This is a genomic window from Rhizobium leguminosarum, assembly GCF_004123835.1.
Taxonomy (GTDB): Bacteria; Pseudomonadota; Alphaproteobacteria; order Rhizobiales; family Rhizobiaceae; genus Rhizobium; species Rhizobium leguminosarum_M.
The window spans coordinates 562619-677961 of sequence record NZ_MZMU01000003.1 but is presented as its reverse complement, the minus strand read 5'-3'; the positions used below and the strand labels follow the sequence as shown (position 1 = coordinate 677961).

General features: G+C 59.4%; 89 protein-coding genes, 2 tRNA genes and 6 pseudogenes (2 of these 97 running past the window's edge). 34 read left to right on the top strand and 63 right to left on the bottom strand.

The annotated features are described in order from the left end of the window. Both B5P46_RS06990 and B5P46_RS06985 read right to left on the bottom strand, forming a co-directional pair. Positions 1 to 400, bottom strand: the beginning of a protein-coding gene (locus B5P46_RS06990; protein ID WP_129418049.1) for an FAD-binding protein. Its footprint begins 803 nt before the window's first position; 400 of the gene's 1203 nt are visible here — the first part of the coding sequence; the start codon lies at positions 398 to 400; its stop codon lies beyond the left edge, outside the window. Continuing rightward, the gene (locus tag B5P46_RS06985; protein WP_129418048.1) at positions 397 to 1836 is read right to left on the bottom strand and encodes an FAD-linked oxidase C-terminal domain-containing protein; all 1440 of its coding nucleotides are present in this window, start codon (positions 1834 to 1836) and stop codon (positions 397 to 399) included. The genes B5P46_RS06990 and B5P46_RS06985 overlap by 4 nt, the downstream gene beginning before the upstream one ends. Positions 1837 to 1996: 160 nt before the next feature. Here B5P46_RS06985 and B5P46_RS06980 point away from each other — a divergent pair, with 160 nt between their 5' ends. After that, positions 1997 to 2893, top strand: a complete 897-nt coding sequence (locus tag B5P46_RS06980) for a LysR family transcriptional regulator (RefSeq protein ID WP_129418047.1) — start codon at positions 1997 to 1999, stop codon at positions 2891 to 2893. 7 nt (positions 2894 to 2900) lie between these two features. Here B5P46_RS06980 and B5P46_RS06975 read toward each other — a convergent pair whose 3' ends face one another. Both B5P46_RS06975 and B5P46_RS06970 read right to left on the bottom strand, forming a co-directional pair. Then, a complete protein-coding gene (locus B5P46_RS06975; protein ID WP_129418847.1) occupies positions 2901 to 4058 on the bottom strand; it encodes an adenosylhomocysteinase in 1158 nt (385 codons plus the stop codon). A 398-nt stretch (positions 4059 to 4456) separates the two neighbouring features. After that, positions 4457 to 5365 (bottom strand): LysR substrate-binding domain-containing protein, encoded by a 909-nt coding sequence (locus B5P46_RS06970; RefSeq protein WP_129418046.1) that lies wholly within the window; start codon positions 5363 to 5365, stop codon positions 4457 to 4459. A gap of 232 nt (positions 5366 to 5597) precedes the next feature. Here B5P46_RS06970 and B5P46_RS06965 point away from each other — a divergent pair, with 232 nt between their 5' ends. The 4 genes from B5P46_RS06965 (at position 5598) to B5P46_RS06950 (ending at position 9963) form a co-directional block, all read left to right on the top strand. Then, positions 5598 to 6128 (top strand): NUDIX hydrolase, encoded by a 531-nt coding sequence (locus B5P46_RS06965; protein ID WP_129418045.1) that lies wholly within the window; start codon positions 5598 to 5600, stop codon positions 6126 to 6128. A gap of 62 nt (positions 6129 to 6190) precedes the next feature. Next, complete coding sequence (locus tag B5P46_RS06960; protein ID WP_129418044.1) at positions 6191 to 7687, top strand: inorganic phosphate transporter; 1497 nt, start codon at positions 6191 to 6193, stop codon at positions 7685 to 7687. A gap of 17 nt (positions 7688 to 7704) precedes the next feature. Beyond that, entirely contained in the window at positions 7705 to 8442 is a 738-nt protein-coding gene (locus B5P46_RS06955) for a 16S rRNA (uracil(1498)-N(3))-methyltransferase (RefSeq protein WP_129418043.1), read from the top strand. Between the two features lie 147 nt (positions 8443 to 8589). Beyond that, positions 8590 to 9963 carry a glutamate--cysteine ligase gene (locus B5P46_RS06950; RefSeq protein WP_020048606.1) on the top strand — a complete coding sequence of 458 codons (1374 nt, stop codon included), beginning with the start codon at positions 8590 to 8592 and terminating at the stop codon, positions 9961 to 9963. A 3-nt stretch (positions 9964 to 9966) separates the two neighbouring features. On the opposite strand, the gene B5P46_RS06945 is transcribed toward B5P46_RS06950, so the two are convergent. From B5P46_RS06945 to B5P46_RS06930, 4 genes are all read right to left on the bottom strand, one after another. After that, complete coding sequence (locus tag B5P46_RS06945; RefSeq protein WP_129418042.1) at positions 9967 to 10842, bottom strand: arginase family protein; 876 nt, start codon at positions 10840 to 10842, stop codon at positions 9967 to 9969. Positions 10843 to 10939: 97 nt separating this feature from the next. Next, positions 10940 to 11824, bottom strand: coding sequence for a hypothetical protein (locus B5P46_RS06940; protein WP_129418041.1), 885 nt, complete (start codon positions 11822 to 11824; stop codon positions 10940 to 10942). A 67-nt stretch (positions 11825 to 11891) separates the two neighbouring features. Further along, the gene (iolE, locus tag B5P46_RS06935; protein WP_129418040.1) at positions 11892 to 12803 is read right to left on the bottom strand and encodes a myo-inosose-2 dehydratase; all 912 of its coding nucleotides are present in this window, start codon (positions 12801 to 12803) and stop codon (positions 11892 to 11894) included. 75 nt (positions 12804 to 12878) lie between these two features. Continuing rightward, a complete protein-coding gene (locus tag B5P46_RS06930) occupies positions 12879 to 13874 on the bottom strand; it encodes a LacI family DNA-binding transcriptional regulator (RefSeq protein ID WP_129418039.1) in 996 nt (331 codons plus the stop codon). Positions 13875 to 14056: 182 nt separating this feature from the next. On the opposite strand from B5P46_RS06930, the gene B5P46_RS06925 reads away from it, so the two are divergent. The 7 genes from B5P46_RS06925 to B5P46_RS06895 all read left to right on the top strand — a co-directional run bounded on the left by B5P46_RS06925 (position 14057) and on the right by B5P46_RS06895 (position 20382). After that, positions 14057 to 15007, top strand: a complete 951-nt coding sequence (locus B5P46_RS06925) for a sugar ABC transporter substrate-binding protein (protein ID WP_129418038.1) — start codon at positions 14057 to 14059, stop codon at positions 15005 to 15007. A gap of 105 nt (positions 15008 to 15112) precedes the next feature. Next, positions 15113 to 16234, top strand: a complete 1122-nt coding sequence (locus B5P46_RS06920; protein WP_129418037.1) for an ABC transporter permease — start codon at positions 15113 to 15115, stop codon at positions 16232 to 16234. Continuing rightward, the gene (locus tag B5P46_RS06915; RefSeq protein ID WP_129418036.1) at positions 16234 to 17022 is read left to right on the top strand and encodes an ATP-binding cassette domain-containing protein; all 789 of its coding nucleotides are present in this window, start codon (positions 16234 to 16236) and stop codon (positions 17020 to 17022) included. The genes B5P46_RS06920 and B5P46_RS06915 overlap by 1 nt, the downstream gene beginning before the upstream one ends. Before the next feature lie 77 nt (positions 17023 to 17099). Next, positions 17100 to 17894: a TIM barrel protein gene (locus B5P46_RS06910; protein ID WP_129418035.1), complete on the top strand. Its 795-nt coding sequence runs from the start codon at positions 17100 to 17102 to the stop codon at positions 17892 to 17894. Positions 17895 to 17923: 29 nt separating this feature from the next. Beyond that, positions 17924 to 18943, top strand: a complete 1020-nt coding sequence (locus B5P46_RS06905; RefSeq protein WP_129418034.1) for a Gfo/Idh/MocA family oxidoreductase — start codon at positions 17924 to 17926, stop codon at positions 18941 to 18943. Positions 18944 to 18999: 56 nt separating this feature from the next. Continuing rightward, positions 19000 to 19329: a MurR/RpiR family transcriptional regulator gene (locus B5P46_RS06900; RefSeq protein ID WP_129418033.1), complete on the top strand. Its 330-nt coding sequence runs from the start codon at positions 19000 to 19002 to the stop codon at positions 19327 to 19329. Between the two features lie 174 nt (positions 19330 to 19503). Then, positions 19504 to 20382 carry a DUF937 domain-containing protein gene (locus tag B5P46_RS06895; RefSeq protein WP_129418032.1) on the top strand — a complete coding sequence of 293 codons (879 nt, stop codon included), beginning with the start codon at positions 19504 to 19506 and terminating at the stop codon, positions 20380 to 20382. A 168-nt stretch (positions 20383 to 20550) separates the two neighbouring features. Here the strand turns inward: B5P46_RS06895 and B5P46_RS06890 are convergent, their stop codons facing one another. Next, positions 20551 to 20850, bottom strand: coding sequence for a DUF1127 domain-containing protein (locus B5P46_RS06890; RefSeq protein WP_129418031.1), 300 nt, complete (start codon positions 20848 to 20850; stop codon positions 20551 to 20553). 215 nt (positions 20851 to 21065) lie between these two features. On the opposite strand from B5P46_RS06890, the gene B5P46_RS06885 reads away from it, so the two are divergent. Beyond that, entirely contained in the window at positions 21066 to 22022 is a 957-nt protein-coding gene (locus B5P46_RS06885; protein WP_129418030.1) for a LysR substrate-binding domain-containing protein, read from the top strand. A gap of 1 nt (position 22023) precedes the next feature. On the opposite strand, the gene B5P46_RS06880 is transcribed toward B5P46_RS06885, so the two are convergent. From B5P46_RS06880 to B5P46_RS06855, 6 genes are all read right to left on the bottom strand, one after another. Further along, positions 22024 to 22665, bottom strand: coding sequence for a TetR family transcriptional regulator (locus tag B5P46_RS06880; RefSeq protein WP_129418029.1), 642 nt, complete (start codon positions 22663 to 22665; stop codon positions 22024 to 22026). A gap of 214 nt (positions 22666 to 22879) precedes the next feature. Beyond that, positions 22880 to 25939, bottom strand: coding sequence for an autotransporter outer membrane beta-barrel domain-containing protein (locus tag B5P46_RS06875; RefSeq protein ID WP_245456112.1), 3060 nt, complete (start codon positions 25937 to 25939; stop codon positions 22880 to 22882). Positions 25940 to 26327: 388 nt separating this feature from the next. Continuing rightward, a complete protein-coding gene (locus B5P46_RS06870; RefSeq protein ID WP_129418027.1) occupies positions 26328 to 26744 on the bottom strand; it encodes an MAPEG family protein in 417 nt (138 codons plus the stop codon). Between the two features lie 89 nt (positions 26745 to 26833). Next, positions 26834 to 27388 carry a hypothetical protein gene (locus B5P46_RS06865; protein WP_129418026.1) on the bottom strand — a complete coding sequence of 185 codons (555 nt, stop codon included), beginning with the start codon at positions 27386 to 27388 and terminating at the stop codon, positions 26834 to 26836. Between the two features lie 2 nt (positions 27389 to 27390). Next, complete coding sequence (gene guaB / locus B5P46_RS06860; RefSeq protein WP_113547246.1) at positions 27391 to 28875, bottom strand: IMP dehydrogenase; 1485 nt, start codon at positions 28873 to 28875, stop codon at positions 27391 to 27393. Positions 28876 to 29154: 279 nt separating this feature from the next. Then, positions 29155 to 30147 carry an MBL fold metallo-hydrolase gene (locus B5P46_RS06855; RefSeq protein ID WP_129418025.1) on the bottom strand — a complete coding sequence of 331 codons (993 nt, stop codon included), beginning with the start codon at positions 30145 to 30147 and terminating at the stop codon, positions 29155 to 29157. Between the two features lie 250 nt (positions 30148 to 30397). On the opposite strand from B5P46_RS06855, the gene B5P46_RS06850 reads away from it, so the two are divergent. Then, positions 30398 to 31822: a DHA2 family efflux MFS transporter permease subunit gene (locus B5P46_RS06850; protein WP_129418024.1), complete on the top strand. Its 1425-nt coding sequence runs from the start codon at positions 30398 to 30400 to the stop codon at positions 31820 to 31822. Between the two features lie 111 nt (positions 31823 to 31933). Here B5P46_RS06850 and B5P46_RS06845 read toward each other — a convergent pair whose 3' ends face one another. The 3 genes from B5P46_RS06845 to B5P46_RS06835 form a co-directional block, all read right to left on the bottom strand. Beyond that, positions 31934 to 32317 carry a VOC family protein gene (locus B5P46_RS06845; RefSeq protein WP_129418023.1) on the bottom strand — a complete coding sequence of 128 codons (384 nt, stop codon included), beginning with the start codon at positions 32315 to 32317 and terminating at the stop codon, positions 31934 to 31936. A gap of 149 nt (positions 32318 to 32466) precedes the next feature. Beyond that, complete coding sequence (locus B5P46_RS06840) at positions 32467 to 33186, bottom strand: RlmE family RNA methyltransferase (protein WP_017959110.1); 720 nt, start codon at positions 33184 to 33186, stop codon at positions 32467 to 32469. Positions 33187 to 33200: 14 nt separating this feature from the next. Continuing rightward, positions 33201 to 34769, bottom strand: coding sequence for a Ppx/GppA phosphatase family protein (locus B5P46_RS06835; RefSeq protein WP_129418022.1), 1569 nt, complete (start codon positions 34767 to 34769; stop codon positions 33201 to 33203). 242 nt (positions 34770 to 35011) lie between these two features. Here B5P46_RS06835 and B5P46_RS06830 point away from each other — a divergent pair. Further along, positions 35012 to 35085, top strand: a tRNA-Gln gene (locus B5P46_RS06830). 1528 nt (positions 35086 to 36613) lie between these two features. Then, positions 36614 to 37528: a nucleotidyltransferase and HEPN domain-containing protein gene (locus B5P46_RS06820; RefSeq protein WP_129418021.1), complete on the top strand. Its 915-nt coding sequence runs from the start codon at positions 36614 to 36616 to the stop codon at positions 37526 to 37528. Positions 37529 to 37580: 52 nt separating this feature from the next. Here the strand turns inward: B5P46_RS06820 and B5P46_RS35495 are convergent, their stop codons facing one another. Next, positions 37581 to 38495 carry a BID domain-containing protein gene (locus B5P46_RS35495; RefSeq protein WP_432431472.1) on the bottom strand — a complete coding sequence of 305 codons (915 nt, stop codon included), beginning with the start codon at positions 38493 to 38495 and terminating at the stop codon, positions 37581 to 37583. Positions 38496 to 38513: 18 nt separating this feature from the next. Beyond that, positions 38514 to 39902 (bottom strand): annotated as a pseudogene (locus B5P46_RS35490) (MobA/MobL family protein); the annotation flags it as partial. Between the two features lie 775 nt (positions 39903 to 40677). Between B5P46_RS35490 and B5P46_RS06810 the strand changes: the two are divergent. After that, positions 40678 to 41351 (top strand): annotated as a pseudogene (locus tag B5P46_RS06810) (IS66 family transposase); the annotation flags it as partial. A gap of 35 nt (positions 41352 to 41386) precedes the next feature. Here the strand turns inward: B5P46_RS06810 and B5P46_RS06805 are convergent. From B5P46_RS06805 to B5P46_RS06790, 4 genes are all read right to left on the bottom strand, one after another. Then, positions 41387 to 42862, bottom strand: a complete 1476-nt coding sequence (locus tag B5P46_RS06805) for an HlyD family type I secretion periplasmic adaptor subunit (protein WP_129418019.1) — start codon at positions 42860 to 42862, stop codon at positions 41387 to 41389. Then, the gene (locus B5P46_RS06800) at positions 42859 to 45066 is read right to left on the bottom strand and encodes a type I secretion system permease/ATPase (RefSeq protein ID WP_129418018.1); all 2208 of its coding nucleotides are present in this window, start codon (positions 45064 to 45066) and stop codon (positions 42859 to 42861) included. Before B5P46_RS06800 ends, B5P46_RS06805 begins: the two co-directional genes overlap by 4 nt. A gap of 67 nt (positions 45067 to 45133) precedes the next feature. Continuing rightward, positions 45134 to 52189, bottom strand: coding sequence for a hypothetical protein (locus B5P46_RS06795; RefSeq protein ID WP_245456111.1), 7056 nt, complete (start codon positions 52187 to 52189; stop codon positions 45134 to 45136). A 24-nt stretch (positions 52190 to 52213) separates the two neighbouring features. Then, the gene (locus B5P46_RS06790; RefSeq protein ID WP_129418017.1) at positions 52214 to 52804 is read right to left on the bottom strand and encodes a hypothetical protein; all 591 of its coding nucleotides are present in this window, start codon (positions 52802 to 52804) and stop codon (positions 52214 to 52216) included. A gap of 1559 nt (positions 52805 to 54363) precedes the next feature. Here B5P46_RS06790 and B5P46_RS06775 point away from each other — a divergent pair. The 3 genes from B5P46_RS06775 to B5P46_RS06765 all read left to right on the top strand — a co-directional run bounded on the left by B5P46_RS06775 (position 54364) and on the right by B5P46_RS06765 (position 58271). Beyond that, the gene (locus tag B5P46_RS06775; RefSeq protein ID WP_129418015.1) at positions 54364 to 55731 is read left to right on the top strand and encodes an SAM-dependent methyltransferase; all 1368 of its coding nucleotides are present in this window, start codon (positions 54364 to 54366) and stop codon (positions 55729 to 55731) included. Then, entirely contained in the window at positions 55728 to 57761 is a 2034-nt protein-coding gene (locus B5P46_RS06770; RefSeq protein ID WP_129418014.1) for a sulfatase-like hydrolase/transferase, read from the top strand. Before B5P46_RS06775 ends, B5P46_RS06770 begins: the two co-directional genes overlap by 4 nt. 135 nt (positions 57762 to 57896) lie before the next feature. Continuing rightward, positions 57897 to 58271, top strand: a complete 375-nt coding sequence (locus B5P46_RS06765; protein ID WP_129418013.1) for a thermonuclease family protein — start codon at positions 57897 to 57899, stop codon at positions 58269 to 58271. A 35-nt stretch (positions 58272 to 58306) separates the two neighbouring features. Here B5P46_RS06765 and B5P46_RS06760 read toward each other — a convergent pair whose 3' ends face one another. The 22 genes and pseudogenes from B5P46_RS06760 to B5P46_RS06650 all read right to left on the bottom strand — a co-directional run bounded on the left by B5P46_RS06760 (position 58307) and on the right by B5P46_RS06650 (position 84471). Then, on the bottom strand, positions 58307 to 60889 hold the full coding sequence (locus B5P46_RS06760; RefSeq protein ID WP_245456110.1) for an autotransporter outer membrane beta-barrel domain-containing protein: 2583 nt from the start codon (positions 60887 to 60889) through the stop codon (positions 58307 to 58309). Between the two features lie 804 nt (positions 60890 to 61693). Then, positions 61694 to 62634 (bottom strand): annotated as a pseudogene (locus B5P46_RS06750) (IS630 family transposase); the annotation flags it as partial. 218 nt (positions 62635 to 62852) lie between these two features. Continuing rightward, positions 62853 to 62990, bottom strand: a pseudogene (locus B5P46_RS06745) (bifunctional riboflavin kinase/FAD synthetase); the annotation flags it as partial. A 31-nt stretch (positions 62991 to 63021) separates the two neighbouring features. Then, positions 63022 to 63870 (bottom strand): TIGR01459 family HAD-type hydrolase, encoded by an 849-nt coding sequence (locus tag B5P46_RS06740; RefSeq protein WP_129418011.1) that lies wholly within the window; start codon positions 63868 to 63870, stop codon positions 63022 to 63024. A gap of 140 nt (positions 63871 to 64010) precedes the next feature. Continuing rightward, positions 64011 to 64754 (bottom strand): glycosyltransferase family 2 protein, encoded by a 744-nt coding sequence (locus B5P46_RS06735; protein WP_129418010.1) that lies wholly within the window; start codon positions 64752 to 64754, stop codon positions 64011 to 64013. Next, a complete protein-coding gene (locus B5P46_RS06730; protein WP_129418009.1) occupies positions 64751 to 65851 on the bottom strand; it encodes a glycosyltransferase family 4 protein in 1101 nt (366 codons plus the stop codon). Before B5P46_RS06730 ends, B5P46_RS06735 begins: the two co-directional genes overlap by 4 nt. Further along, positions 65848 to 67620, bottom strand: coding sequence for a capsular biosynthesis protein (locus tag B5P46_RS06725; RefSeq protein WP_129418008.1), 1773 nt, complete (start codon positions 67618 to 67620; stop codon positions 65848 to 65850). Before B5P46_RS06725 ends, B5P46_RS06730 begins: the two co-directional genes overlap by 4 nt. 357 nt (positions 67621 to 67977) lie before the next feature. Further along, a complete protein-coding gene (locus tag B5P46_RS06720) occupies positions 67978 to 68877 on the bottom strand; it encodes a glycosyltransferase family 2 protein (RefSeq protein ID WP_129418007.1) in 900 nt (299 codons plus the stop codon). Positions 68878 to 68956: 79 nt separating this feature from the next. Beyond that, the gene (locus B5P46_RS06715) at positions 68957 to 69727 is read right to left on the bottom strand and encodes an FkbM family methyltransferase (protein WP_129418006.1); all 771 of its coding nucleotides are present in this window, start codon (positions 69725 to 69727) and stop codon (positions 68957 to 68959) included. Then, positions 69724 to 70764 (bottom strand): class I SAM-dependent methyltransferase, encoded by a 1041-nt coding sequence (locus tag B5P46_RS06710; RefSeq protein WP_129418005.1) that lies wholly within the window; start codon positions 70762 to 70764, stop codon positions 69724 to 69726. The genes B5P46_RS06715 and B5P46_RS06710 overlap by 4 nt, the downstream gene beginning before the upstream one ends. Before the next feature lie 15 nt (positions 70765 to 70779). Beyond that, positions 70780 to 72048: an ABC transporter ATP-binding protein gene (locus B5P46_RS06705; protein WP_012756148.1), complete on the bottom strand. Its 1269-nt coding sequence runs from the start codon at positions 72046 to 72048 to the stop codon at positions 70780 to 70782. A 4-nt stretch (positions 72049 to 72052) separates the two neighbouring features. Then, complete coding sequence (locus tag B5P46_RS06700; RefSeq protein WP_012756147.1) at positions 72053 to 72883, bottom strand: ABC transporter permease; 831 nt, start codon at positions 72881 to 72883, stop codon at positions 72053 to 72055. 37 nt (positions 72884 to 72920) lie between these two features. Beyond that, positions 72921 to 74105, bottom strand: a complete 1185-nt coding sequence (locus B5P46_RS06695; protein WP_129418004.1) for a glycosyltransferase — start codon at positions 74103 to 74105, stop codon at positions 72921 to 72923. After that, the gene (locus B5P46_RS06690; protein WP_129418003.1) at positions 74102 to 75025 is read right to left on the bottom strand and encodes an NAD-dependent epimerase/dehydratase family protein; all 924 of its coding nucleotides are present in this window, start codon (positions 75023 to 75025) and stop codon (positions 74102 to 74104) included. The genes B5P46_RS06695 and B5P46_RS06690 overlap by 4 nt, the downstream gene beginning before the upstream one ends. Beyond that, the gene (locus B5P46_RS06685) at positions 75019 to 75813 is read right to left on the bottom strand and encodes a class I SAM-dependent methyltransferase (RefSeq protein WP_129418002.1); all 795 of its coding nucleotides are present in this window, start codon (positions 75811 to 75813) and stop codon (positions 75019 to 75021) included. The genes B5P46_RS06690 and B5P46_RS06685 overlap by 7 nt, the downstream gene beginning before the upstream one ends. 14 nt (positions 75814 to 75827) lie before the next feature. Further along, on the bottom strand, positions 75828 to 76493 hold the full coding sequence (locus B5P46_RS06680) for an acyltransferase (RefSeq protein ID WP_129418001.1): 666 nt from the start codon (positions 76491 to 76493) through the stop codon (positions 75828 to 75830). Continuing rightward, positions 76490 to 78211, bottom strand: a complete 1722-nt coding sequence (locus B5P46_RS06675) for a capsule biosynthesis protein (RefSeq protein WP_129418000.1) — start codon at positions 78209 to 78211, stop codon at positions 76490 to 76492. Before B5P46_RS06675 ends, B5P46_RS06680 begins: the two co-directional genes overlap by 4 nt. 121 nt (positions 78212 to 78332) lie before the next feature. Then, positions 78333 to 80243 carry a transketolase C-terminal domain-containing protein gene (locus tag B5P46_RS06670; RefSeq protein ID WP_164986458.1) on the bottom strand — a complete coding sequence of 637 codons (1911 nt, stop codon included), beginning with the start codon at positions 80241 to 80243 and terminating at the stop codon, positions 78333 to 78335. Positions 80244 to 80246: 3 nt separating this feature from the next. Beyond that, entirely contained in the window at positions 80247 to 81017 is a 771-nt protein-coding gene (locus B5P46_RS06665; RefSeq protein ID WP_129417999.1) for an acylneuraminate cytidylyltransferase family protein, read from the bottom strand. A gap of 2 nt (positions 81018 to 81019) precedes the next feature. Further along, positions 81020 to 82480 (bottom strand): aldehyde dehydrogenase family protein, encoded by a 1461-nt coding sequence (locus tag B5P46_RS06660; RefSeq protein WP_129417998.1) that lies wholly within the window; start codon positions 82478 to 82480, stop codon positions 81020 to 81022. 2 nt (positions 82481 to 82482) lie between these two features. Next, complete coding sequence (locus B5P46_RS06655; protein ID WP_129417997.1) at positions 82483 to 83295, bottom strand: SDR family oxidoreductase; 813 nt, start codon at positions 83293 to 83295, stop codon at positions 82483 to 82485. Between the two features lie 147 nt (positions 83296 to 83442). Then, positions 83443 to 84471, bottom strand: coding sequence for an N-acetylneuraminate synthase family protein (locus B5P46_RS06650; protein WP_129417996.1), 1029 nt, complete (start codon positions 84469 to 84471; stop codon positions 83443 to 83445). Positions 84472 to 84907: 436 nt separating this feature from the next. Here B5P46_RS06650 and gmd point away from each other — a divergent pair, with 436 nt between their 5' ends. The 7 genes and pseudogenes from gmd (at position 84908) to B5P46_RS34815 (ending at position 90367) form a co-directional block, all read left to right on the top strand. Further along, positions 84908 to 85990, top strand: coding sequence for a GDP-mannose 4,6-dehydratase (gene gmd / locus B5P46_RS06645; RefSeq protein ID WP_129417995.1), 1083 nt, complete (start codon positions 84908 to 84910; stop codon positions 85988 to 85990). Positions 85991 to 85994: 4 nt separating this feature from the next. Beyond that, positions 85995 to 86915 carry a GDP-L-fucose synthase gene (gene fcl / locus B5P46_RS06640; RefSeq protein WP_129417994.1) on the top strand — a complete coding sequence of 307 codons (921 nt, stop codon included), beginning with the start codon at positions 85995 to 85997 and terminating at the stop codon, positions 86913 to 86915. Between the two features lie 267 nt (positions 86916 to 87182). Continuing rightward, on the top strand, positions 87183 to 87749 hold the full coding sequence (gene rfbC, locus B5P46_RS06635) for a dTDP-4-dehydrorhamnose 3,5-epimerase (RefSeq protein ID WP_129417993.1): 567 nt from the start codon (positions 87183 to 87185) through the stop codon (positions 87747 to 87749). A gap of 13 nt (positions 87750 to 87762) precedes the next feature. Next, positions 87763 to 88818: a dTDP-glucose 4,6-dehydratase gene (rfbB, locus tag B5P46_RS06630; protein ID WP_129418844.1), complete on the top strand. Its 1056-nt coding sequence runs from the start codon at positions 87763 to 87765 to the stop codon at positions 88816 to 88818. A 1-nt stretch (position 88819) separates the two neighbouring features. Beyond that, positions 88820 to 89499, top strand: a pseudogene (locus tag B5P46_RS06625) (SDR family oxidoreductase). 52 nt (positions 89500 to 89551) lie between these two features. Continuing rightward, positions 89552 to 90171, top strand: a pseudogene (locus tag B5P46_RS35485) (sugar nucleotidyltransferase). After that, entirely contained in the window at positions 90158 to 90367 is a 210-nt protein-coding gene (locus B5P46_RS34815; protein ID WP_245456108.1) for a hypothetical protein, read from the top strand. The pseudogene B5P46_RS35485 and the gene B5P46_RS34815 overlap by 14 nt, the downstream one beginning before the upstream one ends. Positions 90368 to 90395: 28 nt before the next feature. Here the strand turns inward: B5P46_RS34815 and B5P46_RS06615 are convergent, their stop codons facing one another. From B5P46_RS06615 to B5P46_RS06605, 3 genes are read right to left on the bottom strand one after another with little or no spacing between them, the layout of a single operon-like run. After that, on the bottom strand, positions 90396 to 91196 hold the full coding sequence (locus B5P46_RS06615; RefSeq protein ID WP_129417992.1) for an anti-sigma factor family protein: 801 nt from the start codon (positions 91194 to 91196) through the stop codon (positions 90396 to 90398). After that, positions 91193 to 91798, bottom strand: coding sequence for an RNA polymerase sigma factor (locus B5P46_RS06610; RefSeq protein WP_129417991.1), 606 nt, complete (start codon positions 91796 to 91798; stop codon positions 91193 to 91195). The genes B5P46_RS06615 and B5P46_RS06610 overlap by 4 nt, the downstream gene beginning before the upstream one ends. Positions 91799 to 91847: 49 nt before the next feature. Next, entirely contained in the window at positions 91848 to 92384 is a 537-nt protein-coding gene (locus tag B5P46_RS06605; protein ID WP_129417990.1) for a tetratricopeptide repeat protein, read from the bottom strand. Between the two features lie 168 nt (positions 92385 to 92552). On the opposite strand from B5P46_RS06605, the gene B5P46_RS06600 reads away from it, so the two are divergent. From B5P46_RS06600 to B5P46_RS06590, 3 genes are all read left to right on the top strand, one after another. Beyond that, on the top strand, positions 92553 to 93605 hold the full coding sequence (locus tag B5P46_RS06600; RefSeq protein WP_129417989.1) for a type III polyketide synthase: 1053 nt from the start codon (positions 92553 to 92555) through the stop codon (positions 93603 to 93605). Beyond that, positions 93602 to 94105, top strand: coding sequence for an isoprenylcysteine carboxyl methyltransferase family protein (locus B5P46_RS06595; RefSeq protein ID WP_129417988.1), 504 nt, complete (start codon positions 93602 to 93604; stop codon positions 94103 to 94105). Before B5P46_RS06600 ends, B5P46_RS06595 begins: the two co-directional genes overlap by 4 nt. A gap of 76 nt (positions 94106 to 94181) precedes the next feature. Continuing rightward, entirely contained in the window at positions 94182 to 95429 is a 1248-nt protein-coding gene (locus B5P46_RS06590; protein WP_129417987.1) for an NAD(P)/FAD-dependent oxidoreductase, read from the top strand. On the opposite strand, the gene B5P46_RS06585 is transcribed toward B5P46_RS06590, so the two are convergent. From B5P46_RS06585 to B5P46_RS06545, 8 genes are all read right to left on the bottom strand, one after another. Next, on the bottom strand, positions 95419 to 95955 hold the full coding sequence (locus tag B5P46_RS06585; RefSeq protein WP_432431465.1) for a gluconokinase: 537 nt from the start codon (positions 95953 to 95955) through the stop codon (positions 95419 to 95421). The genes B5P46_RS06590 and B5P46_RS06585 overlap by 11 nt on opposite strands. Before the next feature lie 27 nt (positions 95956 to 95982). Beyond that, positions 95983 to 96936 carry a peptide ABC transporter ATP-binding protein gene (locus B5P46_RS06580; RefSeq protein ID WP_129417985.1) on the bottom strand — a complete coding sequence of 318 codons (954 nt, stop codon included), beginning with the start codon at positions 96934 to 96936 and terminating at the stop codon, positions 95983 to 95985. Then, complete coding sequence (locus tag B5P46_RS06575; RefSeq protein WP_025393213.1) at positions 96933 to 97949, bottom strand: ABC transporter ATP-binding protein; 1017 nt, start codon at positions 97947 to 97949, stop codon at positions 96933 to 96935. Before B5P46_RS06575 ends, B5P46_RS06580 begins: the two co-directional genes overlap by 4 nt. Beyond that, positions 97949 to 98839 carry an ABC transporter permease subunit gene (locus B5P46_RS06570; RefSeq protein WP_129417984.1) on the bottom strand — a complete coding sequence of 297 codons (891 nt, stop codon included), beginning with the start codon at positions 98837 to 98839 and terminating at the stop codon, positions 97949 to 97951. The genes B5P46_RS06575 and B5P46_RS06570 overlap by 1 nt, the downstream gene beginning before the upstream one ends. 9 nt (positions 98840 to 98848) lie before the next feature. Then, positions 98849 to 99853 carry an ABC transporter permease subunit gene (locus B5P46_RS06565; RefSeq protein ID WP_003545649.1) on the bottom strand — a complete coding sequence of 335 codons (1005 nt, stop codon included), beginning with the start codon at positions 99851 to 99853 and terminating at the stop codon, positions 98849 to 98851. A gap of 87 nt (positions 99854 to 99940) precedes the next feature. Beyond that, positions 99941 to 101536: an ABC transporter substrate-binding protein gene (locus tag B5P46_RS06560; RefSeq protein ID WP_129417983.1), complete on the bottom strand. Its 1596-nt coding sequence runs from the start codon at positions 101534 to 101536 to the stop codon at positions 99941 to 99943. A 338-nt stretch (positions 101537 to 101874) separates the two neighbouring features. Next, the gene (gene rirA / locus B5P46_RS06555) at positions 101875 to 102357 is read right to left on the bottom strand and encodes an iron-responsive transcriptional regulator RirA (protein WP_018244873.1); all 483 of its coding nucleotides are present in this window, start codon (positions 102355 to 102357) and stop codon (positions 101875 to 101877) included. 344 nt (positions 102358 to 102701) lie between these two features. After that, on the bottom strand, positions 102702 to 104198 hold the full coding sequence (locus B5P46_RS06545) for a CoA-acylating methylmalonate-semialdehyde dehydrogenase (protein ID WP_129417982.1): 1497 nt from the start codon (positions 104196 to 104198) through the stop codon (positions 102702 to 102704). Positions 104199 to 104390: 192 nt separating this feature from the next. On the opposite strand from B5P46_RS06545, the gene B5P46_RS06540 reads away from it, so the two are divergent. Both B5P46_RS06540 and B5P46_RS06535 read left to right on the top strand, forming a co-directional pair. Continuing rightward, on the top strand, positions 104391 to 104705 hold the full coding sequence (locus tag B5P46_RS06540) for a putative quinol monooxygenase (RefSeq protein ID WP_129417981.1): 315 nt from the start codon (positions 104391 to 104393) through the stop codon (positions 104703 to 104705). Further along, complete coding sequence (locus B5P46_RS06535; protein WP_129417980.1) at positions 104702 to 105583, top strand: LysR family transcriptional regulator; 882 nt, start codon at positions 104702 to 104704, stop codon at positions 105581 to 105583. The genes B5P46_RS06540 and B5P46_RS06535 overlap by 4 nt, the downstream gene beginning before the upstream one ends. 7 nt (positions 105584 to 105590) lie before the next feature. On the opposite strand, the gene B5P46_RS34300 is transcribed toward B5P46_RS06535, so the two are convergent. The 4 genes from B5P46_RS34300 to B5P46_RS06520 form a co-directional block, all read right to left on the bottom strand. Further along, positions 105591 to 105758 carry a hypothetical protein gene (locus tag B5P46_RS34300; RefSeq protein ID WP_164986457.1) on the bottom strand — a complete coding sequence of 56 codons (168 nt, stop codon included), beginning with the start codon at positions 105756 to 105758 and terminating at the stop codon, positions 105591 to 105593. Between the two features lie 43 nt (positions 105759 to 105801). After that, positions 105802 to 106239 carry a DUF4174 domain-containing protein gene (locus B5P46_RS06530; RefSeq protein ID WP_129417979.1) on the bottom strand — a complete coding sequence of 146 codons (438 nt, stop codon included), beginning with the start codon at positions 106237 to 106239 and terminating at the stop codon, positions 105802 to 105804. Positions 106240 to 106332: 93 nt separating this feature from the next. Beyond that, positions 106333 to 106409, bottom strand: a tRNA-His gene (locus tag B5P46_RS06525). 130 nt (positions 106410 to 106539) lie between these two features. Next, entirely contained in the window at positions 106540 to 106989 is a 450-nt protein-coding gene (locus B5P46_RS06520; RefSeq protein WP_003545621.1) for a phasin, read from the bottom strand. A 213-nt stretch (positions 106990 to 107202) separates the two neighbouring features. On the opposite strand from B5P46_RS06520, the gene B5P46_RS06515 reads away from it, so the two are divergent. Beyond that, positions 107203 to 111060, top strand: a complete 3858-nt coding sequence (locus B5P46_RS06515; RefSeq protein ID WP_129417978.1) for an ATP-binding protein — start codon at positions 107203 to 107205, stop codon at positions 111058 to 111060. Between the two features lie 211 nt (positions 111061 to 111271). Here the strand turns inward: B5P46_RS06515 and B5P46_RS06510 are convergent, their stop codons facing one another. Further along, positions 111272 to 113224: an acetoacetate--CoA ligase gene (locus tag B5P46_RS06510; RefSeq protein ID WP_129417977.1), complete on the bottom strand. Its 1953-nt coding sequence runs from the start codon at positions 113222 to 113224 to the stop codon at positions 111272 to 111274. Between the two features lie 206 nt (positions 113225 to 113430). Between B5P46_RS06510 and B5P46_RS06505 the strand changes: the two genes are divergently transcribed. Beyond that, positions 113431 to 115323: an AsmA family protein gene (locus B5P46_RS06505; RefSeq protein WP_129417976.1), complete on the top strand. Its 1893-nt coding sequence runs from the start codon at positions 113431 to 113433 to the stop codon at positions 115321 to 115323. 16 nt (positions 115324 to 115339) lie between these two features. Here B5P46_RS06505 and B5P46_RS06500 read toward each other — a convergent pair whose 3' ends face one another. Further along, a protein-coding gene (locus B5P46_RS06500; protein WP_129417975.1) for an ABC transporter permease crosses the window boundary here: on the bottom strand, positions 115340 to 115343 show its end. The gene runs 815 nt beyond the window's last position; the window shows 4 of its 819 coding nt (coding positions 816–819); the start codon falls outside the window, past its right edge; the stop codon is at positions 115340 to 115342.

Here is a 115343-nt window from a genome sequence, read left to right as displayed (position 1 = left end):
AGCGCACACCGAGCAGGCTGTCGCGGGCGGCACCCGCGATCAGCCGACGCGGGCCGGAAACATTGGCGGCGAAGACGCCGCCGATGGTCGGCTCGCCCGATGTGTCCATCACAGGGCGATGATCCATCGGCTCGAAGGCGAGCATCTGGCCGCTCTCCGAAAGAGCCGCCTCGACCTCGGCAAGTGGCGTGCCGGATCGGACGGTCATGACCATTTCGCCGGGATTATAGGCGACGATGCCGGAGATTTCGGTCGAGCGCAGCCGGCCCTCGGCGGCAACCGCATTGCCGAAGCCCGAGCGGCTATTGCCGCCGCAGATCGCCAGCGGCCAGCCGCTCTCCACATGGGCGCGGACGATCACTGCTGCCTCTTCCTCGGTCTTCGGCATCAGATCGATCATGCGGCGGGGCGCCCTTCGAGCGGGAAGACCTTCGACGGGTTGAGGAGCCAGCCGGGATCGAAGGCAGCACGCGCCGCCATCTGCTGGGCGAGGTCCGCCTCGGAATATTGGTGGCGCATCAGGTCGCGCTTCTCGATGCCGACGCCATGTTCGCCGGTCAGGCAGCCGCCGGCATCGACGCAGAGCCTCAGGATATCGTTGCCGGCCGCCTCGGCGCGGGCGGCATCCTCGGGATCGTTAGCGTTGAAGAGGATCAACGGGTGCATATTGCCGTCACCGGCATGGAAGACGTTGGCGACGCGCAGGCCGTACTGATCGACGATCTCTGCGGTTCTTTTCAACACGTAGGAGAGCTGGCTGAGCGGCACGGTGCCGTCCATGCAGATATAGTCGGCGATGCGGCCGGTGGCGCCGAAGGCGGATTTGCGGCCCTTCCAGATCAATGCCGCCTCGGTGGCGGATTGGCACTCGCGCACGGTCTTCACCGTGTGTCGGCGGGCGATCTCGACGATGTCCTTCAGCGCGGCGTCCATCTCCGCTTCCGATCCCTCGACCTCGACGATCAACAGCGCACGGACATCGAGAGGGTATCCGGCATGGGCGAAGGCCTCGCAGATCTCGATTGCCGGCTTGTCCATGAATTCGATCGCAACCGGGATAATGCCGGCGGCAATGATATCGGCAACGCAGGCGCCGGCCTCTTCCGAGCTTTCGAAGCCGAAGAGCACGGGGCGCGCACCTTCCGGCTTGGCGATCAAGCGCACCGTCGCCTCGGTAACGATGCCGAGCTGGCCCTCGTGGCCGCAGACGAGGCCGAGCAGATCGTAACCGGCCGCATCCAGCGCCTTGCCGCCGAGCTCGATCACCGTGCCATCGACCAGCACCATCCTGACGCCGAGCAGATTGTTGGTGGTGACGCCGTATTTCAGACAGTGGGCGCCGCCGGAATTCATGCCGATATTGCCGCCGATCGTGCAGGCAAGCTGCGAGCTCGGGTCAGGCGCATAGAAAAAGCCGTCCGCGGAGACGGATTCGGAAATATTGAGATTGGTGACGCCCGCCTGAACCACGGCGACGCGGTTCGGCAAATCGATTTCGAGGATGCTGTTCATCTTCGACAGGCCGAGCACGACTGCATCTTCCTGCGGAATGGCGCCGCCGGAGAGCGAAGTGCCGGCGCCGCGCGGCACGACGGGAATGCCGTAGCGATTGCAATAGCGCATGACGGCGGAAACCTCGGCCGTGGTGCGCGGCAGGGCGACGGCGAGCGGCAGCCGGCGGTAGGATACGAAGGCGTCGGTTTCGAACGGCACCAGCTCGCGCGCCTCATGCACCAGGCATTCCGGCGGCAGAAGGTCGGTCAGATCGGCGACGATCTGGGCGCGGCGCGCCAGCACGTCGGCGCGCGGCTCGAGAAACGAAATGGCGTCAGACATGGCGTTCTCCCTGGCCCTGACGACGGGGAATGACAGCGGGAAGATGACAACGGAAACCGGCCGCGACCTCCCTGCCGCCGATAAACCGGCTTAGCACTTTCCCGAAAGTGGCGCAAATGCTAAGCACTTATGCCAAAAGGGGAAAAAGTCGCAAAACCTTATGACCAATCTGGGTGATCTCGAAATCTTTGCCAAGGTCGTTTCAACGGGAAGCATGTCGCTCGCCGGGCGGGCGCTCGGCTTTTCGCCGGCCGTCGTCTCCAAACGGATCAAGCGGCTGGAGGACCGGCTCGGCACCCGGCTTCTGCAGCGCACGACGCGGCAGATCTCGCTGACGGAGGCCGGACAGGGTTTCTACGACCGCGTTCTCGGCATTCTCGCCGGGCTCGAAGAGGCGGAGTTCTATATTTCCGGCCGCTCGGCGCAGATGCACGGCACGCTGAAGATCTCGGCCCCGACCTCCTTCGGGCGCATGCATATTGCGCCGCATCTGAAGGATTTCATGGAGGCGCATCCGGAGCTTGCGATCAACCTGGTGCTGACCGACGAATTCAGCGATATCGTCGGCGGCGGCTTCGATCTGGCGATCCGCATCGCCGAACTCACCGATTCGAGCCTCGTTGCCCGAAGGCTGGCGCCGGTGCGCCGGCTGCTCTGCGCTTCGCCGGATTACCTTGCGGCGCATGGCGAACCGAAGCACATCGACGAGCTGAAACACCATCGCTGCCTGCCGGCCCATAATAACGACACCTGGCGGCTGAAGGGGCCGGACGGGGCGCTGAGTCTCAGGCCGGAAGGCTTGCTCATCACCAATTCCAGCGAGGTGATCCGCGAGGCTGTCATCACCGGTCTCGGGATCGCGCTGCGCTCCACCTGGGATATCGGCGAAGAGCTCAAGAGTGGCCGCCTGGTGCAGGTGCTGCCGGCCTATGAAGGCTCGCACAATGTCGCGCTGTCGGCCGTCTATCCCAGCCGGCAATTCCTGCCGGCCAAGGTGCGGCTGTTCATCGACTATCTGGCGGAACTTTATGGGCCTGTCCCCTACTGGGAGCGTTGACGCCGATTCAGCGCGCCAGATCGAGATAGGCGCTCGCCACCATCGCATCGATATCGGCGGGCACAGGCACGATGCAGGATTGGGGACCGGCCTCGCCTCTGGCGATGCGTTCCAGGCAGCGGGCCTGAAGGGTGAAGCCGAGATCCATCGATTCGACGGTATTGCCGAGCGGCCGCGGGCCGGCGAGATTGGTCATGTGGCCGCCGCCAAGCACATGGAAGGAGCGGCCGTCACTCAATCGGAAGGTCTCGATATGATCGGCCTCGTAGCGGTCGATGCCGGTGACATCGGGATGGCGGCGGAAGGCTTCGACATCGATCTCATGCGGGAAATGACCGCCATTCATCAGGATCGCGCCGTCCTTTACCAGCGGCAGGTCGGCCGCCGTCACGATAGCGGCAAAACCCGTGACGGTGACGATTATATCGGCCGAACGGATCGCAGCGTCGCGCAGCGGCGTGACGAAGCCGTCGAGATGGGCTTCGAGCGTCGTCACCGGATCGATATCGACGACGCTGACGGTGGAAAAGGCATTGCGGAAACAAGCAGCCGTGCCCTTGCCGCAGGCGCCGTAGCCGAAGACCGTCACGCGTTTGCCGTTGGTTGAGCGGTTGGTGAAGCGCAGGTAGCTTTCGAACAAGCTCTGGCCGACGGCATGCCTGTTTTCGGCGAACTGCTTGATCGGGCTGTCGTTGATGACGAGGATCGGCATGTTCAGCCGCTCGCGCAGCGGCAGCAGCCGGGTGCGGCCAGAGGTGGTTTCCTCGGTGCCGCCGCGGAGATTGGCGTAAGGTTTTTCCGCCGCGATGGCGAAAAGGTCGCCGCCATTGTCGAGCAGCAGATCCGGCTTTTCGGCGATCACTGCTTCGAGGCTCTGATGATGAGCGGCGGGATCGGTCGTCTGCGTGGCAAAAACCATGATGCCTTGGGAACGCAGGAACTCGACCGTCGAAGGCTGGGTGCTGTTGAGATTGCCGGTGCAGACGAGACGTGCGCCGCCGGCGCGAAGCGTCATCAGCAGCGCCACCGTCTTCGGCTCCAGATGAATGCCGGTGCCGATCGACAGGCCCTCGAAAGGACGCGTCCGCTCGAATTCGGCGGCCGTCGCCTTGAGCAGCCGGCAGCTGTTGCCGATCCAGTCGATGCGGGTCGCGGTCTTTTCCATCATCTCTTTCCTATTTGCGTGTTGGTGCTGTTTTTAGCGGAGCAACAGGGCTGCGAATATGGAAGTAATTCTGGCGAAGGGGCAGAAAATCTGCCCTTTCAGGCCGGTGTCCGGTGCCACATCCGCCTGCCGGCACCGACCGGGGTCGAGCCACGGGTCTCGACCCGTCCATCGGACCCCAGCTTGCGGGGCGAAGGGACATGCCGCGCCCTCTCCGTTCCCCGTCCACCTTTGCGAAAGTCCCCTCCCCAACCCCTCCCCACAAGGGGGAGGGACTAACCCGGAGCGCCCGCCTCTTTCCACTCGAAACGTCGCAGATGTAGAAAACGGGTGCGGCAGGTTAAGCCCCTCCCCCTTGTGGGGAGGGGTCTTGATTGGGTCCGAACAGCCACGCCCCTTCAAGCCGACGTCCCGCAGCGAAGCAGCCAGGCGGATAAACTTGCAAAGGCCGGCCGTTTCGCATCCGGCGTGCGGCAGCAGAGGCTATAGCCCGATGGTCGGGAGATGAAGCCATAGGGCGCGACCAGATGCCCGCGCTGAAGATCGTCCTCGATCGAAGCGCGTGGCGCAAGCGCGACGCCAATTCCAGAGCGGGCAGCAGCCAGCGCCAGGAGCAGATCCTCGAATTCCTGGGCGCGGGAAAAGACGATCGGCGGCGTGCCGCTTTCGGCAAACCATTCGTCCCAGAGCTTCGGAACGCTGCGGCTGACAAGCATTGTCAGCGCGCCCATCGCCGCCGGGTCGCTCGATAGTGTCGCGGCAAGCGAAGGCGTCGCGACCGGGCCGAATTCGTCCTCCATGAACCGCAGGGCGGTGATGCCCGCGGCCGGCCGGTATTCGCCGCCCATGATCACAGCGTCCAATTCGGGGTGCATCTGCAGCGGTTCGACCACGGTCATCGGCACGATGTCGACGGTATGGCCGAGGCTCGCCTGCATGTCTGCTGCGCGCGGCATCAGCCACCAGACCGCAAAGGCGGAGGGGACGCCGAGCCGGATACGGCCCGGCACAGCGCCTTCGAGTTCCGAAGCGGCACGCTGCAGAATGTCGAAAGCCGCACTCGCGGCGGTCGCAAAAGCGCTGGCCTGCAGGGTCGGGACCAGCCTGCGACCGTCACGCGTAAAGAGCTTGCGACCGAAGTGATTCTCCAGCGTGTCGATCTGCTGGCGCACGGCGCCGCGCACCACATTCAGCTCTTCGGCAGCCTTCAGAATGCTGCCGTGACGGCAGACGGCCTCGAAAGCGCGGATGGCATTGAGCGGTGGAAGACGCATGAGGACGACATTCACAAAATCATAGTGGATCACTAGATCTCGCCATTGAACGAAAGGCAAGATCACGCCATATTGTACAGCTGTGCAATGTGTCGCATTCGAGACAGGAGGTGGCGGATTTTCCGAACCTGTCCCACCTCGATTTCCCTATGAACGGCGATCAAATCGCGTTTCGAAACGTCACGCCTATTTTGGATTGAGTAAGCTTTCCGTGATATACGTATATGAGTGATTCCTAACGACGACTGCGAAGGTGACCCGACAATTGACTCTTCTCGCCCGACTGGCTTTCGATGTGCAACTGATGTTCCGGCGTCCGCCGCGACAGCAATATGGTGCGCTCTGCTATCGGGTAAAAAAGAAGAGCGGCGAGGTCGAGGTACTGTTGATGACCAGCCGCGATACCGGCCGCTGGGTCATCCCCAAGGGCTGGCCGATGACGCGCAAATGCGCCCATGAGGTCGCGATGCAGGAAGCCTTCGAGGAAGCCGGCGTCCGCGGCGTCGTCGAAACGGAAACGCTCGGTGCCTACACCTACTCGAAGGTGCTGCGCGACGGGGTGCAGGTGATCTGCAAGGTGCAGGTCTATGCGCTCGAAGTCACCGACATGGCGAAAAACTTCAAGGAAAAGGGCGAGCGCCGCATCGAATGGGTCTCGTTCGACGAGGCGGCCGGGCGCGTGCGCGAACCGGAGCTCCGCCACCTTTTCCTCGCCTTCAAACAAAGGATGGCCGACAGGCTTTCGGCCAAGGCGGCAAAACAAATTCCGGCAGTGAAACAAATTCCAGCAGAATGAATCCTGCCATCTTGCGCTGCTAGGAAAGCAGCGTAGAAGCAGGTTCATCCTCAGGAAAAAGAATGCCGCCACGTCCCGCAGTCCTCACGAAACGAACGCTCGACAAAGACCTCGACAAGATCACCCATGCCGAGGACGCGGCGAAGCATGTTTTGCGACGGCTGGTGCCGCCTGGTCTCGGGCTGATCTTCGTCGGTCTGGCCATGCTCTTTGCCGGTGTCTACGTATTCGACCGGCCGGGAGCGATGCTCGTCATCGCGGCGGCAGCCCTTGCCGGCTATATGGCGATGAACATCGGCGCCAATGACGTGACCAACAATGTCGGTGCCGCCGTCGGCGCGCGCGCGATGACGATGGGCCAGGCACTGGTCATCGCCGCGATTTTCGAAGTTCTTGGCGCCACGATCGCCGGCGGCGAGGTCGTCAAGACGATTTCCACAAACATTGTCGACGCCGTCCAGGTACCGCCGGCGCTGCTCGGCTGGATCATGATGGCAGCGCTGATGGCCGCAGCCCTCTGGATCAACCTTGCTACCTGGATGAACGCGCCGGTGTCCACCACTCATGCGATCGTCGGGGCAGTGATCGGCGCCGGCATCTCAGCCGTCGGGCCGGAGCCGGTGAATTGGCAGGTGATGCTGGAGATCACCTCGAGCTGGATCACCTCGCCGCTGATCGGCGGGCTGATCGCCGCCGGGCTGCTTTATCTCGTCAAGACCCTGATCATCTATCGCGACGACAAGATCGCGGCCGCACAGCGCTGGGTGCCGGTGCTGGTGGCGGTGATGGCCGGCGGTTTCATGGCCTATATGGTGCTGCAGCTGTCGCCCACGGGCAAATTTCAGTCTTTCACCATCATCCTTATCGCGATCGGCATCGGGCTGGTGAGCTGGCTTGCCGCCCGGCCGCTCGTTCTCGCCCAAGCGCGGGATCTCGAAAACCGCAACAGCTCGCTGCGGGTGCTGTTTAAGCTGCCACTGATCGGCTCCGCAGCACTGCTGTCCTTCGCGCATGGCGCCAACGATGTTTCGAACGCGGTCGGGCCGCTTTCGGCGATCGTCCATTCGGTCGGCATCGGCGGCGACGCCATCGGGCACCCGCCGCTCTGGGTGATGCTGATCGGCGCCTTCGGTATCTCCGTCGGCCTGCTGCTCTTCGGGCCGCGCCTCATCCGGCTCGTCGGCGAGGAGATCACCAAGCTCAATCCGATGCGGGCCTATTGCGTCGCGCTGTCAACAGCCTTTACCGTCATCGTCGCCTCCTGGCTCGGCCTGCCGGTCAGCACCACGCATATCGCCGTCGGCGCCGTCTTCGGTGTCGGATTCTTCCGCGAATGGTACACGCGCCATTCGAAGGCCCGCATCGCCTATATCCGACGCAAGGCCGAGAGCTGGGACATCGACGAGCCGGAAGAGCCGAATATCCACGAGACACGGCGGCGCTATCTCGTGCGCCGTTCGCATTTCATGACGATCATTGCCGCCTGGATCGTCACCGTGCCGGTTTCGGCAGCGCTTGCGGCAATGATTTATTGGGTTATGTTCGCGCTCTTCGTCTGAGATCCCGAGTTTTTTAAATGCGCGCCAATTTCCGTATGCAACGGCTTTTCGTCGACGCGCCGCTTTCCAGCGGCGCCGTCGTCGAGGCGAATGCCGATCAGTTCAACTATCTCGGCAATGTGCTGAGGATGGAGGAAGGTGCGGAGATTTTGCTCTTCAACGGCCGCGACGGCGAGTGGAAGGCGACCCTTACCTTCCCCACGCGCAAACGCATCCTTTTGACGGCAACCGAAGAGACTCGGCCACAGCCGCTGCCGTGCGACCTGCACTATCTCTTTGCGCCGCTCAAGGTCGGCCGGATGGACTATCTCGTGCAGAAGGCGGTCGAAATGGGAGCCGGCCTGCTGCAGCCGGTCATGACCCAGCACGTCCAGGGCAAGATCACCAATTTCGACAAGCTGCGCGCCAACGTCGTCGAGGCGGCGGAGCAATGCGGCATCCTCGGCATTCCCAATGTGGCCGAGCCGGTGAGGCTTCTCGACCTGCTCGACCGCTGGCCGAGCGAGCGCCGCATCATCTATTGCGACGAGGGCGATGCCGGGCAGAACCCGCTGCCGGTGCTGTCGGCGATCAGGGAAAGACATCTCGCCCTACTCGTCGGGCCGGAAGGCGGCTTTTCGGAAGAGGAACGCGCGCGGCTTCGAAGCCTTGATTTCGTCACCGCCATTCCGCTCGGACCGCGCATCCTGAGGGCCGATACGGCAGCTGTCGCGGCCCTGGCGGTGGTGCAGGCGGCGATCGGCGACTGGAACTGACCACAGAAACGGGTTGACATGGAAATCGGTGCTATTTTTTTGATGCGTCGTTGAAAGAATTTCACTTGCAACATAGGTGGCTTGGGTCCAAATCACCCTTCCAATTGCCCGGCCCCCTGGGCGCCTTTTCGAATACAGGTATCCCGCATGGCCCGCGACACTACCGACCAGACACCGCTCTCTTCGGTCCAGGATCTGACCGATTATATCGCCGCGGGCAACAAGCCGCAGGAGCGCTTCCGGATCGGCACCGAACACGAGAAATTCGCCTTCTTTCGCGCCGACAACAGCCCGGTTCCCTATTTCGGCGATGCCAGTATTTCGGCCCTCTTGACCGGCCTGCAGAAAAAAAGCGGCTGGGAGCCGATCACCGACGGCGGCAACATCATCGGGCTCGCCGAGCAGAACGGCATGGGCGCGATCTCGATCGAGCCCGGCGGCCAGTTCGAACTCTCCGGCGCACCGCTGGAGACGATCCACGAGACCTGTCGGGAATCGAACCAGCATCTGGCGACGCTGCGCGAAATTGCCGAACCGATGGGCATCCGCTTCCTCGGCATCGGTGGCAGTCCGAAATGGACCTATGCGGAAACCCCGCAAATGCCGAAATCACGCTACGAGATCATGACCCGCTATATGCCGAAGGTCGGCACCCAGGGTCTCGACATGATGTACCGCACCTGCACGATCCAGGTGAATCTTGATTTCTCCTCGGAAGCCGACATGCGCAAGAAGATGCGCGTGTCGATGAAGCTGCAATCGCTGGCGACCGCGCTTTTCGCATCCTCGCCCTTCACCGAGGGCAAGCCGAACGGGCTGCTCTCCTGGCGCGGCGATATCTGGCGCGATGTCGACAATCGGCGCGCCGGCCTGCTCGATTTCACCTTCCGCGACGATTTCGGCTTCCGCGACTATGCCGAATGGGCGCTCGACGCGCCGATGTATTTCATCGTGCGCGACGGCCGCTATCACGACTGTACCCATGTCACCTTCCGCCAGTTCATGAACGGCGCATTGAAGGGCGAGGTCGCTGATCCGGCGCCGACGATGGGCGATTGGACGAACCATCTTTCGACACTTTTCCCCGACGTGCGGCTGAAGCGTTTCCTCGAAATGCGCGGCGCCGACGGCGGCCCGTGGCGCCGCATCTGTGCCTTGCCGGCCTTCTGGGTCGGCCTGCTCTACGACGATGCGGCCCTCGAAGCCGCCGACGAACTGACCAAGGATTGGAGCTTTGCCGAGATCGGGGCGCTGCGCAACGCCGTTCCCGCCGAAGGGTTGAAGGCGCAATTCCGCGGACATCCACTCTTCGACATGGCGCGCGAGGTGATCGGCATATCAAGGGCCGGCCTCAAGGCGCGAGGCAGGCTCAACCGGGAAGGCCAGGACGAGAGCATCTTCCTGGCGCCGCTCGAAGAAGTGCTCGCCAAGAAGGCGACGCTCGCCGAAGATCTGCTGTCGCTCTATCACGGCCGCTGGCAGGGCTCCGTGGAACCGGTCTTCGAGGACTATCAATACTGAGTCCTACTTCCGGCCGTCTCCGAGCAGCGGCAGTTGCCGCAGCATATCTCTGATGATCAGCGCGTCCCACGGCAGATGTTCGGTGATCCCCAGCCCCACGACCTCGACCTCTGCGGCGACATCGTTCAGCAGGCGGATGACCTGCGGGATCGTCATGCGTCCGCGCGCCACCCCGACAAAGGCGTCCGGCGCGATATTGGGCATGGCGAAGTTGAGCGAACGAAACTGCGACGGGTCTATGACATCGAGGTCGAAATGGATCGCGACGTGTTTGGCGCCCGTTGATCGCAGCCAATCGAGAACCGGTTCGCTGTCGTCGGCCAATTGCGCCGGCGTCGCCATGCGAATCCCGAACCTTTCGACGATCCGCCATTCCACCGGCGACATGTCGTAGAGGCCGGCATACATGACATTCTGAGGCTTGATCGGCTGGCCCACCCTCTTGGCAAAGTCGGGATCGCCTTCGCCCATGAGAATTCCAAGCACCATCGCATGGGCATGCGCGGCGTGCTCGGGCGTGACGACGTCAGGATGGGCGTCCACCCAGAGAACCGCCAGATCGCCCCCATATCGTTGATTGAGATAGGCGAACGGGGCGAGGTCGACCAGGCAGTCGCCGCCGAGCACCACGACCTTGTCAGGCGCTTGCCTCTCCAGGATTTGCTCGGCGGAATCGAGTTGGCGCAACAGCGTGCTGCGGGCAACGATGCCGTTCTCCAGCGGAAGTGCTTCGCCATCGGGTTCGGCAACCTCGACCGTGGCGATCGGGCCGCTGGCGGCGGGCGCCAGCATGGCCAGCAATTGCGAGCCGAAATGATAGGCTTCGATATTTCCGCCCTGCCATTGGGGGAAATGCAGACGTAAGGTTTTGTCGCTCATCTCTTGCTCCAGGTCACATGCCGATCTTCATGCGGGAATGTGGTATTCGGCGCTCGTTATGTTGCTACAAGTCCGGCGGACTTCCAGCAAGTTTTGGTCATGATGCCTTCGCGCGCTTCCTGGCTTCACGCGATCTTGCCCTGCGGCGGGCCGGTCTCAGTTCCTCGATCGTCGGCAGCCACCACTCGGCGTCCTCAGCCGCAGGCATTTTCGCGGGCCAGGTTCGGACGATTTCTTCGAGTGTGGGCACCCGCCAATATCCCCACACGTGATCCTCGGTCACGCCGGGATAGAAATTCGCAATGACGTCCGGGTCGACCAGTTCGCCTGAGATTTCGGTAAAGACGACGATTCCGTAGGAGATGGCCACCGGACGGCCTATCGGCGGCAAGTCGTCGCTTCGCAGCGGGTAACGGTGCAGCTTTCGTTCTGCGGAGCGGCGCTTGCTGCGTATATCCTGTTCGCTCCCCTTCCGCTCCTCGGCGCGACGCCGTCTCTCCTCCGGCTCGTTTCTGCGCGCCGCCGCCTCGATCTCCGGCCACCGGCGTCGGAGTTCCTCATAGGACCGGAAGGGAACGTGCCATATCCTGAGATCGCCGTCCCACCGTGAGAAGGGCACCTCGCGCAGTTCATCGACGACGGTTTTCGAATAGGGTGTGCGGATTCGAAAGCCTGCCTTGCCGCGCTCAAGATAAGGACTGTCGATCGGATCGAAGACGAAGGCGTCGCGTCCCTTCGCATCCGCATGGGCGTCGGCCTCGGCCTCCATCTCGGCAAGCCATCGTCCGATGCGGCGCGACGCCGTCCGGCCGGGAACGAACCAGGCCTTGCGGGCATCGCTCCAGCGGGCACGGGGGAAGCGTCTTCGGAATTGCTCGACGGTCATCCTGTCATAGGGGAAGGAAATGTCGGCGCCCGGCTTCGCACCGTCTTCACTCGGCGGCGCCTCGTCGTGACCAGTGGAGGATTTCGTTTCGGCCATGGAAGAAGAACGCCGGTGCGCAGGGATCGGTTTCCGGTGAGGATATCATGCCGCCGAAGAAATCGGCTCAGCTCCGGAAATTTGCCTGCACATGCTTAAATGCCCGCTCGACGGCGGGGCGTGGTTCAGCGACGGCGGGGTCCTGCTCGGCTTCGACGACCAGCCATCCGCGATAGCCGCTGTCCCTGACGAAACGGGCAAGCGGCTTGAAATCGATGATGCCGTCGCCGGGGACGGTGAACATGCCCCGGCGCACGCCGGCATTGAAGCTCATGTCACCCGCACGCACCTCGTCGATAACAGGACCGCGAATGTCTTTCAGATGAATGTGCACGACACGATCGCCGAACCGATCGATCAGCCTGGCATAGTCGAAGCCGCCGGCGACGGCATGGCCGGTATCGAGAAGCAGTCCCGCCGCCGAGCCTGTCTTGTCAAAGATTGCCGATATCTCGTCGAACGTTTCGGCGACCATCATCAGGTGATGGTGGTAGGCAAGCGTCAGACCATATTCCGCCGCCAGGCGTCCGGCGAAATCGGTCAGGCGCCCGGCATATCCCGCCACTTCGGCCGCCGGCATGCGCAACCGCTGCGACATCGGTGCATCCAGCGGCGATCCAGGCGTCATCATCGCGACTTCGCCATAGACCATCACCTTGCAATCCATCGCTCGCAGCAGCGCGGCGTGCCCGGCAACGGCCTTCATCTCGTCGTCGACACTGCGCTCGGCCAACTCGCCGGAATGCCATCCGGATGCGAGAGCAAGCCGATGGCTGTCCAGCAGCGAGCGGAGCGCTCCTGCCTCGCGCGGGAATTTCCGCCCGAGCTCGATCCCCTCATAGCCGCTCTCGGCAGCGTCCCGGAGGCAGGTTTCCAGCGATATGTCGGCGCCGAGGTCTTCCAGAACGTCGTTGGCCCATGACAGCGGACTGACCGCCAGACGCACGCCAACGGGCAAGGCAGTGATATGTCCAGTCATCGATATTTCCTCCGAGATATGTCTTGAGAGTGCCGCCTGGTGGCCGCGAAAAGGAGCGCCCCATGTGGAAATGGCCTATGTGGATGTGCGCACGACCAGCTTGCCGGGAAGGGTTACGGTTTCCGGCTCCAGCCGGCCCTTGATCATGCCGATGACCGCCTGCACCATCTCGATCCTCGGCTGCTCATAGGTCGTCAGGCCATAGCAGGAGGCGCCGCCGAGTTCGTAATTGTCGAAGCCGACGACGGCGATGTCATCAGGTATCCGCAGTCCGAAATTGCCGCGGATCTCGTCCATCGCTCCGAGGGCGAGGATATCATTTTCGCACATGAGGACGTCGACCCTTGCGGCCGGGTCGATGTCGTTCAGATAGTGACGGACGGATCCTGCCCCAGCTTCGGCGCTGTATCTGTCGGCGGACAGAATGGCGATCTCGTCCACCCCCTTCCCCTTCCAGAAATCGATGAAATGCTGCCGGCGCCGCAGCGCCGTCGATAGCGCCGGCGCACCGGTCATGAAACCGGGACGCCGGTATCCCCTTTCATAGAGGTGGTCGACAATGTCGCGCAGCGCCAGTTCGGCGTCGCAGACGACGGCCGGCACGCCGTCGATCTGGCTGTCACGCGCCAGGACGAACATCGGCGGCATGCCCCTGCCCAATTGCCGGTCGCTCAGCGTTTCGTTGCGAAAGGCGGTGCCGAAGAGGATGACGGCGTCGACCTGACGCTGATCGGCGTTCAGCAGCGCATGGACGTGATCGAAGTGATTGTTGATATTGATCAGCACCGCGACCAGGCCTTCCGCCTGCAAACGTTCGGTCAGGGTTTCCAGGAACGGCAGCTTCTGGGGATTGGCGAAGTCGTCGACGAAGACCGCGACCTGATGCGTCAGATTGGTCGCGAGACTACGGGCGAGCAGATTGGGCGTGTAGTTGAGCACGGCCGCCGCCTCGAGAACCCTACGCTTGCTTTCCTCGGTGATCGAGGCGCCCGGCGTAAATGCCCGGATGACCGTCCACTTCGAGACGCCTGCCGCATCCGCGACCTCTTTGGCCGTTGCTCTTTTTCGCAATGATGCCTCCCCGCAAAAAATGAAACAAACATTCCATTTTATGATTCAGATGAAATGAATGCTTGATTTTAGCGCATCCGTGAATAAGATGCACCCGTTTGCACCCGGTAGCAAGCACCTTTGCACCCGGTAGCAATCGTTTTTTGCCATCCTGAGGAGTGGATGGTCTAGAGGAGGAAGACATGACATCTATTTTGAAGAAGCTCGCATTCGGCGCCCTCGTCCTTGGCGTTGCGACCACGGCGGCTGTCGGAGCCAAGGCCCAGGAGCCGACGATCATCGCCGTCACCCACGGCCAGGCGTCCGATCCGTTCTGGTCGATCGTCAAGAACGGCATGATGCAGGCGGCCAAGGACAGCAACGTCAAAGTCGACTATCGCGCCCCGGAGACCTTCGACATGGTGGCGATGGCGCAGCTGATCGAAGCCGCCGTCAACCAGAGCCCTGCCGGCATCGTCATCTCGAACCCCGATCCCGATGCGCTCGGTTCGGCGATCGAAAAGGCCGTTGCCGCCGGCATCCCGGTCATCTCGATGAACTCCGGCATTTCCGCTGCCGAAAAACTCGGCATCAAGCTGCATGTCGGCCAGGACGAACTGCCGGCAGGCGTCAAGGTCGGCGCCAAGCTCAAATCTCTCGGCCTGAAGCACGTCCTCTGCGTCAACCAGGAAGTTGGCAACGCGGCGCTCGATCAGCGTTGCGCCGGCACCGAGAAGGGCTTTGAGGGCGGCACGGTCACCGTTCTGCCGACCACGGCCGATCCGGCAGAAATTGAATCGAAAATCCAGGCTGCTCTGACCTCCGATCCGTCCATCGATGTCGTTCTCGGCCTGTCGGCGCCGCTCGTCGGCGAGCGTGCGGTCGCCGTCGTCGAGAAGATGGGCACTGGCGACAAGGTCAAGGTCGCATCCTACGATCTTTCGGCCGGCTTCCTGCAGGCTGTCGCCGACGGCAAGGCGTTGTTCGCGGTGGACCAGCAGCCATACCTCCAGGGCTATCTCCCCGTGACCTTCCTGGCGCTCAACGCCCGCTACGGCACGATCCCGGCAGGCAACGTCGCCTCCGGCCCGAGCTTCGTCGAGAAGGATGCGGCCGCATCGGTCATCGAGAAATCCTCCCAGGGCATCCGCTGAGGCGGAACCGCGGCAGCTCCCGCCAGGGCGGGGGCTGCCTCCAACGCCGCGCCTCCACGCGTGAAGGCGCACGCGCGGCAACGACCAATCCTTGAGGAATGAACCATGACGCTCGCCAATGAACAGAATGGGGCTGCCAACCGATCCGATGAGCGGCTGAAAAAGGTTTCGGGTTTGACTGCGTTGCTGCGGCGGCCGGAACTCGGCGCCGTCGCCGGTCTGGTGCTCGTCACCATCTTCTTTTTCTTCACCGCCAATCCCGCCATGTTCACACTGGCAGGCGTGATTAACTTCATGGCGCCGGCCGCTCAGCTCGGCATTCTGGCGATCGGCGCGGCATTGTTGATGATCGGCGGCGAATTCGATCTGTCGATCGGCTCGATGGTGGCCTTTGCCGGATTGGTCTTCGGCACCGCCCTCGTCGTTCTGCACCTGCCACTCAGCGTGGCGATCCTCGTTGCGCTGGCCTTCGCAGCCGTGATCGGCGTGACCAACGCCCAGATCACCATGCGTACCGGCCTTCCCTCCTTCATCGTCACGCTTGCCTTCCTGTTCATCCTGCGCGGCCTGACGCTCGTCGGCCTGAAATGGGCAAGCGGCGGCGCCACGCAGCTGCGTGGCATGAAGGAAGCCGCAGCCGGCAGCCCGCTCGCGCCATTCTTCTCGGGCGACGCCTTCATCGGGTTGTTCTCATGGCTCGCCAGGCACGGCATCATCGAGACCTTCCCGAACGGCACGCCGAAAGTGCCGGGAATTCCGGTCGAGATCCTGTGGTTCTTCGGCATCGCCGTTCTTGCCACCTGGGTCCTGCTCAGAACCCGCTTCGGAAACTGGATCTTCGCAGCCGGCGGCGATCCGCGCGCTGCCAGAAAATCGGGCGTCCCGGTTGCCCGCGTCAAGACCACGCTTTTCGTGATCACTGCCCTCTGCGCCACGCTGGTCGCCATCCTGACCGTGCTTGACGCAGGCTCGACGGATGCGCGCCGCGGCTTCCAGAAGGAATTCGAAGCCATCATCGCCGCCGTCATCGGCGGATGCCTGCTGACAGGCGGCTACGGCTCGGCCATCGGCGCATTCTTCGGTTCGATCGTCTTCGGCATGGTGCTGATCGGCCTGACCTACACCTCGATCGACCAGGATTGGTACCTCGTCTTCCTCGGCGGCATGCTGCTGATCGCGGTGATCTTCAACAATGTCATTCGCAAACGCGTCACGGGAGAACGCTGATGAGCATGTCTCAGACGCCCCTCGTCGAGGTGAAGAACCTCGTCAAACACTTCGGCTCCATCATCGCGCTGAACGGCGTGTCGCTCACCGTCAATGCCAACGAAGTGCTCTGCCTTCTCGGCGATAACGGCGCCGGCAAGTCGACGCTGATCAATACGCTCGCCGGCGTCTTCAAGCCGACATCGGGAGAATTCCTGGTCGAAGGGCAGCCGCGCGCCTTTGCCGGTCCGCGCGACGCGCTCGATGCCGGTATCGCCACCGTGTATCAGGATCTCGCGATGATCCCGCTGATGTCGGTGACCCGGAACTTTTTCATGGGACGCGAACCGCTCAAAGGCTTCGGCCCCCTCAAGTGCATGGACATGGAACACGCAAACAACGTGACGCGCGACGAGATGCACAGGATCGGCATCGATGTGCGCGATCCCGAGCAGGCCGTCGGCACGCTTTCCGGCGGAGAGCGCCAATGCGTGGCGATCGCGCGCGCGGTCTATTTCGGCGCCAAGGTGTTGATCCTCGACGAACCGACATCGGCACTCGGCGTGGCGCAAACATCGATGGTACTGAAATACATCAACCAGGTCCGCGGCAAGGGCCTCGGCGTGATCTTCATCACCCACAATGTTCGCCACGCCTATGCTGTCGGCAACCGCTTCACCGCGCTCAACCGCGGCCGCACGCTCGGCACCTATTCGAAGAGCGAGATCGGCATCGAGGACCTTCAAAACCTGATGGCCGGCGGCAAGGAGCTGCAGACCCTGTCGGAAGAACTCGGCGGAACGATCTGACCGACCTTCACCCCGAACTACGATGCGCCGCTCGCGCCGCTCTCACCACCTCAGACCCTTGATATGGAAACCCTGCCATGAGTGCTGCCAAGACTTCCCCCTTCCCGCTTGCCGCCTGCGCCGAAATGCTCTGGCGCGACAAGCCGATCGAATGGCGCGCCGCGCGCCTGAAGGAAATGGGCTTCGGCGTCGGTCTCTGGAACTGGCCGGAGCACGACCTCGCCAAACTGGAGGCAACAGGCGCGACCTTCACGATTATGAACGGCTATCTCACCGGCCGCCTGACCGACGACGAGGGCACCGCCGAACTTTTAAGGACGGCGCGCCAAACCGCTGAGATCGGCAAGCGGCTCGGTGTGCAGCGACTGAACCTGCACGGCACCGGCCTCGGAGATGGGGGCCTACCCGTCCAGCCGGTCGAAGTGGTCACCGGCGCGATGTGGCTGAAAGCGCGCGACACGCTCCTCCGGATCGTCGACATGGCCGAAGAGGAAAACGTCACCTTCACGCTCGAAAACCTCAATCTGCCGGTCGATCATCCGGGCGTGCCCTTCGGACGCGCGGAAGACACGCTGGCGCTGGTCTCGAGCGTCGATCACCCCCGGCTTCGCCTCAATCTCGACCTCTACCATGCCCAGATCGGCGAAGGGAACCTGATCGAGCTTTGCCGCAAATGCCTGCCCTGGATCGGCGAAATCCAGGTGGCCGACGTGCCGGGCCGCTGCGAGCCGGGGACCGGCGAAATCAACTGGCGCGGCATCGCCCGCGCGCTGAACGCCATGGGCTATTCCGGCCCGGTCGGCATGGAAGCCTGGTCGGCCGGCGATCCCGAAGCCGCGCTTGAAGCCTTCCGCACCGTCTTCACCCTCTGATCCATCTCGATACGCACAGGATTGCTGCCATGCCAGCCAACAAACCCGTCAATCTCGGCCTCATCGGCGCCGGCCGCATCGGTTCCTTTCATGGGGAGACCGTGTCCCGCCGCCTCGTCAACGCCAATCTCGTCGCCATCGCCGATCCCGCACCGGGCGCTGCCGCCAAGCTCGGCGAGACGCTCGACGTCGAGACCGCTTATACCGGCGTTGCGGAGCTTCTTTCCCATCCGGGGCTCGATGCCGTGATCATCGCCACACCTGCCCGCTTCCACACCAATATCCTCGTCCAGGCCGCCGAAGCCGGCAAGGCGATCTTCTGCGAAAAGCCGATGGCGCTGACGCTGGAGGATGCCGATCGCGCCATTGCAGCGGCACGCGCGGCCAACGTTCCCCTTCAGGTCGGTTTCAACCGGCGTTGGGATCAGGCCTTTGCCGAAGGCCGTGCCGCGATCGACGAGGGAAAGATCGGCGCGCCGCAGCTGATCCGCTCGCTGACGCGCGATCCCGGCCCGTTCGGCGCCGATCCCGATCGCATTCCGCTCTGGACGATTTTCTACGAAACCCTCATTCACGACTTCGACACGCTGCTTTGGCTCAATCTCGGAGCAAAGCCCGTCGAGGTCCATGCAATGGCCGACGCCCTCATCCGGCCGGATGCCCGGGAGAAAGGTTTCCTCGATACGGCTGTAGTGACCATCCGGTTCGACAATGGCTCGATCGCGGTCGCCGAGGCAAACTTCTCCGCCCTCTACGGCTACGACATTCGCGGCGAAGTCTTCGGCTCCGGCGGGATGGTCACGATGGGCGACGTGCGCCGCTCCAGCATGACGCTCTTCGACGGCAATGGCGTCTCGAATGACACATGGCGCCGCGACACCGAGCACTTCGTTCACGGCTACACGGCCCAGCTCGCCTCTTTCGTCCGCTCCGTTCGTAACCGTGAACTAACCAAAGGGCCGACGGGTACGGATGCTCGCAATGCCCTCGCAATCGCGCTTGCCTGCATCGCATCGGTTTCGAAAAAGCAGGCAATCCCGCTGAACTGAAGGCCAACCGCGGTGGGCCCGGAGCCGGCGCACCGCATCTCGAAGGAACCACGGTCATGAATTCTGAGGAAAATCTCAAGCGGCCGAACGATCTGACCGAACTCAAGGCCATGATCGTCAAGACAGGCCTGACGCTGCCCGAACAGCAGGAACGCGCTGCCCGCATGGCGCTCACAAATCCGGAACTGATCGCGTTCGGGACCGTCGCTTCTGTCGCGCTCAAGTGCTCCGTCTCCCCCTCCACCGTCGTTCGCGTTGCCACCGCTCTCGGATTTGCGAGCTTTCGCGACTTCAAGACATTTTTCCGGCAGCATCTGAAAACATCCCGCCTTGCCGAGCAGAGCATAAACACTGCCCGACACGCGCCTCCCATCCCGAACCGATGATGTTCTGAAGCGAGAGGGCCGGCGGCGGTGTTCCACTGATCTGCCGCTGAGGCTCGACCGCATGCTCCAGCAAAAAATTCCTCCCTAAGTTCTTATGGCAAAAAGCCGTTTGCACATTACCATTTCCGGATATAGTGACGTGACACGCGTCACGACTCGGGGAAAGGGACCTCCATGCTGCCACTCTTCGACATGATGATGCAGGCGCAGAACGGCGCGGCGATGGAAGCGATCGCCCGGCAGTTCAACCTTGCGCAGGAACAGGCGACGAAGGCGATGGCGGCGCTGATGCCGGCCTTTTCCGCCGGGCTGAAACGCAGCACCAGCAACCCTTACGATTTCGTCGGGCTGATGCAGGCGGTCTCCTCCGGCAACTATGGGCGATATTTCGAGGATATGAGCCGGGCCTTCACGCCGGAAGGCATTTCCGACGGCAACAACATCCTTGCCCAGCTCTTCGGCTCGAAGGAGGTTTCGCGCGCGGTCGCCGCTCAGGCGGCGCAGATGACCGGGATCGGCCAGGACATTTACAAGCGGATGCTGCCGGTGCTCGCCGATACGCTGATGGGCGGGCTCTTCAAGCAGACGACCGGCCAGATGGCCTCGCCGGTCAACCCCTTCGTCAACACGGCGATGGGCGAAACCATGCAGAAATGGCTTGAGAGTACCGGCTTCGCGCCGAAGCCGGCCCCGGAGCCCAGCATCTTCGACAATCCCTTCACGCAGGCGATGCAGCAGATGTTTTCGGTGCCGAAGCCTGCGCCAACGCAGACGCCGAACCCCTTCCTCGACAATCCCTTCGCCAAAGCCTTCCAGGAAATGATGGGCGGGCTCGGCCAGCAGCCGGGGGCCCAGGCCCAAACTAATACCAAGACCAAGACCAAGACGTCGGAGGCGGCCAAGGAGGAGGCGAAGGTCAATGCCGACAGCTATACCGAGATGCTGAACGCCATGTTCGACAGCGGACTGGAAGTGCAGAGGAGCTACCAGAAGAACCTGGAAGCGATCTTCGAAACCTATCGGCCAAAGCCCTCCGCCGAGACGAACGAATAACCCCAAAAAACGGCGCATTAGACCGCCGTACGTCCGTTCGGAAGCACAAAGGACGCTCTAACTCTTTCAATCCTCGCATAAAAAAACCCGGAGATGGCTTGGGAAAGCCGATCACCGGGTCAAGCGGCAGGGCTATTGGCTATCACCCTGCGGGGAAACTCGACGCTCCTACTCTTCGTGGGAGCGGAAGAACGACAGGCGCCAGCGATTGCGTGCTGAGCGCGTCAGATGTTCCGACGGGTCCTCGAAGAAGGTCGACGCCAGGAACGCGGAGGTCAGGTCGGCCCGGGTAAGGCCGATATCCCTCAGCTGCGTGTCGTTCAGATCGTGCAGCGCGTTGATGTCCATGCGATTGCGGAACCCGCGAAAGAGGGAGGTCAACGGTGCGAGGCCTGCTGCCAGACGCTGGGGAAACGTCGGGGTGAGCTTGCCGCAGTCGAGTTCTATTGTTCTGTCTGTCATCCGCATGGGACTCTCCTTTCTTTCGATTTTCTTTTAGGCGCACAACAACCCACCTCTCCCGCGAGGTCGTGCGAGAAGGAGCAAGGCTGTATTGGGCTCGGACAGGCAGGGCGTCTGTCCTTCACTTTGCTTGATTTGCATCCCGAAGATGCCAAAGACCTATTGATCAGTCCAACGAATGTTTCTAATGATTATCATCAGCTATCTTTATGGGTGACAACATGTCCGCGCCTCTTGATCTCGACCAATTGCAGACTTTCATCGCCATCGTCGATTCCGGCAGCTTCACCAAGGCCGCCGACAGGGTCTACAAGACCCAATCGGCCGTCTCCATGCAGATGCGCCGCCTCGAGGAGCGCATCGGCAAGCAGCTGTTCATCAAGGACGGGCGCGGCAACCGGCTGACGGTCGAGGGTGAAAAACTGCTCAACTATGCCCGGCGTATCATCCGCCTCAACAATGAGGCGATCGCGGCCTTCGACGACAACAGGCTGGAGGGGACGCTGCGGATCGGGACGCCGGACGATTATGCCGACCGCTACATGCCGGAAATCATTGGCCGCTTCGCCAAGACGCATCCGAATGTCGAGCTCTATATCGTCTGCGAGCCCTCGGTGGATCTTGCCGAACGCATGCATAAGGGCGAGCTCGACATCGCTCTCGTCACCCACAATCCGCGCGAGCGCATGTCCGATGTGGTGAGAACCGAGCCGCTCTGCTGGGTGGGCTCGGCCAACCATCCGATCCGCGACGACGCGCCGGTGCCGCTTGCCGTCGGCCGGCGCGACTGCCAGTGGCGCCAGCTCGCCTGCTCGGCGCTCGATGCTGTGGGACGCGAACACCAGATCCTGTTCACCAGCTGGTCCTGCACCGTCGTTGCCGCTGCCGTGCTTGCCGGCATGGCGGTTTCGGTGATGCCGGAATCGGCGCTGCGGACGGGCATGAAAGTGCTGAGCCAGGCGGACGGCTTTCCGACGCTGCCGCCGGTGCAGATCGGCATCATGAAGCGTCCGGGCGTTTCGCTCTCGCTGATGAATGCGATCACGGCGCATATCACCGCCTGCCTCGACAATATCACGCCCGCTGTCGTCGACGACAGCCTCGAGGCGGATGTCAAATCCGCCCAGGCGCGCCTTTATCCGCGGCTGAAGGCGGCCAACATGGTACCAAGCTGGTAACTCAGGCGGCGCGCGTCATCGTGGTGGCGAAAAGTGAGGCGCGGATGACGCGCTTCCACTCATCGAGCATACGCCGCGCTAAGGCCTCCTCGCTGACGGCGGCAAGCCGGATGACGGCGCCGATCAGGTGGCTGAATAGGTAAGTGCGCGCATACATTTCTTCGTCGCAAAGGTCGGGAGCCAGCTGACGCACGGCGTCATGGAAGATGCCGGCGACGTGACCGCTATGCTCGATATTCAGCCGCAGCAGATCCTGATCGGTCTCCGTTCCCATCCAGACGCCGAGATAGACGGGATCATTGTGGTAGGAATCGTAATACCAGTCGATGGTGGCGCAGACGCGGTCCAGCGCCTGGTCGAGCGACCTGACATCGGCTAACATCGCCGCCGTCTTCGCCTGGATCGCCGAGGCGTGCTGGTCGAACAGGGCTTTGACGATCGCCGCCTTCTCCGGGAAATACTGGTAGACGGAACCGATCGGCACCTTGGCGGCGATTGCGAGTTCCGTCATCCGCATGGCGCTGACGCCCTTTTCAGCGATGATCTTGGCGGCGGCGGCGAGAATAAGGTCCAGCCTCTGGATGCTGCGCTCCTGCTTCGGCTTCCTGCGCAAGCCGATCCGATCCATGCTTTCCGCGCCCATGTCGTTCCCATTCTTATTGTTCGCGGCGGAAGGCATGACACGCAGGTCTTCATCGGCCGTAAATGGAAACGCTCGCATTTTAACAACCGGCAAAAGCGTATGAAAAACCGGGCTCTACGGCATCATGCTGCAACCAAAAGTGTTACAATGCCCTTGCGCGTCTGAAAAGACGCGGGAGCGCTGCAATGCATCTCGTATTTAAATCGGGACGTTTTTAGAATTTCACCGACAGCGTCGCTTTGGCCCCATGCTGCCGCGCGTTATCGGCAATCTGGCCGGAATAGGCGATGCCGAGGATGGAGCTTTCGGTGAGGTCGAAGTCGAGCCCGGCGTCGAGAACGAAGGCGTTCTCTGCCACCGGTACGCCGGCGACGGTGAACGCGTCGCCTCCGGCAAAAGCGTGCGTCGACACCGGACCGATGTCGCCGGCGGCATGCCGCCAGCCTGACATGCCGCGCAGGGTGGCGTTCGTCTCACCCAGGCGGATCTCCATTTCGGCATGCAGGCCAAGCGTGGTGATGGTGGTGTTGGTCATGCGGCTGGCACTGTCCAGCGCAGCCGCCCCGCCCTCTTCGGTGAAGCCCGCGGTTCGGATGCCGACATGGGCGAGATTGACGAAGGGCTCGAAGGAGGCCGCCGCCGTCTCAATCCGGTAGCCGAGTTCCGCAAAGGCCTGCAGCGTGCCGGCCTCATAGCTGGCTTCCAGCCTGTCCTCGAAGCTGCCGATAGCGACGCTGCGGCCGGTCTCGATCTGATGCCACGTGTGGGCAAGTCCGGAGCGGAAGGCGAGACCGCCCCATTGCGTGCCGGCGTAAAGACCGAGGTGATAATCATCGCTCGATCCCGATGAGTTTCGGTGCCGGGGATCGAACTGGGAATTGCTGTAACCGGCCATCAGGCCGAACCTGATGTCATCGAACATGGCGTCGACGCCGGCGAGAAAGCCGCCGGTGTGGTGGTTGAGGGTGGCGGCATTGCCGTCCGTGCGTGTCTCGCTCCCGCCGCCAAAGGCCGTGCTCCAGAAAACCGGCGCGTCCGAAGGATCGGCGGCGATGCGTTCCGGACTGCCCGGCCAGAAAGCCTGTATCGGGATCGCGCCAGCACCGGCATCGCCGAACGCGGAACGCAGGCGCTCGTTGGCGGCCTCGCGGACAAAGAGGCTTTGCGTGATCAGCGCCGTTTTGATCGAGGCATGGATTTCACCGGAAAGCGCGTCGTAACTGGCCTGGATCAGCGGCTCGTCATCGGGCAATGTGACGATGGCGTCGTAGATATCGTTGCCAGTTCCGAGATTCTCTGCCGCCTCTGCCGCGGCAACCTGGTTGCGCGTCCGTGCCATGTCGCTGAAACGCACGTCGTTGCGTTCGATCTCCAGATAGACGTTGTTCAGATCATAGGAGAGATCCGCCGACAGGAAGGCATAATCGGACGTGACGGCGCCGAATGTTCCGTTGATCCCGCCGGCGGCGGTAAGGATCGTATAGGTGGAGAAAGGCTGGTAGTCGCCATTCATCCCGACATGGGTAACGCTGGCGCCATTGAGGAACACGATGCCCGCGACCGAGATGAGATCGCTGGCAGTGCTGCCGGGATCCACCTCAACCTCATAGGTGGAACTGGGATCGAAGGTGAGGTTGCCGCCAATGGTCAATGTTCCGATGGAGTTGCCCGGCGCGATGGTGGCGCCGGCGCCGGCGGTCACTGTACCGATATGACCCGACCCGGCCAGCGTGCCGCCCGTCATCATCAGGATGCCGCCAAGGCTGCCATTGACGATCAGGCGTCCGTCCGAAACCGTGGTCGTGCCGGCAAAGCCCGAGCTGTTGCCGGTCAGACGCAAGGTGCCGCTGCCCAGCATCGTGACGTCGCCGCTGCCGGAGAGTATGCCGCCATAGGTGGTGTTGCTCGCCTGATCGAGCGTGAGTTCGGCGCTGCCGATGGCGATCTCGCCGCCGCTTCCCGAAAGTTCTCCCATGGTCAGGTCGAAGCCGCCGAGATCGAATATGCCGCCATTGACCGCATAGGTGCCGTTCTGCACGAAGGCGCCGACGCCGCCCGCCTGCAACGTGCCGGCCTCGACCGTCGTCACACCGGTATAACTGCTGGTGCCCGAAAGCGTCAGCGTACCGCTGCCCTGCTTGGTCAAGCCACCGGTGCCCTGCAAATCCGTGGCAATGCCGACGGCAAAGCCGTTGGTGTCGATAAAGGCGCCACCCGTAGAGAGCGTTACCTCCCCGGCGTTGAAACCGCCCAGGAAATTTGCCTCATTGCCCGTTGCGCGCAGAATACCGCCATCGAAGACGAGGCTGGCGTCACCGGCCCCCCTGTCGAGATAACCGGTCTCCAGGACGCCACGCCCGTTTCCGGCGCTTCCCGCGATGTTTACCGTTCCCGTGGCACCCGAATCGTCGGCGATGACAACCCCAGAAGCCGAAACCGTGCCGCCGTTCTCGACCGTCACGCTGCCCGAGCCGAATTCGCCCACATACAGCGCGCCGGAATTGATCCAGCTCGACCCCGTGCCGGTCACGCTGACCACGCCGCTGCCGTTCGTACTGAAGCCGACATAACCCAGGCTGCCGGTGACCGAGCCACCGTTCGAAATGGTCAGCGATCCCGCGCCGGCCGTGCCGACCGAGACCTCGGCGGAGTTGCTCCAGAACGAGTTCGCGCCCGTGACGATGAGCTCGCCGACGGCGCTGGAATCATTGCTGATATAGCCGGAAACGCTGGTGACCGTCCCGCCGTTCGAAATGACGAGCGATCCGGCCCCACTGTGACCGACATAGAGGTCCTGGGCGTTGGTCCAGGTCGAGCCGCTGCCGGTGACCGTGACCGTGCCGCTCGCGCCTCCGAAATAGCCGATCTGGCCGAATATATTGTCGACCGCGCCGCCATCTTCGATGGCGAGCGTGCCGCTGCCCTGATGACCGATATAAAGGTCGTCGGAATTGCTCCAGGTCGAGCCTGCCCCCGTGACCGTCGCCGTGCCGCTGGCGCCGGGGTTGTCGCCGAGCACGCCGATGTCATTGCTGACTTCGCCGCCATTGCGGATGACAAGGGCTGCATCATCGCCGTTCTGATCGCCCACGATGAGGTTGTTGTTAGTTATCCATGGACTCGGCTGCGTGCCCGGGCCGGTCCCGCTTGGGTCATTGCCGTCGACAATCTCCGTGTCATTGCCGCCGATGACCTGTGCCCATCCCGGCCCCGCGGTCAGAAACAGCGCCAGCGCCGCAGTGCCCGCCGATCCCGCAAGTCGTAGCATGGCCATCCGATGGATCGTCGCTCTGCCTATCCGTTCGCCCATGTTCGCTCGCAAATCGTCCCCACCACCATTCGCTCGCGCAGAAATAGGCCAATCAATTTAAATATTAGTAACCATGTTACTGAAATATTCATCGACCGCGGGAACAACAGCCATGCGCCGCACGCTTTGGGTGCATGTTTTGACTGGTCCCCCGGCCTCTTCACTTTGGTGAAAACAATATCATTGGGAATGACTCATCGTCCGGCGGCCATATTGCCGTCGATGCCGGCATCATGCGTCGCCGGCCTGCAGCACTCTGAATTGCTGCATGATTTTATCCTTAGATCGATCCCGATTTAAGGAATTATGCAGCAGGTGACGGACAAATGATGGGGCGACGGCGCCTGCCGTCTCAGCTCATCAGCATCCATGCGGCGAGCCAGACCCACATGGCGGCAAGCACCAGATAACCGGCGGCGAAGATCGGGCTGCGGTAGCGCAGATCGTTGCTGGTGACGTGAATGGCGGCATGGGCGTAGCGCAGGGCGACGAAGGCCCAGGCGAGGACGACGGAAACGAGATTGTCGGCCTCGGTGATATAGAGAAGAATTGAGCAGGCGTACAACAGCACCGGCAGTTCGAACTGGTTGGCGAGGCAGTTCTTGACGACAAGGCTTCCGGCCGGCTCGCCGCGGTTTTCGCGATAATCCGATTTCGCGATGCTGCCGGCGCGAACCATTTTCGCGCGCCGCATGCCGAGCAGCGCATAAAGACCATAGACCAGGGCGACATGGGCAAGGAGTGGCCAGAAGATTTGATAGCCGGTCATATGGGCGCGTCTCAGTCCTTTTCGCTTCCGCATTCTGTGCGAGCAGTAGCCGAAAGGAGAGCCGGATACCAGCGCTGGCGAAAACGCCCTCAGTCCTGGCGCGGCGACAGCCAGCGGATGATGGCAAGCCGGGCGAGGAGGATGAAGCAGATGGCGAGACTTGCGAATTTCAGCCGTGTCATCCACGGCAGCAGCTGTGTTGCAAGACTTGCGGACGCACCATCGCCGAAGGCGATCAGGCTCGAGATGTTTTCGCCGTAGTCGGCGATGCCGTAGATGAACGGCAGCAGGTAAACTGCCTTGCCGACAAACGGGTGCACCGATTGACCGAACCACGAACCGACAGGACCGAGCTTGAGGAAGGCGAGGAACAGCAGCGCCGTCAGCAATGCCGGAAAGATCAGCTCCGGCCCGAAATACATGGCGCGCAGCAGCCTGGTCGCCGTCTCGTTCTCATCGAGCAGCTTCTGCATGTGGAACACCGCCGACTCGTCGTAACCGGCGAAATAGGTATCGAGCACCGCCTGGCCGGTTTCGTGCTTGAACGGAACGACGAAGCCGAAGGTCGTCCAGGCGAGCACGGCAAGGCAGAGGGCTGCGAGCAGCGCGACGACCCAGAGAGGAATCCCGCTGCCCGCCTTCATGATCAGAGGCCGGCGCCTGGATAGTTCGGGCTCTCGCGGGTGATCGTCACGTCGTGGGCGTGGCTTTCGCGAAGACCGGCACCGGAGATGCGCACGAAAGTTGCGCGGTCCTGGAAATCCTTGAGGTCCTTGCCGCCGACATAGCCCATGGCCGCCTTGAGGCCGCCGGCAAGCTGGTGGATGACGCCCGAGACCGGCCCCTTGTACGGCACCTGGCCTTCGATGCCCTCAGGCACGAGCTTAAGCGTGTCGCGCACCTCGGCCTGGAAGTAGCGGTCGGCCGAGCCGCGGGCCATGGCACCGACGGAGCCCATGCCGCGATAGGCCTTGAAGGAACGTCCCTGGTAGAGATAGACCTCGCCCGGGCTCTCATCGGTACCGGCAAGCAGCGAGCCGATCATGACGGCGGAAGCGCCGGCGGCGATCGCCTTGGCAAGATCGCCGGAGAATTTGATGCCGCCATCGGCGATGACGGGCACGTCCTGGTCATTCGCGGCCTGCACCGCCGACATGATGGCGGCGAGTTGCGGCACGCCGACGCCGGCGACGATGCGCGTCGTGCAGATCGAACCCGGACCGATACCGACCTTGACGGCATCCGCGCCGGCATCGATGAGCGCCCTGGTGCCGTCATAGGTGGCGACGTTGCCGGCCATGATGCGCACCGAGTTGGAAAGCTTCTTGACTCGGGTGACGGCATCGAGGACGCGCTGCGAGTGGCCATGGGCGGTATCGACGACCAGAAGGTCGACGCCGGCCTCGATCAGCCGTTCGGCGCGCTCGAAGCCGTCGTCACCGACGCTGATGGCGGCGGCCGCGCGAAGCCTGCCCTGCGCGTCCTTGGAAGCGTTCGGGTTCAACTGCGACTTCTCGATATCCTTGACGGTGATGAGGCCGACGCAGCGGCCTTCGGTATCGACCACCAGCAGCTTCTCGATGCGATGCGAATGCAGCAGGCGCTTGGCCTCCTGCTGATCGACGTTTTCCTTGACGGTGACCAGGTTGTCCTTCGTCATCAGCTCATGGATCTTCTGCTCCTGATCGGAAGCGAAGCGGACGTCGCGGTTGGTCAGGATGCCGACGAGGCGGCCGGACTTCTCGACGACAGGGATGCCGGAAATGCTGTAGGACTTCATGAGCCCGAGCGCATCGGCAAGCGTCGCATCGGGGCCGATCGTCACCGGATTGACGACCATGCCGCTTTCAAACTTCTTCACTTGCCGGACCTGCTCGGCCTGCTCGATCGGCGTCAGGTTGCGATGAATGACGCCGAGGCCGCCGGCCTGGGCCATGGCGATCGCCAGGCGGCTTTCGGTGACGGTGTCCATGGCTGATGAAATGATCGGGATGTTGAGTTCGAAATCCCGGGCGATGCGGGTGGAGATATTCGTCTGGCCGGGCATGACCTCGGAATGTCCCGGCTGCAGCAGCACGTCGTCGAAGGTAAGCGCGTCTGCGCCGGTTGCCGTTTCAATGATGCGTGCCATGGCCAAATTCCTTCGTTTAATAAAAATGCGACCCTGTCCGGAAACGAATCGTCCGCCCCGGCGGTCTGCATGGGTTGCTTGGAAGTTGGCGAGGGCTGGTAACACGTCTATGACAGGAAGGAAATAGCAAAAAGCCCAGCATGCCCGCCAGGCTCGTCATGGGTGCCATGCGCCAAGAGCATTGCGGGAATAACGCTAAGCAATTTTCTGTCAAGAGCGTTTTAAAAACAATATGTTATAGCGGTTCAGCGCTTCCGTGAAAGGCTGAACCGCTTCGGATCAGATGTCGAACTGATAGGTCTTCGGCACGAAGCGATAACCGCCATCCTGCCTCTCGACGAAGCCGACTGCCGGAAATGGCATGTGATAACCGAGGAAGGCGATCTTCTCGCTCGCAATCATCTCGAAAACCTTGCGGCGGGTGGCGGCTGCCTGCGTCTTGTCCATGTCGAAGCGCACCTCCCAATCCGGCCGCAGCAGCGACAGGATATAATGGTTGGCCGTATCGCCGGTCAGCACTAGGCGCTTGCCCTCGGATTCGACGTGGAACACCATATGTCCCGGCGAGTGGCCGGCCGCCAGCATCGCAGTCACGCCGGGCGCGACGCTGTCACCTTCCTTGATAAAGGTGGTCTTCTCGGCGAGCGGCACGACATTGGCGAGCACCGCCTTGTGACCGCCCTCGGCAGGTGTGCCCTCACGCGCCTTGTCCGACCAGAAATCATATTCGGCCTGGCCGACGACATAGCGGGCATTCTTGAAGGCAGCCGCGCCGTCTTCCATCAAGCCGCCGATATGATCGCCGTGCAGATGGGTGAGCGCCACCAGCGTGACGTTGTCGGCCGAATATCCTGCCGCCTTCAGGCCGTCGACAAGCTGGCCGGCGCCGCGTGCACGGCCACCAGCACCGAAGCCGGTATCGACGAGGATAACATCCGAACCGGTATCGATGAGGGCCGGCGTATAGCCATTCATGAACTTGTCGGCCGGCAGGAAGTTTGCAGTCAGCAACGCCTTCACCGTTTCGGGGTCCTGATTGGTGCCGAAGGTTTCATAGGGCTTTTCGACAATGCTGGTGCCGTCGCGGACGACGGTGAACTTATAGGAACCGAGCTTGAATTGATTGATCTCAGGCAAAGGCGTTCCATCCATATGATTGCGTTCTCCAGTTGCGGCCGCTTCGGCCTTCTCTCTTAAAATGACCGGCGCTGCGAGCAGGCCAAGACCTGCGGCAAAAAGGGTGCGCCGCTTTATTCCCGACGAAATTGTCATATGTCCATCCTTCATGACGTGCAGCTGCGTCACCGCACGGCCCCCAGTGTCGATTGCGCGGCCGGATTCTTGCCCCGGCCAGGTAAACATATGTCAATCTTGACAAGCGACGTTAATGCGCAAGCCGTCTCACGCAGACGTGAAGCAAACGTGTCATCGAGCCGGATTTGGGGATTGGCAGAACCCGCAGCTGGGACTAAACAGCACCGGCCTTCCCCGCTCTATTCCGCGCCCATCAAGGCTCCCGCCTATGAACCGCATCGTCCCGCTGATCCTTGCCGTCGCCCTCTTCATGGAGCAGATGGATTCGACCGTCATTGCGACAGCGCTGCCGGCGATCGCAGCGGATCTCAATGTCGGGCCGATCACCCTGAAGCTGGCGCTGACCTCCTACATGGTGGCACTTGCGGTGTTCATCCCCGTCAGCGGCTGGATGGCCGACAGGTTCGGCGCCAAGAAAATCTTCCGGCTTGCCATCTCAGTCTTCGTCATCGGCTCGATCCTCTGCGCAATCTCGTCCAACCTCGTCGAATTCGTGCTTGCGCGCTTCCTGCAGGGCATGGGCGGCGCAATGATGACGCCCGTCGGCCGCCTCGTGCTGGTGCGCACGACGAAGCGCAGCGATCTGGTCTCAGCCATGGCGCTGCTGACGATCCCCGCACTTGTCGGCCCGCTCACAGGACCGCCGCTCGGCGGCTTCATCACCACCTATTTCAGCTGGCACTGGATCTTCCTGATCAACGTGCCGGTCGGCATCATCGGCATCTGGCTTGCGACGATTTTTCTGCCTGAGGTGGAAGCGACGGCGCCGCCGCGGCTCGATTTCACCGGTTTCGTGCTGACCTCGCTTTCGGCTGCGGGCGTCGTCTTCGGCCTGTCGGTGGTCAGTCTGCCGGCCCTGCCCCCGATCATCGGCGTCACCGCCACCTTGATCGGCGTGCTTTGCGGCTTTCTCTATGTGCGCCATGCCAAGCGGCATCCGGCGCCGATCCTCAACCTCAACCTATTCAAGAACCCGACGTTTCGAACCTCCACCTTGGGCGGCACGCTCTTCCGCATCTGCGTCGGCGCTATGCCCTTCCTGACGCCGCTGATGCTGCAGCTCGGCTTCGGGCTGACGCCGTTCCAATCCGGCCTCATCACCTTTGCCGGCGCGATCGGGGCGATCACCACCAAGTTCATGGCGAAGCGCGTCTTCGCCGCCGCCGGCTTCCGCACCACGCTTCTCGGCGCCGCCATGGTCACGACCATGGTGACTGTCGTCACCGGCCTGTTCACGCCGTCGACGCCGCATCTCGTCATCATCGGCGTGCTGCTGCTCGGCGGCTTCTCCCGCTCCTTCATGTTCACCGGCGTCAATGCGCTTGCCTTCGCCGACATCGATGATGCGGAAGCAAGCCAAGCGACATCGATGAGCTCGGTAATGCAGCAGATCAGCCTGGCGCTTGGCGTCGCGGTCGCCGCCGCGATCCTGGAAAGCTCGATCTATTTCCGCGGCGAAGCGCTGCAGGTGGCCGATTTCCACCTCGCCTTCTACATCATCGCCGGACTGACGGTCATTGCGACCATTCCCTTCATCCGGATGGACCGCAATGCCGGCGCACTCGTTTCCGGCCACCACTCCAAGGCAATATCGGCAGCAACTGTTGAAGCCGAACAGCACGCGGTGAAATAAAGCATGTCGCGCAAAAGTGTGCAGCGGTTTTGTGGTAACGACATGCGTGGAAACAAAGAGCTAAAGCTTGAGGAGCGAGTCTGAAAGATTGCGACGCGCTTTAGGCAGCCGTTAATCCGGGCTTTCGCAGACGGCAGAGAGCTTATTGCCGTCGAGATCGCGCACATAGGCGGCGTAGAAATGGGCATGGTAGGAGCGCAGGCCAGGCCCGCCCTCATCCACGGCGCCTGCCGCGATCGCCGCCGCATGGAAGGCGTCGACAGCTGCTCGTGTTTCGGCTGCAAGTGCCACCATGGCGCCATTGCCTGAGGTCGCCCGGCGGCGATTGAACGGCGTCACCACCCAGAAGCGGCAGCGCGTATCGCCCTCGGCGGCATAGCCGATTTCTTCTTCGGAGGAGCGCTGGCGGCGATAACCGAGGGGAGACAGCACGGCATCATAAAAATGCCCTGCGTGATAGAGGTCGTTGGTTCCGAGCGTGACGTAAAGAAGCATGGGATCAGCAGTTCAATCCTGACAGCGCCGCGCGTCCTTTCAGAGGACGCGGCAACGCTTTCCATTGCTGCATATCTTATCCTTAAATCGATCCCGATTTAAGGAATTATGCAGTCGATCGCCATCATCCGTCAGGACCGGCCCGAAGATCAAGCTTCCTCTGCTTCGCCTTCGGCCTTGCGCCCCTTGAAGCCCTTGGCCAGCAGGAACATCTCGACCGATTCGGCGCGCGACGAGTTCGGTTTGACATGGACGACCTGGCGGAAGTTCTGCTTGAGCATGGCGAGCAGCTCACGCTCGGTGCCGCCCTGAAAGGTCTTGGTGAGGAAGTGCCCGCCTTCCCCCAGCACTTCGACGGCGAAATGTGCCGCGACTTCGCAGAGATGCATGGTGCGCAGATGGTCGGTGCGGTGGTGGCCGGTGGTGGGCGCCGCCATGTCGGAAATGACGAGATCCGGCGTGCCGCCGACGGCCTCCAACAGCTTTTCCGGCGCGGTCGGATCGAGGAAATCGAGCTGCAGGATCTTGACCCCCGGCAGCTGGGTCATTTCAAGGAAATCGATCGCAGCCACGCGGATATCATCATCCGTCGAGCCGGTGACCTTGGCGGCGATCTGCGACCAGCTGCCGGGGGCAGCGCCGAGATCGATGATGCGCCTGGCGCCGCGCAGGATATGATGTTTCTCGTCGATCTCCAGCAGCTTGAAGGCGGCCCGGGCGCGATAGCCTTCAAGCTGGGCGCGCTGCACATAGGGATCGTTGATGTGGCGCTCCAGCCATTGGCGGGAGGAGGCCTTCATCTTTTTGTTTTTGACGCGCTGGCCGAGCTTGCGGCCGGTGCGGTTTCCCGCGATCGGTGCCTTGGTCATGCCTATTCCTTATCTCACGATCTCACGCGTTGGCCGCGGCGGTTGCGATTGCGCCGCCACACGCCGTCATCGGCCATCATGTCGGTGAGCAAGCCTTCCCTCAAGCCGCGATCGGCAACGCGCATGCGCGGGCTTGGCCAGCGGCGGCGGATCGCCTCGAGAATGGCGCAGCCGGCGAGCACCAGATCGGCCCGGTCAGGCCCGATGCAGGGATTGGCGGCGCGGCTTGCAAAATCCCAGGAGAGAAGCTTTGCCTGCATGGCAGAGACCTCGTCGTCGGACAGCCAGATGCCATCGACCTTGCGCCGGTCATAACGCGGCAGGTCGAGATGCACGCCGGCAAGCGTCGTCACCGTGCCCGAAGTGCCGATCAGGTGAAAGTCGCCGGTCTGGGCGACCTCGATCTCCGGGCAATCGAAGCTTCCAAGCATGCCTTCGACTTCGCGCACCATGCCTTCGAAGGCCTCCGGCGTGACGTCGTGCCCGCCATGGCGCTCCGACAGCGTCACGACGCCGACCGGCAGCGAGGTCCAGTGGGTGATGTGATTGGCAAGGCGGCTGAAGCGATTGTCGCCGATGCGGATGACGGCGATCTCCGACGAGCCGCCGCCGATATCGAAGAGCACGACGGAGCGCGTCTCGCGACCGACCAGCGAGGAGCAGCCGGAGACGGCAAGCCGCGCCTCTGTCTCTCGATCGATAATCTCGAGCGCGAGGCCGGTTTCGGCAACGACCCGGCTGAGGAATTCCTCGCCATTGACTGCCTGGCGGCAGGCTTCGGTGGCGATCAGTCGCATGCGGCGGATCTGCCGGTTCCTGAGCTTGGAGGCGCAGATCCTCAACGCCTCGACCGCTCTGTCCATCGCCTCGTCCGACAGGCGGCCACTGGCCGCAAGGCCTTCGCCGAGGCGCACGATGCGGGAAAAAGCGTCGACGACGCGGAATTGACCCGGGCGGGTCGGCTGGGCAATGAGGAGACGGCAATTGTTGGTGCCGAGATCGAGGGCGGCGTAGAGCTCCTCCGGCCACACATTCTCGCCAGCCTGACGATCCCCCTGATGCCCGGAATGGGAATGGCTTTCCTGGCGGCCCCTGCGGTTGGCGCTCGCGCCATCCAGTGTTTCACGCAGCTCGGCACCGAGCGCCATCTCTTCCGCGCGGCGTTCCTGTTGCGAGACATCTGATGGTTTTGCCGATGTCAGCGGCCGGCCCTGCAGACCGCGCTTGCCGCGGTGTTTGCGGCGGTTGCGACGGCTCGGCGCTGACTCGCCATCGGAGCGGACAGCATTGCTCGCCGCTGCCGTCTGTTCCATTGCCTGGGGGAGAGGTGAACCGTCCTGCACAGCACCATGGCCACCACGACGGCGACGCTTGCGCTTGCGGGCCGGATTCCCGGCTGCATCTTCCATCGGGCGCGCAGGCTGTCCGGCACCGCCGGAAGGCTCATGCGAAGCGGGATGAGCCGCGTTGCGGGATTGCCCGCCACGTTTGCCCTTGCGGCGCCTGGACTTCTTGCCGTCCTTGCGCCCTGCCGCCGACGCCCCGTCAAATTGCGGCTTTGCGCCGCCTTCGGGGTCTTCCACGTTGTTTTTCCACCGCGCCGCGCAAGTCTTGAGATATGCAGCAGGCGCTCATTCGATTTTTGCGTTGCGGCAAGAATATCAGCGCCCGCCGAAATCGCCAAATTCTTTTTTGGACAGGGGATTTGCAGCGGTTTCATGCCTTTCGCACAGCACTGAATTTTTTCAAAACGGGTATTTGCAATCTGCCGGCTTTTGGTTATAAGCGCCGCACAGCAGCCAAGCCATGCTTCGGCGGCAACTGCTGGGGAATAGTTCAATGGTAGAACGACGGACTCTGACTCCGTTAATCTTGGTTCGAATCCAGGTTCCCCAGCCAATATTTCACTCGCCTCAAGACTGAGAATGCCGGCCGGGAGAATTTCGGGGTGGATTGTCGTGTTCGTGCGGCTTTACGCGCCTTTTTTCATATCGCTTAGCGAACGTCCATCGCGTCATGATGTCGAACGCCGATAAGGCGACAGCCCTTGCAACAGGCTAATCAGGCCGATAGGTGGCCGGCGTTCTCGTCGCATCGCCTGCAGCTACACTCTGCGCTGCACCGACTCGCGTAGTCTCATGACCGCCGGAGCTGATCACCGCTGCCGCCATCTCATTGATTGGCTTCAACTAGGTCTACAACGCTTGCGACGTGCACTTCAATCGCCGCGCATTCCAGTCACCTCGATCGAGCGAAGGCGAAGTCATGACGTGAATATCACTTGCCAACACTGCCCGTGCCGAAACAAAGTAGCTTGGAAATCCGACAATCAGGCGGCAAATCAGCGGATGAGACGAGTTTGACCGTCGCGATTGTGCCATACTGCTGGCCGAGAAGTGTCTTGACCCTAAGAATGATTTTCTATCCAACATGAGGTGTTTGGGACGCCAACACGGACGCATATGGAAATCGGTTTTGTTGCGGTTGCGGGTGTAGCTGGCTTTGTTGTCGGAAGCGGGCAAGGCAGTTTGGTTGACGGGCTCGTCACGGCCGTAGCAGCCATGGCTGTGGTATTCATATTTGTCACCGTCACCTGAAGCCCAGCAAACCTCAGCGTGAAGGGACTCTAGTGGCATTCCACAATATCCCGAGGACGCGAATGGTGAATGCCGCTGGATGATCCAATCAGTGGTATAATGTTCGACTGTGGCTGTGCCCTAGCAAAATCGTTCCGCAGCATTGACGGCTTGGTTCATGCACAGCTGTGCGATCGACATCTTGTTGACCAGGCTGGAGCGTCTGCAGCGCGCTTCGCGCCAAAACTGCACACCGTCAACCTGCCTCTGACGGCTGTGCACGGAGCGGTGCCGTTCAGGATGCTGAAGCTCTCTCGCTGGGACGCTTCCTCGACTGGGATTGCTCCCGACTTTCATAATTCTCGCCGGAATGCCTCATCTTTATTGGCATCTCACACCGCTCGTCGGTCTTATATATACTGATGCTAGGATCCTTTACGGGAAGCTGTCGAGCTTGTTTTTGATTTTGTTACAACATAATATTGCAGACAACAGCATTGGCAGGAAAACTAGATGCGGAATTTTCGAAAGTTCGCGTATGAACGCGCGACCGCACCCCAGTATTCACCTGACCCATATGTGGAGGATTTCATCGCTACCGCTCACTCACGTTATGCACCACACGTAAATGATACCACACAAGCGCGACTTACGCGCGCTCGGGCGTCAGATCGGGAGAGAGCGTGGAAGCGTAACGGCGCACAAGTGTAACAAGTAAAGCGCTCTTGCCGTCTTCTAGCAGTCCCGTACCACCGGAGCGAGGATCCCGATATGCATTATAGAGCATTGAGACTTATTTTTGCGGAATGCAATAGCCAAGATAATTTCGCTACGAAAGATGCCCGCCGCCGATGAAATCCAACCTCGACCACCTGCCCGAACGTAAGCAGCGCGAGCTTGCCCGCGTTGTCGATGTCCTGCATGAGGAATTTCAGGATGCACTCAAGGACAGCTCAGCGGAGTTCAAGAAAATGGGGCGGATCCTCAAGGTCATCTTGTTTGGATCATATGCTCGCGGTGACTGGGTTGACGAGCCGCACACGCTCAAGGGCTATCGCTCTGATTATGATCTGCTGGTAATCGTCAACAACAGGAAGCTGTCTGACTTCGCCACGTATTGGTATAAGGCGGCGGACCGCTTTCTCCACGATCCCGGCATCAAAACACCGGTTAGCCTCATTGTTCACTCGCGGCGCGAGGTCAACACGGCGCTTCACGAGGGGCAATACTTCTTCTCAGACATCCGCCGCGAGGGGATCGTCCTTTATGAACTCGATGATGAACCGCTGCCCGAACCGAAGCCACGCTCTAAGGCCGAGGAGTACCAAATCGCCAGGGAGCATTTTAAAGAGAGATTTCCTTTCTCAACTGACTTGTTGGATGGATTCACGTTATACGTTGAAAAGCGGCGCTACAAACACGCAGCCTTTTTCCTCCATCAAGTTATTGAGCATGCTTACTCGGCTGCACTTTTGACGTTATCCAATTATAGCCCCGCCTCCCATAATCTGACTTTCCTGCGTAAGTTGGCGGAGGGCCGTGATCGTCGCCTCGTGGATGCCTGGCCGCGTGACCAGCAACGCTATCGCGCCTGGTTCAATACGATCAATGAAGCATACGTAAAGGCGCGTTATTCGAATCATTATGAAGTCAGCGAAGAGGCGTTGATCTGGCTCGGAGAACAGACAGCCGAACTGCATGTGCTGGTCAAAACTGTGTGCGAGGAACATCTCACCAGACTTCGAACGGACGCTACAGATTATTGAACCTGCCGTTGTATTCGAAGGCGACGCGCTCGATTCGCTTCTTCAATAGGTTTTAGAGATCGACGCCACGGCCGCGGCTGATAGTGCGCTGGCGCCGTTCCGAAAGGATCTTCTCGCTGCTCTCCTTGCGGACGGACTGCTGCAGAATTTTCAGCCTGTCCTGCATCGCCTCGAACGCACGGCGCTGCGGCGGCGGGACGCGGTTGATGATATCCGCTTCATCTCGGAGGATGGCACTACGACCGAAGCGCTCGTCGAGCGCCCTGCTGACTGCGACAAACTCCCGGCGAATGCTGGGATCAAGAGAAGCGGCCGATGCATTCAGCTTGCGACCGTTGTTCTTCGCCCCGGCGGTCAGGCGCATGAGCGCCCCTTCCGCCGCCTTCGACAGGCCGGGAATGGCGACTGCCATGCGCCGTCGTTCTTCGGCAATAGCCTGGCGTTCGGCATCGAGCACATTGACGCAGGCCGAACCGAGCGCGCGCAAGCGGGCGGCGGCGTCCGATACGGCCTGCAGCGCCTCTTTCCGCTCCCGGCCGGCGGCCAGCATCCGGTCCATCAGGCGATCGGAGCCGCGCAACGCGCCGTATGCGGCCGGATCGTTGGCCACTGCAGCGGCGATGCGTTCGGCAGCAATCCCGTTCACAAGCAGTTCCTCGATCTTGTCGACGGCGCCGGCCGGATCGCGCCAGATCGTGCTCGCCACGGCCGCCAGCGCAGTTCGCTGCTGGCGATACAGCGGTGTGGCGAGAGCACGCGATCTCGCCACCTCGTCGATCGAGGTCTTGAACTCGGTGACTGCGGCAAGCATGGGGACAATCTCCTTGTCCAGATTGGCACTGGCGCCAGCAATAATCTTCGAACGATCCCGCCGCTCGGCGAGATGCTGCTCGTCGGCGAAACGCTTCACGGCCTCGAAGAGCCGGGTCAACTTCTCGCGTCTGGTGTTCGCGAGGTCTTCCGGCATACGCTCGACCATGTTGCGTGAAGCGAGCGTCCGCGACCTGATGCCGGAACTGTCCTCCAGCCCTTCGGCGGCTTTGCCGGCAAGGGCCGCGCCGATCACCCTGCGGCCATCGCTTTCCCAGGCGACGCGTGCCGCGGCAAGCAGGGTCGATTTGCCGGCACCAGCAAGGCCGACCACCGCAGCAATGCCGCTGTCACCGGTGACATGACGGACCGCGTCGACCTGTTCGGCATCGAGCTTGAAGGGCTTTTCAGGATCGCCGGTTTCGACGTTGCTGATCGCAACCGCAACTGCGCGATCGGAAACCGCAAAACCGCGGCCTTTCGACAAGACCAGCGCCGATCGCGCCATGTCATATTCGATACGAAGGATCGCGCGCGTCGTAAACACAGCCGGCTCTGTCGCCTGCCCCGTTTCGGCATCGATCTGCTGCGGCTTCAGCGTGACCAGATCGTCCGACGCCATCAGACGCGCGCGGATATTAGCGAAGTCCGAAGGATCGTCGACATATCGATGCAGCGCCTTGGCGATATCGCGCTCATCGAAGGTGGAGCGTTCGTTCCCGAGCCGCTTCAACAGAAACTCCGGTTCGGCGAGCAGCCGGTCGGCCACGCCTTGCCGCCGGGCAAGACCGGCCGACGCGAAATAAGGTTGCCTGCCCTTGCGGGAGAGTGCTGGCTTCTCCAGACTGAGGCGTTTTTGCGCGATTCCGTCGAGTCCCTGTTCAGCATAGGAGCGTCCGTCGAGACGGATCTCATGCCCGGCAAACGCCAGATGCCGGTTGGCCGTTTCCGCCCAGGCGATCTTCCAACCCTTCATGGTTTCCCTGTCGCCGGCCCAGGCCTTGCTAACGATCCTGCCCTTCGGACGGTCGAGCGTGGCCACGCGCAGCGGCTTACCGCCTTCGTCGAGCACTTGAACCGTCTTCGCGCCGAAGCCCTCCTCCGTCAAGGGCCTCAATGTCATCATCAAATGGACGTGTGGGTTGTCGTCCTTATCGTGATAAACCCAGTCCGCAACCATCCCCTTCGAAGTCATGTTGTCACGGACGAATTCACGCACCAGCGCGATGTTCTCGGTTCGCGTCAGTTCCTCCGGCAAGGCGATAATCAGCTCGCGCGCCAGCTGCGCGTCCGGCCGTTTCTCGAAGGACTCCACGGCATTCCACAGCGCCTCGCTCCCCGCTGCAGCGGTGCGGCCATCGATTGCCGTGCTCAGCCATTCCGGTATGTGCGTCGGCAGAGCCAGCTCCTCATGCACCAGTTCGGCCCTCCCGGCTCGATAACTGAAGGACGTTCCAGCCTCTTTGTCCGTCATCCGGGCGCGATGGCGATAGGCCGCGGCCGGGACAATCCTCCGTCCAGCCCCCCTACTGATCACCCGTGCTTTGACGAACATGATCGCCATTGACGTCTCCAACTCTTGGGGCACAAAGCGACGGCGCCTTGCTTTTCTCCATCAGTGGCGTGACGCGGGCCGAATGCCACCTTCCCAGAAGTAACCGCCATGCAGATCGTGAACTGTGAGAACGGAAACGCGGCACCTCGCAAAGAAATTTCCGTTGTCAAGTGTCGCGATAGCTCGCTCTTCGAAGGGGCAGCGCCGTGGCCCGCCAGAATTCTGAAGGCATAAAACAAATGTGACTCCCACTGTCGGTCCGCATTTTAATATTTTTTAAAAAAGTCAGTTTAATGAATTAATAAGATTCACATTTAAAACGAATGCCCGCTTATTTGTCTGTTTTTCTTACAAATTCTCATTCATCCATTCGATCGCTTCTGTCGCTGCATCGCATTATACAGACTTATATAAAATAGTCAAATTGTGGAGCGAACACGGTGGAGGTAGTGGTCAGCCACGCGCTCCCTAGACTCATCTCTAAGAAGTTCCTTATCACCAGCGGGAGTGATCGACTTCGAGACAAGGGCTATGGGAAAGACGGCACCGCTGGCGGAATGTTGTCGGCAAATTGACCTCGCTCCCACTATCTGACGGTAACCGTGTTCCGCCCCCACGTTGCCTCGTCCGTTCTAATCTGTGATTGCCTTTCCACGGACGAGCAAAATGAGTTTCTCCATGCTGACTACATTGGAGGTTCTAGCAACCAGGGGTCTGGACGTAGGTTCACCGGCGGCACTGGCCGGATGACGTCAAAGCGCAGATCATTTCGGAGAACCACGCCGGACTGCCCCCCGAGGCGACCATCGCGCATGTGCTGGTGTCCAAATACGCCGACCATTTGCCGCTCTACCGACAGGCTCAGATCATGAGCGGTCAGGGCATCGATCTCGACCGCTCCACGCTTGCGGATTGGGTCGGTTGGGCAGCTTTCGAACTGCGACCGGTTCGACGCCTGGATTGCCGACCTGAAGCGCCGCCCGGCCGTGGCGGGCAGCATGCTGAACGGATATTACAGGGGTTAGCGGGCGTCGTTCAGGTTGATGGCTACGCGGGATATAATCGGCTGATACCGGACCGCGTCGATCCCTAGATTCAGTTCGCCTATTGTTGGGCGCATGCGCGCCGCAAGCTTGTCGAGATCACCCGTACTGGCGTAGCGCTCGTTGCTGAGGAAAGGCGTCAGGCGCATTGGTGAACTCTATCGCATTGAGTTACTCGGCCGCTCCGCTGAAGCGCTGAAGCTCGCCCTGGCTGGAAGGCAGGAGCGATCAACGCCTGCGGAACTGGCTGACCCATCATCGTGCCTGCGTCGCTGGGAAGTCGCCGCTCGGGGAAGCGCTTGCCTATATCGCCAAATACTGGGACGGCCTCGGCGTATTCCCGACCGACGGTGGCATCGAGATTGACAACAACAGCGTCGAGAGAAAGATCCGGCCGATAGCGCTCAACCGGAAGGTTCGAATCCCGGGCACAATGTCACCGTTCAGCGACTAACGCTCCTGCATCGCTTCCGATCCGATCTCGGCCAGCGGAGAGTAGAGATATTCGAGGATGCGCCGGCTGCCGGTCTTGACCTCGACTGTGACGGACATGCCGGGTGAGAGCGCAACGCGTGTTCCATCGATGTCGATGCTTGCCACATCCGGCTTGATGGTGACCGGGAAGACTAGGTTCTGGACGCGCTGCGCATTGCCGATCGGAATTATGCTCTGCAGCTCCTTTGCTGGCTGGCCTTCGAGCTGCTGCGCATCCGGTTCCGGAATAGCATCGGTCGCAACGCGAGTAACCTTGCCGTTGACGATGCCGTAGCGGGTGAAGGGAAAGGCTTCGATCTTGATGACGGCGGGTTGCCCGGGCGAGACGAAGCCGATGTCCTTGTTCGGCAAATAGGCTTCAATCTCGAGTGAGGCATCATCCGGGACGATCCGCATCAGTTCAGCGCCAGCGGTCACCACCTGACCGACCGTGGTAATGGCCGATGTCTGGACGATGCCATTGATCGGGCTTTTGATCGTCATCGACTCCAGCCGCTTGGCCGCCTTGACCAGCTGTTGTTCCTTCTCGTCGATCTCTCGCGATGCTGCCGCCTGCTTCTCGGCATTATCGGCGACGAAGGTCTTGATGGCTTTCAGGCCTTCGCTCGTCGCCGCGACGATCGCGGTCTCCGCCTCTGCCCGCTGACCGATCTGCTCTACAAGCGTTGCCTCTTCCTTCTGCCTGATCTCGACGGCATCGATGACGCCGGATCTCGATCCGGCGCTGAGATCGACGAGGTTGGAGCGCATTGTAACGCGATCTGCAAGCGTGGCCACCAGCGCCTGCTGGGCGGTGACCATCTCGGTATATCTCTTCAGCGCGGCGAACTGCTGATTGCGCTGGGCCGCGAGACTGTCGAGGGTCGACGCGAGCTGCTCGAGATCGGACGTGTAGAGCAACGCCTCGCGCGTGCGGATCTCCGCTGGTATGGAGTCGGCGAATTCCGGGACGATCTCAATCCTTCGCGTTCCGCTCCAAAGATCGCCGCGTTGCCAGGCATTGACCTCAGCCAATGCCGCACCGCGCCTCGTGACCTCCGCCCGTAATGCCGCGAGGCTGGTGGTCAGCGTGTTGACTTCGACCCGGGCTTCGGTCGGGTCAAGCTCAACGAGAATGTCTCCCGCTTCCACCTTGGCGCCGTTCGAGACCGGGACCGCGATCGTCTTGCCGACTTCAATCGACTGGATCACTTTGACGCGTCCGGTCGGCTGGATCTTTCCCTGCGCTGTTGCGACAATATCGAATCTGCCGACATAGCTCCAGATCAGAGCGCCGGCGGTGAACAGGCAGAGGAACCAGATCAGCGCCGTACGGATGGGCGATGCCGGCGTTTCGAGAATCTCGAGTGCGGCCGGCAGGAACTCGTTGTCCACCTGCAATCGCTTCTGTGGCTTCGGCGGAAGCCGAGGAGGCTGGACGGTCTGGTTCATGATTGGACTGGCCCCGTCTGCAATTGCCACAGATGGGCATAGAGCCCGTTCGGGCGCGCAAGCAGCGTTTCGTGTGTTCCCTCTTCGACGATGCGTCCGTCCTTCATGCCGATGATGCGGTTGCAGTGTCGCACGGTCGCCAGGCGATGGGCGATGATGATGACGGTGCGGCCGCGGACGATCTCGCGCATATTGCCGAGGATGATGCGCTCGCTCTCATAGTCGAGGGCGCTCGTCGCTTCGTCGAGGATGAGGATCGGCGGATTGGTGGCAAGGGCGCGTGCAATGGCCAGACGCTGCCTTTGGCCGCCGGAGAGGTTGGCTCCGCGCTCCTCGATCAGCGTATCGTAGCCGCGTGGCAGCTTGGCGATGAACTCGTCGGCGCCTGACAGTCGCGCCATCTGAATGGCGGCGGCCCGCGACATGGCCGGATTGACCATGCAGATATTGTCGTGGATCGTCCGGTTGAATAGCATGTTTTCCTGGAGCACGACGCCGATATTCGACCGCAGCCAGGCCGGGTCGACCTGGGCGATATCCTGACCGTCGACGAAGACCTGGCCGTTGTTCGGGATATAGAAGCGCTGCACCAGCTTGGTCAGCGTCGACTTGCCGGAGCCGGAGGGGCCGACGATGCCGATCACTTCGCCCGGCCGGATCGAAAAATTGATGTCCTTGAGCACATCCTGGCCATCGGGAGAATAGCGGAAGTTCACCGCCTTGAAGGCGATCGCTCCCTTCGGCGGCGGCAGACTGACGGCAACGCTCGGGCGCGGTTCCTGCGGGGCATTGAGAATATCCGAGAGCCTGGCGATGGAAACCTGCACCTGCTGGAAATCCTGCCAGAGCTGCGACAGGCGCAGGATCGGCTGGGAGACCTGTCCGGCGATCATATTGAAGGCAACCAGAGCGCCGACACTCAGTTCGCCATCGATGACCGCCTGCGCGCCGAAGAGCAGCAGAGCGGCCGAGGTGATCTTGTTGACGTACTGGATAGCGTTCTGCCCCTTCGCCGCCAGCATGGTCGCCAGAAATGACGAGCGCACATACGCAGCCAGCCGCTCTTCCCATTGCGAGGAGACCACCGGCTCGACCGCCGACGCCTTCAGCGTCTGGATGCCGACGACGGTTTCTACAAGCAATTGCTGGCTAAAGGCCCCGCGCTCGAACTTCTCGTCGATGCGTTCCTTGAGGAAGGGGCGGATCAGAAATCCGATCGCCATGTAAAAGGGAATGGAGGCGACGACGATCCAGGCGAGCTTCGAGGAGTAGGAAAACAGCACGAAGATGAAGATGACGGTGAAGATAAGATCGAGGCCGGAGAACAGGCCCTGACCGGTCAGGAAATTGCGGATGGTTTCGAGCTCGCGCACCCTTGCGACGGTCTGCCCGGTGGCGCGGGTCTCGAAATAGCTGAGCGGCAGGTTGAGGAGATGCCGGAAGAGGCGCCGGCCAAGCTCGACATCGATGCGGTTTGTCGTGTGCGATAGTGCATAGGTTCTGAGATATTGCAGCACCACGTCAAAGAGTCCGACGGCGGCAAGGCCGACGACGAGGACGATCAGTGTCGAATAGCTGCGATGCGCCAGCACCTTGTCGACGACAACCTGGAAGAACAGCGGCGTCACCAGCGCGAAGATCTGGATGACGAGCGAGGCGATCAGCACATGGCCGAAGGCACGCCGATAGCGCCAGATCGCCGGCAGGAACCAGCGGAACCCGAAATTCTGCTGTGAGGCGCCAGGGCCGGCGAAACGCCTCTGGACCAGGATGAACGCGCCTGAGGTCAGCGCGAGAAGCTCCTCGGCCTCGACATTGCGGGCGGAGAAATCGATGGGATTGATCAGCCGATATCGCCCCTCGGCGGCCACGCCGGCGAAAATCGCGAAGGTACCGTCCTTCAACAAGGCAATTGCCGGCGCCGGAAGAGTTGTCAGCCTTTTGGCGTTATCGACGCGGATGGTGCGCGCCTTCAGGCCGACGATCTTGGCTGCCCGCAAGAGGTCGTCGGGTGCGGCCGGCGCGGTCAGCGCAAGCTCACGGCTCAGAGTCTCCGGACGCGATGCGATCCTGAAATAGCCGGCAACAGCGCAGATCGCCGCCAGTCCGCTGTCGGCGACTGTCGCTTCTGGTGCTGGTGGAAGGTCGTCTCTAACCTCCGCTTCCGTCGCGGGAGGGCCGGATGCTGTCTGGATGTCCATCATGGCGTGGGATCAGGGAAGAGAGGGTATGCCGGCGCCATGAGGCGCCGGCATGAAGCGGGGCATATTGTCATGCAACATTGGCGGGTCGATAGTTGAGCGATGCGTCGACGACGAGATGCTTCGACCCGTCCAGAGTTTCATACGAACTCGTTCCTGTAATCACCGACCCATCTGCGAAGGCTTGAGAGCCATCCCTGGTTGGCATCAAATTGATGAGCTTGATGCCGGCATCTGTCATCGTTAGAAGTTCGCCCTGGTCGGTGAGACCATTCTGGTTGGCGTCACGCCAAACACGGAACTCGTTCCAACGCTCGTCATCGGAGTTCAGCACGTTGTCGTGATTGGTATCGAAGACGAGTCGGACGCCATCGAGGTCCGAGATACTCCCTTCCGCCCCGTCCTGTTCAGCCCAAAGCGAGAAGGCCAGTTCCTTTGCTTGGTCGATGACACCGTCAGACCCAGCAGTTCCATCGGAGGCGAGGTCGATGGCGAGGAAGCCATCGGAAGGACCAGCCCAGGCGGTCGTGTCGCGGACGCCGTCTCCATCCCAGTCGTACGTCGGCGAGGCCGCCATGTTTGTCAGATCGATTGGACGAAGATCCACATGGCCGTCGCCGTCAAGATCCAGAAGAACGGGTCCAATCAGTTCATTGCTCGAATTATAGTGATAGGTCACACCGTCTCTGGTGACATCGTAATTGCCGTTGTCGAAATATTTGGTTTGCTGGATCAGAGTTCCGTCAGGCCACTCGTCATTGGCGATCTGCCAATAGTTGTTGTTGGGATCGTAGTCGTATTGCCGATGGGTCAGTGTACCGTTGTCCCAAAATTCCCGCAGCCAAACGAGCGTGGTCCCGGTGTAGGAGTATTGGAGTTGCCACCAGGACTTCGTGCTCGCCGCATCGAATATGTACGCAAGGCGTGTACCGTTATCGTAGACAACATTATTAGACGCTGCACGACCCCAGGAATCAAAGGTTTCCTCACTGTAGGACCAATTCAATCCGCCGAGATCTGTCGTTTTCCGAGAAGCAAGCGTACCGGTTGACCGCACCTCCTCGACAACGGTTTGCTTCACGGCGTTAGCGTCTTTCTTGTTCAGCGTGATAGATCCGTCGGCATGGGTGACCGCTGTCTCGACATGATCGATGCTGCCATTGTTGTCGGTATCTTTCGATAGGGTCGTGACTAGGCCGTCGGCACTGGTTGCAATCGTGCCCTTGGCCTTGACCGTACCGTTGGCGTTGTTTTCCGTCACCGTCGTGACGACAGAACCATCCACTTGAAGCGTAGATAGCATGACAGTCTCATACACACCGTTGCCGTCATAGTCATATTTGGCGACTGTGGTGCGGCCGTCAGCCGAGGTGGTCGTCTCGATCTTGGCGGCGATCGCCTGAGCCCAATAGACGACGCCGGGCGTCAGGTTAGAGCTGTTTCGTGCTGTCGCGTTGTTGGTGACCACGGAAACCGATGCACCTGTGGAATCGATAGTGACTTTTTCGACCTGATCGCCGACTGTACCGTCGCCATTGGTGTCCTTCGACGTCGTCGTGAGCTTGCCGTCGGCAGATGAATTAATTGTCGTTTTCGAGATCAGCGCCCCGCCTGGAAGTTTCGTATCCGAGATGACGGACGTGCTGCCGCCGTCTGCATTGGCGGTGAAATTCGTCACCCGCTGACGGTCGATCGCCCCATTGCCGTCGAGGTCCCAAGTGGTCGTCTTCTGGCGACCGTCGGCTGATACTATAACGGTTGACTTGTCCTTGATCGTCGTTCCGTCGGCCTTGAAGTTAGTCGTTACCGATGTCTGGATGCCGGAATTGGCGGTGACGGTCTCTTGGCGTTGATCGACGATGCCATCGCCGTTGCCGTCACGGTTAATTGTGACGGTCAGCTTGTCGGCACTGGTGAGAGTGACGACCTTGCCGATCAGAACCCCGCCACCATCCTTCATCTCGACGGTCTCGCGAATGGCGCCGTCAGCCAGGACCGTGGTCGTATCGGTGACGGTCTGGTTGCCAAAGCCCGGACGCTCTTCGCTCGATGCAACGATCAGGCCGTTCGCGCTTATCGTGGTGATGGTCCTGGAGATCAGCGAACCATCAGCCTTCTTGCTTTCCACCGTTTGCGTCTTGGTGCCATCGGCATTTAAGACTGTGACATCGGTCGAGGTCTGGCTGTAGGAGCCGGCACCGGCGGGGTCGATCTGGGTCGTGATCGACAGTCCGTTAGCGCTTGTGGTGATGAGGCTGCGGCTGGTCAGCGTCGTGCCGGTGAAATTGCTGATCGTCTGCGTCGTTGAGCCATCGGCGTTCAGTACGGTGACATCAGACCCGCTCTTGTTGAAGGTCGTACCGCCGCCGGTGCCTGTGGTATCCCAATTGGTGATCGTGGTCAGACCATCGCCGGACACATCGGTCAGCGTAATGCTCTTGGTCACGCCGGCGACGATATTGTCCGTCCTGGTCGTCTTGCTGCCATTGGCGTTCAGTACCGTGGTGATGATCGTCTTCTTATCGACCGTTCCATTGCCGTCGCTGTCGTATTCGGTGATTTGTGTCAGTCCGTCGGCAGACGTCGTGACCTTCCTGGAATCCTTTAGAACGGCGTTGGCGCCGTAGTCGCTGAACGTCTGGATTGTCGAGCCGTCAGCCTGCTTGGTCGTGACTGACTTCTTGTCGACGGTGGCGTTACCGTCGACATCGATGGTGACGGTCGCCGAGAGACCATGTGCCGCAACCGTCGTAACGGTCTTGCTTTCCAGCGTCGTTCCATTCGGCTTGAAGTAGGACAGCGTCTCCGTCGTGCCGCCATCGGCGTTGAGGACGGTGACGTCGCTCATGGAGCGGACGGCATTGCCGCTGGCATCGGCCCAGCTCGTCGTCTTGCTCAAACCGTTGGCGCTGACATTCGCCGTCGTGCGGGAGATGAGCGCATCGGCGATCCCCTTCCTCGATATCGTCTCCGTGCGGCTGCCGTCGGCATTCAACACTGTCACATCGGTGGTGACGAGTTCAAAGATCCCATTTCCGTCGAGGTCGGAACTCAAGGTCTTTGATAGACCATCATCCGAGGTGGTGACGACCGACTGGCTTTCGAGAGCGCCGGAAGCCTTATATTGTTTGACCTCGTACTTCTGCGTTCCAGCACTGTCGATGGTGATCGTTTCCAGAAGGTCGACGACGGCGTCGGCATCGATCTTCGTGCTCACCGTAGTGGTTTTCTGGTCGGCGCTGACAGCGGTGATTGTCTGCGAGATCAGCGTCGCGTCGGCGTCAGTTGCCCTGACCGTTTCGGTGGTGGTGACCGATCCGAGCGGATCGAGCGGCGTTTTCTTCCAGGACAAAGTCTGATTGATCGTGCCGTCGCCGTCCAGATCGTAATCAGTCGATCCGGAAAGGCCGTTGAGGTTGGTCGTCACCTTCGCCGAATTTGCGAGCGTCGTTCCCCGGAAATTCGACACGGTCTGGAATCGCAGCCCGTAGGTATCGAACGTCGTGACATCGGTCGTCTTGGTATCGAGCACTTCGTCGCCGTTGATGTACTCGCTCGTGGTGATCGACATGCCGTTGCCGGTGGTGAGGATGGTCTTCTTGTTGAGACGCGTGGTATCGCTGCCCGTCAGAGAGATCGTCTCGGTCTTGCTGCCGTCTGTATTGAGCACCGTTCGATCGGTCGTTATCCGGTCGGCAACACTATCGCGGTTCAGATCGACCGACGTGGTCGTCGTCAGACCGTCGCCGCTGACGGTGACGGTGCTTCTGGTCGTGCCGGCGACGGTGTCATTCGGAGTGTATGCCGTTTCCGTCGTCTTGACCGAGCCGTCAAGCGCGATAACCTTGACTTGGCGTGTATCGATCTTGCCGTCGCCGTCGGCATCCGTCCAGACGGTGGTCGTCAGGCGGTTCGCACTCACTTCGGTGATGGTCTGCGCGTTCAACGTTCCGTCGGCGCTCCTGCTCGTCACCGTTTCCGTGCGCTTGCCGGTGCCGTCAAGAACAATAACATCGGTCGTCGTGTCTTCGAAGACGCCGTCGCCGTTGGCATCGGTCTTGACGGTCTGGGTCAGGCTGTCGGCCGTTGTGTTTGTGACTGATGTGGCGATGGGCGCGCCGTTGGCGTTCTTCGACGTCACGGTTTCCGTGCGGCTGCTATTGGCCTCGGTGGTAATGACATCCGTCACCACGAGATCGTTGACGGTATCACCATTCGCGTCGGTGCTTGTGGTCTTCGACAGGCCGTCGGCGGACGTCACCGTGACGGTTTTGGTAACCAGCGACCCGTCGGAGTTCAGCGTGCTGACCGTATTGGTCGTCTGCCCATCGGTCCCGACGACGATCTCGGTCAGTCCGTCGGTCTTGAGGTCACCATTGCCATCCTCGACGATCGTGATCTTTTTCCCGTCGAGGTTGGTCGTGGTCACCGTCTGCGATAGCAGCGTACCCGTAGTGCTCTTGGTGCGGTGCTGTACCGTCTGCGTTCGGTAATTCGCGTCGATTACCGTAACATCGGTATCGGTGAAATCGTTGACGCCGTCGGCGTTCACGTCGCTATGGACTGTCGTCGACAGTCCATTGGCAGTAGTGATCGTCGTCGTTTTCGAACGCAGAATAGAGGATACGTTGGTGTTGTAGGTCGAAGTGACGAGCGTCACGTCGCCTGATGCCGCCGTGGTTGATGTGGTGACAGTTTTCGTTTCGCGGGGTCCATTGCCGTCCGCGTCGACCGAAACTGTTATGGTGCGACCATCAGAACTGGTTGACGTATCGATTTGCGAAAGAACCTTATTGCCCGAACTGCGGTCGACGGTCGTTTTATTCCGCGTGCCATCCGCGGCGACCGTGGTGGTCTCCGTGACGATATCGTCGTAGACCCCGTTGCCATCGAGATCGAGGCTGGTCGTCTTTACCAGGCCGTTCGCAGACGAAGTGACCATCGTCTTCTTCAGGAGCGTGGCGTTGACGCTAAGCTGCTCCGTGGTCGTCGTGGTCGAACCATCGGCGTTCTGGATGTAGATCTGGCGCTGATCTGTTATACCGTCGCCGTCCTGATCCACTGTCGTGGTCACGATCAGATGATTGGCGCTAGTAACGGTCGTGGTGCGATCGACAAGCGATCCGTCGGCATTGAAGTTGGAAACGGTCTTCGTCTGGACGCCGGCAGCATCGACGGCGAGCACGTTAGTCTGCGAACGATCGAACGTGCCGTTGCCGTCATCGTCGAACTGCGTCTGAACGCTTTTGCCGTCAGCGCTGGTGGTGACGACATTGCGAAAGGCGAGGCTGCCATCGGCATTGTAAGCAAGGATCGTCTTCTCGACCGAGCTGTCGGCCTTTGTCATGCTGGTTGTCTTGACGATATAGGCGGCGTCTTCATTCGCCAGCTTGGCATCGCCGACCGTTCCTGTCGTGCCGTCGACGCGGGTGAACGTGGTTGTTCCCGTGATGGCGGAACCGTCCTCGTAGGTCTGGCCGCTGCCCTTCGGGGTCAGGTCGATCGAGATGATCCCCAGGCTATCAAGAGTTACGAGTTGGCCGTTGACCTCAACACGAAATTTCGACCATTGGACATCGCCCGCATCCAACTTGCCGTTCCCGTTGGTGTCGAAGACATGCTTCAACGCCTCGAGGTCGCTCGTCGCCGAAGAATCCCATTCGGTGAAGACAAACTCGTTCGACTGACTGATCTTGCCGTCGCCGTTCGCGTCGAGGACGAGAACGCCTGTGCCTGTTCCCGCCCAGGCGGTTCGGTGCTGGTAGCTATCACCGTCAAGATCCACAAACCGCGAGGACGACGATAAGGTCTCAATGGCGAGGCCCGAACCAGAAATATCCAGGAGAACCGGACTTCTTTGTCCCCAACCGCTGCCGTAGCCCTTGGTGTACTGATTGTCTCGCAGGGCGGGCTGAGACGGTGTGCGCTCCTGCCCTGCATACGTCTGTGGTGTGCTTCTGCGATCTTGCCCAGCATAGGTCTGCGGTATGCTTCTGCGATCCTGCCCGGCATAAGTCTGCGGTATGCTTTTCGCCCTTGTTGCCGCATTGCGCTCGTCGCGCTCCGTTGGCGATAGACCGCCAGTTGTCCGGGAAGTCAAGGATTGCGACTGCTTTTGGTAGTCCCTCAGCCGCGACATGCTCTCGTTCTCGCTTTGACGGAATGACGGCTGCGACCCTCCGCGCTGCCGAATATTAAGCGGCTCCGAAACGCGAGCGATAGGCTGGCGATCAAGTAAAGCAGAAACCTTTTCCGGGCCATCAAGTTCAAGACCAGCGGCAATCGCGGCGGCCCGCATCTCAGGAGTGTATACGAACGGTTGCTGCTGTGTTGGATGCGCCAGCATATACCCGGCAGCCGCTTTTTCGCCCAGGACGATTTCCCGCTTCATCTGACCGGGCGTAAGGCCAGCTTTCTGGCCTTCTTCCAAATCAAACCAGGACAAATGCACCCGTTCGTACGGGATGGCTCCTTGTGGAGCGTGGGCAAGGCCATCCAAGTAAGCTTGGTAAGATTTAGGTGAGGAAAATGAGTTACGCTCGGCGTCAATAATATCGTCGAATAATTTTGTAATGCCATCGCGAACGGTGCCGCCGGCCACAAGCGAGTATACGGCTCCGACGCCCACTCCCAGCCCTAAGGCAATCCATCCCGGAGGCGTCCCTAGCAGCGCAGTTCCACCTAAGGCCGTCAATGCTGCCCCTGCGCCAGCAGAGGTCCCCCAACCTAATCCTATCCCTATTAAGTTATCACCTAATATTCCAAGAGACCTCGTTTCCGTCCTGCCCTTGTAAGTTCCGAGATCATAACCGGCGTCGATCACCATAAGGGGACCGATAGCGCGCCCGACACGACTTCCCGCACGCGCATGTGACAGAACTGTTTCGCTGCGGGCTATCATACCGATCTCATCAAACTTTCCCGTTCGCGCCAATACGTCAATAGGAGGCAGTACGAACCTGGAAATGCCTGGAAGCCTGGATGTCGGCGCCGTGGTATACACCCCCAGAAGTTGCTTTGCATGATACGTCTGTCGGATTCCCGCGTAGAAACTGAAAGCTGTAGCCGAATTGTTAACGACCGAGCGACCAGTCTGCCATCCCTCCCAATCCCAAATGTCAGCCATTTACTTACCCCCTTTATCGCGTGATCAATGTTGCGCTTTTATTTTCGTGATGATCTGGAATAATATTAAGACGATGAAAGACAAAACCGCAGATCCAACAAAATTCAACGAGTATAGAACCGAGAAGCCGTGCTCTTTCCCCCCAAGCAGAAGCTCAAAAGCATAGCACTTGCCGATCGTGCAGGCGCCTGAAATAGGAAATATGAAAACAAATATGAGATAAATAGTATAAATGACTATAAAGAAATACAACATCCAAGAAATATTATAAATTGATGTTTCTTTAATCGGCATAACAGGAGTATCACCGCGACGCTTCTTCTCGAAAATATATATCGCGGCAAACCACAGCGTTGTTGCTAACTGTCCCACAGTGATGAGAATAGGTAGGTCGTACGTCTTTAAGAACATCATCGAAATTAAAGCTACGAGGCCCAATGGAAAGAGAAATGCAGCAACAAAACGCTCACCGGTCATTTCTCGTCGATATACAAGAGCTGTTGTCGTCACATAGGCCGACCATAACGTCGCCAATATTGGAACTGGGCCAGCAACCCAAGGTAGGCTAATAAAAGGCATCATTTCCCCAAAAATACCGATGAATATTTCACCCATGGAGGCTTAAGCAATCTCGGACATTTATTGAACGTCATGCTTGCATTTTAGACTTGCAATCAATGATTAACTTGCAACAAAAGTCAATGCCCGCGGAGGCTGTAACAGCGCAAAGTTTCGTAGACTTGAGAGCTGCAAGAAAACCTCGCAACGGTACATGCTCTCTGATCGGCCTTTGCAAATTGACTATACCCGCCAATCTGTCGCAGTGCTTTACAAGACGGTTCACCAGACGCCACGCTGTGAACTAGGGAGAATCCGGTTACGGCTTGGCTAAGCACGTCTTGAACTGAGATACCGCCTCGATGGCGCCTGTCAGGCTAACAATAACCCGCACACCCGTTGCGCCCGTCACGGCCAATTCCTTGCCCCCTGACATTTGATCGCGCAAGTCTGCCGGCAACTGTCCAAACTCGTGCCAGCCGAAATAATCGCTCTCACCTCCGTCTGAGACATGGGCCGGGTTCTCATCGAAGAGCAATAAACGCTATCTGGTGGTTATTGGGCGCAAAAGGGAACAAGAAGTTGACGCGCTTCTGGAGCTTTGCCAACTAAGCAATTTATCTATCACATCTCACCGTTAGCCCGCATATGCCTAAACCTCGAGTTGTAGTGATAATCACTTTCTGTTCTAGAACAAGGGGAGCTTCGAGATAATCTACATAGACGTGCAAATTTCATTTGGTTATGCGAAACAGTTTCCCCTCATCGCCGTCGACATCGACGGCGCCTTTGCTGGCCTAATTGTTATCGTTGGGCTGAGCGGGCGGGCCCCAGCATAGGTCTGCCTCAGGCCCATGCCTAACGCAGCCGCCGTTGTAGCGTTATTTACTTGATCGGGTGACGGCCAATTAGCTATCTGATATCTTTGAAGATTCGACAAAAGATTCGCCATTGTACCCCTCCGGATGTTTCACGGGCTATATTCTGTTCGGAGCCGGGAGCCGGGAGCCGGGAGCCGGGAGCCGGGAGCCGGGAGCCGGGAGCCGGGAGCACGAATGCGCTCCGGAAGAGTTCTGACAACAACTTTGTCGCTGGATCGAGCGGCGCGGAAAACGGGACGCGCGAAGCTGTGGACAAATAGAATTCATGCAACATGGGCCTTCCGGCTTCACGAAGCAAAAGTGGGACGACCCGTCACGGAATTGCCAAGGTGATAATCTTCAGCAAGCCGTTGGGTTTTCGCACCAATTAGATTTCCTCAGCTTTTTTGGGGGGCCGTTCACGTGCATCATGATGTCCGAAACGACCACGAAGCGGTAATCACGCAACGCCATCCAATCTTGACAGTTTTGTGACAGGTGCTATGCAATTTTTAGTCTTTGAAAGGTTGCTTCTATGCATGTCGCAAGACTTCTGGTTTTAACTCCGCTTTTTGCTCTCATAGTCACCCCAGCTTATGCATATCTCGATCCAGGCACGGGGAGCATCATTATCCAATCTGTCATTGGAGCTTTCGCCGTTGGCGCGGCTTCAATTTCGTTGTTTTGGCAAAGGGTAAAAAGCTTCCTCTGTCGCACCGGAGACAACCAGAGACAGAAAAGCGGCCGCGAGCGGAAATGATGCTATCGCGTGTTTCGGGCTCATTTCGCGATCCGTCAGGCCATGTTTACGAAGGTACCGAACATATATATCGGACGGTAGAGTCATCGGCCGCTGCTGATTATGAGGCTGCCAGGAACGCCGGCATTTTCGAATCACCGATGATTATCTCAACCACCGAATCGACGGCTCCATCACCGTCCGAGACCGCAAGCTACTTGCTGGAACATCCGAGAATACCCTTGATTTCGTATCCGTACGAATGGTCATTTTCAATGCTGAAAGATGCGGCTCTTTTACACCTAGATTTCCATCTGCATTTGCTTGGCCGAGGTTTCACGCTATCTGATGCTACTGCCTATAATGTGCAATTCCTTGGCCCGACTCCGGTTTTTATAGATCACCTTTCCGTTCGTCGCTATCGCGACGGAGAGTATTGGGAAGGGCACAGGCAGTTTTGCGAACAGTACCTTGTTCCGCTACTGCTTCGATCATTCTTCGGCATTTCTCACAACGCCTGGTACCGTGGCGCGCTTGAGGGAATCTCGATTGCCGATTTCGTAAAAATGCTGAGATTTCGGCAAAAGGTTTCGTGGCGCGTCCTCGCTCATTTGGTGCTCCAGGATAAATTTCAGCGTAGCGCTTCTGCCGGACAAGCCGAAAAAGCACAACATCGCCAGCTTCCCCGCAACGCTTATACGGCGACGCTGCAGCAACTTCGCAACTGGATCGCTGGCTTGTCACCTCGCGATACCGATCCCACGACATGGGCCAACTACGCCACGGCAAATACTTATAGCAATACGGAAGCAACACTAAAAAAACAGTTCATCGGCGATTTCATCAAACGTAGCGGCGCTGCAACGGTCATAGATCTTGGCTGCAACACGGGCGACTATTCTGAGGTAGCCCTGCACAATGGTGCTCAACGCGTGTTTGGTTTCGATTTCGATCAGCAAGCGCTGGACAGCGCCTATCATCGTGCTAAAAACAAATCGCTGAATCTCCTCCCGCTATTTCTCGATGCTCGAAATCAGTCGCCTTCACAGGGTTGGCTTCAGGAAGAACGAACTGGTTTCGCGTCAAGAGCGAAAGCGGATGCCGCCCTGGCGCTCGCATTCGAGCATCACTTAGCGATTGCGCACAACATCCCATTGGAGCAGGTCGTTGACTGGTTAATTTCCGTCGCCCCCACCGGGGTCGTGGAATTCGTGCCGAAGGATGATCCCACAGTACGAACAATGTTGGCGCTGCGTAGGGATATTTTCCCTGACTACAACTATGATCACTTTATCTCGCTAATTGGGCGACGCGCTCGTGTGTTGGAAAATCTCGTTGTTTCCAGCACTGGAAGAACGTTGATATCCTATTCCAGAAATGGATGACTAATTTGGTTGGCCACACCGGATCGTGGAGAGCCCACGCTCTTGCCTCAGCGCTTCTAGCTGTAACTCTGTTTACGGTCGCGCTAGATGTCTATTCCAGAAACATCAGTGAGTTCGCTGGAAGCTCCATCTTACAGCTCCTGCCGCCGGTGCTCATATCCATCGTTGTAGGGTGTGTGGCTTTTGTGATCACTGGCATTGCGGGCTTCAAGCCTGTGGGGATGTCGGTGGTGCTCGGGGCTGCTGCTTGTGTGATAGCAGCGAGTCAAGGAGTCACGGCAAGCGTTATACCGCCTATCGATGGCGGTACCCATCCTTATATCGTTAGTAGCGGGAGGGGCGTGGTCGAATTCATCCTGCTTTTCGCCATTTTCTTATTGACGACAGGCTTCGCAATCTTGCGGCTTCGCGAAGCATTGGTGATCCTCTCCGGATTGACTTTCCTAGCCGTATTAATTCCCATCTACAACTTGGCGGCCCGCGATCGGATATCGACTTCTCTCGGTCCCCTGATGACCCTTTCTCGCGACGTCAACGTCATTCACATTATGTTCGATAGCCTTCAATCGGATGCTTTCAAACAGATTGCTGAGCAACAGCCGGATCTATTGCCTGAATTTGATGGTTTTACCTATTATCCGGACCACGCGGGCTATGCGAACTGGACGACGCTCTCCATCGCTGCCATTCAGACTGGGCGGCTGTTCTTCGACCAGCATCAGGATGGTATGGATCCGATAGAAGAAATCGGTGAATGGCTTCGCTTGAGCAGCATGATGTCTCACCTCGCCGACAAGGGCTGGGATGTCAGCGCCGTCCAGCCATCGAATGCCTTCTGCTTCAGGACCAAGTATTACTGCTCGACGCTACCGTTTCTTTCCAATTCAATTGGACAACGTCTTGGGAAGCAGCGCAAATCAAATCCGTTGATTGTTGTCGATCTCGCGCTGTTACGCCTGGCGCCGACCTTGCTGAAGCCGCTCGTATATAATGAGGGGAAACTGCTTTGGTCTGATGCGACAGGACCAGCGAACGCTGATAGCAGCACTGCCAACGACATCGCCTTGTCGATGGACTTTGCGAAAATATTGACGGAAGACATCGCCGTTACAGATGACAATCCAGTGTATAAATTTCTGCATTTCTATCCGCCGCACAAACCCTTTATTCTTGACGAGGACTGTCGGATAGGTGCTGCCAGAACGGAAGATTGGCCGAACTATTTGCCGCAAGCTACGTGTGCGGTTAAGCAGATGGCCGGTATCCTGCAGGCACTTAAGCGCTTAGGTGCATACGACAACAGCGTTATCATTTTCCAGTCAGATACTGGACTTGGGATGGTGCGACCCACTGAAAATGCCGATCCGAAGATAACCTCTGTGGTCGAGTATTCCTCCCCTCAGTTAGTTGGGTACGCACGTCCAACACTATTAATAAAGCCGCTTGGCGCTACAGGGCCTCTCCGGGTTTCTTCGGGGCAAACAAGCCATCTGAACACGTTCTCCTTGATCAACGATGCTACCGCCGGGCGTACAAATCTTCCAAACGTGACAGCTCCCAAAGACCGGAGCTTCGTCGTGAGTCGTATCATCCGTGCTGGCACGACGTCGGTCTCGCCTTATGAACAGTTCAGCATAGTCGGGAATGTGGCTGACTCGGCAGCATGGCAATACGGTGGGATGCTATCTCGCCCCGGAGTTCCCTACCTTGCGCGCCCCATTCAATCAGCCACGTTCTCGATCGACGCAGACGAACCACTCAAGCCTAACCAATCAATAAGGCTCGTGGGTTCGGTCAGCGGCGGCAACGATGTCGAATATACTTTTCTACGTAGAATTAAGGATGACAAGCTCGAGATTATCAAGGACTGGTCCCCCGACAACACTGCGACATGGGAGGTCGATGAGAACGGTATGACGCCGTGCGTCGCCAACATATTGATGGCAGCGCGCAATCGCGTCATGGGGCCTTCAGAGCAGCAGATTAACGTCGAAAAGGTGGCGAAAATATCCGCGTCCGAATGCCATTGAAATCGAGAGCGGAAGCGTGCCGCTGCAAGAGCCTTGGCGCCACCGAAGCGTAGCCCGCGGCAGGGACTTCCAGATGAGCATCCCAAGGAGCGAGTCAATCGTGGCAACGAACCTTGCCGAACAAAGCTAGCTGCGATGATCGCCGGACTCATCATCTGCGCATCGTTGACCGTCGTCGACGGCGACACAGTCAAATGCGATGGGCAGAACATGCGACTGCTGGGAGAAGGTGTTCCGTTCGTCTCGGGCATCGATACACCGGAGATCGGATCGCACGCCAAGTGCATCAAGGAACGGAAGCTGGCGTTGATCCCCAAGGGTCGGCTGCAAGAGCTGTTGGCCGAGCGTGGCCTGAGGGTGGTGTTCAGCGGCGCGGTGGACAAGACACCTACGCACCGACCGCTCGTCAACATCTACCGAACGAGTGGTGAAGAAATCGGTAAGACGCTGCTTCAGGAGGGCTTCGCCAGAGCCTGGAGTCTGAAGCAGCGTAACGACTGGTGTTCATGAACCACTAAGATCGGTCGCGAGCGCCAGGCGTCTCGCTACCACTTCACGCTGAACCCGACCTTTGCGCCGACGGCGTTGCTGTCGCCGAAGTTCTTGAGGCTGGTTCGGGCAAAGGCCTCGCCGTTAACGGCATAACGGTCGTCCGCCCAACTGAGCGAGCCACCCATGCCAAGGCCGCCCCAGAGGGCCTGGTTCTCGCTGACGAGACTGGTCCCCGAGACATCGACATCCGAGCCGTCGAGGAAGTCGTAATAGAGATTGGCGATGCCGTAGACCTTCGAGCTGCCGATCTTTCCGGAGGCATCCTTCCAGTCGCTGTCGTAATCGGCCGAGATGCCGAGGCGACCAGTCAGGCTGTCGCCATCATCAAGCGATACCGCAGCGCCATATTGATCAGTGAAGTCGTCGAAACGCACGGAGGAATAGGCGAGCTGCGCCTGCGGCGTCAGCGACCATTGGCTCGTCAGAGCGATCCTCTTTCCGGCTTCCATGCTGAGCCCATAACCGAGGCCGTGATTGCCGTCGGCAAGCGAAGTTTGAAGTGTCGAGGACTTGAGGTCGCTGTCATACCAGGTGACGGCAGCCTGCGTATCGACGTAGAAGCCGCTTTCGCCGTACCAGGTCAAGGTGCCGTCGAAGCCATAGCCTGTGGTGTCGATGTCGCCCTTGCCGAAGCGCGAGGAGATGTCGGCCGAAGCGGTATTCATATGAAAGTTGATCCCGCCGATCAAGGCACCGGCCTCGCTTTCGCGCAGCATTCCGTCGACACCTGCCTGCAGCGTCCAACTGCTGACCTCATAGTCGGTGCCGGTGGTCGAGCTTTCCGGCTCGAAGTGCGAACGGTTACCGCCGAAGCGGGTCTGAATCCCCATGGCGGCGGTGTTGCCGTCCTGGTCTGCGGATCGATCACCGTCGAGCATCCACCCACCGGTGCGCTGGCGTAGCGTGCCAACCTGGTTGAGGCTCTGCAGCACGCCAGCATAGGCCTCGTAGAGCGGCAGGGCGGGCGCGAGAACCGCTGAGCGCAGATACCAGTCGCCGTCAGCGGGGGTGCTAACGCCACCTTGGTAAAGCCGATAGGCATAGGCACCGGCGACAACAGCCTGGTCCCCTTCGAACACATAGTCGCCGAGCAGCGAGAAGGAGCCGGCCGAAGTGCCGCCGACATCAACGATTTTGATGCCTTCGACGGTCTGCGCGCCATTGCCACCGAGGTTGATCACTTTGACATTGGTCGTGCCTGACGTGTTGCCGGTGACGATGAGGCGGTCGGTCGATGACGTATCGTCGCCGAGCACGCTCTCGATTTCGAGGGTGCCGCCGCTGCCGGTATAGTCGCCTGAAACCGTCAGCGTGCCGATCGAATTGCCGGGCGCGATGGTGCCGGAATTGTCGGTCGTGCCGACCTGACCGTTGCCCTGCAGCCGTCCACCTGCCAGAACATCCAGCGTGCCGCCGAGAATACCGTTCACCGACAGCGTACCCGCCTCGACGATGGTGTTACCGGCGAAGGCAGAATTGTCGGCGCTCAGGATCGTTCTACCGCTGCCGAGCTGGCGGATGGTGCCGTTGCCAAAAATAAGATTGTCGAAAGTGAAGACGTCCGAGCGGTTAAAGGCGAGCGTTGCATTGTTCGTTATATCACCGATGACGCTGCCATCGCCGATCTGCAAGGTGCCGTCCTGAATATCCCAGTCCGTTGCAACCGTGCCGGTTCCAATCAGCGACCATGTGCCAGTGCCGGTCTTCTCGAAGGTGTCGAAGTTCCGATATTTTTGGCCAATTTCCGAAACGTCGAAACTGTCGGCGCCGCTTCCGCCGAGCCGCAGCGTGTCGTTAGCCGCGGCTGCATTGCCGACGACCTCGCCGAAGATTTTCGAGCCGGCCTGAAGTTCCAGCGTGATGCCGTTCGTTGCGCCGGGCGTTAGCAGGATCGCAATCTCTTCCCGGGGGCCTGATACGATTGTGCCGCTGTTGATCAAATTGAGGCCGACGGCAGCTGAGTTGGCGAAAATTGCGACTGACCAGTCTCCGCCATAAATAGTTCCGGTATTCACGATTGCGCCGTTGGTGGCAGAGGCGACCACAATACCGTTGCCGCCGAACGGGTTGCCGTCCCCGCCTCGCACCGTTCCATTGTTGACGAAGGTGACGCCCGGAGCTGCGCTCACATCAATGAATACGCCGTCTCCGCCATCGTTGTCCGGGCCGAATCCGCCTTCGATGGTGCCGTTATTGATCACACTTGCGCTCTGCTCGAGTTTTATGCCGCTGCCTCCCTCTCCCTGCAAAGGAAACGACCCTTCTCCGCCCACCACATTACCCACGAGCGTGAACGACCCGCTTCCTCCTTGAAAGAGAGGCGCGAGGCCGTCGCCGCTCGGGTCGACCGAGCCGGACAGCGTGAAGCCCTGGGTGTCTATGGTGATCGGCTTGCCGGGTGCATTGAGAGCTGCGCTTGAAACCGAGAAACTCGTGGTCAGCTGGATCGTCGCGGTCGGGTCGGGGTCGGCATTCGCCGCCGTGATAGCAGCGTTGAGCTGCGCCTCACTGTTCGCCGTGTAAGTCGCCGCCGAAACCGGAGTAACAAACGGACAGCCGAGGGTCAGCGCCGCCAAGCAGATCCCTGAAAGAAGCTTCTTTTTCCTCGTTCTGTGAAACACATTGGACGCCCGCATTTGTACCACTCCCCTAAAAATCCTCTTTAGGATTGACGGCACTCAACTGCAATTTTCAACCCTTTGGCGAGAAGAATTAACGAGTGTCAGGAATTTATCACAATGATTTCCGCGGACAGCTCGGCAGGTACGCCAGCGGTTCTGGCACATGATCAGTTTGCTAAGGTCGTAAAGTCGGACGCAGCAAAAGACTGTTGCTCGTCGCAATTTACCCTATGGAAAATCTGACGATTAGTGCGCAACCGCGCAGGAGCTTTTCCGAGTATCCATTGTTAGACGACAGGGATCGCACAGGTGGCCCTTGCGATGACCGTCCGCTTCCCTTCTGCCTGCGCAAACCGTCCTTTCCAGAAGTTGCGCCCTTTTCGGCGGGGCTCTCTTTTCAGAGGTAATGAAAAGATGCCCTCCCCGGTGAAGGAGAGGGGATTTTGATCAACGCTTCAGAGTAAGCGCTGTTCTGAGGGCACGGAAAAGGGAGGAGCTTAGTGCTATGTTGCTGGCTGGCGAGCAGTTAGAGCCTCTGCCTGTGCCATCGCAGCAGCCTTGGTTTTGAAGGGGCCGACATCGTTTTCTTCGGTGTCTCAGGTAGCCACTTTGGAAGGAACCACCAGCCTCCGGGACGATAACTGGAACTGCTCCTCTGCCGACATCCTTGGCGAAGAACCAGCCGGGGTCGATTCCATCCTGCTCCCATGAAATGCTCTGCTCTGTCATGACATATCCAGTCGCTACCGATTTTAATGTCCGTTCATATCCAGCTTCCTTGAAGCAGTTTTGGCACTCTTTCGGCGAGACGGTTTGAAGGGTTGCTGCCAGCGCGTCGTCGATGGCCTGTCGGGTTCGGGCCTGCGCCTTGCGCAGCTCGTGCTTGATCTTGGCGAAGAGTTTTTCGATCGGATTGAGATCGGGGGAATACTGCGGCAGGAAGAACAATCGGGCGCCGGCCTTGCGGATGGCGGCACGGATCGTTCTGGCCTTATGCGAGCCGAGATTATCCATGACGACGATGTCGCCGGGGTTGAGCTCCGGTACCAGCACCTTTTCGACATAGATACGGAAGCGTTCGCCATTGATCGGGCCGTCGATGATCCACGGTGCGCTGACGCGGTCGGCCCTGAGGGCTGCGACAAAAGTCATGGTATTCCAGTGACCGAAGGGCGCATGGCCCAACAGCCGTTCGCCGCGTGGCGCCCAGCCCCTGAGCGGCGCCATATTTGTCTTCGTCCAGGTTTCATCGATGAAGTCGAGGCGAGATGGATCGATGCGATGGCGATGCTTCAGCCAGCGCGCCCGCCGGGCGGCAACATCGGGCCGCTCGCGCTCGCTGGCGACCAACGTCTTTTTTTATATCTCAGCCCTTCCTCATGCACGAAGGTCCGGACGGCGCTGTAATCCACTTTCAGGCCGCGCTCTCCCAGTTCCGCGACCAACCCGCGCAAGGTGAACGCCTGCGCGCGGCAGCGATCGATCAGCCAGACCCGATGCTCACCTGAGATCGCTCGTGGCTTGTGCCCGCCCATCTGGCCCGGGGCTGCGCTGCCCGTCTCGCGCAAGCGCCGGACCCAATCGATCGCGGTGCTGACGCCAATGCCGAAGCGCTTGGCCGCCGCTCGGCACGACAGGCCCTCGCGCGCTACTGCGCCAACAACGCGCTCACGAAGATCATCCGAAAAAGGTCTCGCCATCCAGGCCGGCCTCCTTTACCGGCCAGAATGGTGAATCTGATTTGCACCGCAAAGGGAATCTCTATTCCGATTCCGACTAAAACAATCCCGCTCTAGCGGTCGCGGCCGTAATTCACATCTCCGCTACTACGGAGGCTTACTGGACGGCTGATGTTCACGAGATCACGCCTTTAACACGAGCACGTGCGTCGCGAAAAAATCAACCAATGCGAGCTTCGACGAACATGCTTTATCCGCCCGCTCAGCACCGACTGATGGCTGCGGTGCACGCCGTCGAAATTGCCGATGGCAATGACGCCGCCCTTCAGATGGGCGGGCAAGGGTTCCCGGGTTTCATTGCGGTGGAAGACGGTCATCGGCTGGCTTCTCTTCATGCAAGGCGTGTCTTCATGCAAGGCGGGGCATCCACCACTTCGGCGCGGCGTTTTCCCGTTCGAGATAGGCGTTGAGGATCGCCTCGTCGGTCTCGCCGTTGAGAGTATATTCCTTAGCGTGGATACCGCCGCTGATGTAGAGGAGGCCGAGGCCATAATTCAAGGCGCCCCGCACATCGGTCGGCATGCCGTCGCCGATCGCCAGCACGCGGTCGACCGGGAAATCGCCGCGAAGCTCGCGGGCAGCCGCAAGCGTCGCCTCGTAGATCGGCCGGTGCGGCTTGCCGGCGATGCGGGTTTGGCCGCCGAGCTGCTCGTAATAGGCGGCTATGGCGCCGGCGCAGGGGATGATGCGATGGCCGCGCTCGACGATGAGGTCGGGATTGGCGCAGATCATCGGCACGTCGCGGGCTTTGAAATCGACAAGCATGTCGGTGTAATCCTCCGGCTTCTCGGTCTCGTCGTCGAAAAAGCCGGTGCAGACCAGCGATTGCGCTTCGCCCGCCGGCCGGCGCTCGATGTCGAGGCCGTCGAGGAGGGGGCTATTCCTCTCGTGGCCCAGCAGAAAGACCGTCTTCGGCCCTTCGGCGATCAGGCCGCGCGTGACGTCGCCAGAGGTGACGATCCTGTCATAGGCGCTGTCGGGAACGCCGATCTGGCGCAACTGCTCGACCACCTGCCAGGAAAGGCGCGGAGAATTGGTGATGAGGACGACGGCGAGGCCGCTTTCGCGTGCCGCTTCAAGGGCAGCAGCCGCCTTCGGGAACGGATCGACGCCGTTATGAACGACGCCCCAGACATCGCAGAGCACCACATCATAGTGACGAGTGATCTCCGAGAAGGATTCTATCCGCTTGGCCATTCCGATTTCCCGATTTGCTTCCGTCACCGGTGACATTGCAAAGGCGCAGGGCGATGGCAAGGCATTTTCTTCGCCGCCGGGTTCCGTTGGATGAAACTTCAGTGGCAGGTGATTTAAGAATTTGCTTCACGTTCGGGGGATCAGGTCATCCTGCTTATGTCGGGCGTGCGACCGAGATGTTTTGTGAAGTATCGGATCATGCTCGATACATGCCATCGCATGTATTTCGGGTTGGTGTGGCTCGCGCGGCGAGCGTCGTGAACCACGGAGACTGTTGGCAGCAGAATGACCTTCCAGCCTGCTTTCCATAGCCTCGCACAGATGTCCACATCCTCGTAGTAGAGAAAGAAGCCTTCGTCAAACCCGCCGACGTCCGCGAAGGCTTCGGACCGAAAAAGCATGAACATGCCAGCAGTCCAATCAACGGCTGAAGGTCGGTTCGGATCTATGGGAAATCTTCCGTCACCCTTGCCCAACGCCTTCCGAAGAAGACTGAAAAGCGTCGGAAAGTATCGAGCGCTGTCTTCGATGGTTCCCCCGGGATTGACTATCAGAGGGGCCACAAGGCCGACCCTGGGGTCACCCATCGCCGCTTTGAGGTGGCCAAACGGATCCGCCTGAAGCCGGATGTCAGGATTTGCGACGCAGAACAAACCACTGTCGCAGTGCCTGAATGCCTGGTTGTGGTTTGCTGCGAAGCCCTTAGGAGAGGGATTTTCGATCTGCAGGAGCGGATACTGTCTATCTTGAATCGGCAATTCTTCCGGAATGTTTTTGGTCAGAACAACATTGAGCCCGGAACAGCGACTGTCTAAATCGTCCAGCAGCAGGTTCGCAATCTTCCCCTGTCCGTGGCTCACGATGGACACGCATATATCGCTCATGCTCGCTTCAACCCTTCTAGGGTTTCCAATGTCAATTGGGCCGTGCGTTCCCAGGAGAATGATTTTGCCCGCTCGCGGCCTTGGGCGGACAGGGCGCCAAGCAGCTCTGGTTCCGTCAGCAACCTCACAAGCCCGCCACGGATGTCATCCACATTCGTCGGGTCGACAAGGATCGCCGCGCCTTCGGCGATCTCCGCGGTAGCGCCGGTGTTGCTGGTCAACAGCGGTATTCCGCGCGCCATCGCTTCAACCACCGGCAAACCAAACCCCTCGTAGAGTGATGGATAGAGAAGGGCCCTAGCGCCTTGCATCAGTTCTGCCAGAGAGGAATCGCTGACGTGCCCCAGAAAATCTATGGTATCGTTCGTCTTGAGGCTTTGTAGCAAGTCGCTTACCATCCATCCCGTGGCGCCGACGATAACAAGCCGCGTGTTGCCCCGCGTGGCATCATCGAGCATCTGCCAAGCGGCCAGCAATCGTGGAAGATTCTTTCGTGGCTCTAATGTTCCGACGAAGAGCAGGTAGTCGCCTGAGTTACGTTGGTCGCGGGGAGCCTGCGAATCCGAGCCCAGCTTGCGTGCAGCCAGCAGCGTGACGGTTGTCTTTCCTCTACTCTCTGGAATGATCCGTTTTAGGTCCGTTTCTGTGGTCCGCGACACCGCAAAGACAGCCTGCGCCTTTGCCACTGAGCGTTGCATAATTGCCGGAAAGTAAAAGCGCTTTAAGCGCTCGTGCACCTCGGGAAACAGTTGGAAGGTTAGGTCATGTATTGTGACGGCCATTGGCGTTTGCGAAGCCACCGGTAATACGAAGGCCGTCCCCCAATGCACATCGATTCCAAGTCGGCGCATATGCCACGGCATCATTAGCTGCTGCCAGATCACTCTGATATGGCGGTTGTTGGGCGCGCGGACGAAACGAAACCGATGGTCCAATCCGGCTTCCGAGCAGAGGGAAACGGCCTTCTCGCTCGCGAAGATCGTGAACTCGTGGTTGATGGACGTATTTCGGCTCCAGCGCGACAAAATCTCTATAAGATAGACTGATGTTCCTGTCTTGGGGCCGCCCAATCCGGTTGCGTCAATACTAATTCTCACGTCGCTCTCCGGTCTGAGGGCGCTCCCATGAGGTCCTCTGCGGGGTAGATGAAGGGTATCCCCGCGATGATGCCGTTGCAAACGATGTCGAGCCCGGGCGACTTGCCGGGTGTAAGGTCGTCCAGACTATCTATATGCACGGCGAATGGCGGCCAGCCCTTTCGCTCCTTAATACAATCCAGCGGGACCATGCGCCGAAAGAAGAAGTGATAAGCATATTTCTGCGCCCTTTCGATCGTGGCGTCATCCAGCTTTTCCCGCAGCGGCAGAGCATCGAGCAAGCGCAGGTAATTTTCTTCCGAGGTTGCATCCATCGTAACGCCTTTGCCACGGATCCAAGCCTCACCGGCGACAATGACCGGTATTCCCATCGCCGAAAGCTCAACGCCCATTTTCGTGCCATAGATCAGGACGGCGTTGCAGTGAGACATGGCGACGTACGTGCTTGCTTTGCTTTCGGGCGGAATGATGAAGACATTTGTCGGCAGGTTAGGAAACCGGCGCCGAATTTCGTCAACGGCAGGCTGCCGGGATGGAAGCGTCCCTGTAAGTTCGGCCGGATGAACCCGTATCAGCAACTGCAGGTCGGGCCGCTTTTCGAAGTGGGCAATGGTCTTGATCAACCAGTCAACCATGTTCGGAAAGGCGTTTGCCTTGTAATGCAGTTGCGCGTCCCAAATCACGTTGGTGAGCAACCCGATGGTCGGACGTCGAAAATCAATGCCGATTTCCTCCTCAATCGAGCGGGTATCGAACTCCGGCTGATTGTGAAACTTCACCCAATCTTGCCGGCCAACCCATCTACTACGGAGATACTGCGTGATCTGCTGTTGTTGCACATCGTTCCATGACATGTTCTCCCAAGACGATACCGGTTCGGTCATCAAGCCATGATGATAGGTTTCGTGGTGATTGAAGATAAAGCATCCCCGTCTGTAGGCAGGATGCCACGTCACCACGCGCACACCGAGGTGTCGGGCTGTTTCCGATATGATGCCCTGAGGAACGTATATCCCATGATTTAACACCACGACATCATAGTGACCTTCGGCAAGCAGGCGGCGTGTGCCGTAATAGGTGAGAAGCGCCGCTTCCAGGTAACGCCTAAGGATCGGTCCAGCTCCAGACACCTTCTCGAGGTCGCCTCTTGAAAAAAAACGAAGAGCGCCCGCCACGGCGTGCTCCCCGATGGGAATGCCGTCCTCTATATACGCCGCGATCTCGCTTTGCGGCATCTGCGTTGAAATCGTCTTTGCCTTGAAGCGATCAGCGTCGGTCAGTTTCGAGTTGAGCCCGATCGCGTTGAGGCCAGCCCGGTCGAGCATTTCAGCGGATGGTTGGTAGCAGGTCAGACAGCGGTCTTTTGGGCCATGCTTGGCCAGCTTGTCGACATCAGAATACCAACTGATCTCGCACATCATGCAGGCAGGCAGGGCCGCATCGCAGAGCAGGAAGTCAATACCAACGCCACGAACCGCCAATGCCATTCCAAGCAGGCTTTCCATCGTCATTGACGGCAAGTGTCCGGCAGTGCCTGTTGCAATCAACACGCGCTTGGCGCCCTCGGTCAAAGGTGGGCGTACCGGGCCGAGCCCTGCTTGTGGCTGCAATGCCGCCCAGTCGGGCAGTCCACCATGCCGCGCGCGCCATCTTGCATATGCAAGATGAAGGCGGCGATACCAACCATGTCGGCTAAGCCGGTCGCGAATGAGAGACAACAGCGGCATCGTAGGCACGGTCAAGGCAGCAATGGGGTGGCGATATTTCACTTGATCTCCGTTAGCTCAGCGATCGCCGCGCGGAACTGGATGCACGGTTGCCCTGGCCTGCTCGTTTCAGGTGCCGGCGAAGCCGGAGTACTCTTGCGAACTAGCTCTCTCCTTCAAGTGCCTGCGGTAGATATTAGTCTCTATTCCGTGTCCATTGGTAAGCGCAATCCCCTTCTCAAGTGACTGAACGCCAAAGTTCAGCCATGCATGCATTACTGAGGTGACCGAGACAGAATGGCGCGCTACCAGCCAAGTTCAGGCTGCGGCACGATGTTGCTTCACGCCCTCTTGGATGCTCAACAGCAGCCGGGGGAGCAGCTTCAAAACAAGTGTGTCCGGTTTCTACTTTAGAGTAGTTCACCTGGTCCTTCTTTTTTGGACGAGATGATAGTCCCTACCGAAGGTGAGGATTGGGTCCAGAATGCTGATGTACCGAGATGAGAGAATAATAAAACATGTCCGCACTGCTGCGCTGGTTCGGACATAATCGCTTGTCAGATAGCGCTTTGCCCCCGCCTTGACCCTGCGGGCGACCTTAGTCTTCATCCGGTACGAGCCAGACAACTCCTGGGTATTCTGATTGCCGTACCGTTCCTCATACAGCACCTTTGCGGCTTCGTGGCGCTGCTTGAGCCACTGATAGTTTTCGGAGGTCGGATCCTCGCTCCAGTTCCTATAGTGCTGTAGCGCAACCTTGCGGCTGTATACCACCTTGTACCCCGCAAACAGGACCTCTGCTGTCAACGCGTTGTCGATGCCGTAATCGCGAAACTCTTCAGAAAACCCCCCTATTTTCTTCAACAGAGCGGTGGGCAGCAGCCCTTGGTTGACATTCAATATACCCGTCGAAGAAACGCCGCCAATAAAGGGCGCGTCGACGAAAGGTCCCTGAAGATCTTTGGTCTTAAGAGCCACCATGCCGATCGACGGATCCGTTCGAATGATAGAGACAGCACGGTCCAGGCCATGATCGATGACTTCGTTATCGTCGCTCAGCCAGCATACGTAGGGCGTCGTCACAATGTTAAAAACATCGTTATACGCCTTGGCCTGGCCCAGCTTCTTGCCGACCAGCACGGGTATTATGTTTTCCCCAGCAATGCTTTGGAGGTACTCCACTGTGCCATCCGTCGAACCCGCGTCGGTTACGTAAAGACGAAAGGCTGTCTTGGTCTGGCTGACGATGCTTTCGACACACCTCTGGAGTTGATCCAGCCGGTTATATGTGCCTAAAACAATCGATAGCTGATGCTCCATTAGGGAAATCTCTCCAGTATTTTCGAAAGGTAACGGTTCGCCAGGCAAACATCGACACGAGGAACCTGGCTTATTTTCGCTAATCTAATGGACGCAGTGCAGCGTTCATCCAAATATGATTTCTGGGAAGTTTTCGATTGATGGTCTTTTCACGTCTGCTCGTTTCAGTAAGCCGGAAGCCGGCTTGTTCCAGCAGATTTGTCGCTGCTGAGATTTCCGACGGGTCATTCGCGTCAAGCTCGACAAGCACGCTTTTTACTTGGTTTAACACGGTACGAGCACCGTCGAGGATGCCCAGTTCAAGCCCGTCGACGTCGATTTTCAGTAACGTCGGTGTCGGAAAATCATGATCAAGCACCATGGAGTCGATGGAGACTTTAACGCAAGGTTGCCGGAAGACTGGCTCGCTCTCTGCCCACGGACTCTTCGCCCCAACATGATGGATCGAGCTTCCCGCTTCTACCTTCGATAGATGAAGCTCATCAAAAGCCAAATTACCTTGGCCGAGAGCCACACTGAAGGGAACAATGTTGGTGAACCCGTTAATCACGATGTTATCGCAGAGGCTCGCATAGTTATGGGCCGCTGGCTCGAACGCAAGTATTTGGGCAGTCGGCTGAAGAAGCGCGGCATAAAGTGAAAAGAGCCCCACATTGGCGCCGACATCCCAGAAAACGGTAGCTGGCACCATTTCCGCCTTGAGCCACCGAACCGTTTCAGGCTCCTTACTCAGGAAGGAGGCCGCTCGCCCCCGTTCTACGTCGTTGATGCATCGAACCAGGAATTGCCGGTCATCGACCGCAACTGGATACTCGTGCGAATTTGCTGTCACTTCGTCGCCTCCGGTCAAGATACGTCTTCCAGAAATCCAGCATCGCTTTTGGGCTCGAACTCGTCGGCATCCACCCCATCAATATAAAGCACTAGACAGGTATTCCTGATCCTGAACAGCGAACGCTGGAGGCTGAGCTCCTGCAGGTACCCGAATACACCGGGGCTTTTCGGAGCATAATCATGCCATATAATGACACCACCGGGAGCGAGCATCTCCAGAGACTTCTCCGTGTCGTTCTTGACGGCGTCGTAGCTGTGATCCGCGTCGATGAAGATGTAATCCATGCTTTTGGCATAGGGTGTCGTGTCGAATTTTTTGGAGTCCGAAAATATTTGCGTAATTCGGTCGCGATAGGGGCTGTCCTTGATCAGTTTCCCTATGTACGGCCCGTATCGCGTGTCCTCAGACGGATCGAGGTTCAATGTGGTGACAGTGGCATCCGCATCTATTGACGCAAGCCCTACGGTCGTGCGCCCCATATAAGTTCCGAATTCGAAGATCCGTTTTGCATCGCGATGCTTCGCTGCCGCCACCACGAACATCATGTCCATGTGGTTTTCGTGATGACTGGCCTCGTTGCTGATGCTCAACGGCAGCGAGATACGACTGATGCCGTCGAAGATCTCTTCTGCATACAGTTCCCTTATCTTGCTGATCTGGCGGGTTTTCTCGAAAGCCACAGCTGCCAGATGAGTATTGAGTGCGATGCCGAATTCCTCTTCCAGCATTCCAGCGGCATGAAGTTCCGCCAGTCGCGCCTTAGGATGAACATCAAGGAGCAGAAGGCACTTGGCCAGAACGGAGTGCATCAGCAAATACGTCGGTATCCGCATCGACTGGAGGATACGTTCGATCCGTCCTATCATGGCACCCGAGGAGAAGAGCACTTCTACGAACTGCTTCAGCAGGATTCGCCCGGCTTTCATGTTCTCAAGGCCCTTCAAGGCCTTTTGGGCATCGAACTTCTTGACCTTGTTGTTGCCGTCGTTCCAATCATCTCGAAGGAGATAATCAAGCAGCCAAAGCTTCGCTCTATCAAAAATCTTGTTCACATTTACACCCGAGGCTCAGCGCCATTCATTGTCGAAACGCACCAGGAGATCACCTTGCTGAACCGGCGGAAGCTTTCCGGAGCCAAAAAAATCCGATTCGGTGACAATCAAGCGCTTGGCGGATACGATCTTGTCTGTTGTCGCACGGTTGATAATGCATCCCAGATCCAAGTCGTAGATGCCCGGAAGCAGCGGAAGGCTTGGGATCTTGACGAGATATTCTCCTGTTTCTGTCAAGCGCGGCGTCTCACCATGCGCAAGCACGTCGCTTGGCAAGCCAAACAGCCGGTGACCTTTATCATTCTTGAAAATGACCACCAAACTCATATCGCGGATATCCCCGATCATTTCCAGTTTAGCGCGATACTCCAGCCCGATGATGAGTTCTTGTCCGGTCGTCACCCGTTCGGAGGGCTGCATCGAAGAGTCATAGAAGGAGATCTTATTGAACATGAAATCGCCGGTGCCTGTCCGGTCGAAGCGGGTTTCGAGCGTCTGCGCGGTTGAAGGCATAGTCGCTTCATAATAGGCCGCGATACCCTCTTCGGTCGGACCAAAATACCGGACGCGCCCCTGATCCAGCCATAGTACCTTTGAACAGATGTTCGAGACGGCGCTAAGGTTGTGGCTGACGAACAGCACGGTTCGGTTGCCGCCCACCATCTCGGAAAAGCGGTTGAGGCATTTCTGCTGGAACGCCATGTCGCCCACGGCCAGCACTTCATCCACGAACAGAAGATCTGGGTCGAGGTGCGCTGCAACGGAGAAGGCCAGCCGGCTATACATGCCACTCGAGTAGTGCTTGACCGGGGTGTCGATGAATTTGCCGACCCCGGAGAAGTCGACGATCTCGTCGAAACGTGCGGCGACTTCTTCACGTGACAGCCCATGCAACGACGCATTCAAGAAGACGTTTTCACGTCCGGAAAGATTAGCGTTGAAGCCGGTCCCCACTTCAATCAGCGAGCTGACGCGCCCTCGAATGGTCGCACTTCCCGATGTTGGAGTGACAATGCGGGATAATATCTTCAGAAGTGTGCTTTTACCGGCGCCATTCGCGCCGATAATTCCGACAACTTCGCCGCGATCCACAGAAAACGAGACGTCACGCAGCGGCCAGAAATTCTGCCTTTTCCTGTAGAGGGGCGGAACAGACTGGCCACGCATCTTGCGATACGGCCACAATGCTGTCTCACGAGCAAGTTTGCTCATACTCAGGCCTCCGCCTGAACCAATTTCATACTGCTTGGAAATATCGAAAACTTCGATGACCGACTCTGCCATGTTCTTAGATCGCCTCGATCATTTCATGTTCGAACCTGAGATAGAGATAGAGGCCGACAATGAGAGCCAGCACTGCAAAGGAGCAGGAATAAACCCAAGCTCCCCATGGGAATGAGGCCGATCCGAAGAGCGCTTCTCGCCAACCGATCAATGCACCGACCATCGGATTCATATGGTAGACCCAATGGAAGGCTTCGGGAATCATGCTGGGCGAGAAGATGACCGGCGAGATAAACATCGCGAGGTAGAGCGAAAACTCAAATATTTTCTGAAAGTCGCGCAGTCGCAGAGTGATCGTCGCTATAATCAGGCCGGTCCCCATGGCTGTGATCATCACAACCAAGAGCGTTGGAATGATCATCAAGATCTGCCAGCCGGGATAGACCCCATAATAGATCATCATCAGGATCAGCGGTATCATGGATATTGCCAGGTCCATCAGATTGGCCAGCAACGGCACCGTGGGCGTGATCATCCGAGGAAGGTATATTTTCGTCACCAGAGCCGCATTGGCCTTGATATTCAACGATACGTCGATGGCGGTTTCAAGGAAGTAGTACCAAAGGATAAGCCCGCTATAAATATAAAGAACATATGGTATTTCCACCCCGGTACGAGCCTGCGACCAGTGCTTGAAGAGCGAAAATATCATCACGTACAACAGAGGCTTGGCGCAAACCCAGATGAACCAGAAGTACATCTCCCCGAAAGAGGCGCGAATTTTCTTCCACACCAGCATTGTGAACATGTAGCGCGCCCGCCAATGCTCCTCTAAATCTATTTTGGCGAAGCGCCCTGCGGGTTTGATATACGTTATTTTCTCTTGATTTTTCATTGCGTATCTGCCGGATCTGTTTCGCGCTGAGCTCAATTCACTCGCGATGAGCCTGTCTCATAATTGAAAGAAAGGTCCTCGCATACGCCAAACTGTTGAGGTTTGCCGACTTGCGTGCGGCATCTTCCTGTTTGAAATCAGGCCCCGCCTCGGCGGTGAGCCAAGCTTTGCCGAGCTTATCCGCAAGATCTTTTTGATCCCCGACAACAAAATAGCTCGCGTTTGGCGGGGCCTGCTCCAGATGAACATCGATGTTCGACAACACGATCGGCCTCCCCAGGGCGCGGGTATCTTCGACTGTCGTGCTCCACCCTTCGAACCGTGACGGCTGAAGAACAACGGCAGCGCGGCGGAAAAGCTGAAGTTGCTCGCTTCGCGGCAGGACGCCCAGACGGTAGATCTGATCCTGAAGGTCATATTCCGTCAGGATTTCTTCGAGTTGGCGAGCGTAGTCATTACTGCGATAATCCTCTGAGCTCCCCGTCAGGACAAGGGGGATGATAACCTCCGCGCGTTTCAGAATGCCCAGCGCACGAAAGGCGGCGTCGAAGCCCTTGTGTTGCCACATCTGATTGGGCAGATACACAAATTTTTCCGGCAGGCCATGTTTAGCGCAGACCGCGACTGGATCCAGGGCATACTCCTCGTCATGAAGCGTGCTTGAAAAGTGGAGGATGCGCACCGGTTTTTGGGAATAGGTCGGGAAAAACCGTATGAAGTCGGCTTTCACCGCTTCACTGCTCAGGACAAGAATGCCGCTCTCATCAAACATCTTTCCGTAAAAGGCGTCACGGCTACGTCGCTCGTCTTCGGAGAAAAACTGTGGGAAATGCTTGTACTGAAAATCAGGAACCCAATAGACCTTCTGCGCCAAACCCGGAATGTTTGGACCTTTTGCAGGAAATGCGACGTCACACTCGTCGGAGTGCAGAAGCTTCTGACGTAGATCCTTGCCGGTCGACCTCTTCCATGCGCGCCGCGCGAGATCCAATATTCTTGACCGGATCGCCGAACCCCGCTCAAGTGGCCCATCGATGACCACCCCGGGATAGTGCGAGAATTCCTCCTCGTATCCTTGGCCAGTATTCTTCCGACCTATCTGAAGCACGAGCGCGGGGCGTTCCTGCGCTGGCAGCAGCGAAACAGCGCGCAACAGGTTGCGAGTGTACTGGACACCGCCAATCCAGTGGGTACCGCCGGTGAGATAGATCAATATCTTCATCGCAGTTTCTTGTACCAATCCACGTACTCGGCAACCCCCGCAACGAAATCGATCGTTGGCGAGAAACCGAGCGCCTCAAGCCTACTGACATCGGCGCGCCAGTTCTTGGGATCACCAACGCGGCTTGAGCCGCTGAATCCTAAACGGTCGAAAGGAATGCCGTAGGCTGAGAGAACATGATGCGCGAGATCCGATATGGATGTCTCCACGCCGCTGGCGACGTTGTAGACTTCACCGTTGAAGGTGCCCCCGCGGACGACGCATGATATGGCTCGCGCGATGTCTTTCGCGTGAATGAAATCTCTCGTCTCACTCCCGTCGCCGCCGAGTTGAACTGGGCCATCGCTGCGGCACTTCTCACACAAATCCCACAGGATCTGCTTTCGAAGGCCGGCGCCATAGGCGGAAAATATCCGAATGGACGCAACTGAAACTTCGTAAAGCGAGCTATACTCGCGAGAAAGTTGCTCGCACATCCACTTGTGATAGCCATACGGGGATATCGGGGACGGCGCAAGCTCCTCCGTTATGGGCAAAACCTTCGGCTGTCCGTATACCGCAGCACTTGACGTGAAGAGAACCTTTGTTTCGAGCGACACCCGCCTGACCTGATCTAGCACGAGGGAGAAAAGATCGACGGAATTAACGAAGTCGTAGCGAGGGTCTTCAATCGAACGACCGACGTTGGCGTTGCCCGCGACGTGGACAAGGTACGTCGGTTGATGCCTGGCAAGCGCAGTCTCCAGAATCTCTTCCATCCGTTCGGACTGATAAAAATCACTGTAGATGTGCTTGTCCTGTGGCGGAACAACGTCGATACCCATCACCGGAATACCGAGCGACGAGAAATAGGTCGAAATGGCTGTGCCCAGAAAACCGGACGCCCCGAGAACCAGCAGCCGTTCTGAAGTGTTCACCATTTCCGCAAGGCGAATCCAACGCCGTAACCAATATCGGCACAGCTCCACGAGGTGAACCGGTTGTCGTTGACGACCAGCTCTTTCCAGACATCTTCCAGATAGCGATGCTTCGGATGGCAGATATCGTCGAATACGACCGCGCCGCCGATCTTGAGACGGGGCAGCACGTCGCACAGGTCCTCGATTGCGCCGTTGCGTGTATGGTCGCCGTCGACGGTGATCATGTCGAAGGCGAGATCGCTATTTTGGCGGAAGAAGGTCTTTAGCGTGGAGTGGGAGTTGCCGTTGGTGAAAACGCGTTTTCCCGTGTGCGAAACCTTGTCCAGTTCGCTGGAGACAAGCGATTCGCCCGGGTTTTCCATGCCCGCATAATTCGCAACCCACATGTCGAACATATAGATGTCACAAGTGGGCGCCTTCGACGCAACGGTGCAGACGCTGCGCCCGCGGCGCACGCCGATCTCCAGATAACTCTTCGGCTTCAAGTCGACTGCCAGAGCCAGCAAGACCGTGACGATGTCTGCATAGCGCCAATTCGCGCCAAAGCGCCTGATGCCTTCTGCATAATAGGCCGAGAGATATTCGGAGTAGTCGTCAGGCTCCAGTTTCCGCAGCACTGCGAGTGCATCCTCCGCTGCGTCGGCACTGATCGCACGCTTCCCCAGGGATTCCGCGGATCTCATTAAAGGAGGGTACCACTGTGTCCGGTTTTCCGGCGCCCTGTAGCAGATCGACTCCACGAATTGGTCCATAACCGAATATTGAGGCGTCTGTTGAGTTGCTAGCATTTGGCAGACCTTTCCTAACCTTGCTTGTTCAGATCGATAAAAGTTGCCATCGAGGAGACAACCAGGGTGTCTGGTGGCACGTCTTTTGTCACAACACAGCCAGCGGCGACAATAGAACGATCACCGATTGTCACACCTTTCAGCACTGCCGAACCGAATCCCAGCCAGCAATGCTCCCCAATGGACACGGGCGCGGTAGGGATTTCGATACTTCCATCAACAGGTTGCCCCAGGATCCTTTTGAAATGGCGCTCGCGACCTCTCCAATCGATCGGATGAGAGGTATTGTCGAAAATCTGGACTCCATGCGCAATCAGCGTTCCCCGGCCGATGGTGACGGACTCCATGGCGCTGATGATGGCCTCATCGCCCAGATAGACCTCTTTGCCGATATCGACACGTGCGCCGCGCTCGACCCGGATGATCCCTCGGCACACTGTGTTCTCGCCAATACGGGCTGCATCCCTGGTGTGCTTGTTGATCAATCTAGCATTTCCGCCAAGTCTGACGCCCGGTTCCAGCAGCGCCGCCTTCTTCCAGGCAGCCCAGATCCGCCGCATGGAATATTGGCCGTAGAGCCTTTCTCCTACGCGGAAGACAGGATCCAGCAGTTTGGACCAATTATCCGGTTCCTGGTAGACGCCGCCACTTGCGAAGGCGTGATCCCAATGCGGTCTCACTGCGTTCTCCCGATATATTTTTCCGCCGGATACACGAACTCGCTTCCATCAAGAATACCGTTGCATAGGACGTCAAGGCCCGCATCCCGGCCCGGAAGCAGATCCTGCAGGTCGTTGATCCTAATTTCGTAGGGAGCGTCATTGCTCGACGGTTCCATGAACTCGATAGGGATGAAGCGTCGAAAAAAGAAATGGAATGCGTATTTTCTAGCCCGATTGATCGTATCGGCGTCCAACCGCTTGCCGACCGGCAGCCGGTCGAGCAAGTCGAAATAATTCTCCGGCGAGGTCGCATCCATGGTGAGGCCCTTATTACGTATCCACGCCTCACCTGCAACGACCACGGGAATTCCCATGGCTGTCAGTTCCACGCCGGTTTTTGTCCCATAGATAACTACAGTGTCACTGTTCTCACAGAGAACATAGGTACTGACCTGGCTGTCCGGCGGTATGACGTAAACATTGTCCGGCAGGGTCGGATAAACCTTGCGGATTTCATCCACGAGCGGCTGCCGTGAGGGGATGGCGCCACGGACTTCGGCAGGATGAATCCGAATAGCCAGTTGAAGATCGGGACGTCCCTTAAAATACTCAATACTCTGCAGCACCCAGTCGAGCATGTCCCTGAAGGCATTGGCCTTGAAATGGAGTTGCGCATCCCAGAAGACATTGGTCAGGAGACTGATGGTGGGCTTCGAAAAGTCGATGCCGGTCTCCTTGGCGATAAGTTCTGCGTCATGCTTCGGCTGATCATGAAACCATATCCAGTCATTGCTGCCGTACCAGCGGCTCTTGAGATAGGACATGATCTCCTTCTCCGTGGCCTCGCTCCAAGGAACGTCTGTCCAGCAGTCGGTAGACTCGTTTATCAGAGTATGGTGGTAGGTTTCCTTGTGCGAGAAAATGAAGGTCTTCTTGCGATAGCCGACCTGCCAGTTGGCGACTCGGGTGCCATGGGCACGACAGACTTCCCCGATTACCCCCTGAGGGACGTAGATACCATGGTGAAACACGGCGACTTCCGGCGAAAACTGCTCATGGTATCTCTGAATGACCGTCTCCGTGATCAGAGCCGCCTCAAAATAGCGCCGCAATACATCTTCGGCTTCCTGGGTTGCCGGGAGGTTTCCCGAAGCGAAGAAGCGCAAGGTGCCTGCCATCGCGTGCTCGCCCAGATTCATATCTTTCAGCCGAAAGCCGCGAATTTCCGAAACCGGCATCTCGCGGGCTGTCTTGCGCAATGCACGTCTCTCTTCTTCAGAAATGAAGTCGCTGTAGTAGGAGACCGGCAGTCCAAGAGAGCCGTAATGCGATCTACCCCTTCCGATGCAACCTGGACAGATTTCCTTGTTGAGCCTGTACTCTGTGATGACGGCCGGATCCCTGATTTTTCCGGCATGTATGTGAAGACAGGCCGGAAGAACTGCGTCACATAAGAGAAAGCGAACCCGCGCACCGCGCAAGGTAAGAGCGACGCCAAGCATTCCTTCGAGGATCGTCGCGGCCGACAGACCGCCGACGCTCGTCGCGATAAGAACTTCCTGGCCTTTCGAAACAGAGGATAAGGCCCTTTTCCAATCGATGGACGTGCCGAGATGGCGGCGCCAGTCCGAAAACTGCTGAGCCGCCGCGGGCGCAGAACTTTGTTGCAGCGACAGCTTCGAACTCACAACTCTCTTGGCAAATCTGATCGCCCTGCGAATAAAATGCATGCTCATCAGTCACGTGCCTCTGCGGCTAGCTGGCCGGTCGGCGAGCCACGACATGGCAAGACCAACCTGGCCACGACGCTTGCCGTGGCCACCCTCATAGAGAGCCCGTACGCGCGCGACACCCGCATCAACGGAGTACCGACGCGACCGTCTCGGCGATCGCCGAGGCATCGAGGCCAACGGCGCCGAGGACTTGGACGTTGGTTCCGCTAGGAGGAACCTCGGTGATCCCGATGTGCTTGACGGGAATTCCGGTTCCGGCCTCGGCAAGCGCACGCGCGATCGTATCGCCTTGACCACCGATGACATAGTGGTTGTCGAGGCAAACAACTGCCTTGCAAGCTGAAACCGTCGATTGCAGCCACTCCGCATCCACGTGATTTAGCCAAGGTAGGTTGATGACCTTGGCACTGATACCGTGCTTCTCAGCGAGCACTTTTGAGGCGGCGATCGCATTGCTCAGGAGCACCGGTCCGTAAGCGATGATGGCGACATCCTCTCCTTCAGCCAAAGTGAGTCCTCGGCCGTTTGTTGGCCGGTAGTCGGCCGGAAGTGAATACGGGATTTCCCAAGGTAGTGAAATCAGCCGAATGTAGCTGCTGCCAGGAGCTTCGTTCACGCACCAATCCAGGAGCAGACCAACTTCCGCATCGCAAGACGGCTCGACCAGCGTCATTCCAGGCATGGCTGCCAGCGCAGAGATGTCTCGAACGGATTGATGCGAGTGGCCCGGGCCGCCGGGAACGACGCCTGCAAGGGAGCCGACATATATAATCTTCGTCTTTTCCGTGGCGTTGTTGTAGATCTGCTCATTTGGCCGCGTCGACAGGAAGCACGCGAATGAGTGGACGATCGGCAGCAGGCCGTTCAGCGCCATGCCGCCGGCTGTGGAAACCATATCCTGTTCTGCGATACCGCATTCGACAAATCGATCGGGAAACTGCTCGCGGAATGGGATGAGGCCGGTATCCAGCACCAGATCTGCGTCAAGGGCAACGAGGTTCGAATGCTTCTCAGCCTGTGCGATCAGAGCCTTGCTGTAGGCGGCAACCAGGCGCTGAGCCTTTTCCGACGGGGCCGCGGATGCAGGCCGCTCCAGCGTTTCAAACTCCAGCCCGGTGATACCGGCGCCGCTCAGATTGGCTTGCAGACGATCCATAATTTCCTGCGCAGCAGCGCAATAGTTACTCGCATCAGGCGCGCCGCTGTGGAAGCGGTACATGGCCACGTCGGAATCCAGCGAGGTGTGCTCCATGAAGGAGACGCCCTTGCCCTTGACGGTATCGGCAACGATAATTTTCGGACGTGGATCGTCTTGGATGGCGGTCAGTGTGGCGGCAAAAGCAGCAATATCGTTTCCGTCACAGCGAGCGACACACCATCCAAACGCCCTGAGTTTTGCCTCAAGGTCACCAAGATCAGACACGTTCTTCACGAAAGTGTCCGACTGCAGCTTGTTGTGATCGATGATGACCGTAATCTCCTGCAGCCCAAAATTGGCTGCCGAGACTAGGGATTCCCAGAACTGGCCTTCCTGAAGCTCGCCGTCGCCCGTCATCACGAAGATGCGCCCCGGGCGGTTGTTAAGCCTGTTCGCAATCACCATGCCCTTGGCCTTAGAGACGCCCATGCCGAGCGAGCCAGTATTTGTCACCATACCCGGAGTGCCGACGTCGGGATGGCCGGGCAGACCATCTATCTGGCGAAGTTTGTGGGTAAGCTCGAAATCGAGCTTACCGGCGCCAATCAGTGCCGCGTAATAGCCTGGCGCATCGTGCCCCTTGGAGCTGAAATAGACATCATCGCCCGTCATTTCTTCGAGGAGAAGCCAGCTGACGACATCGAGACTGCTGAAGCTGCTGCCGATATGACCGGAGCCGGCCCGACCGATCATGTAGAGCGCGTTCAGGCGGCACATATCAGAAAATAGAGCTGCTCTCTGCTCGCGAGGTGCGCTGATCGTACGTACCCGCTGAAATTCCTTATACGGCAGGTAATAAAGGGTGCCTTCTACCGCTTGTCCTACGAGATCGCCCACGATTTACTCCGGTCTATTCAATAGGTTATAGGGGTTGATTGAGATATTTGGGAGAACCGCCGATTGCGTCGCCAGCAATCGCTCAGCCATCCACCAGTCGGCCGGTTCGTTGATATCGAAGCCTTCATAGCCTTGGCTGACGAAAGGGATGATCGATTCGCCGGCGATGCTGTTGCTTTCGAGCGGGACACGCGACCACGCAATCTCAAGGCTGGCATCCTGCGCATAGACTTCGGGCAGAGCCGCATACTGACTGCTATGCCATGGCGTCGTGCCGATGCTGAATGGGATTAGTGGCAGCATCCTGTTCTCGCGTATGACCCACATCTTGCCGGGATGCTGCTTGCATTTTTCGATTGCGCGAAGAGAATCTGCTCTTGGATCCGCCGTGAAGTGCTGCCATGCCCGCTGGATCGTCTCTGGAAGACGAAACGGGCTGGTGGGGCGCAGAATGCTGAATACGTCGAACTCGCGCCCCTCGACACGAAGTTGTTCCAGCATCCAAACCACCCATTCGATATCCGGCGATTTGTCGGTGGAGATCTCCGCGGCACGCAGAAACGGCACTTCGGCGCCATAGTGGCGGGCGATGTCCGCATAGATCTCGCTGTCCGTTGCACAGATAACCGCGTCAAAAACACCGCTGTCGATGGCGGCGCGGATCGAATAGGCGATCATGGGATGGTCGGCCAACGGCCGGACATTCTTGTTGGGTACCCGCTTTGAACCAGAGCGTGCGGGAATAAAGGCAACAGAGCGCGGTTTCGTCGTCATGATCAAAGCATCCCCGGGCGGACAAGGAAGGAGATGTTTTTCAGTTCCGAATACACATCTAGCGCCTCGACTCCAGGCTCGCGCGTGCCATTCCCGGACGACCCGAAGCCGCCGAACGGCATGTGCGGCTCGCTCCCATACGTACCCATGTTGACGTTGGCGACGCCGGCTTTGACCCTTTGGGCGAACCACATCGCGCGATCGACGTTGCGGGTGTGCACAGCAGCGGTCAATCCGTATTCGGTGGCGTTTGCTACGTCCAGCGCCTCGGCCATGCTGCCGATGGGATGGAGTGTCGTCACCGGACCGAAGACTTCCTTGCAACTGAGATCCGACGTGGTGGCAAGGCCATCGATAACTGTAGGCTCGACATAATAGCCTCCGGCCAACTCCGGTGCGTCCGGTGTGCGTCCCCCACAAAGCACCTGGCCGCCCTGTTCTTTTGCGCGCTCGATGGCGGAAAGCACAGACTGCTGCTGGCGGAGGCTGACGAGCGGCCCGAGATCGCATCCGGCGGCAACACCCAGCTTGAGGCTTCTGGCCTTTGCGGTCAGTCGGTTCCGAAACTCCTCGTAGATCGACCTAAAGACCAGCATGCGGCTACCGGCAGCGCAGCGCTGGCCGGCATTGCTGAAGGCTGACAGCGCCGCCCAGTGCACCGCCTGATCGAGATCGGCGTCATCACAGACGACGAAGGGGTTCTTGCCGCCCAGTTCGAGAGAAATACGTGCGAGACGCTTTCCGGCGACTTCCGCAATCCTGCGGCCTACTCCGGTTGAGCCCGTGAAGCTGATAATGTCGACCCGCTCATCTGTGACCAACGTCGAGCCAGCCGGCTCGCCACGGCCATGCACGACGTTGAATACGCCGTCGGGCAGTCCCGCCTCCTTGGTCAGCTCTGCAAAGAGTTGAGCTATGCGCGGAGAGTCCTCGGCAGCTTTTAGAACCACCGTGTTGCCGCAAATAAGCGCAGGAAAAGTCTTCCATGCGATATTGGCGATCGGCGTATTTGCCGGCACGATCAGGCCGGCTACGCCACGAGGTTGGCGCACGGTGTGGCTGTATTTGCCGGGCGTGCCTGAGGTCAGCGACCTGGCATATAGGCGCATACCCTCGCCGGCGAAATATTCCGCCTGCATGATCGCTCCGCCCGTCTCGCCTTTGGCATCCTGCGGAGGTTTGCCGGTTTCAAGCGCAATGCAATCCGCCAGCTCATCGGAACGTCGCTTCATCAGGGCGACGATATCCATCATAATCTGGCCGCGCTTTACGGGTGTAAGCTCCGCCCAGGCTGGGAACGCCGAACGCGCTGCCGTTATCGCTTGCTCAACATCCCTCTGCGAGGAGTCAGCCACGTGATAAAGGAGTTCGCCGCTGTGCGGATTAAATTTCTCAAGCCATCCTTCACTCGAGGCGTGGCTGGCCTGGCCGTTGATCCAATTGAGAATGCGAAGCGTCGTCATGTTCAGATTGCCGTCCAGCCGCCGTCGATGATGAGATTAGAGCCCGTCATATATCGGGATGCAGGGCTCGCCAAGAATAACATAGCGCCGTTGTATTCATCGACGCTCGCCATACGACCGATCGGGATCCGGCTGCAGTAGACATCGAGGAAGTCCTGCTCCTGGTTGTTAAAGACGCCCGCGATCGTGAGCGAGTTCACGCGCACGTTGCGCTTCGCCCAATAAGTCGCCAGGTATCGCGTCAGATTCAGGATACCGGATTTCGATGCTGAATAGGCCACGGGTTTGAAGAAGACCTCTCCGCGCTTTCGGCGATATTCGTAGAGGCTCTGGTCGGGAGAAACGAGCCCATAAATGGAAGCGACGTTGATGATTGATCCCTTGCCGGCATTGGCCATCGCGGCGCCGAATACCTGGCATGAGAGATAGACGCCCTTGAGGTTCACGTCGATAACCTTGTCCCAAGACGCTTCCGGGTAGTCTTCAAACGGGCCGTTTTCCTCGGGCGGGGCGGAAGGCGGAGAATCGATAGCGGCATTGTTGATGAGGACGGTGGGCGTACCGAATCTACCGGTCACGTCCTGAAGCGCCTGCTCCAATGACGCCTTCTTGGTCACGTCCGCCGAACAAAACATGAAATTGTCGGGGTATTCGTCCTGCATCACGAGGCTGCCGGCAGAGGGACGGAGATCAAGGCCAACAACACGCGCATTGCGCGCAAGAAAAGCCTTGGCGTACTCGCCGCCCAGTTGGCCGGAAACACCGGTTACAAGGACGACGTCGCCACTCACGTCAAAAAGTCCATCGACATTCATGATTGCCACCTCGTCTCGATGCAGGCCGCGCAGGCGGAGAGCGACTGGGCGCCGCTCTCCTTACCCGATCTGCCAATCCGTGGGTTCTTCGGGGACGTTCCGTATTGAGGCTCGGTGCGCATCCCCTTGACACCTCGGATCGGAAGCTCAGTCGAAATCGGAGTATTGAATGGGTTCACCCTTTGCAATATCCCGCTTCACGGTCTTTCCGAGAACCTTATTGCTCTCCCGCACAGGTATGTAATGGGTATTGAAAATGCGACCCGAAAGCTTGTCCAGGGTCAGCTCTTCGCCGACGCGGATGTCCGAGTATGCGATGATCGACTTGCCCAGCTTCTTGAACACTCTTTCGTTGCCGATCTCGTCCGCCGGCTTCTGAGGCATCATCGCGCGGACGCGCTTGATGTCACGCACGAACTTGCGGAAGCCATCGGGCTCCAGTGCAAAGCTGTGGTCCGTGCCCTTCCAGGCGCGGTTGAGGGTAACGTGCTTTTCGAATACGCGCGCGCCCTTCATGTAGGCAATCGGGCCCGACAAGGTCCCGTTGAAGTGATCGGACGAGCCGATGACACAATCCGGAAACTCCTTGATCAGATTCTCGATGTTGTCCAGCCCAAGGCGGTTGTACTCGCACGGGTATTCGGAGACGCAGTGCAGGATCGCCAACTGATTGTGATGCTTCAACACGACCTCGACGCTGGACCGGATCTGTTCGATCTTGCCGCCGCCAATGCTCATGACTACGGGCTTACCGAGTTTCGCGATCCGATTGAGGAAGGGAAGGTTCCCAAGATCGAACGAAGCCACTTTCAACAGGTCGACATCAATCTGCTGGAGGATATCAAGGCTCGGTTCGTCGAATGGCGTCGACATGAACTTCACGCCGTGCTTTTCGCAATCAGCTTTCAGGATCGGCAACCATTCCGGTTTTAATTCGAGCTTCTCTCGATGAGCGCCGTAGGTTTCTGCAAAAGCGTTTTCGCTGTCATACCCCGCCGCATAAGCATCCTCAGAAAAAAGGTACCTGTTGTTGCGCGTCTGAAACTTGATCGCATCCGCGCCTTCGAATGCGTAAATTCGAATGTATTCCCTGGCGATATCCAGGTCTCCCTGATGATTTTGGCCTACTTCGGCAATAACGAACGGCGATTCATCGAGAACATCTTTGCGAAACATTTTAACCTCTGTCGTTGGAATCTTCTGCAACCAACAAATTCGTTAGTCTGGGATCATGCCCAGGCGGCAAGCAGCGTCGAATTTCCGCACAGGAAGGAAAGCTGGCCAAAGCCTAGATCAAGCTCGGCCACAGCCAATAGCGGCGGCCCGCAGAAATGACAAGCCGTTTTGTAACGTTTTGCTCATACGATTCTTCGCGTCCAGGCTTGGGACGCTAGTGACGACGCTGATCATGTGTTTATGGAATCGAAAACTTGGTGGCAATCCGTAAGTTGCGCCCTCAAGCGCGCAGATAATCGCCAAACAATGAAAAGATGCGCCTGAAAATAGTCCAGCCCAACCTGTTCGCGCTGCCCGAGGTTCATTTACAATTCGCAGATGCGCGGATACAAGGCCCAGCAATTCGAAAGACAATCTACCTTGAGAGGTATGTGACATGAAAAGAGCCCTCATCACAGGCATCACGGGCCAGGACGGCTCCTATCTTGCAGAGCTTCTCATTGAGAAAGGATATGAGGTGCACGGCATCAAGCGCCGCACGTCCCTCTTCAATACCGACCGCATCGACCACCTCTACCAGGATCCACACGACACCAACCGCAGGCTTGTGCTGCACTACGGGGACATGACGGATTCATCGAGCCTCGTTCGCATCATCCAGCAGGTCCAACCCGACGAGATCTATAACCTCGCGGCGCAGTCGCATGTCGCCGTCTCATTCGAAGAGCCGGAATATACGGCCAATTCCGACGCGCTCGGCGCGCTGCGCATCCTCGAGGCGATCCGCATTCTCGGCCTTGAGAAGAAGACGCGTTTCTACCAGGCGTCCACCTCCGAACTCTACGGCCTGGTGCAGGAAATCCCGCAACGCGAAACGACCCCTTTCTATCCGCGCTCGCCTTACGCTGTCGCCAAACTCTACGCCTACTGGATTACGGTTAACTATCGGGAAGCGTATGGCATTTATGCCTGCAACGGCATCCTCTTCAACCACGAGAGCCCGGTGCGGGGCGAGACATTTGTGACGCGCAAGATCACCCGTGCACTGGCGCGCATCAAGCTCGGCCTTCAGGACTGCCTCTATCTCGGCAATATGGACGCAAAGCGAGACTGGGGGCATGCCAAGGACTATGTCGAGGTGCAATGGCTGATGCTGCAGCAGGACGAACCGGAAGATTTCGTCATTGCCACTGGCGTGCAGTACAGCGTCCGCGAATTTGTCGACGCCGCGGCCCATGAGATTGGACTTCCAATCTCATGGAAGGGATCAGGCGCGGAGGAAAAAGGCTACGACGAGAACGGCCGCTGCATCGTCGCGGTTGACCCCCGGTACTTCCGTCCCACAGAGGTCGAGACCCTGCTAGGCGATCCGTCGAAGGCGAAGGAAAAGCTCGGCTGGGAACCAAGGATAACATTTAAGCAGCTTGTTGCGGAAATGATGCGCGAGGATCTTAAGTCCGCCGAGCGGGACGAACTCGTGAAACGCCACGGCTTCTCCGCATACGACTATCACGAGTGATCCGATGAACAGAGACGTGAAAATCTATGTTGCAGGCCATCGAGGCATGGTGGGGTCGGCAATTGTCCGGAGGCTGAAGGCTGGCGGCTACACGAACATCGTCACCAGAAGCCACGCGGAACTGGATCTCGTCAATCAGGCGGCCGTTGCGGAATTCATGAAGGCGGAGCGGCCGGACTACATCTTCATGGCCGCTGCAAGGGTTGGCGGCATCCATGCAAATAACGTTTATCGTGCTGAGTTCCTCTACCAGAATCTGATGATCGAGACGAATGTTATTCATGCCGCCTGGCAGGCTGGTGTGGAACGCATGCTTTTTCTTGGCTCGAGTTGCATCTACCCACGCGACTGCCCTCAGCCCATTCGCGAGGAGTATTTGCTGACTGGCCCCCTGGAGCAGACGAACGAGCCCTATGCGATAGCCAAGATTGCGGGCGTCAAGCTCTGCGAGAGCTACAATCGGCAATATGGAACCCGCTATGTCTCGGGGATGCCGACTAATCTGTACGGGCCGAATGACAACTATGATTTGGACAGTAGCCATGTGATGCCGGCCCTGATCAGAAAGGTCCATGAGGCCAAAATTCGCGGCGACCGGCAGCTGGTCGTCTGGGGGTCCGGTCGGCCAATGCGTGAGTTCCTGTATGTCGACGACATGGCTGACGCTTGCGTTTTTTTGATGGAAAAGGACGTCAACGAGGGGCTCATCAATATCGGGACGGGCGAAGACATTACCATCCGCGAACTTGCCGAGGCCATCATGGGGGTGGTCGGCTTCACGGGCGAGATTGTTTACGACCAGACGAAGCCGGACGGAACGCCGCGCAAACTGATGAGCGTTGACCGTTTGTCGGCACTTGGGTGGAAGGCGACCACATCACTTAGCGATGGTATAGCGCGAGCATATGCCGATTTCGTGTCCTGATATCTTTACTTCCGCCAGATATCTTTACTTCCGCCAGCGACTGAAGCAAATCCTCTACGCGTCTCGTGCCGGTCGCGACTGGCGACATAAGCACGAACCATCCCCTCAACTACGGCCAGCGCGAGTACGGATGCGACGAGGTGGACGAATACCATCTCACGTCGCACCCCAGTTGCCGTCTCGCCTTCGCCAATGTATGTGCTTTGCAATTGGCTATATTGCAGGCCCCACCCGCCGTCACATTCAGCGGTCGAGCCTGGTCCAAGGATGCCTTCGTTGAAGGTAGAGCAACTGGCGATCGAAGGCGTCAAGAAGGTCACTCCTGCCAGATTTGGTGACTCGAGGGGCTATTTCAGCGAAGTCTTCAAGGATTCCTGGTTCCGCAGCAACGTGGCCGACGTTTCCTTCGTGCAGGATAATGAATCCCTTTCAGCCCAACCGGGGACCGTCCGGGGATTGCATTTTCAGCTGCCTCCCTTTGCGCAGGGCAAACTTCTACGCTGCCTACGTGGCGCGCTCCTGGATGTGGCCGTCGATATCAGGTATGGCTCTCCGACCTATGGGAAGTGGATCTCAGCCGAACTGTCCCCGGAGAATGGCTCACAGCTTTGGGTGCCGCCCGGATTTGCGCATGGGTTCGTAACTTTGCAGCCTGATACGATCATAAGCTACAAAGTCACAGCTCCCTACAGCGCGGAGCATGACCGTGGCGTGCGGTGGAACGACGCCGAGATCGGGATCGAGTGGCCGCAGATGGATGCCTACGTTCTTTCTGATAAGGACAGTAACCAGCCACTGCTTTCCGAACTCCCCCAATATTTTCAATTTTCGTGAAACGGAGGGCCTCATGCGTGTTCTTGTAACGGGTGGCGCGGGCTTCATCGGTTCGGCATTGGTGCGCTATCTCGTCAGCGACATCGGCGCCGAAGTGCTCAATATCGACAAGCTGACCTATGCCGGCAATCTCGCCTCCCTGAAGGCAATCGAGAATGCTCCCAACTACAGGTTTCTCAAAGCCGACATGTGCGACAGAAGCGCTGTCAGCAACGCCTTCGAGGAGTTTCGTCCTGACTATGTGATGCATCTGGCGGCGGAGAGTCATGTCGACCGTTCGATCACCGGGGCGGCGGATTTTATTGAAACGAATATAAACGGCACCTTCAGCATCCTGGAGGCCGCGCGGCAATATTGGCAAGGTCTTCCGGCGGACGAAAAGGCGGCATTCAGGATGCTGCATGTGTCTACCGACGAAGTCTATGGTTCCCTCGGTGAAGACGGGCTGTTTGCCGAGACGACACCTTACGATCCGTCCTCTCCCTACTCCGCGTCCAAGGCGGCCAGCGATCACCTCGCGACGGCGTGGGAGAGGACTTACGGCCTGCCGGTGATCATTTCCAACTGTTCGAACAATTACGGTCCTTTCCATTTCCCGGAAAAGCTTATTCCTCTCATCATATTGAACGCGCTGGAACGGAAGCCGTTGCCCGTCTACGGAAGCGGTTCCAACGTTCGCGATTGGCTCTATGTTGACGACCACGCGCGGGCGCTCTGGCTGATCGTGCAACGAGGCCGTCCCGGCGAAAAATACAATGTCGGCGGTCGCAACGAGCGGCGAAATATCGAAGTTGTCGAGCGCGTGTGCGCGATCATGGATGAAGTCCGGCCAGGAACCGCGTCGCACAGCGATCTCATAAGCTACGTTACCGATCGGCCGGGCCACGATGCACGTTATGCTATCGACGCCACCAAGCTCGAGACCGAACTCGGCTGGCGAGCACTGGAGAATTTCGACAGCGGTATTCGCAAGACCGTTGAGTGGTATCTGGTAAACGCTTGGTGGTGGCAGCCGCTGCGCGAGCGTGTGTATTCCGGTGAACGACTTGGCGTGTTGAAAAAGGTATGAGATGCGCATCGCGGTAACAGGCAGGAGCGGCCAGGTAACGTCTGCGTTGCAAGCGCTGAACGCGGGAGGTATCGAGGTCATCGCCATCGGCAGGCCCGAGCTGGATTTGCTCACGCCTTCGACGGTAAGTGACATCATTGCCAAAATCAAACCTGACGTCGTCGTCTCAACCGCCGCCTGCACGGCCGTTGACAAAGCCGAAGGCGACAGCTTTCGCTATCAATCGAGACGGCGCAAGAGCCATCGCCGCAGCAGCTGCCGCGCTATCCCTTCCCGTCATCCATCTTTCGACCGATTATGTTTTCGATTGGGACAAGCCCGAACACTATGTCGAGAGCGACCCAGTCGGGCCGGTATCCGTCTATGGCAGATCGAAGCTCGAGGGAGAATATGCGGTCGCCGCAGAGAATGAGAACCATGCCATCCTGCGGACGGCCTGGGTCTATTCGAAGTTTGGCCATAACTTCGTGAAAACGATGTCTCGAGGAAAAGACCGGCAAACGTGTCACCGTCAAAGACATTGCAACCGCTGACTACCTCACGGCGGCGAAACGGCCAGCCAATTCCAGATTATGCTGCGACAAGTTGAAGGGCCTTTATGGTGTAAGCATGCGGGAGTGGCGGATATCAGCGCGCATTGCTGTAACAAAGCTCTTGGAAGAGCCGAAGGAGGCGGTATGAAAGGTATTGTGGTTGCGGGCTTGCGGGCGGGAGCGGCAGTCGTCTGCACCCAATGACTTCTTCGGTCTCGAAGCAGTTGCTTCCGATCTATGATAAGCCGATGATCTACTACCTGCTGACGACCTTAATGCTGGCTGGCATACGGGAAGTTTTGATCATCTCCACTCCGCACGACATGTCGCTTTTTCAGCGATTGCTGGGTGACGGCAGTGAATGGGGCATGTCTCTGAGCTATGCGGTTCAGCCAAGTCCCGATGGACTGGCCCAAGCCTACATCATCGGAGCAGACTTCGTGGCGGGCGAACCATCCTGTCTGATCCTTGGGGACAATATCTATTTCGGCGACGGCTTGCCGAACTGCTTGAAGAGGGTGTTTCGAAGGGTGATGGCGCGACGGTATTCGCTTATCACGTGCGCGATCCCGAACGTTACGGCGTCGTCGAATTCGGCAGCGATATGACTGCAATTTCGATCGAAGAAAAGCCGGCCAAGCCCAAATCGCACTGGGCTGTCACCGGTCTTTATTTTTACGATGCTGACGTCGTGGACATCGCAGCCAATCTAAAGCCATCGCCGCGCGGCGAATACGAGATTACCGATGTCAACAGGACATACCTGGAGCGGGGGAAGCTGCGGGTCTCGATGATGGGCCGGGGATATGCCTGGCTTTGATACAGGCACGCCCGAAAGTCTGCTTGAGGCCGGCGAGTTCGTCCGCACGCTTGAAAAACGCCAGGGCTTCAAAATCGCTTGCCCGGAGGAAATCGCGCTGGCGAAAGGCTTCATCACGAAGGAGTACTTCGCCCAGATTGCCGCCAAAGCGGGCAAAGGGGATTACGGCCAGTACTTGCGTGGTCTGGTGGATTAGATAGCTGCGATTTGGCAGAATATAGAGGTTAGGCTGAAAGCCTCCTCCTGACGTCCTCTCCCAACTCCTTCATGCGGTCTACCGGGATGCGGCCGATCAGCATGAAGGCGTGCGTCGCGTTCGACCAGTAGACGACGTTCATACCTTTGCGGCTTTCGAGGTCCGGCGCCTTCGGCCCCTTGTCAGACTTGACGATGCAGAGCGCCATCGGCCCGGTTTCGGGGTCGAGGTAGGCGATCTGGGCGAGCGCCTTACCATCATATTGCAGCAGCAGGGCGCGTTTGAAATCAATCCCCGGCAGCGAGACGGCTTCGGGGGAGAGTGACAGGCCGAGCTTCTCGTCAAGACTGGCGAGCTGGGCGGCCTGGTCCTCCCTGCCGGGGACGGGGCCGGCGAGCGTTTCGGCGGTATAGAGCGAGATATAGTCGGCGACCACGGCGCGCCATTCGCTGTTTTCGTCCTTTGCCGAAAAGCCTTTGCCGATGCCGATGACGGCGCGGTCGATCGCGATGCCGGCGACCAGCGAGGCGGCGAGCGCGCCGAGGAAGCGGCGACGAGTGGCGAATGCGGGCGCGGGGCCGGATCTTGCGGGCGACGCCGGCATAGCGGCGAGCATCACTTCCAGTTTCTGGCGTGGAGCTTCGGCGAGCAGCGGGGCGAAGGCTTGCTCGAAGGGCAGGTTGGCGCGCGCCAGGAATTCCAGCCGTTCGGCGGTGCTCTCGTCTTCGTTCACAATGGCCTCGATGCGCGCAGCCTCTTCGGCTGTCAGTTCGCCATCGATGAAGGCGGTCAGCTCCTCGTCGGAGGGAATGGTGTGTTTCTTCGTCATTGCCGTCCCCCTTCCGGTCCGGCGTCGGAGAGCTTGGCGCGCGCGGCCGCCAGCCGGCTCATCACGGTTCCGATCGGAATATCCAAAATGCCCGCAACCTCGCGATAGGAAAGTCCTTCCACATAGGCGAGGAAAACCACCGTCCTTTGCGCCTCGGGCAGCGCATTCACCTGTTTCAGCACCTGGTTCGCCATCACATGGGTTTCGGTGTCGTGGGCGCCGTCGAAGGTCAGCGTCTCCCCGGCATCGACGAAACCCTGGCCCTGGCGCACCCGGCGCGAGCGGATCTCGTTCAGCCAAATCGAATGCAGGATCGAAAACAGCCAGCGGTCGAGCCGGGTGCCGGGGATGAACTGATCGGCGCGCTCGAGCGCGCGAAGGCAGGTCGCCTGCACCAGGTCGTCGGCGACATCGCGCTGATGCGAGAGAACGAGACCATAACGCCAGAGCCTTGCCAGATTTTCCGTCAGGCCGCTCCTGATATCCGCTTCGCTCGCGATGGCCGCCTCCGCCAATCCTGCATCCCTCGAAACCGCCGGATGAACCGGCGATTCCATTCTCGCGCGACTATAGGCAGGAAAATGGGTGCGCGCGACCGACATTCTTACATCCCTTTCGTGCTTCCATTTTCCCGCCCCCGTGGCCCGCTGATCAGATCTTCGAGGGATCGAGGATTGCAGCGTTCAGATCCTGATATTCCTCGCAGCCCGTGCCGCAGATCGCCTTGATTGACTTCAGCTGGTCCTTGGCGAGATCGAGCTGACCCTTGATGACATAGGCTTCGCCGAGATATTCGCGGACCTTGGCGTATTGCGGGTCCATCTTTACCGACCGCAGATAATAGGAAATGCCCTCGTCGGTGCGGCCGAGCTTGCGGGTGGCATAACCGCGATAGTTCAGCACTTCGGCGGTGTTCTGATCCTTGACCGTGTCGAGCACGGCAAGCGCCTCCTCATAGCGGCCGGCCTTGGCCAGCGAATAGGCATAGTCGGCGCGGTTCTCGTCAGAGACGTTGGCGCTCTGCTGCTTGACGCATTTCTTGGTCTTCTGGTCGTAGATCTCGCCCTTCTTGCAGACCGGGGTCGTGCTACTGTCATCGCCGACCGCAAAAACCGGTCCGGAGACAACAGAAGCGGCAAGGCAGCCGCCGAGAATGATGGAAGCGATGCGGACTGTCGTGATCGTCATGGGGAAACTCCTCGAAAGTGACGTTGCGACGAGAGAACACCGCTGCATCCAGCTTTATTCGGCTGCTGCTTGCATTTCTTTCTTCACCCTTTCGTGAAGCTTCAGAGCTGAATAATTTGGGCGTCCGCGTGTTTTCCTTCGTTCCGCCGGAGGGACAAGGAGAATTCTGTGACCGACACCGTTAAACTCGTCAGCCTCGCCGTTGCCACACCCGAACATGTCATTTTCCAAAAACAGGCGGTCGAAGCCTCGGCCCGGCTGTTTGCCGACCGCTTCGAGGATTTCCGCCATCTTGCCCGCGTCTTCGATAGCGCCGGCATCGACAAGCGCCATGCGGCGCGGCCGCTTGCCTGGTTCGACGAGCCGCATGGCTGGCAGGATCGGATGCAGGCTTTTGCAGAGGTGGCGGGCGGGCTTTTCGTCGAGGCTGCCACCTCCGCCCTTCGTCAGGCAGGGCTTGAGGCCGGTGATGTCGACTGTGTCGTGACCGTCTCCTCCACCGGTTTTACGACGCCGAGCCTCGATGCGCAGCTTAGCCGCAGGATGGGTTTCAGACCCGATATCGAACGCGTCCCGGTCTTCGGGCTTGGCTGTGCCGCCGGCGTGTCAGGCTTTGCCATCGCCTCGCGGCTGGCGCGAAGCCGGCCGGGCACTGTTGTGCTTTTCGTCTCGATCGAGCTTTGCACGCTCGCCTTCCGGCTGGACGAACTGACGCGGCCGAACATCATCGCGACGGCGCTTTTCGGCGACGGCGCTGCCGCCTGCGTGCTGCGATCAGGCGAAGAAGGGTTGGCGGAAGTGGAGTCGACCGGCGAACATCTCTTTCCCGACACGCTCGATATCATGGGCTGGAAGATCGATGACGGCGGCTTCGGTATCGTGCTGGCGCAATCGCTGCCGCCCTTTGCCGAAAAGGAGCTTGGCCCGGCGGTAACGGCCATTCTGGCGCGCAACGGGCTGAGGGTGGAGGATATCGACCGCTTCATCTGCCATCCCGGCGGCATGAAAGTGCTGGCCGCGATGGAGAGCGCGCTTTCGATGGTGCCGGGCACGCTCGATTACGAACGCGCCGTGCTTGCCGAATACGGCAACATGTCCTCGCCGACCATCCTGTTCGTACTGGAGCGGGCAATCCGCGCCGGATTGCCGGCGCGCTCCGCGATGATCGCCATGGGTCCGGGCTTTTCGGCCAGCTGCGTGACGCTCAGGAGGGCGGCATGATGTGGCCGTCGATCGCGCTTCTTGCATTCGTAACGCTGCAGCGGCTGGGGGAGCTGGTGCTTGCCCGGCGCAACACGGCGGCGCTTCTTGCCAGAGGCGCCAAAGAGGTGGCACCCGAGCATTATCCCCTCATGGTGGCGCTTCATGCTGGCTGGATCATCGGCCTTTGGCTGCTTGCCCCCGGCAGGCCGGTCGAGCTCTTCTGGTTTCTGGTGTTCATGGGGCTGCAGGCGCTGCGGCTCTGGGTGTTGGCGACGCTGAAAGGTCGCTGGACGACACGTATCATCGTCCTGCCGGGCGCGCCGCTCGTCAGATCCGGGCCCTATCGCTTCCTCCGCCATCCGAACTATGCGATCGTCGTCGGCGAGATCGCCGCCCTTCCCCTCGCCTTCGGCCTGCCGTTTTACGCAGTCGCCTTTTCACTTCTCAACGCGCTTATCCTCTATGTCCGCGTCAAGGCTGAAAATGCCGCACTGAAAAGCGCAATGATTTTGAAATGAAGGCGATTTTTCGTTTGCGCCGCCTTATCGGCAGGGGCATTTTCACCCCGATAAACAAAGCGGAATGCAAGCGGAAATGACGAAAAACGCAATCGTGCTCGGCGCCGGCATCGTCGGGGTTTCCACGGCCATCCATCTTCAGCGGCGCGGCCGGCAGGTGACGCTGATCGACCGCAAGGATCCGGGCAACGAAACCTCCTTCGGCAATGCCGGCCTGATCCAGCGGGAAGGTGTTGCGCCTTACGGCTTTCCCCAGCAGCTCGGGCTTTTGCTGCGTTATGCGCTGAACAACCGCATCGACGCGCATTATCACCTGCGCACGCTGCCGAGCCAGATCGCCTTTCTCGCCCGTTACTGGTGGAACTCCAATGCGCGCCGCCACGCGATCATCACCCGGGCCTATGCGCCGCTGATCGAAAATTCGATTGCCGAACACAAGGACCTGATCGAGGCGTCGCAGGCCGAAGAGCTGATCCGCAAGGACGGCTGGATCAAGATTTTCCGCACTGAAGCCAAGCGCGATGGGGCTCTTGCGGAGGCAGCACTTTGGCAGAATGAATTCGGCGTGGAGTATGACAGCCTGACTTCGGCCGATATCGCCCGCATCGAACCTCATATGACCGGCGATTTCGCCGGCGGCATCCGCTGGCGCGATCCCTGGTCGGTGCTCGATCCGCATGCGCTGACATCGGCCTATCGCCGCTATTTCGAAAGTATCGGCGGCCGCTTCGTCACGGGTGACGCCGCCTCGCTCGGCCCGTTCGGCTCCGGCTGGAAGATCCTGACGAGGGAAGGTCCACTCGAAGCCGAGGATGCCGTGATAGCGCTCGGCCCCTGGGCGGCCGTTGCAACGCGCCGGCTCGGCTATTCATTCCCGCTCGGCGTCAAGCGCGGCTATCACATGCACTATGCCGCCGAAGGCAATGCCGTGCTCAACAATTGGACACTCGATGCCGAACGCGGCTATCTCCTTGCGCCGATGCGCCGCGGCATCCGCCTGACGACAGGGGCGGAGTTTGCAACGCTCGATGCGCCGAAGACGCCGGTCCAGCTCGACCGCGCCGAAGCCGTAGCGCGCACGATCTTCCCGCTTGGAGGCAGGCTCGATCCCGAACCCTGGATGGGCGCGCGCCCCTGCACGCCAGACATGATGCCGATCATTGGCAAGGCGCCGCGCCATCAGGGCCTGTGGTTTGCCTTCGGCCATGCCCATCACGGGCTGACACTCGGGCCGGTGACCGGCCGTGTGCTTGCCGAACTCATCACCGGCGAGACGCCGTTCATCGATATCGCGGCCTATTCGCCGCAGCGTTTCAAGCCGTAATGCCGAGCGCTGAAAGGCTCTTGAGCGCGGTTGCGGCGATGCCTTCGATCGTGTCGTCGATATCAACGGTGACGACGCCCGGTTCGCCGGTCGGCGGTTCCAGCGTCGCCAGCTGACTTTCGAGCAGCGAGGCCGGCATGAAATGTCCCTTGCGCTCGCCCATCCGCTTCATCAGCAACGCTTTGGAACCTTCGAGATAGACGAAGAAAAGATTGCCGCCGACGGCAGACCGCAGCCTGTCGCGATAGATGCGCTTCAGCGCCGAGCAGGAGACGATAATGCCCTCGCTCTTCTCCAGCGAGGCTTTCATGTCTTCGCCGATGCGGTCGAGCCAGGGCATCCGGTCCTCATCGGTCAGCGGAATGCCCTTCGACATCTTCTCGACATTGGCGGCCGGATGCAGCGCATCACCTTCGACGAAATGCAGATGCAGGGCTTCGGCGAGCTTTTCGCCGACGGAGGATTTGCCGCAGCCACTGACTCCCATGACGATGATCGCATGGGATTTGTTCATCTGCTCCGACATGATTTCCTCCTTAGCTTGCCTTCCCGCTCAATCGAGCGGGAAGTGACAGGCATATTGTTGTGCACCCTCTCCACTTAGTTCGGGTGAAACCTGGCGACAATAGTCCTGCGCCTTCCAGCAGCGCGGATTGAAGTGGCAACCCGACGGCGGCTTCAACGGCGAAGGCAGTTCGCCCTGCAGGCGAATGCGGGTCTTTTCGCGATCGGGATCGGCGATCGGCGTCGCCGACAGCAAGGCTGCGGTATAGGGATGGCGCGGCCGGGCGAAGACTTCAGCGGCAGGGCCGGTTTCGATCGGGCGGCCGAGATACATGACCATCACCTCGTCAGCGATGTGATGGACGACCGAGAGACCGTGCGAGATGAAGAGATAGGCAAGGCCCATCTCCTTCTGCAGGTCCATCAGCAAGTTCAGCACCTGCGCCTGGATCGACAGATCAAGGGCCGAAACCGGCTCGTCGAGCACCAGCACTTTCGGCCGCAGCATCAGGGCGCGGGCAATGGCGATGCGCTGGCGCTGACCGCCGGAGAACATATGGGGATAGCGGCCGTGATGCTCCGGGCGCAGGCCGACACGGGCCATCATCTCCTCCACCTTGCGACGGCGGGCGGCGGCATCGAGATCGGTATTGATCTTCAGCGGCTCTTCCAAAATTGCACCGACCTTCTGGCGCGGGTTGAGCGAGCCGTAGGGGTTCTGGAAGACGATCTGCACCTGGCTGCGCAAGCTGCGGTCGCCGACACGCGCCGGCTTGCCGTCAATCAGCAATTCGCCGGCCGTCGGATCCTCGATCATCGTGACCAGACGGGCGAGCGTCGACTTGCCGCAGCCGGATTCGCCGACGACGGCGAGCGTCTTGCCGGAATGCAGGCTGAAGCTGACGCCGTTCAGCGCCTTGACGGTGGCGTCGGCTTTGAAGAGACCGCGGTTGACCGTGTAGAAACGGGCGAGATCCCTGCCCTCGAGAACTGCGCCCGTCATACCAGGTCTCCTGCAGTTTCAACGGCGATGACACCGGGATGCCCGAGCGGCTTACCGTCCTTCAATGGATAATTGCACAACGCCTGGCCGAGCTCCGGGCCCTGGCGCACGACGCCACGATCGCATTCGACCGTGGCATAACCGCAGCGTGGCGCGAAGAGACAGCCCGTCGGGCGGCCGTGCTGGCCGGGAACGACGCCGGCGATCGAGGGCAGACGCTGGCCGACTTTGGCGCGTTCGGGGAGGGCTGCGAGCAGAGCTGCGGTATAGGGATGATGCGGATCGCGGAACAGTGCCCTTACCGGCTGTTCCTCGACCTTCTGGCCGGCATACTGCACCTGCACGCGCTCGGCGGTTTCGGCAACGACTCCCATGTCGTGGGTGATCAGGACCAGCGCCATGCCCTGCTCCTTCTGCAGGCGAACGAGCAGATCGAGGATCTGCGCCTGGATCGTGACGTCGAGCGCGGTCGTCGGCTCGTCGGCGATCAGGAGCTTCGGATTGCAGGCGAGCGCCATAGCGATCATAACGCGCTGGCTCATGCCGCCGGACATCTGATGCGGGAAGTTCGACAGGCGGTCTTCCGGAGCCGGAATGCCGACGAGGTTCAAGAGCTCGATAGAGCGTTGGCGGCGCTCCTTGCGGTTGAGGCCCATATGAAAGCGCAGGGTCTCGCCGAGCTGGAAACCGACCGTGAAGCACGGATTGAGGCTCGACATCGGCTCCTGGAAGATCATCGCCATGTCCTTGCCGATGATCCTGCGGCGCTGGCGGGCGGAGATGCCGCGCAGGTCCTTGCCGTCGAACTGCATCCGGTCGGCGGTGATCTTCGCCGTCCAGGGCAGAAGCCCCATCAGGGCCAGCATGGCAACGGATTTACCCGAGCCGGATTCGCCGACGACCGACAGAATCTCGCCCTTGTCGCAGGCAAGCGATACGCCGTCGACGGCGCGGAAGAGACCGGAAGAGGTCTGGAATTCGACCGTCAGATTTTCAATCTCGAGGAGTGACATCACGACCTCTTCAGTTTGGGATCGAGCGCGTCGCGCAGGCCGTCGCCCATCAGGTTGATGGCGAGAACGGTGATGAGGATGGCAAGACCCGGGAATGTCACCACCCACCAGGCGCGCGAGATGAACTCACGGGATTCGGCCAGCATCGTTCCCCATTCGGGTGTCGGCGGCTGGGCGCCCATGCCGAGAAAGCCGAGGGCGGCGGCATCGAGAATCGCTGCCGAGAAGGCGAGCGTCGCCTGAACGATCAGCGGTCCAAGACAGTTCGGCAGGATCGTCTTGAACATCAACCGGAAGGTGCCTGCACCCGCGACACGCGAGGCAATGACATATTCCTTCTCACGCTCTGAAATGACCGAGGCGCGCGTCAGCCGGACGAAATGCGGCTGGTTGACCAGCGAAATCGCGATCATCGCATTGGTGAGACCGGGTCCCAGCACGGCCACCAGAACGAGAGCCAGCAGCAGCGACGGGAAGGCCAGGATGATGTCCATCAGGCGCATGATTGCCGTATCAATCTTGCCGCGGAAAAATCCGGCAACGAGGCCGATCAGGACGCCTGAAATGACCGAAAGCGTGACGACGACGACGCCAATGAAGAGCGAGAAGCGCGCGCCGTAGATCAGGCGTGAAAGGATATCGCGGCCGACGGCATCCGTTCCGAGCGGGAAGGAGGCGCTGCCCGCCTCCATCCAGAAGGGCACGGCCAGCAGCACCTGGCGGTTCTGCTCGTTTGGCGCATGCGGCGCAAAGAGCGGCGCGAAGACTGCGACGACCAGGATGATGGTGAAAACCACGAGGCCGATGACGGCGCCCTTGTTGCGGGAGAAATAATGCCAGAACTCCGCAACAGCGGATGGCTGGCCGGTTTTGATGGTGACGGTGCTCATGAACCGCTCCTAATGACGAATGCGCGGATTGATGAAGCCGTAGAGAACATCAACAATCAGATTGACCAGCATGATGACGCCGGCGATCAGCAGAAGGCCGCCCTGGACCACGGCGTAATCGCGCTTGAAGACCGAATCGACCATCCATTTGCCGATGCCCGGCCAGGAGAAGATCGTCTCGGTGAGGATGGCGCCGGCAAGAAGAACGCCGATCTGCAGACCGATCGTGGTGATGACAGGGATCATTGCGTTGCGTAGCGCATGCACGCCGACGACGCGTAGCGGCTTCAGGCCTTTCGAGCGCGCGGTGCGGACATAGTCCTCACCCAGAACCTCGAGCATCGCCGAACGCGTCTGGCGTGCGATGACGGCGAGCGGGATGGTTGCCAGCACGATGGTCGGCAGAATGAGGTAGCTGACGGCCGAGGCGAACGCGCCCTTCTGGCCCGACAGCAGGCTGTCTATAAGCATGAATCCGGTGACCGGCTTGAAGAAATACATCAGCGAGATGCGGCCGGAAACGGGCGTCCAGCCGAGATAGCCGGAGAAGAAGATGATGAGCAGCAGACCCCACCAGAAAATCGGCATGGAATAACCGATGAGGGCAACACCCATCACGCTCTGATCGAACCACGTGCCTCGCTTGACGGCCGCAAAGACGCCGGCGGGCACGCCAAGACAGACGGCGATAATGATGGCACAGAGCGAAAGCTCCAGCGTTGCCGGGAACAATGTGAAGAACTCGCCGAGAACGGGCCGTTTGGTGACGATCGAGGTGCCGAGATCGCCTTGCAGCACTTTTCCGAGATAATCGAAATACTGCACATATATGGGCCGGTCGAAGCCGAGATCATGCATGATCTGGGCGTGACGTTCCGGCGCCATCACACGTTCACCCGACAAAAGCATGACGGGGTCGCCGGGGATCATGCGGATGAACGAGAAGGCTATCAGCGAAACGCCAAGGAATGTCGGGATCAGCACCGCGAGGCGGCCGATGAAAAAACGCAACATAGCAGGTTTTCCAATAGTTTCCGGCGGTCAGGGGAACCTGACCGCCGGCCGCACCCGGCGTTGACCGGGCAGTTTACAGATTTTTTATTATTCGGAAATGTCCACACCGTCGAAGCGGTGAATTCCGAGCGGGTCCATGAAGAAGCCCGAGACCTTCTTGCTCATCGGAACGAAGACCAATGAGTGGTTAATCGTATTCCAGGGAGCTTCCTTCTTGAAGATCAGCTGAGCCTGTTCATAGGCCTTCGTGCGCTCGGCGACGTCGGCCGTCTGCTTGGCCTTCGTCATCAGATCGTCGAATTCCTTGTTGCACCACTGAGCGCGGTTGTTGCCGCCGACAGCGTCGCAGCCAAGCAACGTATCCATGAAGTTGTCAGGGTCGCCGTTGTCGCCGGTCCAGCCGAGGATGACGGCACCGTCGCGATTCTTGTCGGACGAGAGCTTCAGATATTCAGCCCATTCATGGGTGACGATTTCCGCATCGACGCCGACCTTGGCCAAGTCGGCCTGCATCAGTTCTGCGGCGCGGCGCGCGTTCAACATGTACGGACGCGAAACCGGCATCGCCCAGATCTTCATCTTAAGATCCTTGACGCCGGCATCTGCCAGCATCTTCTTCGACGCATCGGGATCGTACTTGTCGTCTACGACGGCATCGTTATAGGACCACATCGTCGGCGGGATCGGGTTCTTGGCAACGGCCGCAGCACCCTGGAAGACGGCGTCGACGATCGCCTGCTTGTTGATCGCCATGTTCAGCGCCTTGCGGACTTCGGCCTTGTCGAAGGGAGCAATCAAGGTGTTGTAAGCGAGATACGAAACGTTCAGGCCGGCCTGCTCGAGCACGGTCAGGTTCTCGTCCTTCTTGAGTTCGGCGACGTCAGCCGCATTCGGATAAGGAATGAGGTGGCATTCGCCGGCCTTCAGCTTCTGCGCGCGGACGGCAGCGTCAGAGGTGATCGCGAAAACCAGATCGTCGATCTTTTCCTTGCCCTTGAAATAGGTTTCGTTCGCCTTGTAGCGGATGACGGCATCCGGCTGGTAGGCGACGAAGGTGAACGGGCCGGTGCCGAGCGGCTGCTGGTTGAGCTGCGCCATCTTGCCGTCGGCGGCGAGCTTGTCGGCATATTCCTTGGAGACGATCGAGGCGAAGTCCATGGCGAGGTCGGCGAGGAACGGCGCTTCGGGATGGTTGAGCGTGAACTTGACGGTGAGGTCATCGACCTTCTCGATCGACTTGATCAGCTCCGGGAAGCCCATGCCGGCGGCGTATTCGTAAGAGCCGCCCTCGACATACTTGTTCCACGGATTGTCAGCCTTGAGCTGACGCTCGAACGAGAAGATGATGTCGTCGGCGTTGAGATCGCGCGTCGGCGTGAAGAAGTCGGTGGTCTGGTACTTGACGCCCGGATGCAGCTTGAAGGTATACTCCTTGCCGTCGGCCGAAACGCTCCAGCTGTCGGCCAGGCCCGGCTCGATCTCGGTCCCGCCATGCTTGAATTCGACGAGACGGCTATAGACCGTGCGCGACGACGCGTCGAAGGTCGTGCCTGCCGTATAGAGGCTGGGGTCGAAGCCTTCCGGCGAGCCCTCGGAGCAATAAACAAGGGTCTTGGACCAGGCCGACGTCGCCATGACGGAAATCAAGGCCGTCGCTGCCAGCAGGACAGAGATCTTTTTCATAATATTGTTTCCCGGTTGTTCTTTTTTGATGTTTGGAGACCGTAGATTGCCATCTCGGTCGACGCTCGATGGAACGATATTTATTTACTGAAAGCAACGGGCTACGCAGAAAATTTTTCCAGCTGGACAATTTTAGAAATTTTCCGTCAAAAATCAGCCTCATTCGGAAATATTCGCACAAAAAAGACCGAAATTTTGTCGCATTTGGTATAAAAACGCGCCCATCGCGACACGCAGCCGGCATTTCCCGGTTCCGGAGGCTATGTGAGATGCCCGCAAAAACAAAAACCGCGGTTGCCGGGGCAACCGCGGTTCAGAAGTTTGTCCTGGTCTTTTGATCAGGCGGCCGGGGCAACGATCGCGGGTTTGCGATAGGCCGGCTCTCCGGTGATTCCGAGAAGGAAATTGATCTGCGGACGCGCCTTGACGAGATCGTCAATCGAGTATTCCGAAAGCACGGCAAAGAAAGCGTTGAGCGCCTTGCGCAGCGCCGAATTCAAACCGCAGCTGTCGACCAGCGGGCATTCGACCTCACCGTCGTCCTCGAAGCATTCGGCCATGGCGAAGCTATCTTCCGTCACCCGAACGACGTCGAAAAGGCTAATGTCGGCGGCCGGCTTGCCCAAGCGCACGCCGCCGTTGCGACCGCGCACCGTTTCGACCAGACCCGCCTTGTTGAGCGGCTGGAGGATCTTGAAAAGAAAGAGCTCGGAAACGCCATAGGCCTTGGCGATTTCCGGAATCCGGCTCAAGTGTCCGTCGTTGGCAGCACAATACATCAACATGCGAACCGCATAGTTGGTCTGCTTCGTCAACCGCATGCCATTCTCCTGACTCGTCTGTTCAGACCTATATAGGCGGTTTGCTAGTTTTGAACAATTCCAAAATATGAAATTCGCATTCAGCTTATGAGGCCATTTGCCGCGACGTCAATCCCGCCTCAGGATCTCGACGTCATCGAGGATCGCCTGCTTGCGCTCGGGCGTGCCTTTGCGCACCAGTTTGACCTCGGCACTGGGGAAAAGCAGATGGTGAGCAGACCGCGCCCTTGTCTCCGGACATCCTCGACGCCGGGCCGATATCGCCGGCAATTAGCATGACGAGAAAAAATTCGGGAGCCAAAAGGCCCCCGAATTACAGATTGCAGATTGGAATGTCGTGACGATCACTTCATCGTCGGCATGACGAATTCTGCGCCGCTCTTGATGCCCGAGGGCCAGCGGGCGGTGACGGTCTTGGTCTTCGTCCAGAACTTGATCGAATCCGTGCCATGCTGGTTGAGGTCGCCGAAGCTCGAGGCCTTCCAGCCGCCGAAGGAGTGGTAGGCGAGCGGAACCGGGATCGGAACGTTGATGCCGATCATGCCGATATTGATGCGCGAGGCAAAATCGCGGGCGGCATCGCCATCGCGGGTGTAGATCGCAACACCGTTGCCGTATTCGTGCTTCATCGGCAACGACAGCGCTTCCTCATAGTTGTTGGCACGAACGACGGAGAGGACAGGTCCGAAAATCTCGGTCTTGTAGATATCCATCTCAGGCGTCACATGATCGAACAGGCAGCCGCCGACGAAATAGCCGTCTTCATAGCCCTGGAGTTTGAAATCGCGGCCGTCGACGACGAGCTTTGCGCCTTCCTCGATGCCGCGGTCGATCAAGCCGCGAACACGGGTATAGGCTTCCTTGGTGACGAGCGGGCCCATGTCGGCTTTGTCGTCGGTATAGGGGCCGATGCGCAGGGATTCGATCTTCGGCGTCAGCTTTTCGACGAGGCGGTTGGCGGTCTCCTCGCCGACCGGAACGGCAACCGAGATTGCCATGCAGCGCTCGCCAGCCGAACCGTAGCCTGCGCCCATCAGCGCGTTGACGGCCTGATCCAGGTCAGCATCCGGCATGATGATCATGTGGTTCTTGGCGCCGCCGAAGCACTGGGCGCGTTTGCCGTTCATCGCCGCGGTGCCATAGACGTAGCGGGCGATCGGCGTCGAGCCGACGAAGGAGACGGCGCCGATATCGGGATCGGTGAGGATCGCGTCGACGGCACCCTTGTCGCCATTGACGACGTTGAGGATGCCGGCCGGCAGGCCGGCCTCGATCATCAGTTCGGCGAGACGGATCGGCAGGGAGGGATCGCGCTCGGAGGGCTTGAGGATAAAGGCGTTGCCGCAGGCGATCGCCGGCGCAAACATCCACATCGGGATCATACCCGGGAAATTGAAGGGGGTAATGCCGGCGCCGATGCCGACCGGCTGGCGGATCGAATACATGTCGATCGCAGGCCCGGCGCCCTCGGTGAACTCGCCCTTGGCGAGATGGGGAATGCCGCAGACGAATTCGCAGACTTCGAGGCCGCGAATGACGTCGCCCTTGGCATCCTCGATCGTCTTGCCGTGTTCCTTGGAGAGGATTTCGGCAAGCTCGTCCATATGCTTGTTCAGGAGTTCGACGAATTTGAAGAAGACGCGGGCGCGACGCTGCGGATTGGTGGCGGCCCATTTCGGCTGCGCAACCTTGGCGTTTTCGACCGCGGCGCGCAATTCCTCGACGCTTGCAAGTGCGACGGTCGCCTGCACTTCGCCGGTTGCCGGATTGTAGACGTTGCTGACGCGGCCGCTGGTGCCGGCAACCTGCTTGCCGCCGATGAAATGACCGATCTCACGCATGGGTGTTCCTCCTGTTTTTGGGTGGCCGACAATCGCACTTCAATTTGCACAAATCAATGCGCTGATATAAGCAACCGTTGTGCGCAAATTATAGCTCTATCGTTGCATCAGGCGCTGCCGCTGCTTCCAAACTTGGCACGGCACGCCAACAAGTCAAACGCCGACAAGTCAAACCCTGGGGAGGTCAAACCGATGAGCCGGAAACCCGTCGTCAGAATGGCGGAGCTGGAGATCGATCCGGACACGCTTGAAACCTATCGCGCATTGCTTGCGGAAGAAATCGAAGCATCCGTCGCCCTGGAAGACGGCGTCCTTTCCCTGAGCGCTGTCTCCATCAGGGGCAACCCAAACCGGATTCGCATCCTTGAAGTCTACGCCGACCAGGAAGCATACGAGGCCCATCTGCGGACACCGCATTTCCTTAAGTACAAAAACCAGACGGCGCACATGGTCACATCGCTGACGCTTATCGAGGTCGATCCGATCGCAATGCGTGCCAAGCGATGAACTGGGACGATGTTCGGATTTTCCTCGCCGTCGCCCGCACCGGACAGATCCTTGCCGCCTCGAAGCGGCTGGGGCTCAATCACGCCACGCTCTCGCGTCGACTGACTTCGCTGGAAGAGGCGCTGAAGACGCGGCTTTTCATCCGCCGCACGAATGGCTGCGAACTGACGGCCGAAGGCGAAGTGTTCCTGGCATCCGCAGAGCGGATGGAAACGGAAATGCTCGCAGTACAGGCCAGCCTCGGCCACACCGATACGGCAATCGCCGGAACCGTGCGTGTCGGCGCGCCCGACGGCTTCGGCGTTTCCTTTCTTGCGCCGCGCATGGGCAGGTTGATCGAGCGCCATCCGGAACTGAAGATCCAGCTCGTACCGGTGCCGCGCTCTTTCTCGCTGTCGCAGCGCGAGGCGGATATCGCCATCACGCTGGAGCGGCCGGAGCAAGGGCGGCTCGTTTCCTCGAAGTTGACGGATTACACGCTCGGCCTTTATGCCTCGCGAAATTATCTGGCGTCACAGGGAGCACCTGCCGATATCGACGCGCTCAAGGCGCATCGCCGCATCGGCTATGTCGAAGACCTGATCTTCACCGCGTCGCTGAATTTTTCCGGCGCAGTCATGCGAAGCTGGGATGCAGGCTTCGAGATTTCGACGGCGATCGGACAGACGGAGGCGGTACGAACAGGCGCCGGCATCGGCATCCTGCACGATTATATCGCCAGGCAGTATCCGGAACTCCAGCGCATTCTGCCGGAGGTTTCGATCCGGCGCGCCTACTGGACGACCTATCACGAAACCGCGCGCGACCTGCTACGCGTCAGAAGCGTTGCCGATTTCCTCCAGGAACTCGTCAGCGCCGAGCGGCATATTTTCCTTTAGGACAGGTCTAAGCCCTGCAGACGTGTTTTGCCGGCTCGTCGTTCTCGTCGGGATTTGGAACGGGCGCCTCGTCGGGCAGCCTGTCCGGCTCCGGTTCCTTGATCGGAGGCACCGGCTTCCAGCCGGGCCCGGGCATCGGCGGCTGATCGGGAATGGGTTCGTTGGGCACGGACATGACCGCCTCCCTTTCATGATTTCAGTTTACGCGACGTTCGGGGCTATTTGTCCGGCTTCAGCGATTCGGCAGCACGCATCGGCATGCTGTCGATGATGGCGAAGAGCTCGCCATCAGTAATCGGCTCGCTGGCCTTGAGCTTGACAGTGCCGTCCTTGCCGAGAAGGAAGGCCGCGAATTCGCCCACCTCCGGCGCCTCGAGATCGCGGCGGATCGCTTCGCCATCGAGACCGTCAGCCGCACCGAAGAGCGGTCGAACGCCGGCGCCGGAAACCTTGAGCACGACCAAGTCACGCTCATCGAGGGCCGAGCGATCGGCCAGCAGGTGATTTTCCTGCCGGGCGGCGCGGGAATTATCCCTGTCGGCGAAAACAACGAAGACGCGGTTCTTCCACTGGAACGCGGCGAGGCTTTCGACCGGCGCATAAGCGCTGTTGGTCTCGTCAATCTTCGTCGCACCATAGAGAAGGGTTTTCGACATGCGTATTCTCCCGTTAACATGGAGAACGACCCGGTGCAGCATGGGTTCCATCGAAACGATGGGAACCGGGTTTTCATTCTGACGTGGGGGAGATGGTACGGTTGGGGGGTCTCGAACCTCCGACCTCAGGTGCCACAAACCTGCGCTCTAACCAACTGAGCTACAACCGCATAAATCGCGCTTGGCGCGACGGGGGTCACATACGAGGACTTGGCGATGAATTCAAGCCCCATTCCTCGTCAATATACAAAAAGGCTGGACGCGAGGTCCAGCCTTTTATCTCCGATCGGTAAAGACCGATCAGGCAACCTTGAAGGAAGCCATGGCCTTTTCGGCGGCGTCCTTGGAGGGCTTTGCAAGCTTCTCGGCCACCTGCTTGGTGGTTTCCTGGATCGACTTCGCCTGCTCGACGGTGAGTTCGGCCTGCTTGCGGATGAACGAGGTCTGCAGCTCGAAGAATTCGGCCGGGGACTTGACGCCGAGCAGCGCTTCGAAGTGCGACAGCGAGTTCTCGGAGTTGATGCGCAGGATGTCGATCGCCTTCAGGCCGATCTCGACGCTGCCGGCCTGAGCCGTCTGGACGGTGGCTTCGAGCGTCTTGCCGGCTTCCTCGCCAGCGGTCTTCAGCTTGGCATAGGCATCCTTCGACTGCTGAGCGCCCTTTTCGGCGAATTCACGGAAGGATTCCGTGAACTTGGACGGGTCGAAAGAAGCAATTGAAAAAACGTCGTCGGTCTTTATGGTAGCCATAGGTCGCATCCTTTAGGTTGAGGCAGCCGCTGCCTGCGATAGTTGGGATGATGCTTATATAAGACATTTCATTGTGCATTGCAACAATTATTGTGCAGTGCACAAGACGTTAACCTTTCCGGCCGAAAACCCCCTCCTCTTCTGGACCGGCATGCGCCCCGCAGTTATTAATAAGCCGTTAATTAAGAAGACCGACAGCGACAAGGTTCGAACATGCCCGCAGTCCAATATCCGTTCATCGATATCGCCGTGCATGCACGGGTGCGGGAACGCTTTTCACGCGGCGAGGCCATGGTGCTGTTTTCGGCCGATCTTGCCCGTCTGCTCTGGGCGAACGGTGCGGGTGCGGAGCTTTTCGGCCATTCGGCAGTCTATGACCTGCTCGATCAGGGGTTCGACCGCGCCGACATCACCTTCCGCCAGCTGGAAACGGCCGCGCGCCAGCTCACCGATATCGGCGACAGCCGCAGCCTGATGATCCGCGTTGCCAAGGGCTTTCAGCGTGCGCAGGTACAGGCGGCTGCCGAACTGATCCGGCTTTCCCAGGGCGAAAAGGCCATCCTGTTTTCGGTACCGGTCTCAGCAAAGCCGCTCGCAGCCGGCGCATCGGCGACCCAGATGCTGCAGGGACTTGATGATCCCGATACGCATATGGCGGTGATCGGCGCCAATGGCGAGGTCATCGCCGCTTCCCCGGGCTTTGCCTCGCTCGGAATCTCCGAGCAGACCGCAAAGACCTTGATCAACCTTGCCGGCGCGCATCCCGACCGGTTGGTGAAGCGACCTGTCGCCACCGGCAGAGGCAATCTTCCGGCCGCGGTCGGCAAGCTCAGCGACGATCCGGCGCTCAATCTGCTCTTTGCCGTGGAGACTGCGATCGGTCATCTCGACGCGATCGATGCGCCCGCGCTCGATTCAATCGATGCGCCCGCACAGGAAGAAGGCGCGCCGCCGGCCGAAGTGCATCAAGACGAACCTGTCGCCGCCGCAGGCTTCACCGAGATCATCGACGCGGTCTCGGGGATCGAAGAGGTCGAGGAGACGCTCGAGGAGATCGCCGGCGAAAACGAACAGCCGGCCGAGACAGCGGTAGCATCCGCAGACGAGGCGGTTGACGATGGGCTTTATCCTGCCGCGAATGCGGAGCCGGAGAGCGACGGCGACATGATCGATCGCAGCGCGGATGAAGCCACCGAGCCCGACGCGGTCATCGAGAACGATGTGACCTCCATTGCGGAGACGGTGGAAACGGCGGCGATGGCGGAACCGCCTGCCGAAGCCAGCGAAACGCCCATCGAAGACGCACCGGAAGCGGTCCATGAAGAGCCCGTCATCGCAACGCCCGTAATCCCCGACGTGCCCCCTGCCCCTCAGCTTGCGGCGGAGCCCGGCTTCGTCTTCAGGCCGAACAGCCGCGCCACGCGCTTCGTCTGGAAGATCGACGCCGAAGGCCGGTTCAACGAGGTCAGCCACGAATTTGCCGAGGCCGTCGGACCGCATGCGTCCGACATCATCGGCTCTGCCTTCGGCGATGTCGCCGCCCTCTTCAATCTCGATCCCGACGGCAAGCTTTCCGAGGCGCTCGCCCGCCGCGACACATGGTCGGGCAAGACGATCCTCTGGCCGGTTGAAGGCACCAGTCTCGTCGTTCCGGTCGATCTGGCGGCGTTGCCGACCTATACCCGCAACCGCGACTTCGATGGTTTCCGCGGTTTTGGCGTCGTTAGGCTTTCGGATGCGCAGGAAGATCCGCTGGCGCTCGGCCTGACACTCGGCCCTGATGGTATCGGCCATGATGCAGCGAGCCTCGGCCCGGTGGCAGAGCCCGTCGCCGAAGTGGCAGATGAAGCGGAAGCCGCCCCCCAAGAGGTCTCGGCCGAAACCATCGCAGCGGAAGAGATCGACGACCAAGCGTTTACGGCAGCCGAGCCGGAGACCGAAGAGACAGGATCGGAAGAGATCACTGCCGAAGAGGCGATCGTGGAGACATCAGCGCCGGAGAGTGCCGTAGAAGAACAGGCGGTCGGCGCCGACGAAGCACCTGCCGCCGAGCCGGCAGCGGATGTTTCGGACGAGCCGCCGGCGCTTCGGATTTCGGAAACGCCCAATCGCCGTTTCTCCGACAAGATCGTTCAGCTCCACAACAGCGGCGCCGGACTGACGGCTGCCGAACAGGCCAATTTCCGCGAGATCGCCAAGCGGCTCGAAGCCTTCGGCACGCGTAAGGAAGAGCCTGTCGCCCCGGCGCCGATGGAACCCAGCGCCGCGGCGGCGGCTGAACCCGCCGTCACGGAAACGGCCGGCTTCGAAGAGGCCTCCGGACCCGAAGAGTTCGAGGCCGAAACTCCCGCCGACAAGGCTGATATACCGTCGCCCGAGGAAATCGCGCCGCAGCAGGCGATCTTCGAGAATGCCGTCGAGGCAGAGCACGAAGACGACGGTGCCGCTGAAGAACCGATTGTCATCGCCGAGGACGAGGCAACGGAAGGGCTTGAGGAGACGGCCAGCCAGATCGAGGTTCTCACCAGCTTCATCCCGCCGCGCATCAAGATGACGGACGGGCTTTCGGTGGGAACGGTCGACCAATTGCCTGTTGCCGTGCTCATCCATATCGGCGATGCGCTGATCCATGCCAATCCGGAATTCATGCGGTTGACGGGCTACGGCACGCTCGGGGCATTGCGCGAAGTGGGCGGCATCGAAGCCCTGCTTCAGCGCCGCGAACTCGAGGAGAAGGCCGCCGGCTCCGGCACCATGATGCTCGTCAAGGCCGATGATACGCTGGCGCCGGTGACCGCGCGGCTGCAATCGGTGCGCTGGGAAGACGCCAACGCCCTGATGCTGGCGCTGATGCCGGTGGAAGGCAAGGAAGATGGCCGCAGCGACGCAAACCGGTCCGAGGGCCGTTCCGAAGGCCGCCCCGAGCGGATGGTCGAGAAGGTCGCTAAACTCCAGGTCGAAGTGGAAGAATTGCGCTCGATCCTGGAAACGGCGACCGACGGCGTCGTCGTCATCGGCACGGAGGGCGACATCCGCTCGATGAACCGTTCGGCCAGCGCGCTTTTCAATTACGACGAACAGGAGACGCGCGGCAAACCCTTCGTCATGCTGTTTGCCCATGAGAGCCAGAAGGCAGTCATCGACTATCTGAATGGCCTCTCCGGCCATGGCGTGGCAAGCGTGTTGAACGACGGGCGCGAAGTGATCGGCCGCGAGGCCGCCGGCGGCTTCGTGCCGCTGTTCATGACGATGGGCCAGCTCACCTCCTCCAACGGCTATTGCGCCGTTATCCGCGATATCACCCAGTGGAAGCGCACCGAGGACGAGCTACGCAACGCCAAGGGTGCGGCCGAAACCGCCAACGCCCACAAGACCGATTTCCTCGCCCGCGTCAGCCACGAGATTCGCACGCCGCTCAACGCCATCATCGGCTTTTCCGACATGATGGCCGGCGAACGCTTCGGACCGATCGGCCATCCCCGTTATATCGAATATGCCAACGACATCGGCCGCTCCGGCCGGCATGTCCTCGATATCGTCAACGACCTGCTCGACATTTCGAAGATCGAGGCGGGCGAGATGGATCTCGATTTTGCCGCCGTCGGCCTCAATGAGGCGGTCTCCGAGGCCGTGGCTCTGGTACAGCCGCAGGCGAACGGCCAGCGCGTCATCATCCGCACGGCGCTGTCGCATGCAGTGCCGGAGGTCGTGGCGGATCTGCGCTCGATCAAGCAGATCGCGCTCAACATCCTGTCGAACGCCATCCGCTTCACCCCGTCAGGCGGGCAGATCGTGGTTTCCACGTCCTATGAAGCCAATGGCAGCGTTGTCCTCAGGGTCCGCGATACCGGCATCGGCATGACGCGCAGCGAGCTCGACCAGGCGATGAAGCCGTTCCGGCAGGTCTCCTCGACGCAGTCGCGCCACCGCGGCGACGGCACCGGCCTCGGCCTGCCGTTGACCAAGGCGATGGTCGATGCCAACCGGGCGACCTTCTCGATCAATTCGGCGCCGAACGAGGGCACGCTCGTCGAGATCACCTTCCCGTCGCAGCGGGTGCTGGCCGGTTGATAAAGAAAAGGCAGCCATGAGGCTGCCTTGGAATTTGGTGCTGTTCAACAAGAGCTCAGTCGATCAACGTCATGTTGTAAGCCCGAAGGCTCCAGCCGCCTCGTTCATGTACGGCCCCAAGTTAGCTTTACATTTGACAAACCTTTCTTAACGAAAGGTTTCCATGACAGAAGATTGATAGATGGTGAAAGCTTCTAGCTTAAGAGTACTATCAATCCTTCAGCTCGCTTAGCCCGGCGAAGAGTCTTAGAGCCTCTGGATTGGCAAGCGCTTCCTGGTTCTTCACCGGCCGGCCGTGAACGACCTCGCGCACGGCAAGCTCGACGATCTTGCCGGATTTGGTGCGGGGAATATCGGCAACCGCGATGATCTTCGCCGGCACGTGCCGCGGCGAGGCGCCGGTGCGGATGCGGGCCTTGATCGCCTTGACGAGATCCTCGGTCAACGTCACGGCGGGGGCAAGGCGGACGAAGAGGATGACGCGCACGTCGTCGTCCCAGTCCTGGCCGATGCACAGCGCCTCGGCCACCTCCTCCATCTGCTCCACCTGATTGTAAATCTCGGCCGTGCCGATGCGCACACCACCAGGATTGAGCGTCGCATCCGAGCGGCCGTGGATGATCAAACCGCCATGCTCCGTCCATTCGGCGAAATCGCCGTGGCACCAGACATTGTCGAACCGGTCGAAATAGGCGGCGCGATATTTGGCGCCATCGGGGTCGTTCCAGAACATCACCGGCATCGAGGGGAAGGCCTTGGTGCAAACCAGTTCACCCTTCTCCCCGCGCACCGGCTTGCCGTCATCGTTCCAGACGTCGACCGCAAGGCCGAGGCCAGGTCCCTGGATCTCGCCGCGCCAGACCGGCTGCAGCGGATTACCGAGCACGAAGCAGGAGACGATATCGGTGCCGCCTGAGATCGAGGCGAGCTGTACGTCTTCCTTGATACCCTCATAGACGAAGGTGAACCCTTCCGGCGACAGCGGCGAGCCGGTGGAGGTCATCAGCCGCAGGCTGGAGAGATCGTGGCTGACGCGCGGCGTCAGCCCACCCTTGCGCACCGCGTCGATATATTTCGCCGAGGTGCCGAAGATGGCGAATTTTTCCGCCTCGGCATAGTCGAACAGCACGTTGCCATCGGGGGCGAAGGGCGAACCGTCGAACAGGCAGAGCGTTGCGCCGCTGGCAAGACCGCTGACCAGCCAGTTCCACATCATCCAGCCACAGGTGGTGAAATAGAACAGCTTCTCGCCCGCCTGCAGGCCGCAATGCAGCCGCTGCTCCTTGAGGTGCTGCAGCAGCGTTCCGCCGGCCGAATGCACGATGCATTTCGGCACGCCTGTCGTGCCCGACGAAAAGAGGATGTAGAGCGGGTGCGAAAAACCAAGCCGGGTGAACTCGACCTCCCTTGCCTCATAGGGCGCGACAAAGGCCTCGAGCGTTAAAGCCCCCGGCGTCTGGCGCGCCACGGCCTCCGCATCGCCGGCGTAATGGACGATGACCGTCGGGACACCCAGGCTTTTTGCAACCGTGGCGACCTTGGCGCCGACTTCCTGCAGCTTGCCGGAATACCAATAGGCATCACAGGCGATGAACAGCCTTGGCTCGATCTGGCCGAAGCGGTCGAGCACACCCTGCTCGCCGAAATCAGGCGAACAGGACGACCAGATGGCGCCGATCGAGGCGGCGGCGAGCATGGCCGCGACGGTCTCCGGCATGTTCGGCATCATAGCGGCGATGCGGTCGCCCTTGCCGATGCCGAGTGCTGCAAAGGCCTGCTGCAGCTTCGAGACCAGCACGTGCAGCCGGTCCCACGACCAGCGGTCCTCGGCCTTGTCCTCGCCGCGGAAGATGATGGCGTCGCCCTCACCGCGGCGGGGCAGCAGGTTTTCGGCGAAGTTCAGCGTCGCATCGGGAAAGAAGCGGGCTTCCAGCATGCGGTCGCCATTGGCAAGCACCTTGGCGCCACGCTCTCCCTTGACGCCGCAGAAATCCCAGACGGTCGACCAGAAATTCTCCCGCTCGGCCACCGACCATGCATGCAGATCCTCAAAGCCCGAAAGAGAAAGCCCGAAATCGGCATTGCAGCGCTCCATGAAGGCATGGATCGGGCTTTTTGCAACGGCATCCTCCGACGGCACCCAAAGTGGTCTGTTATCGCGCATTCAATCTCCTCCCCAATAGCGTCTTTATAACATGCTGCATTGCATTATAAAGTGCGGAACCGACGCGATCCGTCGCCTATCGCGTCGTCCTTTGCGCGTCTGAAAAGACGCGCAGCGCTGTAGGGATTTGCATATGCCTGATATTTCCTATATCCGGCGAAATCAGCGCATAACGGGATGACCGGCTGAATTTGCCGGCGGAGATCATGAGCACGTCAAGACATCGCAGGTGGCGCAGGAAGATCGGACCCGTTTCGCGCTGGCTTCCGGCCTTCGCCCGCCTGTCGACGGTATTCCTGCTGATCGCGCTGGCGCTTTTCGTGGCGCTCAGGGTTGCCGCCCCCTATCTCATCTCGACCGGTTTCGTGCGCTCCGGCATCGAGGACACGCTGTCGAAATGGACGGGTTACCATGCCGAGATCAAGGGTAGCCCGGTTCTCGAATTCTGGCCGACGCCACGCATCACGCTGAATCAGATCACCATCCGCCAACCGCGCGAAAGCGGCGACAAGCTGCTCGGCAGCATTGAAAGCCTGTCGGCCGATTTCAGCCTCATCGACGCGTTGAGAGGCCGGACGAGCTTCCACGAATTCCACCTGGTGCGCCCCACCCTGGCGCTGACGCGCGACGAAAAAGGGCTGATCGACTGGAGTTATGCCGGCCTGCTCGCACGCGCGATCAGCGGCGTACGTTACGAAAACGGAGCTGAGGTGCTCGATCCCGATCTCGATGCCGAGATCGGCGCGGTGACCGTCGAGGACGGCACGCTTGTGGTCACCGACATCAAGTCCGCCACGACCTATCATTTCGACAGCGTCACCGCCGATATCGCCTGGCCCAGGCTATCCGGCGCGATCTCGGCGGTGGTCATCGCCCGTATCAACGGCGAGGACCTGAAAGTCGATTTCGCCTCGCGCCAGCCGCTGCTCGCCTTTGCCGGCAGGAATGCCGAGACCCGGACGTCGCTCACATCAAACCTTTTGACCGCGCACTTCCAGGGCATTGCCAGCATCGCCAGCCTTTCGGCCTTTTCCGGCAATATCACCGCCAGCATTCCCGATGTGCCCGCACTTCTGACGTGGTCCGGGAAGTCGATCCCCGGCATCGCAACGTTGAAGAGCGCCTCGCTGGAATCCGATATCATGTCGTCGGGCAACGGGCTTCGTTTCAACAATCTCAGCCTCTCGCTGAACGAAGCGAGCGCCACCGGGGTGATGGACCTTTTCACCCAACCCGGCAAACGACCGAAAATCGGCGGCACGCTCGCCTTCGACCAGATGAACCTCAAGCCCTTCCTCGACGCCTTCGCGCTCAGGCTCGCCGCCGGCGAGGCGGAGGAAATCTCCGCCGGTATAAGCGGACCGCTGCGGGTGCTGGATGTCGACGTCAGGCTTTCGGCACGGCGCGCGCAGATGGGTCTCTTCGAACTCTCCAATGTCGGCGCCAGCATGATCGTTGCCGGCGGTGAGGCGAAATTCGATATTGGCGACAGCCAGTTCGAAGGCGGTGAAATGACCGCGCATCTGGAAGCGACGCAGCGCGACTTCGACGGCGGCGGCAAGCTGCAGCTGTCGATCCGCAATGCCGACTTCGCAGCCCTTGCCGAGCGCCTGCAGCTGAAGGGTCCGCTGCCGCTTGCGACCGGATCGCTCGATCTCGACCTGCAGTCGCCGAAGGCGATCTGGACGACCGGCCTTGCCGACGTCACCGGCAGGCTGCACTTCTGGACGGGGGAAGGCACGATTCCCGGCATCGATGCTGCAGCAGTCCGGACGCAGGCGGCCGAAAAGCCGTTCTTTCCGCTGAGCGCGGCAGCAGGCGGCGCCTTCGCCTTCAACCAGCTCAACCTTCAGGCCGATTTCGCCAACGGCTCCGCCGAGATGCACGACGCCCATATCGCCGGCGCCACACAGACGCTGACACTTTCCGGCGTCATCACCTATCAGTCGAACGGGCTGGCGCTTTCCGGATCGCTGGCGGCGACCGATCCGGCCAAGGCAGCGGAGCTGCCGCTTCTGCCGTTCTTCATCGGCGGCTCATGGCCGAACCCGGTGATCTCGCCGGTTCCGCTTTTCGGCAATACGCCTCAGGCGCAATAAAGCGCGTCGCACGGCATCAG

What these genes read in the sequence shown, in the direction of transcription:
- B5P46_RS06945 (WP_129418042.1), bottom strand. Translation starts at nt 10,842, where the DNA reads ATGAGCGACAAAACCTTACGTCTGCATTTCCCCCAATGGCAGGGCGGA.
- B5P46_RS06880 (WP_129418029.1), bottom strand. Translation starts at nt 22,665, where the DNA reads ATGGGCGCGGAAAGCATGGATCGGATCGGCTTGCGCAGGAAGCCGAAG.
- B5P46_RS06985 (WP_129418048.1), bottom strand. Translation starts at nt 1,836, where the DNA reads ATGTCTGACGCCATTTCGTTTCTCGAGCCGCGCGCCGACGTGCTGGCG.
- B5P46_RS34300 (WP_164986457.1), bottom strand. Translation starts at nt 105,758, where the DNA reads ATGTCCGTGCCCAACGAACCCATTCCCGATCAGCCGCCGATGCCCGGG.
- B5P46_RS06790 (WP_129418017.1), bottom strand. Translation starts at nt 52,804, where the DNA reads ATGGGTGAAATATTCATCGGTATTTTTGGGGAAATGATGCCTTTTATT.
- B5P46_RS06805 (WP_129418019.1), bottom strand. Translation starts at nt 42,862, where the DNA reads ATGAACCAGACCGTCCAGCCTCCTCGGCTTCCGCCGAAGCCACAGAAG.
- B5P46_RS06975 (WP_129418847.1), bottom strand. Translation starts at nt 4,058, where the DNA reads ATGGAAAAGACCGCGACCCGCATCGACTGGATCGGCAACAGCTGCCGG.
- B5P46_RS06885 (WP_129418030.1), top strand. Translation starts at nt 21,066, where the DNA reads ATGTCCGCGCCTCTTGATCTCGACCAATTGCAGACTTTCATCGCCATC.
- B5P46_RS06540 (WP_129417981.1), top strand. Translation starts at nt 104,391, where the DNA reads ATGAGCCGGAAACCCGTCGTCAGAATGGCGGAGCTGGAGATCGATCCG.
- B5P46_RS06775 (WP_129418015.1), top strand. Translation starts at nt 54,364, where the DNA reads ATGATGCTATCGCGTGTTTCGGGCTCATTTCGCGATCCGTCAGGCCAT.
- B5P46_RS06520 (WP_003545621.1), bottom strand. Translation starts at nt 106,989, where the DNA reads ATGGCTACCATAAAGACCGACGACGTTTTTTCAATTGCTTCTTTCGAC.
- B5P46_RS06905 (WP_129418034.1), top strand. Translation starts at nt 17,924, where the DNA reads ATGCCAGCCAACAAACCCGTCAATCTCGGCCTCATCGGCGCCGGCCGC.
- rfbC (WP_129417993.1), top strand. Translation starts at nt 87,183, where the DNA reads ATGCCTTCGTTGAAGGTAGAGCAACTGGCGATCGAAGGCGTCAAGAAG.
- B5P46_RS06920 (WP_129418037.1), top strand. Translation starts at nt 15,113, where the DNA reads ATGACGCTCGCCAATGAACAGAATGGGGCTGCCAACCGATCCGATGAG.
- B5P46_RS06870 (WP_129418027.1), bottom strand. Translation starts at nt 26,744, where the DNA reads ATGACCGGCTATCAAATCTTCTGGCCACTCCTTGCCCATGTCGCCCTG.
- guaB (WP_113547246.1), bottom strand. Translation starts at nt 28,875, where the DNA reads ATGGCACGCATCATTGAAACGGCAACCGGCGCAGACGCGCTTACCTTC.
- B5P46_RS06960 (WP_129418044.1), top strand. Translation starts at nt 6,191, where the DNA reads ATGCCGCCACGTCCCGCAGTCCTCACGAAACGAACGCTCGACAAAGAC.
- B5P46_RS06585 (WP_432431465.1), bottom strand. Translation starts at nt 95,955, where the DNA reads ATGTCGGAGCAGATGAACAAATCCCATGCGATCATCGTCATGGGAGTC.
- B5P46_RS06915 (WP_129418036.1), top strand. Translation starts at nt 16,234, where the DNA reads ATGAGCATGTCTCAGACGCCCCTCGTCGAGGTGAAGAACCTCGTCAAA.
- B5P46_RS06770 (WP_129418014.1), top strand. Translation starts at nt 55,728, where the DNA reads ATGACTAATTTGGTTGGCCACACCGGATCGTGGAGAGCCCACGCTCTT.
- B5P46_RS06595 (WP_129417988.1), top strand. Translation starts at nt 93,602, where the DNA reads ATGATGTGGCCGTCGATCGCGCTTCTTGCATTCGTAACGCTGCAGCGG.
- B5P46_RS06740 (WP_129418011.1), bottom strand. Translation starts at nt 63,870, where the DNA reads ATGGCCAAGCGGATAGAATCCTTCTCGGAGATCACTCGTCACTATGAT.
- B5P46_RS06575 (WP_025393213.1), bottom strand. Translation starts at nt 97,949, where the DNA reads ATGTCACTCCTCGAGATTGAAAATCTGACGGTCGAATTCCAGACCTCT.
- B5P46_RS06980 (WP_129418047.1), top strand. Translation starts at nt 1,997, where the DNA reads ATGACCAATCTGGGTGATCTCGAAATCTTTGCCAAGGTCGTTTCAACG.
- B5P46_RS06565 (WP_003545649.1), bottom strand. Translation starts at nt 99,853, where the DNA reads ATGTTGCGTTTTTTCATCGGCCGCCTCGCGGTGCTGATCCCGACATTC.
- B5P46_RS06925 (WP_129418038.1), top strand. Translation starts at nt 14,057, where the DNA reads ATGACATCTATTTTGAAGAAGCTCGCATTCGGCGCCCTCGTCCTTGGC.
- B5P46_RS06650 (WP_129417996.1), bottom strand. Translation starts at nt 84,471, where the DNA reads ATGTTTCGCAAAGATGTTCTCGATGAATCGCCGTTCGTTATTGCCGAA.
- B5P46_RS06675 (WP_129418000.1), bottom strand. Translation starts at nt 78,211, where the DNA reads ATGAGCATGCATTTTATTCGCAGGGCGATCAGATTTGCCAAGAGAGTT.
- B5P46_RS34815 (WP_245456108.1), top strand. Translation starts at nt 90,158, where the DNA reads ATGCCTGGCTTTGATACAGGCACGCCCGAAAGTCTGCTTGAGGCCGGC.
- B5P46_RS06940 (WP_129418041.1), bottom strand. Translation starts at nt 11,824, where the DNA reads ATGGCCGAAACGAAATCCTCCACTGGTCACGACGAGGCGCCGCCGAGT.
- B5P46_RS06505 (WP_129417976.1), top strand. Translation starts at nt 113,431, where the DNA reads ATGAGCACGTCAAGACATCGCAGGTGGCGCAGGAAGATCGGACCCGTT.
- gmd (WP_129417995.1), top strand. Translation starts at nt 84,908, where the DNA reads ATGAAAAGAGCCCTCATCACAGGCATCACGGGCCAGGACGGCTCCTAT.
- B5P46_RS06950 (WP_020048606.1), top strand. Translation starts at nt 8,590, where the DNA reads ATGGCCCGCGACACTACCGACCAGACACCGCTCTCTTCGGTCCAGGAT.
- B5P46_RS06515 (WP_129417978.1), top strand. Translation starts at nt 107,203, where the DNA reads ATGCCCGCAGTCCAATATCCGTTCATCGATATCGCCGTGCATGCACGG.
- B5P46_RS06655 (WP_129417997.1), bottom strand. Translation starts at nt 83,295, where the DNA reads ATGAATGTCGATGGACTTTTTGACGTGAGTGGCGACGTCGTCCTTGTA.
- iolE (WP_129418040.1), bottom strand. Translation starts at nt 12,803, where the DNA reads ATGACTGGACATATCACTGCCTTGCCCGTTGGCGTGCGTCTGGCGGTC.
- B5P46_RS06910 (WP_129418035.1), top strand. Translation starts at nt 17,100, where the DNA reads ATGAGTGCTGCCAAGACTTCCCCCTTCCCGCTTGCCGCCTGCGCCGAA.
- B5P46_RS06580 (WP_129417985.1), bottom strand. Translation starts at nt 96,936, where the DNA reads ATGACGGGCGCAGTTCTCGAGGGCAGGGATCTCGCCCGTTTCTACACG.
- B5P46_RS06695 (WP_129418004.1), bottom strand. Translation starts at nt 74,105, where the DNA reads ATGAAGATATTGATCTATCTCACCGGCGGTACCCACTGGATTGGCGGT.
- B5P46_RS06590 (WP_129417987.1), top strand. Translation starts at nt 94,182, where the DNA reads ATGACGAAAAACGCAATCGTGCTCGGCGCCGGCATCGTCGGGGTTTCC.
- B5P46_RS06705 (WP_012756148.1), bottom strand. Translation starts at nt 72,048, where the DNA reads ATGGCAGAGTCGGTCATCGAAGTTTTCGATATTTCCAAGCAGTATGAA.
- B5P46_RS06700 (WP_012756147.1), bottom strand. Translation starts at nt 72,883, where the DNA reads ATGAAAAATCAAGAGAAAATAACGTATATCAAACCCGCAGGGCGCTTC.
- B5P46_RS06720 (WP_129418007.1), bottom strand. Translation starts at nt 68,877, where the DNA reads ATGGAGCATCAGCTATCGATTGTTTTAGGCACATATAACCGGCTGGAT.
- B5P46_RS06900 (WP_129418033.1), top strand. Translation starts at nt 19,000, where the DNA reads ATGAATTCTGAGGAAAATCTCAAGCGGCCGAACGATCTGACCGAACTC.
- B5P46_RS06735 (WP_129418010.1), bottom strand. Translation starts at nt 64,754, where the DNA reads ATGAGCGATATATGCGTGTCCATCGTGAGCCACGGACAGGGGAAGATT.
- B5P46_RS06765 (WP_129418013.1), top strand. Translation starts at nt 57,897, where the DNA reads ATGATCGCCGGACTCATCATCTGCGCATCGTTGACCGTCGTCGACGGC.
- B5P46_RS06560 (WP_129417983.1), bottom strand. Translation starts at nt 101,536, where the DNA reads ATGAAAAAGATCTCTGTCCTGCTGGCAGCGACGGCCTTGATTTCCGTC.
- B5P46_RS06610 (WP_129417991.1), bottom strand. Translation starts at nt 91,798, where the DNA reads ATGTCGGTCGCGCGCACCCATTTTCCTGCCTATAGTCGCGCGAGAATG.
- B5P46_RS06955 (WP_129418043.1), top strand. Translation starts at nt 7,705, where the DNA reads ATGCGCGCCAATTTCCGTATGCAACGGCTTTTCGTCGACGCGCCGCTT.
- B5P46_RS06890 (WP_129418031.1), bottom strand. Translation starts at nt 20,850, where the DNA reads ATGCGGATGACAGACAGAACAATAGAACTCGACTGCGGCAAGCTCACC.
- B5P46_RS06895 (WP_129418032.1), top strand. Translation starts at nt 19,504, where the DNA reads ATGCTGCCACTCTTCGACATGATGATGCAGGCGCAGAACGGCGCGGCG.
- B5P46_RS06660 (WP_129417998.1), bottom strand. Translation starts at nt 82,480, where the DNA reads ATGACGACGCTTCGCATTCTCAATTGGATCAACGGCCAGGCCAGCCAC.
- rfbB (WP_129418844.1), top strand. Translation starts at nt 87,763, where the DNA reads ATGCGTGTTCTTGTAACGGGTGGCGCGGGCTTCATCGGTTCGGCATTG.
- B5P46_RS06665 (WP_129417999.1), bottom strand. Translation starts at nt 81,017, where the DNA reads ATGACGACGAAACCGCGCTCTGTTGCCTTTATTCCCGCACGCTCTGGT.
- B5P46_RS06845 (WP_129418023.1), bottom strand. Translation starts at nt 32,317, where the DNA reads ATGCTTCTTTACGTCACGCTCGGAACCAACGACCTCTATCACGCAGGG.
- B5P46_RS06855 (WP_129418025.1), bottom strand. Translation starts at nt 30,147, where the DNA reads ATGACAATTTCGTCGGGAATAAAGCGGCGCACCCTTTTTGCCGCAGGT.
- B5P46_RS06840 (WP_017959110.1), bottom strand. Translation starts at nt 33,186, where the DNA reads ATGACCAAGGCACCGATCGCGGGAAACCGCACCGGCCGCAAGCTCGGC.
- B5P46_RS06570 (WP_129417984.1), bottom strand. Translation starts at nt 98,839, where the DNA reads ATGAGCACCGTCACCATCAAAACCGGCCAGCCATCCGCTGTTGCGGAG.
- B5P46_RS35495 (WP_432431472.1), bottom strand. Translation starts at nt 38,495, where the DNA reads ATGCCGGAAGACCTCGCGAACACCAGACGCGAGAAGTTGACCCGGCTC.
- B5P46_RS06795 (WP_245456111.1), bottom strand. Translation starts at nt 52,189, where the DNA reads ATGGCTGACATTTGGGATTGGGAGGGATGGCAGACTGGTCGCTCGGTC.
- B5P46_RS06820 (WP_129418021.1), top strand. Translation starts at nt 36,614, where the DNA reads ATGAAATCCAACCTCGACCACCTGCCCGAACGTAAGCAGCGCGAGCTT.
- B5P46_RS06605 (WP_129417990.1), bottom strand. Translation starts at nt 92,384, where the DNA reads ATGACGATCACGACAGTCCGCATCGCTTCCATCATTCTCGGCGGCTGC.
- B5P46_RS06615 (WP_129417992.1), bottom strand. Translation starts at nt 91,196, where the DNA reads ATGACGAAGAAACACACCATTCCCTCCGACGAGGAGCTGACCGCCTTC.
- B5P46_RS06865 (WP_129418026.1), bottom strand. Translation starts at nt 27,388, where the DNA reads ATGAAGGCGGGCAGCGGGATTCCTCTCTGGGTCGTCGCGCTGCTCGCA.
- B5P46_RS06510 (WP_129417977.1), bottom strand. Translation starts at nt 113,224, where the DNA reads ATGCGCGATAACAGACCACTTTGGGTGCCGTCGGAGGATGCCGTTGCA.
- B5P46_RS06850 (WP_129418024.1), top strand. Translation starts at nt 30,398, where the DNA reads ATGAACCGCATCGTCCCGCTGATCCTTGCCGTCGCCCTCTTCATGGAG.
- fcl (WP_129417994.1), top strand. Translation starts at nt 85,995, where the DNA reads ATGAACAGAGACGTGAAAATCTATGTTGCAGGCCATCGAGGCATGGTG.
- B5P46_RS06535 (WP_129417980.1), top strand. Translation starts at nt 104,702, where the DNA reads ATGAACTGGGACGATGTTCGGATTTTCCTCGCCGTCGCCCGCACCGGA.
- B5P46_RS06875 (WP_245456112.1), bottom strand. Translation starts at nt 25,939, where the DNA reads ATGGCCATGCTACGACTTGCGGGATCGGCGGGCACTGCGGCGCTGGCG.
- B5P46_RS06800 (WP_129418018.1), bottom strand. Translation starts at nt 45,066, where the DNA reads ATGATGGACATCCAGACAGCATCCGGCCCTCCCGCGACGGAAGCGGAG.
- B5P46_RS06545 (WP_129417982.1), bottom strand. Translation starts at nt 104,198, where the DNA reads ATGCGTGAGATCGGTCATTTCATCGGCGGCAAGCAGGTTGCCGGCACC.
- B5P46_RS06530 (WP_129417979.1), bottom strand. Translation starts at nt 106,239, where the DNA reads ATGTCGAAAACCCTTCTCTATGGTGCGACGAAGATTGACGAGACCAAC.
- rirA (WP_018244873.1), bottom strand. Translation starts at nt 102,357, where the DNA reads ATGCGGTTGACGAAGCAGACCAACTATGCGGTTCGCATGTTGATGTAT.
- B5P46_RS06685 (WP_129418002.1), bottom strand. Translation starts at nt 75,813, where the DNA reads ATGCTAGCAACTCAACAGACGCCTCAATATTCGGTTATGGACCAATTC.
- B5P46_RS06690 (WP_129418003.1), bottom strand. Translation starts at nt 75,025, where the DNA reads ATGGTGAACACTTCAGAACGGCTGCTGGTTCTCGGGGCGTCCGGTTTT.